Annotated in this window: 109 protein-coding genes (2 of these 109 only partly in view); 54 read left to right on the forward strand and 55 right to left on the reverse strand. The window is 61.1% G+C overall.

From position 1 onward, the window contains the following. Positions 1–233, reverse strand: the 5' portion of a protein-coding gene (locus tag AC1Q5O_RS01625; RefSeq protein ID WP_492561697.1) for a TetR/AcrR family transcriptional regulator. 409 nt of this gene lie to the left of the window's left edge; the window shows 233 of its 642 coding nt (coding positions 1–233); the start codon lies at positions 231–233; the stop codon falls past the left edge of the window. A gap of 85 nt (positions 234–318) precedes the next feature. On the opposite strand from AC1Q5O_RS01625, the gene AC1Q5O_RS01630 reads away from it, so the two are divergent. Then, positions 319–1,512, forward strand: a complete 1,194-nt coding sequence (locus tag AC1Q5O_RS01630; protein WP_492561698.1) for a serine hydrolase domain-containing protein — start codon at positions 319–321, stop codon at positions 1,510–1,512. A gap of 39 nt (positions 1,513–1,551) precedes the next feature. On the opposite strand, the gene betB is transcribed toward AC1Q5O_RS01630, so the two are convergent. The 5 genes from betB to AC1Q5O_RS01655 all read right to left on the reverse strand — a co-directional run bounded on the left by betB (position 1,552) and on the right by AC1Q5O_RS01655 (position 7,393). Then, positions 1,552–3,015 (reverse strand): betaine-aldehyde dehydrogenase, encoded by a 1,464-nt coding sequence (betB, locus tag AC1Q5O_RS01635; RefSeq protein WP_492561699.1) that lies wholly within the window; start codon positions 3,013–3,015, stop codon positions 1,552–1,554. A gap of 192 nt (positions 3,016–3,207) precedes the next feature. Next, entirely contained in the window at positions 3,208–4,857 is a 1,650-nt protein-coding gene (gene betA / locus AC1Q5O_RS01640) for a choline dehydrogenase (protein ID WP_492561700.1), read from the reverse strand. 11 nt (positions 4,858–4,868) lie between these two features. Beyond that, positions 4,869–6,392 carry a choline-sulfatase gene (betC, locus tag AC1Q5O_RS01645; protein ID WP_492561701.1) on the reverse strand — a complete coding sequence of 508 codons (1,524 nt, stop codon included), beginning with the start codon at positions 6,390–6,392 and terminating at the stop codon, positions 4,869–4,871. Next, positions 6,389–6,982 carry a transcriptional regulator BetI gene (gene betI, locus AC1Q5O_RS01650; protein WP_464662999.1) on the reverse strand — a complete coding sequence of 198 codons (594 nt, stop codon included), beginning with the start codon at positions 6,980–6,982 and terminating at the stop codon, positions 6,389–6,391. Before betI ends, betC begins: the two co-directional genes overlap by 4 nt. 45 nt (positions 6,983–7,027) lie before the next feature. After that, on the reverse strand, positions 7,028–7,393 hold the full coding sequence (locus AC1Q5O_RS01655) for a hypothetical protein (protein WP_492561702.1): 366 nt from the start codon (positions 7,391–7,393) through the stop codon (positions 7,028–7,030). Here AC1Q5O_RS01655 and AC1Q5O_RS01660 point away from each other — a divergent pair. The 3 genes from AC1Q5O_RS01660 to AC1Q5O_RS01670 all read left to right on the forward strand — a co-directional run bounded on the left by AC1Q5O_RS01660 (position 7,392) and on the right by AC1Q5O_RS01670 (position 10,505). Then, positions 7,392–8,558, forward strand: coding sequence for an acetyl-CoA acetyltransferase (locus tag AC1Q5O_RS01660; protein WP_223611449.1), 1,167 nt, complete (start codon positions 7,392–7,394; stop codon positions 8,556–8,558). The genes AC1Q5O_RS01655 and AC1Q5O_RS01660 overlap by 2 nt on opposite strands. A 113-nt stretch (positions 8,559–8,671) precedes the next feature. After that, positions 8,672–9,382: a class I SAM-dependent methyltransferase gene (locus tag AC1Q5O_RS01665; protein WP_492561703.1), complete on the forward strand. Its 711-nt coding sequence runs from the start codon at positions 8,672–8,674 to the stop codon at positions 9,380–9,382. 103 nt (positions 9,383–9,485) lie between these two features. Continuing rightward, a complete protein-coding gene (locus tag AC1Q5O_RS01670) occupies positions 9,486–10,505 on the forward strand; it encodes an asparaginase (protein ID WP_492561704.1) in 1,020 nt (339 codons plus the stop codon). Here AC1Q5O_RS01670 and AC1Q5O_RS01675 read toward each other — a convergent pair. After that, positions 10,498–11,826: a TIGR03808 family TAT-translocated repetitive protein gene (locus AC1Q5O_RS01675; RefSeq protein ID WP_492561705.1), complete on the reverse strand. Its 1,329-nt coding sequence runs from the start codon at positions 11,824–11,826 to the stop codon at positions 10,498–10,500. The two genes, AC1Q5O_RS01670 and AC1Q5O_RS01675, sit on opposite strands and share 8 nt — an antisense overlap. A 107-nt stretch (positions 11,827–11,933) precedes the next feature. On the opposite strand from AC1Q5O_RS01675, the gene AC1Q5O_RS01680 reads away from it, so the two are divergent. Then, positions 11,934–12,419 (forward strand): GreA/GreB family elongation factor, encoded by a 486-nt coding sequence (locus AC1Q5O_RS01680; protein WP_130268915.1) that lies wholly within the window; start codon positions 11,934–11,936, stop codon positions 12,417–12,419. A 92-nt stretch (positions 12,420–12,511) separates the two neighbouring features. Here the strand turns inward: AC1Q5O_RS01680 and AC1Q5O_RS01685 are convergent, their stop codons facing one another. From AC1Q5O_RS01685 to AC1Q5O_RS01765, 17 genes are all read right to left on the reverse strand, one after another. Further along, positions 12,512–12,688 carry an AbrB/MazE/SpoVT family DNA-binding domain-containing protein gene (locus AC1Q5O_RS01685; RefSeq protein WP_492561706.1) on the reverse strand — a complete coding sequence of 59 codons (177 nt, stop codon included), beginning with the start codon at positions 12,686–12,688 and terminating at the stop codon, positions 12,512–12,514. A gap of 79 nt (positions 12,689–12,767) precedes the next feature. Continuing rightward, complete coding sequence (corA, locus tag AC1Q5O_RS01690) at positions 12,768–13,760, reverse strand: magnesium/cobalt transporter CorA (RefSeq protein WP_223611443.1); 993 nt, start codon at positions 13,758–13,760, stop codon at positions 12,768–12,770. A 1-nt stretch (position 13,761) separates the two neighbouring features. Next, the gene (scpA, locus tag AC1Q5O_RS01695) at positions 13,762–15,894 is read right to left on the reverse strand and encodes a methylmalonyl-CoA mutase (protein WP_492561707.1); all 2,133 of its coding nucleotides are present in this window, start codon (positions 15,892–15,894) and stop codon (positions 13,762–13,764) included. Further along, entirely contained in the window at positions 15,891–17,333 is a 1,443-nt protein-coding gene (locus AC1Q5O_RS01700) for a methylmalonyl-CoA mutase subunit beta (RefSeq protein ID WP_492561708.1), read from the reverse strand. The genes scpA and AC1Q5O_RS01700 overlap by 4 nt, the downstream gene beginning before the upstream one ends. 305 nt (positions 17,334–17,638) lie before the next feature. After that, entirely contained in the window at positions 17,639–18,001 is a 363-nt protein-coding gene (locus AC1Q5O_RS01705) for a hypothetical protein (protein ID WP_492561709.1), read from the reverse strand. A gap of 183 nt (positions 18,002–18,184) precedes the next feature. Continuing rightward, positions 18,185–18,751, reverse strand: coding sequence for a GNAT family N-acetyltransferase (locus tag AC1Q5O_RS01710; RefSeq protein WP_492561710.1), 567 nt, complete (start codon positions 18,749–18,751; stop codon positions 18,185–18,187). Between the two features lie 51 nt (positions 18,752–18,802). Beyond that, on the reverse strand, positions 18,803–19,033 hold the full coding sequence (locus tag AC1Q5O_RS01715; RefSeq protein ID WP_204276690.1) for a hypothetical protein: 231 nt from the start codon (positions 19,031–19,033) through the stop codon (positions 18,803–18,805). A 199-nt stretch (positions 19,034–19,232) separates the two neighbouring features. Beyond that, positions 19,233–19,547 carry a cupin domain-containing protein gene (locus AC1Q5O_RS01720; RefSeq protein WP_223611438.1) on the reverse strand — a complete coding sequence of 105 codons (315 nt, stop codon included), beginning with the start codon at positions 19,545–19,547 and terminating at the stop codon, positions 19,233–19,235. 84 nt (positions 19,548–19,631) lie between these two features. Further along, positions 19,632–19,976 carry a hypothetical protein gene (locus AC1Q5O_RS01725; RefSeq protein WP_492561711.1) on the reverse strand — a complete coding sequence of 115 codons (345 nt, stop codon included), beginning with the start codon at positions 19,974–19,976 and terminating at the stop codon, positions 19,632–19,634. Between the two features lie 313 nt (positions 19,977–20,289). Then, a complete protein-coding gene (locus AC1Q5O_RS01730; protein ID WP_492561712.1) occupies positions 20,290–20,553 on the reverse strand; it encodes a hypothetical protein in 264 nt (87 codons plus the stop codon). 108 nt (positions 20,554–20,661) lie between these two features. After that, entirely contained in the window at positions 20,662–21,174 is a 513-nt protein-coding gene (locus AC1Q5O_RS01735) for a hypothetical protein (RefSeq protein WP_464663010.1), read from the reverse strand. A gap of 67 nt (positions 21,175–21,241) precedes the next feature. Continuing rightward, positions 21,242–21,667 (reverse strand): hypothetical protein, encoded by a 426-nt coding sequence (locus AC1Q5O_RS01740; protein ID WP_464663011.1) that lies wholly within the window; start codon positions 21,665–21,667, stop codon positions 21,242–21,244. Positions 21,668–21,956: 289 nt separating this feature from the next. Then, positions 21,957–22,208: a GlsB/YeaQ/YmgE family stress response membrane protein gene (locus tag AC1Q5O_RS01745; RefSeq protein WP_223611432.1), complete on the reverse strand. Its 252-nt coding sequence runs from the start codon at positions 22,206–22,208 to the stop codon at positions 21,957–21,959. Between the two features lie 74 nt (positions 22,209–22,282). After that, positions 22,283–22,612, reverse strand: coding sequence for a hypothetical protein (locus AC1Q5O_RS01750; RefSeq protein ID WP_346305641.1), 330 nt, complete (start codon positions 22,610–22,612; stop codon positions 22,283–22,285). A 144-nt stretch (positions 22,613–22,756) separates the two neighbouring features. Then, entirely contained in the window at positions 22,757–23,146 is a 390-nt protein-coding gene (locus AC1Q5O_RS01755; RefSeq protein WP_492561713.1) for a DUF930 domain-containing protein, read from the reverse strand. A gap of 132 nt (positions 23,147–23,278) precedes the next feature. Next, a complete protein-coding gene (locus AC1Q5O_RS01760; RefSeq protein WP_492561714.1) occupies positions 23,279–24,127 on the reverse strand; it encodes a class I SAM-dependent methyltransferase in 849 nt (282 codons plus the stop codon). A 40-nt stretch (positions 24,128–24,167) separates the two neighbouring features. Then, positions 24,168–24,347, reverse strand: a complete 180-nt coding sequence (locus AC1Q5O_RS01765; protein ID WP_472461537.1) for a hypothetical protein — start codon at positions 24,345–24,347, stop codon at positions 24,168–24,170. 226 nt (positions 24,348–24,573) lie between these two features. On the opposite strand from AC1Q5O_RS01765, the gene AC1Q5O_RS01770 reads away from it, so the two are divergent. Together AC1Q5O_RS01770 and AC1Q5O_RS01775 are read left to right on the forward strand one after the other, a co-directional pair. Beyond that, a complete protein-coding gene (locus AC1Q5O_RS01770) occupies positions 24,574–25,338 on the forward strand; it encodes an SDR family oxidoreductase (protein WP_472461536.1) in 765 nt (254 codons plus the stop codon). 384 nt (positions 25,339–25,722) lie between these two features. After that, the gene (locus AC1Q5O_RS01775; protein ID WP_223611426.1) at positions 25,723–25,863 is read left to right on the forward strand and encodes a hypothetical protein; all 141 of its coding nucleotides are present in this window, start codon (positions 25,723–25,725) and stop codon (positions 25,861–25,863) included. Between the two features lie 433 nt (positions 25,864–26,296). Here AC1Q5O_RS01775 and pdxR read toward each other — a convergent pair whose 3' ends face one another. Then, positions 26,297–27,790 carry a MocR-like pyridoxine biosynthesis transcription factor PdxR gene (pdxR, locus tag AC1Q5O_RS01780; protein WP_492561715.1) on the reverse strand — a complete coding sequence of 498 codons (1,494 nt, stop codon included), beginning with the start codon at positions 27,788–27,790 and terminating at the stop codon, positions 26,297–26,299. A 106-nt stretch (positions 27,791–27,896) separates the two neighbouring features. On the opposite strand from pdxR, the gene AC1Q5O_RS01785 reads away from it, so the two are divergent. Beyond that, a complete protein-coding gene (locus AC1Q5O_RS01785) occupies positions 27,897–29,114 on the forward strand; it encodes an MFS transporter (RefSeq protein WP_492561716.1) in 1,218 nt (405 codons plus the stop codon). Here the strand turns inward: AC1Q5O_RS01785 and AC1Q5O_RS01790 are convergent. Then, positions 29,042–30,250 carry a TIGR03862 family flavoprotein gene (locus AC1Q5O_RS01790; protein ID WP_492561718.1) on the reverse strand — a complete coding sequence of 403 codons (1,209 nt, stop codon included), beginning with the start codon at positions 30,248–30,250 and terminating at the stop codon, positions 29,042–29,044. The genes AC1Q5O_RS01785 and AC1Q5O_RS01790 overlap by 73 nt on opposite strands. A gap of 231 nt (positions 30,251–30,481) precedes the next feature. On the opposite strand from AC1Q5O_RS01790, the gene AC1Q5O_RS01795 reads away from it, so the two are divergent. After that, complete coding sequence (locus AC1Q5O_RS01795; protein ID WP_162700345.1) at positions 30,482–30,691, forward strand: cold-shock protein; 210 nt, start codon at positions 30,482–30,484, stop codon at positions 30,689–30,691. Between the two features lie 202 nt (positions 30,692–30,893). After that, positions 30,894–32,849 carry an elongation factor G gene (locus tag AC1Q5O_RS01800; RefSeq protein ID WP_492561719.1) on the forward strand — a complete coding sequence of 652 codons (1,956 nt, stop codon included), beginning with the start codon at positions 30,894–30,896 and terminating at the stop codon, positions 32,847–32,849. A gap of 42 nt (positions 32,850–32,891) precedes the next feature. Here AC1Q5O_RS01800 and AC1Q5O_RS01805 read toward each other — a convergent pair whose 3' ends face one another. Continuing rightward, the gene (locus tag AC1Q5O_RS01805; RefSeq protein WP_492561720.1) at positions 32,892–34,421 is read right to left on the reverse strand and encodes an ABC-F family ATP-binding cassette domain-containing protein; all 1,530 of its coding nucleotides are present in this window, start codon (positions 34,419–34,421) and stop codon (positions 32,892–32,894) included. Between the two features lie 354 nt (positions 34,422–34,775). Further along, positions 34,776–36,254, reverse strand: a complete 1,479-nt coding sequence (locus AC1Q5O_RS01810) for a DUF2778 domain-containing protein (RefSeq protein WP_492561721.1) — start codon at positions 36,252–36,254, stop codon at positions 34,776–34,778. 339 nt (positions 36,255–36,593) lie between these two features. On the opposite strand from AC1Q5O_RS01810, the gene AC1Q5O_RS01815 reads away from it, so the two are divergent. After that, positions 36,594–36,791 (forward strand): DUF3311 domain-containing protein, encoded by a 198-nt coding sequence (locus AC1Q5O_RS01815; protein WP_223611419.1) that lies wholly within the window; start codon positions 36,594–36,596, stop codon positions 36,789–36,791. Continuing rightward, positions 36,781–38,253 (forward strand): monocarboxylate uptake permease MctP, encoded by a 1,473-nt coding sequence (mctP, locus tag AC1Q5O_RS01820; RefSeq protein ID WP_223611418.1) that lies wholly within the window; start codon positions 36,781–36,783, stop codon positions 38,251–38,253. The genes AC1Q5O_RS01815 and mctP overlap by 11 nt, the downstream gene beginning before the upstream one ends. Positions 38,254–38,440: 187 nt before the next feature. On the opposite strand, the gene AC1Q5O_RS01825 is transcribed toward mctP, so the two are convergent. Further along, complete coding sequence (locus AC1Q5O_RS01825; RefSeq protein ID WP_105737238.1) at positions 38,441–38,803, reverse strand: hypothetical protein; 363 nt, start codon at positions 38,801–38,803, stop codon at positions 38,441–38,443. A gap of 272 nt (positions 38,804–39,075) precedes the next feature. Here AC1Q5O_RS01825 and AC1Q5O_RS01830 point away from each other — a divergent pair, with 272 nt between their 5' ends. The 5 genes from AC1Q5O_RS01830 (at position 39,076) to AC1Q5O_RS01850 (ending at position 44,774) form a co-directional block, all read left to right on the forward strand. Beyond that, entirely contained in the window at positions 39,076–40,611 is a 1,536-nt protein-coding gene (locus AC1Q5O_RS01830; protein ID WP_223611417.1) for a helicase HerA-like C-terminal domain-containing protein, read from the forward strand. A 29-nt stretch (positions 40,612–40,640) separates the two neighbouring features. After that, positions 40,641–41,537 (forward strand): alpha/beta hydrolase family protein, encoded by an 897-nt coding sequence (locus tag AC1Q5O_RS01835; RefSeq protein ID WP_289015114.1) that lies wholly within the window; start codon positions 40,641–40,643, stop codon positions 41,535–41,537. 231 nt (positions 41,538–41,768) lie between these two features. Further along, complete coding sequence (locus tag AC1Q5O_RS01840) at positions 41,769–42,476, forward strand: L,D-transpeptidase family protein (RefSeq protein ID WP_223611415.1); 708 nt, start codon at positions 41,769–41,771, stop codon at positions 42,474–42,476. A 382-nt stretch (positions 42,477–42,858) separates the two neighbouring features. After that, positions 42,859–43,737: a branched-chain amino acid aminotransferase gene (locus AC1Q5O_RS01845; protein ID WP_223611414.1), complete on the forward strand. Its 879-nt coding sequence runs from the start codon at positions 42,859–42,861 to the stop codon at positions 43,735–43,737. 437 nt (positions 43,738–44,174) lie between these two features. After that, entirely contained in the window at positions 44,175–44,774 is a 600-nt protein-coding gene (locus AC1Q5O_RS01850) for a superoxide dismutase (RefSeq protein WP_105737248.1), read from the forward strand. A 215-nt stretch (positions 44,775–44,989) separates the two neighbouring features. Here AC1Q5O_RS01850 and AC1Q5O_RS01855 read toward each other — a convergent pair whose 3' ends face one another. Beyond that, positions 44,990–45,433: a winged helix-turn-helix transcriptional regulator gene (locus AC1Q5O_RS01855; protein ID WP_346307893.1), complete on the reverse strand. Its 444-nt coding sequence runs from the start codon at positions 45,431–45,433 to the stop codon at positions 44,990–44,992. 135 nt (positions 45,434–45,568) lie between these two features. Between AC1Q5O_RS01855 and AC1Q5O_RS01860 the strand changes: the two genes are divergently transcribed. Beyond that, entirely contained in the window at positions 45,569–46,861 is a 1,293-nt protein-coding gene (locus AC1Q5O_RS01860; RefSeq protein WP_492561722.1) for an MFS transporter, read from the forward strand. Here AC1Q5O_RS01860 and AC1Q5O_RS01865 read toward each other — a convergent pair. From AC1Q5O_RS01865 to AC1Q5O_RS01885, 5 genes are all read right to left on the reverse strand, one after another. After that, positions 46,779–47,288, reverse strand: a complete 510-nt coding sequence (locus AC1Q5O_RS01865; protein ID WP_492561723.1) for an EVE domain-containing protein — start codon at positions 47,286–47,288, stop codon at positions 46,779–46,781. The two genes, AC1Q5O_RS01860 and AC1Q5O_RS01865, sit on opposite strands and share 83 nt — an antisense overlap. Then, positions 47,285–47,671, reverse strand: coding sequence for a VOC family protein (locus AC1Q5O_RS01870; protein WP_472461525.1), 387 nt, complete (start codon positions 47,669–47,671; stop codon positions 47,285–47,287). Before AC1Q5O_RS01870 ends, AC1Q5O_RS01865 begins: the two co-directional genes overlap by 4 nt. A gap of 69 nt (positions 47,672–47,740) precedes the next feature. Then, the gene (locus tag AC1Q5O_RS01875; protein WP_492561724.1) at positions 47,741–48,433 is read right to left on the reverse strand and encodes a helix-turn-helix transcriptional regulator; all 693 of its coding nucleotides are present in this window, start codon (positions 48,431–48,433) and stop codon (positions 47,741–47,743) included. A gap of 61 nt (positions 48,434–48,494) precedes the next feature. Further along, entirely contained in the window at positions 48,495–49,163 is a 669-nt protein-coding gene (locus tag AC1Q5O_RS01880) for a hypothetical protein (protein WP_492561725.1), read from the reverse strand. Between the two features lie 178 nt (positions 49,164–49,341). Next, positions 49,342–50,226, reverse strand: a complete 885-nt coding sequence (locus AC1Q5O_RS01885) for a carbon-nitrogen hydrolase family protein (protein WP_492561726.1) — start codon at positions 50,224–50,226, stop codon at positions 49,342–49,344. 195 nt (positions 50,227–50,421) lie between these two features. Between AC1Q5O_RS01885 and AC1Q5O_RS01890 the strand changes: the two genes are divergently transcribed. After that, the gene (locus AC1Q5O_RS01890; RefSeq protein ID WP_492561727.1) at positions 50,422–50,895 is read left to right on the forward strand and encodes an SRPBCC family protein; all 474 of its coding nucleotides are present in this window, start codon (positions 50,422–50,424) and stop codon (positions 50,893–50,895) included. On the opposite strand, the gene AC1Q5O_RS01895 is transcribed toward AC1Q5O_RS01890, so the two are convergent. Next, positions 50,896–51,765, reverse strand: a complete 870-nt coding sequence (locus AC1Q5O_RS01895) for a LysR family transcriptional regulator (RefSeq protein WP_223611406.1) — start codon at positions 51,763–51,765, stop codon at positions 50,896–50,898. A 224-nt stretch (positions 51,766–51,989) separates the two neighbouring features. Here AC1Q5O_RS01895 and ampC point away from each other — a divergent pair, with 224 nt between their 5' ends. From ampC to AC1Q5O_RS01920, 5 genes are all read left to right on the forward strand, one after another. Beyond that, on the forward strand, positions 51,990–53,168 hold the full coding sequence (gene ampC, locus AC1Q5O_RS01900; RefSeq protein ID WP_492561728.1) for a class C beta-lactamase: 1,179 nt from the start codon (positions 51,990–51,992) through the stop codon (positions 53,166–53,168). Between the two features lie 215 nt (positions 53,169–53,383). Beyond that, on the forward strand, positions 53,384–53,728 hold the full coding sequence (locus AC1Q5O_RS01905; RefSeq protein ID WP_223611405.1) for a hypothetical protein: 345 nt from the start codon (positions 53,384–53,386) through the stop codon (positions 53,726–53,728). Positions 53,729–53,916: 188 nt separating this feature from the next. Continuing rightward, positions 53,917–54,369: a c-type cytochrome gene (locus AC1Q5O_RS01910; RefSeq protein WP_492561729.1), complete on the forward strand. Its 453-nt coding sequence runs from the start codon at positions 53,917–53,919 to the stop codon at positions 54,367–54,369. A gap of 22 nt (positions 54,370–54,391) precedes the next feature. Further along, positions 54,392–55,315: a cytochrome c gene (locus AC1Q5O_RS01915; protein WP_492561730.1), complete on the forward strand. Its 924-nt coding sequence runs from the start codon at positions 54,392–54,394 to the stop codon at positions 55,313–55,315. Between the two features lie 190 nt (positions 55,316–55,505). Then, positions 55,506–56,477, forward strand: a complete 972-nt coding sequence (locus tag AC1Q5O_RS01920) for an aliphatic sulfonate ABC transporter substrate-binding protein (protein ID WP_492561731.1) — start codon at positions 55,506–55,508, stop codon at positions 56,475–56,477. A gap of 19 nt (positions 56,478–56,496) precedes the next feature. On the opposite strand, the gene AC1Q5O_RS01925 is transcribed toward AC1Q5O_RS01920, so the two are convergent. After that, positions 56,497–56,943 carry a MarR family winged helix-turn-helix transcriptional regulator gene (locus AC1Q5O_RS01925; protein WP_492561732.1) on the reverse strand — a complete coding sequence of 149 codons (447 nt, stop codon included), beginning with the start codon at positions 56,941–56,943 and terminating at the stop codon, positions 56,497–56,499. A gap of 73 nt (positions 56,944–57,016) precedes the next feature. Between AC1Q5O_RS01925 and AC1Q5O_RS01930 the strand changes: the two genes are divergently transcribed. Further along, entirely contained in the window at positions 57,017–58,120 is a 1,104-nt protein-coding gene (locus AC1Q5O_RS01930; RefSeq protein ID WP_492561733.1) for an FAD-dependent oxidoreductase, read from the forward strand. A 2-nt stretch (positions 58,121–58,122) separates the two neighbouring features. Here AC1Q5O_RS01930 and AC1Q5O_RS01935 read toward each other — a convergent pair whose 3' ends face one another. Then, positions 58,123–58,461 carry a metallophosphoesterase gene (locus AC1Q5O_RS01935; RefSeq protein WP_346307906.1) on the reverse strand — a complete coding sequence of 113 codons (339 nt, stop codon included), beginning with the start codon at positions 58,459–58,461 and terminating at the stop codon, positions 58,123–58,125. A 231-nt stretch (positions 58,462–58,692) separates the two neighbouring features. On the opposite strand from AC1Q5O_RS01935, the gene AC1Q5O_RS01940 reads away from it, so the two are divergent. Next, entirely contained in the window at positions 58,693–59,079 is a 387-nt protein-coding gene (locus tag AC1Q5O_RS01940) for a hypothetical protein (RefSeq protein ID WP_492561734.1), read from the forward strand. Positions 59,080–59,178: 99 nt separating this feature from the next. Here AC1Q5O_RS01940 and AC1Q5O_RS01945 read toward each other — a convergent pair whose 3' ends face one another. Further along, the gene (locus AC1Q5O_RS01945) at positions 59,179–61,284 is read right to left on the reverse strand and encodes a S9 family peptidase (RefSeq protein ID WP_492561735.1); all 2,106 of its coding nucleotides are present in this window, start codon (positions 61,282–61,284) and stop codon (positions 59,179–59,181) included. 757 nt (positions 61,285–62,041) lie between these two features. Here AC1Q5O_RS01945 and AC1Q5O_RS01950 point away from each other — a divergent pair. Further along, positions 62,042–62,479 carry a Ros/MucR family transcriptional regulator gene (locus AC1Q5O_RS01950; protein ID WP_091880604.1) on the forward strand — a complete coding sequence of 146 codons (438 nt, stop codon included), beginning with the start codon at positions 62,042–62,044 and terminating at the stop codon, positions 62,477–62,479. Between the two features lie 112 nt (positions 62,480–62,591). Here AC1Q5O_RS01950 and AC1Q5O_RS01955 read toward each other — a convergent pair whose 3' ends face one another. Continuing rightward, positions 62,592–62,879, reverse strand: coding sequence for a cytoplasmic protein (locus AC1Q5O_RS01955; protein ID WP_492561736.1), 288 nt, complete (start codon positions 62,877–62,879; stop codon positions 62,592–62,594). A gap of 196 nt (positions 62,880–63,075) precedes the next feature. Between AC1Q5O_RS01955 and AC1Q5O_RS01960 the strand changes: the two genes are divergently transcribed. Then, entirely contained in the window at positions 63,076–63,531 is a 456-nt protein-coding gene (locus tag AC1Q5O_RS01960) for a helix-turn-helix domain-containing protein (protein WP_492561737.1), read from the forward strand. After that, positions 63,528–64,334 carry a DUF6456 domain-containing protein gene (locus AC1Q5O_RS01965; protein ID WP_492561738.1) on the forward strand — a complete coding sequence of 269 codons (807 nt, stop codon included), beginning with the start codon at positions 63,528–63,530 and terminating at the stop codon, positions 64,332–64,334. The genes AC1Q5O_RS01960 and AC1Q5O_RS01965 overlap by 4 nt, the downstream gene beginning before the upstream one ends. A 186-nt stretch (positions 64,335–64,520) precedes the next feature. Here the strand turns inward: AC1Q5O_RS01965 and AC1Q5O_RS01970 are convergent, their stop codons facing one another. Both AC1Q5O_RS01970 and AC1Q5O_RS01975 read right to left on the reverse strand, forming a co-directional pair. Continuing rightward, positions 64,521–64,961, reverse strand: a complete 441-nt coding sequence (locus AC1Q5O_RS01970) for a SufE family protein (RefSeq protein ID WP_472461512.1) — start codon at positions 64,959–64,961, stop codon at positions 64,521–64,523. A 76-nt stretch (positions 64,962–65,037) separates the two neighbouring features. Then, entirely contained in the window at positions 65,038–65,520 is a 483-nt protein-coding gene (locus AC1Q5O_RS01975) for a DUF5330 domain-containing protein (protein ID WP_492561739.1), read from the reverse strand. A 375-nt stretch (positions 65,521–65,895) separates the two neighbouring features. Here AC1Q5O_RS01975 and AC1Q5O_RS01980 point away from each other — a divergent pair, with 375 nt between their 5' ends. From AC1Q5O_RS01980 to AC1Q5O_RS01990, 3 genes are read left to right on the forward strand one after another with little or no spacing between them, the layout of a single operon-like run. Continuing rightward, the gene (locus tag AC1Q5O_RS01980; RefSeq protein ID WP_492561740.1) at positions 65,896–67,707 is read left to right on the forward strand and encodes a sensor histidine kinase; all 1,812 of its coding nucleotides are present in this window, start codon (positions 65,896–65,898) and stop codon (positions 67,705–67,707) included. Continuing rightward, positions 67,682–68,590, forward strand: a complete 909-nt coding sequence (locus AC1Q5O_RS01985) for a peptidoglycan-binding domain-containing protein (RefSeq protein ID WP_492561741.1) — start codon at positions 67,682–67,684, stop codon at positions 68,588–68,590. The genes AC1Q5O_RS01980 and AC1Q5O_RS01985 overlap by 26 nt, the downstream gene beginning before the upstream one ends. Positions 68,591–68,618: 28 nt before the next feature. Further along, positions 68,619–68,966, forward strand: coding sequence for a DUF1491 family protein (locus AC1Q5O_RS01990; protein ID WP_492561742.1), 348 nt, complete (start codon positions 68,619–68,621; stop codon positions 68,964–68,966). 17 nt (positions 68,967–68,983) lie between these two features. On the opposite strand, the gene AC1Q5O_RS01995 is transcribed toward AC1Q5O_RS01990, so the two are convergent. After that, complete coding sequence (locus tag AC1Q5O_RS01995; protein ID WP_492561743.1) at positions 68,984–69,961, reverse strand: DUF2336 domain-containing protein; 978 nt, start codon at positions 69,959–69,961, stop codon at positions 68,984–68,986. Positions 69,962–70,214: 253 nt separating this feature from the next. On the opposite strand from AC1Q5O_RS01995, the gene AC1Q5O_RS02000 reads away from it, so the two are divergent. After that, positions 70,215–70,406, forward strand: coding sequence for a hypothetical protein (locus AC1Q5O_RS02000; RefSeq protein WP_403170910.1), 192 nt, complete (start codon positions 70,215–70,217; stop codon positions 70,404–70,406). A 370-nt stretch (positions 70,407–70,776) separates the two neighbouring features. After that, the gene (locus tag AC1Q5O_RS02005; protein WP_492561744.1) at positions 70,777–74,217 is read left to right on the forward strand and encodes an autotransporter family protein; all 3,441 of its coding nucleotides are present in this window, start codon (positions 70,777–70,779) and stop codon (positions 74,215–74,217) included. Positions 74,218–74,286: 69 nt separating this feature from the next. Here AC1Q5O_RS02005 and AC1Q5O_RS02010 read toward each other — a convergent pair whose 3' ends face one another. After that, on the reverse strand, positions 74,287–75,339 hold the full coding sequence (locus AC1Q5O_RS02010) for a YdcF family protein (protein WP_492561745.1): 1,053 nt from the start codon (positions 75,337–75,339) through the stop codon (positions 74,287–74,289). Between the two features lie 161 nt (positions 75,340–75,500). On the opposite strand from AC1Q5O_RS02010, the gene AC1Q5O_RS02015 reads away from it, so the two are divergent. Both AC1Q5O_RS02015 and AC1Q5O_RS02020 read left to right on the forward strand, forming a co-directional pair. Beyond that, a complete protein-coding gene (locus AC1Q5O_RS02015) occupies positions 75,501–75,788 on the forward strand; it encodes a YciI family protein (protein WP_492561746.1) in 288 nt (95 codons plus the stop codon). Positions 75,789–75,971: 183 nt separating this feature from the next. Beyond that, positions 75,972–76,901 (forward strand): TauD/TfdA dioxygenase family protein, encoded by a 930-nt coding sequence (locus AC1Q5O_RS02020; protein WP_492561747.1) that lies wholly within the window; start codon positions 75,972–75,974, stop codon positions 76,899–76,901. 40 nt (positions 76,902–76,941) lie between these two features. Here AC1Q5O_RS02020 and AC1Q5O_RS02025 read toward each other — a convergent pair whose 3' ends face one another. The 8 genes from AC1Q5O_RS02025 to AC1Q5O_RS02060 form a co-directional block, all read right to left on the reverse strand. Continuing rightward, positions 76,942–77,487 carry a DUF1254 domain-containing protein gene (locus AC1Q5O_RS02025; protein WP_346305130.1) on the reverse strand — a complete coding sequence of 182 codons (546 nt, stop codon included), beginning with the start codon at positions 77,485–77,487 and terminating at the stop codon, positions 76,942–76,944. Next, on the reverse strand, positions 77,480–78,064 hold the full coding sequence (locus AC1Q5O_RS02030; RefSeq protein ID WP_464663051.1) for a DUF1214 domain-containing protein: 585 nt from the start codon (positions 78,062–78,064) through the stop codon (positions 77,480–77,482). The genes AC1Q5O_RS02025 and AC1Q5O_RS02030 overlap by 8 nt, the downstream gene beginning before the upstream one ends. A gap of 81 nt (positions 78,065–78,145) precedes the next feature. Beyond that, positions 78,146–79,237 carry a Csu type fimbrial protein gene (locus AC1Q5O_RS02035; RefSeq protein WP_492561748.1) on the reverse strand — a complete coding sequence of 364 codons (1,092 nt, stop codon included), beginning with the start codon at positions 79,235–79,237 and terminating at the stop codon, positions 78,146–78,148. Positions 79,238–79,255: 18 nt separating this feature from the next. Next, on the reverse strand, positions 79,256–81,673 hold the full coding sequence (locus tag AC1Q5O_RS02040; protein WP_492561749.1) for a fimbria/pilus outer membrane usher protein: 2,418 nt from the start codon (positions 81,671–81,673) through the stop codon (positions 79,256–79,258). Continuing rightward, positions 81,639–82,376: a fimbrial biogenesis chaperone gene (locus tag AC1Q5O_RS02045; protein ID WP_492561750.1), complete on the reverse strand. Its 738-nt coding sequence runs from the start codon at positions 82,374–82,376 to the stop codon at positions 81,639–81,641. Before AC1Q5O_RS02045 ends, AC1Q5O_RS02040 begins: the two co-directional genes overlap by 35 nt. 167 nt (positions 82,377–82,543) lie before the next feature. Continuing rightward, a complete protein-coding gene (locus AC1Q5O_RS02050; protein WP_492561751.1) occupies positions 82,544–83,209 on the reverse strand; it encodes a Csu type fimbrial protein in 666 nt (221 codons plus the stop codon). Between the two features lie 93 nt (positions 83,210–83,302). Further along, complete coding sequence (locus tag AC1Q5O_RS02055; protein ID WP_492561752.1) at positions 83,303–83,824, reverse strand: Csu type fimbrial protein; 522 nt, start codon at positions 83,822–83,824, stop codon at positions 83,303–83,305. 511 nt (positions 83,825–84,335) lie between these two features. After that, the gene (locus AC1Q5O_RS02060; protein ID WP_492561753.1) at positions 84,336–86,504 is read right to left on the reverse strand and encodes a transglycosylase domain-containing protein; all 2,169 of its coding nucleotides are present in this window, start codon (positions 86,502–86,504) and stop codon (positions 84,336–84,338) included. Positions 86,505–86,780: 276 nt separating this feature from the next. Between AC1Q5O_RS02060 and AC1Q5O_RS02065 the strand changes: the two genes are divergently transcribed. The 12 genes from AC1Q5O_RS02065 (at position 86,781) to AC1Q5O_RS02120 (ending at position 97,887) form a co-directional block, all read left to right on the forward strand. Continuing rightward, positions 86,781–87,416: a LysE family translocator gene (locus AC1Q5O_RS02065; RefSeq protein ID WP_492561754.1), complete on the forward strand. Its 636-nt coding sequence runs from the start codon at positions 86,781–86,783 to the stop codon at positions 87,414–87,416. 143 nt (positions 87,417–87,559) lie between these two features. Then, a complete protein-coding gene (locus tag AC1Q5O_RS02070) occupies positions 87,560–88,096 on the forward strand; it encodes a hypothetical protein (RefSeq protein ID WP_492561755.1) in 537 nt (178 codons plus the stop codon). Then, entirely contained in the window at positions 87,981–90,377 is a 2,397-nt protein-coding gene (locus tag AC1Q5O_RS02075) for a phage tail protein (RefSeq protein WP_492563059.1), read from the forward strand. Before AC1Q5O_RS02070 ends, AC1Q5O_RS02075 begins: the two co-directional genes overlap by 116 nt. Positions 90,378–90,405: 28 nt before the next feature. Then, positions 90,406–90,624 carry a hypothetical protein gene (locus tag AC1Q5O_RS02080; RefSeq protein WP_223611376.1) on the forward strand — a complete coding sequence of 73 codons (219 nt, stop codon included), beginning with the start codon at positions 90,406–90,408 and terminating at the stop codon, positions 90,622–90,624. Between the two features lie 99 nt (positions 90,625–90,723). Continuing rightward, positions 90,724–91,023, forward strand: a complete 300-nt coding sequence (locus tag AC1Q5O_RS02085; RefSeq protein WP_374042749.1) for a hypothetical protein — start codon at positions 90,724–90,726, stop codon at positions 91,021–91,023. A 52-nt stretch (positions 91,024–91,075) separates the two neighbouring features. After that, positions 91,076–91,747 (forward strand): response regulator transcription factor, encoded by a 672-nt coding sequence (locus AC1Q5O_RS02090; RefSeq protein WP_105736062.1) that lies wholly within the window; start codon positions 91,076–91,078, stop codon positions 91,745–91,747. Between the two features lie 79 nt (positions 91,748–91,826). Further along, complete coding sequence (locus AC1Q5O_RS02095; protein WP_223612369.1) at positions 91,827–93,170, forward strand: ATP-binding protein; 1,344 nt, start codon at positions 91,827–91,829, stop codon at positions 93,168–93,170. A gap of 89 nt (positions 93,171–93,259) precedes the next feature. After that, positions 93,260–93,697 carry an RT0821/Lpp0805 family surface protein gene (locus tag AC1Q5O_RS02100; protein ID WP_288194122.1) on the forward strand — a complete coding sequence of 146 codons (438 nt, stop codon included), beginning with the start codon at positions 93,260–93,262 and terminating at the stop codon, positions 93,695–93,697. A 98-nt stretch (positions 93,698–93,795) separates the two neighbouring features. Next, complete coding sequence (ccmI, locus tag AC1Q5O_RS02105) at positions 93,796–94,974, forward strand: c-type cytochrome biogenesis protein CcmI (RefSeq protein ID WP_426137164.1); 1,179 nt, start codon at positions 93,796–93,798, stop codon at positions 94,972–94,974. After that, a complete protein-coding gene (ccmE, locus tag AC1Q5O_RS02110) occupies positions 94,974–95,420 on the forward strand; it encodes a cytochrome c maturation protein CcmE (protein WP_346307418.1) in 447 nt (148 codons plus the stop codon). Before ccmI ends, ccmE begins: the two co-directional genes overlap by 1 nt. Further along, complete coding sequence (locus AC1Q5O_RS02115) at positions 95,417–97,411, forward strand: heme lyase CcmF/NrfE family subunit (RefSeq protein ID WP_492561756.1); 1,995 nt, start codon at positions 95,417–95,419, stop codon at positions 97,409–97,411. The genes ccmE and AC1Q5O_RS02115 overlap by 4 nt, the downstream gene beginning before the upstream one ends. Then, a complete protein-coding gene (locus AC1Q5O_RS02120) occupies positions 97,408–97,887 on the forward strand; it encodes a cytochrome c-type biogenesis protein (RefSeq protein ID WP_346307420.1) in 480 nt (159 codons plus the stop codon). Before AC1Q5O_RS02115 ends, AC1Q5O_RS02120 begins: the two co-directional genes overlap by 4 nt. 10 nt (positions 97,888–97,897) lie before the next feature. On the opposite strand, the gene AC1Q5O_RS02125 is transcribed toward AC1Q5O_RS02120, so the two are convergent. Further along, on the reverse strand, positions 97,898–98,764 hold the full coding sequence (locus AC1Q5O_RS02125) for an MBL fold metallo-hydrolase (RefSeq protein ID WP_492561757.1): 867 nt from the start codon (positions 98,762–98,764) through the stop codon (positions 97,898–97,900). A 185-nt stretch (positions 98,765–98,949) separates the two neighbouring features. Between AC1Q5O_RS02125 and AC1Q5O_RS02130 the strand changes: the two genes are divergently transcribed. The 6 genes from AC1Q5O_RS02130 to AC1Q5O_RS02155 all read left to right on the forward strand — a co-directional run bounded on the left by AC1Q5O_RS02130 (position 98,950) and on the right by AC1Q5O_RS02155 (position 106,468). Beyond that, positions 98,950–100,485, forward strand: coding sequence for a Do family serine endopeptidase (locus AC1Q5O_RS02130; protein ID WP_346307422.1), 1,536 nt, complete (start codon positions 98,950–98,952; stop codon positions 100,483–100,485). Between the two features lie 157 nt (positions 100,486–100,642). Further along, on the forward strand, positions 100,643–101,329 hold the full coding sequence (locus AC1Q5O_RS02135) for a response regulator transcription factor (protein ID WP_223611368.1): 687 nt from the start codon (positions 100,643–100,645) through the stop codon (positions 101,327–101,329). Further along, positions 101,326–102,729: a sensor histidine kinase gene (locus tag AC1Q5O_RS02140; protein ID WP_463011476.1), complete on the forward strand. Its 1,404-nt coding sequence runs from the start codon at positions 101,326–101,328 to the stop codon at positions 102,727–102,729. Before AC1Q5O_RS02135 ends, AC1Q5O_RS02140 begins: the two co-directional genes overlap by 4 nt. After that, positions 102,726–105,698 (forward strand): bifunctional [glutamine synthetase] adenylyltransferase/[glutamine synthetase]-adenylyl-L-tyrosine phosphorylase, encoded by a 2,973-nt coding sequence (locus AC1Q5O_RS02145; protein WP_492561758.1) that lies wholly within the window; start codon positions 102,726–102,728, stop codon positions 105,696–105,698. Before AC1Q5O_RS02140 ends, AC1Q5O_RS02145 begins: the two co-directional genes overlap by 4 nt. 49 nt (positions 105,699–105,747) lie before the next feature. Then, complete coding sequence (locus AC1Q5O_RS02150; protein ID WP_492561759.1) at positions 105,748–106,095, forward strand: type II toxin-antitoxin system RelE/ParE family toxin; 348 nt, start codon at positions 105,748–105,750, stop codon at positions 106,093–106,095. A gap of 4 nt (positions 106,096–106,099) precedes the next feature. Beyond that, positions 106,100–106,468: a helix-turn-helix domain-containing protein gene (locus tag AC1Q5O_RS02155; protein WP_492561760.1), complete on the forward strand. Its 369-nt coding sequence runs from the start codon at positions 106,100–106,102 to the stop codon at positions 106,466–106,468. Between the two features lie 14 nt (positions 106,469–106,482). Here the strand turns inward: AC1Q5O_RS02155 and AC1Q5O_RS02160 are convergent, their stop codons facing one another. After that, positions 106,483–108,828, reverse strand: coding sequence for a PAS domain-containing sensor histidine kinase (locus AC1Q5O_RS02160; protein WP_492561761.1), 2,346 nt, complete (start codon positions 108,826–108,828; stop codon positions 106,483–106,485). Positions 108,829–109,130: 302 nt separating this feature from the next. Further along, positions 109,131–111,627, reverse strand: the 3' portion of a protein-coding gene (gene pepN / locus AC1Q5O_RS02165; protein ID WP_492561762.1) for an aminopeptidase N. Its footprint extends 149 nt past the window's final position; the window shows 2,497 of its 2,646 coding nt (coding positions 150–2,646); its start codon lies beyond the right edge, outside the window — the gene reads right to left on this strand; it ends in the stop codon at positions 109,131–109,133.

Consider the following 111,627-nt stretch of genomic DNA (forward strand, 5'->3'; position numbering starts at 1 on the left):
AGGTCGAGGACTTCCGCATAGAGCGCTTCCTTCGAACCGAAGGCCGTGTAGAGGCTGGGCGGGGTAATGCCCATCGCCGCCGTCAGGTCGTTGATCGACGTGCCCTCGTAGCCATGCTCCCAGAAAAGTTGCAGTGCTTTCTCCCGCGCCGCCTCCCGGTCAAAGCTGCGCGGACGGCCGCGCTTGCGGGCGGGTTCTTCAACGGTGCTGACAGATGGCTCATTTATTTTCATAGTGACCACTAATAAATTTGTTGACGCGAAGCAGGCTTGTGCTAATCCTATTATATAGCGACCACTATTAAAAAGGAACAGGCCGATGAACATACCAGTTGCTACCGCCCTGACAACACTTGCCTTGACCGCTCCGGCACTGGCTACACAGGCCAGTTTCAAGGACCGGCTCGACGCGGTGATTGATCACGCCATCGCCGATCAGACCATCGTGGGCACCGTCATCCTGGTCGCCGAGGATGGGGAGATCGTCTATCGCCGCGCGGCGGGATTTGCCGATCGCGAGGCCAGGGTTCCGATCAGGGAGAATGCCATTTTCCGTTTTGCGTCGATGACCAAGCCGATTGTCGCGGTTACAGCCCTGCGGCTGGTGGAAGAGGGGAAGCTGAAGCTCGATGATCCCGTCACGCGATATCTGCCGGATTTCCGGCCAAAACTGGCCGATGGCCGTGAACCTGTCATCACGATCCGGCAGCTGATGGATCACACGTCTGGCCTGAGCTATGGCTTCCTTCAGCCCGCCGATGGCCCCTATCGCAAGGCCAACATATCCGATGGTCTGGACCAGCCGGGGCTCTCCATCGAAGAAAATCTGCGGCGCATCGCAACGGTCCCCCTGTCGTTCGAACCCGGCACCGCCTGGGAATATTCGGTTGGCATCGACGTGTTGGGTGCGGTGCTCGCCAAGGCCACGGGCAAGACACTACCCGAGCTGGTGAGCGAAAATGTCACGGGAAAGCTGGGTCTCAAGGATACGGCATTCAGCGTGAGTGACCGGGCACGGCTGGCGGTAGCCTATGGCGATGCCCAGCCGCCGGTGCGGATGGACGGACCGCATGTCGTGCCGTTTTTCGACGGCGTCGTCAGCTTTGCGCCGGACCGCATCTTCGATCCCGCTTCCTACGCGTCCGGTGGTGCGGGCATGGCCGGAACCGCCGATGATTACATCAGCTTCCTCGAAACCCTGCGCAAGGGCGGCTCGCCCCTGCTGAAGGCGGACAGCGTCAAACTGCTGTCCGACAACCAGATTGGCGATATTGTCGTGACGGCCACGCCGCCGGGTTGGGGTTTCAGTCTCGGGTTTTCCGTTCTGAAAGATCCTGCGGCGGCGGGCTCGCCACAATCGGCAGGCACGTGGCAATGGGGCGGGGTCTACGGCCAGTCGTGGTTTGTCGACCCCAAGCGCAAGCTCACCGTCGTCGCGCTGACCAATACGGCCTATGCCGGCATGATCGGGGCATTTCCCGATGGTGTGCGCGACGCCATCTACGGCAAATGATGGACATGGCGGGACAGATGAATGTCCCGCCTCCACGCCTCAATAGGGGCTTTCGACCTTGCCCGTTTCCACATAGACCGACTTGATCTGGCTATAGTGGTAAAGCGCAGCCAGACCATTTTCACGGCCGACACCGGACTGCTTGAAGCCGCCGAACGGCATTTCAACCGGCGCGAGGTTGTAGGTGTTGATCCAGCATGTGCCGGCCTTGAGCTGGCTGATGACCCGGTGGGCGCGAGACAGATCCTTGGTGAAGACGCCCGCTGACAGGCCGAACTCCGTGTCATTGGCGCGGGCGACAACCTCGTCCTCGTCGTTGAAATCGAGAACAGCCATGACGGGTCCGAAAATTTCCTCCTGCGCGATGGTCATGCCATCGGTCACACCGGTGAAAATCGTCGGCTCGACATAGCAGCCGCCTTCAAAACCCTGCATCTTCGGCACGCCGCCGCCAAAGGCGAGCGTCGCCCCCTCGGCCTTGCCCCTTTCGATATAGGCAACAACCTTGTCGCGCTGCGCCGCGTTGATCAGCGGTCCCAGATGGATTTCGGGATCGAGCGGATCGCCGAGGCGGATTGCCTTGGTGCGCGTCACCAGCCGGTCGAGGAACCTGTCCTTGATGCCCTTCTGGACAAAAACGCGGGTGCCGTTCGAGCAGACCTGCCCGGTGGAATAGAAATTGCCGAGCAGGGCGCCGCCCACGGCGTTTTCCACATCCGCATCATCGAAAATGATCAGCGGCGACTTGCCGCCGAGCTCCATCGTGGCGTGTTTCATGTGCGAACCGGCCTGCGCCAGCACCTTCTTGCCGGTGGGGACGGAGCCGGTCAGCGAAACCTTGGCCACGAGCGGATGATCGACGAGCTGCGAACCGACATCGCCAAATCCCTGCAAGACATTGAAAAGACCGTCCGGCAGGCCGGCTTCCTTGTAGATCTCTGCCAGAGCGAGGGCAGACAACGGGGTGTTTTCCGACGGCTTGAAGATCATGGCATTGCCCGCAGCGAGCGCCGGGGCCGACTTCCAGCCTGCGCCCTGGATCGGATAGTTCCATGCGCCGATACCGACGCAGACGCCCAGCGCCTCGCGGCGCGTATAGGCATAGGAGCCGCCAAGCTCGATCATCTCGCCATTGAACCCGGCGATGATGCCGCCGTAGAATTCCAGGGCATCGGCCGCCGATGCCGGATCGGCAACCAGCGTTTCCTGAATGGCCTTGCCGGTATCGAGCGTTTCCAGCTCGGCGATCTCGGCATTGCGGGCACGCAGAAGGTCCGCCGCCCGGCGCAGGATGCGGCCGCGTTCCACCGGCTTGAGCGCCGCCCAGGCGGGCTGTGCGGCCGCCGCAGCCTGCACCGCCTGTTCGATCAGGGCCGGCGTTGCGCCAAACAGTTTTGCGATGATTTCGCCGGTCGCCGGATAGATCACATCGAGCGGCTTGCCGGCCTTGTCCTCGACGAAGCGGCCATTGATGAAATGCGATGCCTTCGGCTGCGCGCGCATGGTGTTCTCCTGGAGTTGTAATTTCAGCATAGGCTTTGTGCGTGGTTCGACAAGCTCACCATGAGGGAGGGTGATGATTGCAGGGAGCACTATTCTGCAGGGTTTGCGATTGACATTGCAGCCAAACGACATCCCTCATGGTGAGCTTGTCGAACCGCGCACACCGGTTGTGCAAAGTAAAATCCGATACCATCACCGGTCGCTCACTTCCCAGCGCGGATTGATCCACGGTTCCTGATTGGAGCGCGGCAGGGGATCGCGGCCAAGAATATGGTCGGACGCCTTTTCGCCGGTCATGATCGAGGGACCATTCAGATTGCCGTTGGTGACGCGCGGAAAAATCGAGGAATCGGCCACACGCAGGCCCTCGACACCGATCACCCGGCATTGCGGATCGACCACGGCCATGGGATCGCTCGCCGCACCCATCTTGCAGGTGCCGCAGGGATGGAACGCGCTTTCCGCGTGTTCGCGCAGGAAGTCGTCGATGGCCTCGTCGGACTGCACATGCGCGCCCGGCGAAATCTCGCGGCCGCGATAGGGATCGAGCGCCGCCTGGCCGAAAATCTCGCGGGTCAGCCGCACCGCATGGCGGAAGTCCGCCCAGTCATCCGGATGCGACATGTAGTTGAAGACGATTTTCGGCTTTTCCAGCGGATCGGACGAGCGCAGGGTGACGCTGCCGCGCGACTTCGAGCGCATCGGACCCACATGCGCCTGAAAGCCGTGGCCCTTGGCTGCCGCCTTGCCGTCATAGCGGATGGCGGCGGGCAGGAAATGGTACTGGATATCAGGGTAGTCGACGCCGGGTTTTGAACGCACGAACGCGGCGGATTCAAAATGGTTGGTGGCGCCGTCGCCGGTCTTGAAGAACAGCCATTGTGCGCCGATCCTCGCCTTGGAGAACAGGCCGAGTTTTGAATTGAGCGTGATCGGCTTCAGGCTTTCCTGCTGGATATAGACTTCCATATGGTCCTGCAGGTTCTGGCCGACGCCGGCGCGATCGGCCACCACGGCAATGCCATGCTCCTTCAGGTGCTGTGCGGGGCCGATGCCAGACAGCATCAGAAGTTTTGGCGAGTTGATCGATGATGCCGCAACGATCACCTCACGCCGCGCGCGCACGATTTCCGTCTTGCCACGCCGGGTGATTTCCACCCCCGTTGCTCTTTGATTCTCGATGACCACACGCCGCGCGAAGCCATTGACGAGACTCACATTCCGCCGCTTCAGCGCCGGGCGCAGATAGGCATTGGCCGTCGACCAGCGGCGGCCATTGTGAATGGTCTGCTCCATGGCGCCAAAGCCTTCCTGCTTGGCGCCGTTATAATCGTCGGTGACTTCGAAACCGGCCTGCCTGCCCGCATCGACAAAGGCGTGGAAGAGGGGATTGTCGCGCCGTCCGCGCTGCACATGCAGCGGGCCATCGGTGCCGCGCCATCCGGCCTCACCGCCGTGGGAATGTTCCATGCGCTTGAAATAGGGCAGAACGTCCGCATAGGACCAGCCCGCCGCGCCGCTCTCCGCCCAATGGTCGAAATCATGGGCGTGGCCGCGCACATAGACCATGCCGTTGATGGAGGAGGAGCCGCCGATCACCTTGCCGCGCGGGGTCACCAGCGTGCGCCCGCCCAGGTGCGGTTCCGGCTCGGACGAAAAGCCCCAGTCATAGGTGCTCATGTTCATCGGGAAGGAGAGGGCGGCGGGCATCTGGATGAATGGCCCCATATCCGTGCCGCCGAATTCGATGACGATGACCGAATGCTTGCCATCCTCCGACAGGCGGTAGGCCATGGCGGAACCGGCCGAACCCGAACCGATGATGACGAAATCTGCTTCCATAGCTGGCCCCATTATTCGCCGCGCGGAAAGCGCGCGTTTTCTTCCAGAACATTCAGATCCATGTGATTGCGCATGTAGCGCTCCGAAGCCTTCTGCAGCGGCTGGTAATCCCAGGGATAATAGGAGCCGTTGCGCAGCGCCTCATAGACCACCCAGCGCCGCGCCTGGCTCTCACGCACGGCGGCGTCATAGGCCGCCATGTCCCAGCGCGCCTTGGCGGCAGCCGTGAACTGGGCAAGCATCGCCGCATGGGCGGGATCACCGGCAAGGTTGGTCAGCTCGCGCGGATCCGATTCAAGATCAAACAGTTGCGGCGGATCGATCTCGCAATGCACGAACTTGTACCGGCCGTCGCGCATGCAGACGAGCGGGGCATTGGAGCCCTCCGCCGCATATTCCATCAGCACCGGGCCCTGCCGCTTGCCGCCCGCGATGACGCCGGTCAGGTCCTCGCCGTCGGTCCATGGCTTGACGGCGGCAATGTCGATACCGGCGAGTGCCGCAAGGGTCGGATTGATGTCAAGCGTCGAGGCTGGCTGGGTAACCAATTGCGGCTGGATGCCCTTGCCTGCAATCATCAGCGGCACGCGGGCCGACCCCTCGAAAAAGTTCATCTTGAACCACAGGCCGCGCTCGCCCAGCATGTCGCCATGGTCTGACGTGAAGACAATGATGGTGTCGTCGAGCATCCGCGTAGCCTGCAGCACGTCCAGAATTTCGCCGATCTTGTCATCGACATAGGAAATATTGGCGAGATAGCCCTGGCGTGCCCGGCGGATGTTTTCCGGGGTAATATCGAATTGCGTGTAATCGCAGGCCTGCATCAGGCGCTGCGCATGCGGGTCCTGCGCTTCGAAGGGGATGGCGGCAACGGCAGGTTCAAGCGCCGGAGAATTCTCGTAGAGGTCCCAGTATCTGCGGCGTGCCACGTAGGGGTCATGCGGATGGGTGAAGGAGACCGTCAGGCACCACGGACGGCGCGCCGGATCATCCGACGTGCGCGACAGCTGATAGAGCTTTTGCGTGGCGTGAAACGCCACCTCGTCGTCATATTCCATCTGGTTGCTGGTTTCGGCGACGCCAGCGCCGGTGACGGAACCGAGATTGTGATACCACCAGTCGATGCGCTCGCCCGGCTTGCGGTAATCGGGCGTCCAGCCGAAATCGGCGGGATAGATATCCGTGGTCAGGCGTTCTTCAAGACCGTGCAACTGGTCGGGGCCGACAAAGTGCATCTTGCCGGAAAGGCAGGTGTAGTAACCGGCGCGGCGCAGATGATGGGCATAGGTCGGAATATCCGAGGCGAATTCGGCGGCATTGTCATAGACGCGGGTGCGGGACGGCAGCTGCCCGGACATCAGCGAGGCGCGGGCCGGGGCGCAGAGCGGCGATGCCGTATAGGTGTTGGCAAAGCGGGCCGAACGCTGCGCCAGCGCACGCAGATGCGGGGCATGGATGAAATCGGCCGGACCGTCCGGAAACAGGGTTCCGTTCAGCTGGTCGACCATCAGGATGAGAATATTCGGTCTTGTCATTGGCATGCTCCGGCGGCGGCTAATTTCGTCGTCACATAATCTTCCACGAGCGCGATTGCCGAAGCTGCCTCAGGCGCGCCATTGCGCAGCGCATGGCGGATATAGAGCCCGTCGATCATCGCCCCGGTGCCCTCGGCGATCTGCAGAGCGGTCGCCCGGTCGGTCATGCTGCTCAGCGCGAAGGCGAGGTTGGAATGCATGCGCCGGGCATAGACCCGCAGGAGGCGGCGGGTTTCGGTCGATTGCTGCGCATGCACGTAAAAGGTCAGCCACGCCGCCACGGTCTGCGGCGCGAATTGCGAGGCGGAGAAATTGACGGCGATGATGGCGGCAATGCGTTGTGCCGGTGTCTGCGCTGGTGCCAGCGCCGCCAGGAGATCCTGTCCGAGTTCCTTCAGGAGGTGGCGCATGGTGGCCAGGATCAGCTGTTCCTTGCCGCCGAAATAATGATGCGCCAGCGCCGGCGAAACGCCCGCTTCATGGGCGATCTCCGCGACAGTCACATCAAGCGAGCCGCGCTGGCCGATGGTGCGGATCGCCGCATCGATCAACTCCCGCTTGCGCAGTGGTTCCATTCCGACTTTGGGCATGCTGAAAAACCTCGTTCGGAGGAATTATTATTCTTGATTGACTGATCAATCAATAAAAATCACGACGTTTTGGAGCGGTATTTGATGGAAGCGGCACAAAGCCTCCGTGCGTGGTTCGACAAGCTCACCATGAGGGAGGGTGAGGGCTGCAGTGAGTATATTCTGCAAGGATTGCAATTGGCCCTGCACCAAACCACTTCCCTCATGGTGAGCTTGTCGAACCACGCACCACATTCTGGCAGCACTGGTGCAACCACCGGCAAGCAATAAACGACTCTCCACCATGCTCCCAACCGCACGATAATTGCCAAACCACAGGCTCCGGTATTGCACTGCAACAAAGCCCTTTACCTTGAAACGATGCGGGTTCATGGTTACCTCAACAAGAATGACATTTTGGAGGAATGACATGACAGCCTGTATCGTTGGATGGTCGCATCTGCCTTTCGGAAAACTGGAAGGCGAGAGCGTGGAAAGCCTGATCGTCAAGGCGGCCGTCGCTGCGCTCGATCATGCAGGCATCGGCCCGCAGGATGTCGACGAGATTGTCCTCGGCCACTTCAATGCGGGGTTCTCGCCGCAGGATTTTACCGCCAGCCTCGTCCTGCAGGCCAGCGATGCCTTCCGCTTCAAGCCCGCCACCCGGGTGGAAAATGCCTGCGCCACCGGTTCGGCGGCCGTGCATCAGGGCATCAAGACCATTCGCGCCGGCGCTGCCCGTGTTGTACTGGTGGTGGGTGTCGAGAAGATGACATCGACGCCGGGACCCGAAATCGGCAAGAACCTTCTCAAAGCCTCCTACCTGCCGGAAGAAGGCGATATCCCCGCCGGTTTTGCCGGGGTGTTCGGCCAGATTGCGGCGGCCTATTTCCAGAAATATGGCGACCAGTCCGATGCGCTGGCGACAATCGCCGCGAAGAACCACAAGAACGGTGTGGGCAATCCCTATGCGCAGATGCGCAAGGATCTGGGTTATGAATTCTGCCGGCATGAAAGCGAGAAGAACCCCTTCGTTGCCGGTCCGTTGAAGCGGACCGACTGCTCGCTGGTGTCGGACGGCGCGGCAGCGTTGGTTCTCACCGACACGCAGACGGCACTGAAGATGAAGCGCGCCGTGGCCTTCCGTGGCGCTGCCCATGTGCAGGATTTCCTGCCGATCTCCAAGCGCGACATCCTGCTGTTCGAAGGCTGCGCCGAAGGTTGGAAGCGCGCCCTCGATCAGGCCGGTGTCACCATCGACGATCTGTCCTTTGTCGAAACCCATGATTGCTTCACCATCGCCGAACTCATCGAATATGAGGCGATGGGTCTGGCCAAGCCGGGCGAGGGTGCCAAGGTTGCGCTGGAAGGCCAGACGGCCATGGGCGGGCGCCTGCCGGTCAATCCATCCGGCGGTCTCAAGGCCAAAGGCCATCCGATCGGCGCCAGCGGCGTCTCCATGCATGTGCTCTCGTCCATGCAGCTGACGGGCGAAGCCGGCGGCATTCAGGTGCCGGATGCCAAGCTTGCCGGCATTTTCAACATGGGCGGCGCTGCCGTCGCCAACTATGTGTCGATCCTCGAACGCATCAAATAAACCATCCGATAGCGTTCTTTTCGAATCCGGGACTTCAAGTCCCGGATTCGCCGTGTCAAAAGCATCCGGCAAATCCATGAATTGAATCATCTTTTCCGGCAGAGGAAAAAGACATGTCGAACGGATGGAAGGAATCGGCATCCGCCTGGATTGCCGAACAGGCGGAAGACGGTGACTACGGCCGCGTTTATGTTCTCGACAAGCCGATGCTGGAACGCGTCAGCGGACGCGGCTTTAAAAACGCGCTCGATGTCGGCTGCGGCGAAGGCCGCTTCTGCCGCATCCTCAAGGGCCTTGGAATCAAGCCGGTCGGTATTGACCCGACCGAGGAATTGCTGGCGCAGGCGCAGGCCCGGGACCCCGAAGGGGACTATCGTTTCGGGTATGCGGAGGCGCTGGAATTTCCGGATGCCTCTTTCGATCTGGTCGTAAGCTACCTCTCGCTCATCGATATTCCCTATCTGCGCAAGGCCATCGCTGACATGGTCAGGGTGCTTGCGCCGGGTGGAACCCTGCTGATTGCCAATCTCAACAGTTTCAACACGGCGGGACAACCGGGGGGCTGGCAGCCCGATATCAACGGCGATCCGCGTTTCTACGTTGATCATTATCTTGAGGAGCGTGTGGACTGGGTGGAGTGGCGCGGCATCCGCATCCAGAACTGGCATCGGCCGCTGAGCACCTACATGTCGCTTCTCCTTGGCCATGGTCTCACCCTGCGCCATTTTGCCGAACCGGCACCCTATGGCGGCGATCCCGACAAGGCCGATCGTTACCGCCGGGTACCCTATTTCCTTGTCATGGAGTGGCAGAAGGGCGGCTGAGCGCAAATCTCCGGTTTTCTCCATTGGAAAGGCAAGCGGGGCATCCTATAAGACCATCAATTCCGGCGGACGCCGGTCGATTTCCTGAGCAATGTAGGGCGTTATGAGCAATCCGGTTCTGGTTGAAGTTTTTCGCGGCGAAACAGTGGAGAGCCGCCATCGCGGCGCGGTTGTTGTCACAGATGGCGACGGCAAGATTGTCTATTCGGCTGGCGATATCGAACGGCCGACCTTTCCCCGTTCGGCGATCAAGGCAATCCAGGCGCTGCCGCTGGTGGAAAGCGGCGCTGCCGATACCTATGGCTTCGGCAATGAGGAACTGGCCATGGCCTGCGCGTCGCATTCGGGCGAACCGCTGCATGTGAGCAAGGCTGCCGACATGCTCGGCCGCGCCGGTCTCGACCTCTCCGCACTGGAATGCGGTGCGCATTGGTCATCCGATCAGTCCGTGCTGATCGCCCAGGCCCGCAGCATGCAGGAGCCGACGGCGCTGCACAACAACTGCTCCGGCAAGCATTCCGGATTTCTCTGCACCTGCGTGCATCTCGGCATCGAGACCGCAGGCTATTCGACCCTGGGATCACCGACGCAGACCATGGTATGCGAAGCCATGGAGAGCGTGACCGGCGCGGTTCATTCGCTGGATCATTGCGGCACGGACGGTTGCTCCATCCCGACCTATGCCATCCCATTGAAAAGCCTTGCCCATGGCTTTGCCCGCATGGCGACCGGCACCGGCCTGCCGCCGGTACGGGCCAAGGCAGCAAGGCGTCTGCTCGATGCCACCATGGCAGCCCCATACTATGTCGCAGGCACCAACCGCGCCTGCACGCGGCTGATGGAAATGGCGCCGGGGCGCATCTTCGTCAAGACCGGTGCGGAAGGCGTTTTTGTGGCGGCTTTGCCGGAATTCGGTCTCGGCATCGCGCTCAAATGCGATGATGGCGCGACCCGCGCCTCCGAAGCGATGATCGGAGCGGTTCTCGCGCGGATTTTCCGTGGGGATGCGGAACTGGAATCGAAGCTCGACCGGTTTGCCGACCGCGAAATGCGCAACTGGAACGGCATCACCTACGGTGTTGTCAGCCCGGCCGATATCCTGACGGAAGCCGATATCAACTGAGAATATTGCGCGCGACGATCAGCTTGTCATAACCGCTGGCATTCTGCCGGGCGAGATCCTTGGTCACCGCATCCATCCAGCGATGTCCGAGAATGCCGCCCCGGACGGCCTTCTCGATGATATTGTCGGTGATGACGGCGGAGCCGACACCGTCGACGACGCTGACATAAATGCCGGTGCCCGCCTGCCGGATCACATTGCCTGTGGCGGTGAGGTTGCGCATATAGGGGCCCCAGCCCAGCTTGATGCCGTAGAGGGCGGCAGTCTCGATGACGTTGCCCGTCACGGCAATATCCGCTTCGACGCTGATGCCGATGCCGAAACCAGGCGCGTCGGCGGGATAGGGCCCGATGGCGGTGAGGTTGCGCACCACATTGCCGCTGCAGGTGCCCATGCGACCGCCGCCATCGAAATTGACCATGGAAATGCCGCTGGCCGCGCCATCGACAATGTTGTTGGCGATCACCGCGCCTTCGAAGCCAAACTCGGAATAAAGCGCCATCTCGCCGCTGCCGGTGCAATTGTTGCCGATGATCTGCACATTGTTCCCGGCATTGGCGCGGACGGCGGAGAAGGCGGACCCCACCAGCACATTGTTGGAAACAAGCACGTTGCCCGCACGGAACACATTGATGCCATTGCCGTTCTGGCCGGTGCCGCCGCCATCGGCGCGGATATTCTCGACGCGGTTGCCGCTGACGATAGTCCCGTCCGGCCCCTGCGCATCGCGAAAGATCAGGATGCCGCCATTGCCGCAATCGCCGACATGGTTGGCGGTGATGTCGAGCCCGGCGGATTGCGACGCAAAAATACCGGCATCCCGGGCGCCGCTGATACGGTTGTTGCGGATACTGCCGCCGCACTGAGAAAGCGCGATGGCGTTTTTGCCCGATGCCGCGAAATCGCAATCCTCGATGACAATCCGGGTGACATTGGCAGCATCGACCAGCGCCTTGGCACCGCCGGCAAGCGGCTGGTTCGCGCCGTCGATGACAAGCCCGCTGAGGCGGATCTGCGCGCCGCTGCTGGCCCTCAGAAAGGAACCGCCGCCGCCATAAACGAGGCGGGTTGCGCCGGGAATGCCGGCGAGATTGGTCCGAGCGGGCAAATCCACGCCGGAAACAATATAGGTTCCGGGTTGCAGGAAAATCTGGTCGCCGGTCGCGCTCGCCTTCTGCAGGAGGGCATTGAGCGCCTTGCCCTGATCGTCAGGCGATCCGGGATTCAGTCCTGTGGATGCCGCTGCAAAAGTCCGGGCGGGCAGGAGTGCCCCGGCACCAAGCCCGGCCATACCACCGAGAACAAGACGTCTGTCGATCACGGGCTTTACCTCAGGTTCAGCGGTTGGACAGGCCAAGGATTGTATGTCTTTTGGCCAATCGATTGATGGCACTTGCAGCTTGGTCAGGCAAGGCATACCTTCACCGGATGAGCAGAGCTTTCACCAAGGAAGACGACAGCAATTCATCGATTGATCTGGGCGAGCGCCCCGTCAGTCCGCACCGGAATCTGGTGACCGAAAACGGTCTTGCCATGATCGATGCGGAAATTGCTGCCCTGCATGAGGAACTGGCCAAGGGCAATGCCGAGGCCGACCGCGACCTGATCGCGCGGGCATCGCGTGACCTGCGTTACTGGACGGCGCGGCGGGAGACGGCGGAGGTTTCCCATCCCGACCCCGCCAGCTCCGTGGTGCGCTTCGGCATGACGGTGACCATCGCCGACGAGCATGATACCCGCCACAGCTGGGCCATCGTCGGCGAAGATGAGGCTGATGCCAGCCACGGCAAGATTTCGCATGTCTCGCCCATGGCGCAACTGATGTTCGGCAAATCGCTCGGCGATATTTTCGAACTCAACGGCCGCGAATGGGAAATCATCGCGATCGGACTGCCGCAGGTTGAATCAGAATAACCAGAGAAAGCCTTAAACCATTCGCTTACAAGGGTTTTTTGGCTGGTTGCCCCAATTGAGCCGGAAAAGGCAGGCTCAGCTTTGCGGATGCATCAAAAGCCATTTCTATCTGCCCCAGAAGCAATAGCAGACGGTATTAGGGTCAATCCTTTGCCCGTTTCTAAAACCTCAAGTTCGTCACCAATTTTAAGATTGTAACGATCAAGAATTTCATCTGGAATAATGAAACCAACTTCGTCTCCGATCTCGATCAAGGTGACCACATACATGATCTGCGCCCCAGTGTTGCGAATGAATTACAACACCTGCAGTCAAGTGAATCAAGATCGCTGATCTCATCACTTCGTCTTACAGCCAGCCCTTCTTGCGGAAGATCAGCAGCGGGATGACGGCCGAGGCAATCATCATGCCGATGGCCATGGGATAGCCCCACATCGTCTTGAGTTCCGGCATGAACTCGAAATTCATGCCGTAGATCGAGGCCACCAGCGTCGGCGGCATGAAAGCGACGGCCGCCACCGAGAAGATCTTGATGATGGCGTTCTGTTCGATGGAGATGAGGCCAACCACCGTGTCGAGCAGGAAGGTGATCTTGTTGGAGAGGAAGTCGACATAGGTGCTCAGCGATTGGGTGTCGCGCTCCAGCGACTTGATCCACGCCTTCGTCTCTTTCTTGTAGCTGTTCTGCTCGGTAATGGCGGCGAGGTAGACCAGCAGGCGGCTCACCCCGGCAATGCTTTCCCGCACCTTCGACAGAAACGCACCCTGGCCGCCGATCCGCGTGAGGCTGTCGCGGAAATTCTTCGTCGTCATCGGCTTGTCATTGTCGGAACGGCGGAAGATCGTGTGGGAGTTCTGGTCGATATCCGAGGCGACGCCTTCGAGAATATCGGCAATGCGATCCGTCACGGCTTCGATGATCCCAAGCAGAATGGTCACGCCGCTGCATTTGTCGTTGATCAGCCCGTTGCCGGGCTTCGACGCCCGGCTGACATAGAGGCTGAAGGCGCGCGGCTCGGCATAGCGCACCGTAACCAGGAACGAACCCGTCAGGATGAACGAGATCGGGCTGATGGCGTGATGCTTGTCCTGGGTGAAATAGAGGATCGGCGCCGTCAGGTACTGTCCGCCATTTTCCGTGTAGAAGCGGCTGGACTCCTCGATCTCCACCATATCCTCGCGGGTCGGAATGGCCGTCTTGGTCCAGGTCTCGGTCTGGACATCCTCGTCATGGGTGGGATTGAGCAGGTCGATCCAGACCGTATTGTCAGGCAGGGCATCGCCGGCCTTGGCCGGGCGTGCGGCCAGATGATCAGCTTCAAGCGTATAAACAACGATCATGTCACAATGAACCCAGCAAGGTATCAATCAGCTTTTCCGCTGCTTCACCGATCACGGTCCCCGGCGGGAAGATAGCGGTCGCGCCGGCCTTCAGCACGGCATCGAAATCCTGGGGCGGAATGACGCCGCCGACAATGATCAGGATATCGTCGTGCTCGCGCCGCTTCAGCGCCTCTTTCAGTTCGGGGACAAGGGTGAGATGCCCGGCTGCCAGCGAGGACACGCCGACAATGTCGACATTGCTCTCAATGGCAAGCTCCGCCACTTCATCCGGTGTCTGGAACATGGCGCCGACGATCACGTCGAAGCCGAGATCGCCGAATGCCGTTGCAATCACCTTCTGGCCGCGGTCGTGGCCGTCCTGGCCCATCTTGGCGACGAGGATGCGCGGCTTTTCGCCGGTGCGCTTTTCATAGGCGGCGGCCTTGGCCTGCACCCGGTCGATCACCGCGCTCTTGCCGACTTCCTTGCGGTAGACGCCGGAAATGGTGCGGATATCGGCGACGTGTCGGCCATAGGCCTTTTCCAGCGCCAGCGATATTTCGCCGACCGTTGCCCGGGCCCGTGCGGCCTTGATGGCAAAATCGAGGAGGTTGCCGGCGCCGGATTTGGCGGCGCTGGTCAGGGCGGTCAAGGCGCCGTCGACGGCGGTCACATCGCGCGTGCCCTTGAGCTGCTGCAGCTTCGACAGCTGACGGGCCCGCACCTCGGCATTGTCGATCTTCAGCACATCGATTTTGACGTCATCGGCCGGCCGGTAGGAATTGACCCCGATCACCGGCTGCTGGCCGCTGTCGATGCGTGCCTGGGTTCGTGCCGCTGCCGCCTCGATGCGCAGTTTGGGAATGCCCTGTTCGATGGCTTTCGCCATGCCGCCGAGCGTCTCGATTTCCTCGATATGGGCGAGCGCCCGCGTCGCCAGATCGTGGGTCAGGCGCTCAACATAGGCCGAACCGCCCCAGGGATCGATGATGCGCGTGGTGCCGGATTCCTTTTGCAGGATCAGCTGGGTATTGCGCGCGATGCGGGCCGAATGGTCAGTCGGCAGCGCCAGCGCCTCGTCAAAGGAGTTGGTGTGCAGCGACTGGGTGTGCCCCTGGGTCGATGCCATCGCCTCGATCATGGTGCGCATGATGTTGTTGTAGGGGTCCTGCGCGGTCAGCGACCAGCCTGATGTCTGCGAATGGGTGCGCAGGGAGAGCGAGCGTTCGTCTTTCGGGTTGAAGTTCTTCTTCAGCAGCACCGCCCAGAGCAGGCGCGCGGCGCGCATCTTGGCGACTTCCATGAAGAAGTTCATGCCGATGGCCCAGAAGAACGACAGGCGCGGCGCGAAGGTGTCGATGTCGAGCCCGGCGGCGACACCCGCCCGGACATATTCAATGCCGTCGGCAATGGTATAGGCAAGCTCGAGATCGGCGGTCGCGCCCGCTTCCTGCATGTGATAGCCGGAAATCGAGATCGAGTTGAATTTCGGCATATTCTGCGAGGTATAGGAGAAAATGTCCGAAATGATCCGCATCGAAGGCTGCGGCGGGTAGATATAGGTGTTGCGCACCATGAACTCTTTCAGAATGTCGTTCTGAATGGTTCCGGCGAGCAGTTTCTGGTCGACGCCCTGTTCTTCGGCGGCAACGATGTAAAGCGCCAGAATCGGCAGGACCGCGCCGTTCATGGTCATCGACACGGTCATTTCGCCGAGCGGAATACCATCGAACAATTGCTGCATGTCGAGAATGGAATCGATGGCCACGCCCGCCATGCCGACGTCACCGGCCACGCGCGGATGATCGCTGTCATAGCCGCGGTGGGTGGCGAGATCGAAGGCGACGGAAAGGCCCTTTTGGCCGGCCGCCAGATTGCGCCGGTAAAACGCGTTGGATTCTTCGGCGGTCGAAAAACCCGCATATTGCCGGATCGTCCAGGGCTGCTGGACATACATGGTGGGGTACGGCCCGCGGATGAAAGGCGCGGAACCCGGAAACGTGTCGAGGTGGGGCAGGCCCTTCAGCGCCGCATCGCCATAGGCACGCTTGACGCGGATACCTTCCGGCGTTTTCCACACCGCTGCTTCCGGCTTGCGGGCAGACGCTTTGGGTTCTTGCCAGTCGATCTGGGTAAAATCGGGAACTCTCATTCTGCGGAAGCCTGCAATGTTTCATCGATGCGCGGGAAGGTCAGCGGCTCGCAGTGAACCACGCCATCCGTCGGCAGCGGCATATGGGGGGCATCAAGCACGGTCACTGGCCGCTCCTCCTTCGCAGGGAAAAGTGTCGTTCCGATGATCGCACGCGTGCCGGACCGGTATTCTTCGTTGCGCGCCGCCCGTGCTGCGATGATGCGCTGCTGGAAGCGGTCTTCGACCAGGCTTTGCAGGATGCCGCCTTCCTTTTCCAGCATCTGGAATTCCTTCCATGCGGCCTCGCACAGGGCGTCGGTCAGGGCTTCGATCGCACCCGAACCAGCTCCCGGATCGGCGACGAAGGCAAGGTTGCTCTCGTCGGCCAGTACCAGCTGGGTGTTGCGGGCAAGCCGCCGGGCAAACGGGTCGGGCAGGCCGTGGGTGATGGTGTGCGGCAGGACGGCGAGGCTGTCGGCACCGCCCACTGCCGCCGCAAAAGCCGCAATCGTGGTGCGCAGCGTGTTGGTTTCGCAGTCCTTTTTCGTCATCATCCGCATGGAGGTTTCCGCATGGATGGTTGCGGCAGACGCGGGAATGCCGCAGGCCTCCTGCAGGCGAGCCCAGAGGCGGCGCAGCGCCCGGAGCTTGGCGATGGACAGGAACTGGTCCTGATCGACGGCGATGGAAAAACCGATATGCGGGGCGGCGTAGACAATCGGCTGGCGCGCTTCCTCGAACAGGCGGAAATGGCCCGATGCGATGGACAGCATGGCGCCCAGCTCCTGCGCCTCCGTTGCTCCGGCATTGTGGTAGACGCGGCCATCGGCTTCCAGCACGATCCCCGGCAGGTCGGTGGAGAAGAACCCGGCCAGCGACTGCGGCAGGGATGCCTTGAGCGCTGCCAGCGTCATGCGCAGGCGGCCGGTTCCGGCCAGCGTTGCCGCGGGATCGATCCCCAGGGCGAAGCTCAGTGTCTTCGGGTTGATGTTGCGCGGGCGCATGTAATCGACGAACCAGTCGGCACAGGCGCGGCTTTTCGGATGCACGTCCATGCGCAGGTGGATCATCTCCAGATGCACGCCGCGCAGCACCTGATCGACCGCCTCGCGCGTTGACGGCAAACCGTAGCCAAACGCATTGGGCGCCCCTTCGAACACCAGCGAAATACCGGTCGCGCCGTTTTCCAGATCTTCCAGAAGCTGCCTGTTGGCGCGAACCGGGTCCGGATCGTCGATGCGCTGGACGATGTGCCATGGCTGCGCCGGATTGCGGCGCGGGGTCAGTTTGGCATTCTTGCGGCGTTCATACAGCGGCTCGATGGGAATGTTGTCGTCGGTCCGCGAGACGAGGGCCTCATGGAAATCAGTACCCTTCAGGGCCTTTTGCGCCAGTTTGACCCAGCCCTCGCGGTTTGCCGCGGCAAACGCCGTGTCCTTTAGGATAGACGTGTCCATGCTCACTCCCGGTCGAATCAAACCGGCTTTTCCGCCGAATGAGATCATTTCGGCCGGAAACCGGCGTCACTGTTGGTTTTCGGTACGCAAAAACGCAATTTGCGTCAGGCCCGATATTTCCTGCCAACTTTAGGGGGTGTTATGCTGCTTCGCAATAAAACAAAACATATGGCCCTGAGATATTGGGTCCGGAAAACCCGCTCCGGCTGGTCGATATGGTCCAGCTATCGGCACCGTCGACGTGACGGACCGGTAAATCCCTGCTTTCCGCGGGATCGATGCGGCCGGCAGCCGCCTTGATCCGGTTATTGATTTGACCGGCCGGGACCGCCGTCATTGCTGGTCCGGTAGCGGGGAACGAAGACCCGTCGGCCGTCTGACCGTGCCATTCCGGAACGTCCATTCCAACCCGGACGATTGCCGCGGTTGTCCCAGTAGCGCCTGCCATAATCGCGGCGGTAATAGTTCCGCCCGTAGTAGTTGCGCCCGTAATAGCTGCGTCCATAGCGCGGACCGCCAAAATAGACCGAATCATAGTAGCCGCCGTAGCCACCATAATAACCGCCATAGCCGCTATATCCCTGATAATAGGTGCCTTCCACGCACCCGGACAGCGCCAGGCCCGAAAAGCCGATCATGGTTGCGACGATAAGAGACTTGATAGACATCGGATGTACTCCCGAACATCATACTTGTTTACTCAAACAAGTTCAGCAGTGAATGGTTCCTTAAATTCTTCTGCTGTTCCAGCACATTTTGTACGACAACACGCGATGCGCAGTCACAATTCAGCTGTTCCGGTAATCTATTGTGTTCTTTATAGAAAGTTGGCGTGCGGCCCCACGTCAAAATCAACGCGCCGCGCGCAGGAAAACATATTCGATCCCGTCAATCTCATCCATTTCCTCGCCGACCTTGGCAAAACCCAGGCGCTGTACGATGCGAAGCGAGGGCGGGTTGTCCGGCGATACGGAGGCGGCAAAATGCTGGACGCCATGGACATCGCGCGCCCACTCCATGACGGCTTTGGCTGCTTCGGAAGCGTAGCCGTGGCCCCTGTCACTTCTGAAGATGAGATAGCCGAATTCGACGGCATTGCGCGCATAGGACTGCAGATAATCGGGATCGGGCCGGGTGTGAAACCGGATGTGCCCGATCATGCGGCGTTCCGCGGTCAATATGATCGCACGGACGGACCACGGCAGATAATCCGGGTCTTCGTCCAGACGCATCCGGCCAGCTTCAAGCGCACCGGGGTCCTCAAGCAATTCGTGCGGTATGGATGTTCCGGTCATGCGGCCGGCGTGGGCGAGATCACCGGCCAGGCAGGCGGTGACCGCATCGGCGGGCATGAGCCGTAAGGTGAGGCGGGGGGTGACGATGTCGTCGATGGCGGGTGCGGTACGGTCTGTGATCATGCGCAGCAACCTATCCGCCCGATTGAAGCTCATCAAGCGGGCAGCGGCCGGTCAGGATCGGATGGCCGATCCCTTGTCGAGTACGGCGCACAGCTGCACGAACTCGGTCGCCTCGATGGGCGTATCGCCGTTGATGTAAATTCTCGACACGTCCCGAAGCTGGGGAATGGCCATGCACGCCTGATCGACACTTGGATATTTGTGCTCTGTCGAAGCCAGATTGTTGTCGAGGGTGAGTACGATTGTTTCTGCGTCGCGATTGACATCAGATGGATCGATCACGGTCTGCTCCTGGTGCTCATTGACTTGCGAGCACCGATTTTACGGCAAACGGCAGCAATGCCAAGCTGCGAAAAACCTGCGCTGTGGATAACCTGTTAATCGCCCTAGCGGTCAAGGGATACCGGCAAGCCATGGTCGGCAGGCTGGTTATCGCCCTATTTCTTCCCCGGAAGGGGGCCAAAATCCAGAAAATTCAGAGCTAGGCGATGAGCGCTTCCGGCTTCTTGATCTCGATCTCGACAAAGGCAATCGCATGCGGGGAACCGTTCATGACATCGTGCTTGATGCCGGACGGGCGCTGATAGGACTGGCCGGCGGCCAGCGGCACGTCGGTGATATCGGTGCCGTTGTGAATGCGCAGGGTTCCATCCACCAGCATGACGACGAAATAGGGCCATCCATGCTCATGCCAGCCCGTGACGGCGCCCGGCTGAAAATCCCAGCGGGTTATGCGCACGGCATCATCGTCTTGCTGAACGGTCGGTATTGCGGGCAGATCGCACTGGAAGGCCAATTGTCATATTCCCGATTGATGGTGCAGTTTTCGTTGCCGATCCAATCCTGCCCGCGGCGGGAATGCAAGTGGCTCGGCCTGTTGTCACAGTCCGAAGCTGCAGGTTTCCGCCGTGCGGTCCCGCTGTCGCTGCTCGCGCAGTGCCGCTGCCGCATTCAGTCCGGCAAACAGGCACAGGGCGGCACACATCAGCGCGACGGCCAGGCTGAACGGCTTTCGCAGCGTTCTGGCGTGCAGCGCGAGGCCGGTGCCATACACCAGCAGGGCCGGCACGGCATAGAAAAGCACCTGAAGCGGACCGTCGCAATCCACGCCGTCGATGCCTTGCGCCTCGTATTCGTTGACGGGTAGTCCGCCCGCCAGAAGCGCCAGCGGCAATGCCGCAGCCAGTATGAAATATCCCAGCCATTTCAGACGGATGCTTGCCATGAACACTGTGATCTCAGGGAGCGCGAAGGGGATCCTGCAGGGAATGGGGCGGTACTTGGCCGGGCCCGGCTTGTTTCTTTGAGAACAGCGCAAGGGCTCCCAGAAGGGCAAACATAAGAACAAGCACGCCGATCACAAGGCATTTGTGTCTCATCAGGCATCTCCATTGTGACGTCGATGTGACTGTGGAACAGTTTTTTGGCAGCAATCGGGTCTCAGGTCAAATTCGGTCCGCTGGCGCGCGCCGAATGGGCGATGCAGACAAGAAAAAACCCGGCAGAACGGCCTTGCCGGGTTTTGGTTCAGATGGAAATCAGCGGCAGACGCGGACTTTTCTGACGATGATTCGGCCATGCACACGGTGCCGTTCCGTCCGGACGAAACAGTGGCGATTCCATCGGCGATAGTGACGCCGGTAGCCCGGCCGGTAATCGACGTTCTGGACAACGCTGCCCGTCGTGCCGGAAGGACTGGTGGTCTGGACCAGCGGTACGGAGAGCGGGGCCGCTTCGGACGGCGCGTTGAACGCCAACAGGGATGTAAGGGCAATCGCAGTGGCAAGTATCAGGCTTTTCATGTTGAACCTCTGAGCTGTTGACACCACAACAATACGTTGGCTTTGCGCCCGGTTCCCACATGACAAAAATTTTAGGTTCGGCGGCGCCGGGAAGGCACTGTTGCAATCCTAGGGCGAATCGCTGGCTTGCCACCCGGGCAGAGTGCGCTGTTCGTCCTCGGTCAGATCCACCGCAAAGGTGCCAATGGTCCTGTTTCCCTTGGCAAAGGCCAGGACCGACAGGAGACCTGTCACCAGGGCCGGGTCTTCGGCTTTCGGATAGATGTGCAATGCAAGGGTGGCCATATCGACCCACGCCCGTTCATAGGCGTCCATCAGCCATTCCGGGATCGGGGGATTGCGGTCATTGTTCAGGCGGGCCGCTTCAATGGTGGCGACAAGGGCAAAGGCGTTCCAATCCCTGAGCTTGAGCTGCCAGGCGATCCGCACGATTTCCGGGACGGCGGCATAGGCAGCCGTGTCCACATCCCCGTGATGGTGCAGGTTTTCCCACAATTCGTCCCAGGCGAGGGTGAAATCCCCCTGTTCGAGTGCCTGAAGCGCATCGGACGGGTTGTAGAGATCACGATAGCCGCTGCGAAGTGTGTACCAGCGCTCATCGGTCCAGGCCAACAAACTCATGACTGTCCCCTGCATGTTTTCACCGGGTCAATCAATCGCGTTGTTCCGGCGAAAGCAAGAACGTCTGCTAATCCTGATAAATATAGGATGCGCACATATCGCTGTTGCTGGCCGGCGCCTTGTCGCCGGTGAACACGGCAACCTCCGTCAGCCCTTCGCCGGCGCGCCAGGTGGCGACATAGGAAACATCGCCGGACCCGCACAGCCTGTTGCCGTTTTCCAGTTCGGGATCCGCAGGGGTTTCGACCTTGTAGACTGATGCGTTGAGATTCTTTCCATCGACAATGAAGTGGTCGCCGAGCAACGATGAAAAAGCCAGCGCCTCGCCATTGGCAAAGGTAATGCTGAAATCGTCCATTTCTATATCGCCGGTGATGCTCTGGGCCGTGTTGCTGTAGGCTGTATAGGTGTCACCATCGGCCCGTGATTGGCTGCCTTGGGCGGCGAGAATGAAAAAGGTGGCGGGCAGGAGATAAAGTAAGCGGTATTGCATGCGGGCCCTCCGGTCAAACCTGTCGGGATGGATCGCGATACTGCCGCACCCCTTCTGGACGATTTTGCAACAATCGTCTTGGCATTGATCTAATAGGCTTTTTCCGGCATCGCGCAAGCTCGAACGGCTGTCATCAAGCGCTTTAAAATTCCCTTTCGCGTCTTCCTGCACCGGGGCAGGTGGCACCCGAAGGCACAACGAAAACCGCCATTTGCCGGGTTATCGCTTCGGCAAACGGCTGAAATCGTCAAAACTGCCCGGTCACACGCAACCGGCCGGGCAGCGGCTGTCAGCGGCGGATGGCTCGCCCGACACCGACCAGAATGCAGGCACCGATGAATCCGGCGATGAGATAGCCGATCCAACCGGTCAGAACGATGCCGAACACCGATAGAATGGCATTGGCAAGAACCGCGCCGACGATACCCAGAATGATATTCATGACGATGCCTGTGTCGCTCTTCATGAACATCTCGGCCAGCCAGCCGGCCAGACCGCCGATAATGATGGCTGCAATCCAGCCCACGCCTGCAGTTCCCATATCAATACCCTCCGTTGTGAACATTCACGATCATTCAAACGGCGGATCGCGCCGTTTGTTCCGCGCAGCAAAATCTATTTCCACTGTTTGCCCGGCCGCCAGTCGTCCTCGTCGTCCCGTTCACGCAGCCAGCGCCTGATTTCGCGGCAGCTGCGCGGGCGGCCATCACTGATCCGGCCGTCGGTGCAGGGGTCGTAGCGCTCCCGCCGTTCCCGGTAGCGGTCACGGCGCTCGAGCATGCGCAGGAGTTCACGGCAGCTGCGCGGTTTGCCGTCGCTGTAGCGGCCATCGGTGCATGGGTCCGTGTCGTACTGGACGAAAAGGGCCGGCGGCTCGGCCGCCATGGCGGGAGCAAGGCTCATCATGAGAGTGGCCGAGAGCAGGGCATGGCAGAAACGTCGCATGGTGGTTCTCCGGAACCGATGCGATGGGAGTGGCGGGAAACATCGGTCCGCAACAGCAATCGGCGTGCACCATTGCCATAGCATTGCAAAATTATGGGCCGAGGTAACTTATTTGCCCGGCACGCCGCTGCCCCGAAGATGCGGTCAGGGCACCAGGTAGTGCTGGCCCCATTCGTTCCTGGGGATTTTTTCACCGATGCGGTATTTGAAAGCGACGATTTCCATATTGTCGTCATTCGTCGCGCATTTGAATGCCAGGTGATACCACTCGCCCCGGCTGCGAAAGGCCGCACCGCGCGATTTGATCGCGTGCTGGTCGACTTTCGGGTCGGCAAAGGCGTAGGCCAGCACCTTGTCGGGATTGTAGCCGTTCTGGTCCTTGCGGATGCGCTCCATCGCCTCCACATCGCAGCGCTGTTCGAGCCGGGTCTGCGGATCGAGTTTCTCGAGGCCGGTTTCCATTCTCGTGTCCATGGCAGCTGCCGATTGCAGGGAAACAGCAAGAATGGCGAACAGCAGCATTGGCTTTTTCATGGATGGGATCAGCCTTCTCTATCTGCCGGCGGGCCGTACCCTTGGCAGCGATGTTAAGGAATCAGGCGGTAGGCCTGCTTGTCGAATCGCGGGGAGAGGAAATTTGCCCAAAGCGGCAGGAATGTCAAAAACTTATGCCCGCCGCGCCGTTACGATCCATGTGCCCGTGGCGATGAACACGCCGTCCGGTGTCGCATAGGCGGCAAGTTCGCGCCGGATGGCCTCCCAGGCGGCCTCTGCCCCATCGGGAAACTGCCTGATATGCTCGCCGACAAAGCCGATCTTGAGGATGCTCAGCACTTCGTCGATGCCGCCGCCGCCGGTCGTCAGATCAAGCGGCGCGACACCGATGTCCGAAAAGCCGGCCGCTGTCAGGACAGAGCGAATACGCTCCGGCCTTGCCAGCGAAAATGCACCCGGCCCCTGGCCCGGCAGATCGGGGGCGGGAAGGTGCCGGCTTGCAACCCGGATCGGCATTTCGAACCATTCCACCTCACGCCGGTCGCGCCAGCAGGCGAAGGCAAGCCGCCCGCCCGGTTTCAGCGCCTTGGCCAGATTGGCAAAGGCCGCAACGGGATCGTCAAAGAACATCACGCCGAAGCGCGAGAACAAGCCGTCGAACCGGGCCGGGCCGAAGTCATGGGTTTGCGCATTGGCCTCGATGAAACGCACATTACCGAGGCGTTCGGCGGCCGCCTCGGCGCTGCCCGTGGCCAGCATCGACGGGGAGAGGTCGGCGCCCGTGACGCTGCCATCCGGCCCCACGGCACGGGCCAGCGCCAGCGATGTGCGGCCGCAGCCGCAGCCCACATCGAGGAAGGTCTCGCCCTGCCGCGGTGCGAGCGCCTTGATCGCCGCATCGCCGATCGGGCCAAGCATCCGTTCCAGTGCATCCTGCAGGACGATCCAGTTGTGTGACCGGCCGTCGTCCCAAACACCCGGTGTCCCTGTCTCCGGTTGGCTCGCATGGGGATCTGACATGGAAATCCTTGCTGTTGGAGGGCGCGTCACCGCTTCGCGATCATTCGTCCGCGCCGAGATCGAGATCGGCAAGTTCCTTTTCGCCGGCGCTGCGGGCTTCCTGCTCGGTCCTGTAGGGGCCGATCTGCGGGCCGGCGTCACCATCGATCACCAGAACATAATACCAGCTTGTATCATTCTTCTGGCTGACGGCGACATGGCAGGTCTGTTCGTTGCTCATGGGGATTCTCCGGCCTTCGGCGCACGATCTTTCGCACGCCATTGGCGCAGTCGAAGCCGGGGAGTGTCTGGTTGCATGGCACAATTATGGGAGCGAAGTCATGAGCCGTCAAGGCGAGGGGCGGAGCCCGCAGGTTTCGGGTGGCGCGGTGCGGGCGCGAAAGCCATTGATGGCCGCGCTGGTGTGGCTGTCATGCCGGCTTTGTTGAAATCCAAGAGGCGATGAAATGCATAGTTTGAATGGAAAAACCGCCATTGTCACCGGTGCCAGCTCCGGCATCGGCTACGAAACGGCCAAGCTGTTGGCGCGGGAAGGCGCCCGTGTGGTCGTTGCCGCACGGCGCGGGAATGAACTGGACAAACTGGTCGCGGAGATTGCCGGCGAGGGCGGTGAGGCCGCGGCGCTCGCGGGCAGCGTCGGCGATGCCGCCTATGCCAGGGCTCTGGTGGAGCTGGCCGAAGAAAAATTCGGCGGATTGGACATCGCCTTCAACAATGCCGCGACCAATGGCGAAATGGGCCCGACGCCGGATGTTTCGCTTGGCGGCTGGCAGGAGACCATCGACATCAATCTGACATCGGCTTTCCTGGCGGCAAAATATCAATTGCCCGCCATGCAGAGGCGGGGCGGCGGATCGCTGATCTTTACGTCGACCTTTGTCGGACATACCGCCGGCATGCCCGGCACGGCCGCCTATGCGGCCAGCAAGGCGGGGCTTATCGGGCTGATGCAGACGCTGGCGGTGGAATTCGGGCCGCAGGGTATTCGCGTCAATGCACTGCTGCCGGGTGGTACCGATACGACCATGGCGGAAGCCTGGATCGACACGCCGGAAAAGCGTGCCTTTGTCGAAGGGATGCATGCGCTCAAGCGGCTGGCAAAACCAGCGGAAATAGCCCGTTCCGTGCTCTATCTTGCCTCGGACGCCTCCAGCTTCACCACGGGCACTGCCATGCTGGTCGATGGCGGCGTATCGATCAACCGGACATAGTGCCGGGCGTCGTTTGAGGAGATGGCGCGCACCTGGCCCACGGACATTTCTGGGTACATTTACCTATTCCATTGACACCCTGTTCCGTTCAATAAATGTAAGCATGCTGATGGTGAGTATGCGATCTGTCGAACTGGTCCCCCAAAGACGAAAGTGCCCAGGCCGCATATGGAACGACTGTTGGCAGAGGCTCGGTGCTCTCCATGGTAGTGACATGCAATGGCCGGTGTCGAGCCTCACAATCTCTCTGATTTGTCTTCCATCATCTGGCCACTGCCGGTTCGGGCAGTGGCCGGCAGGCACGTTTTCTCCAGCTGCCGCACCGCATTTACAGGTCGTTAAGCATGCAGGCTTATTCTTGAAGCCTTGGAGGGCGTATATTCCATGTTGGATGTGAAGGCTGATCCGATGATAAGCGACAATGACAACGACAGCATCTGGACCGATTTCGTCTGCCGCACCTGTGCTCTGGCAATCTTCATGGTTGGCGTTGCGATACCGGTTGCGTTCAAGCTGTTTATCTAACCCGACAGGTTTCATTGCCGATTTGTAATTTGACCCGCGCCGCGCCGGGGATCACCATGGCGGCGCTGGTTTGTCGTGGGGCCAGCATGGGGCTCGACGGCTGCCAGTCCTTCGAAATTAGCTGTTGTCGAGCCTCCTCCCATCTCTTGGGTCTATGGAGGCAGTATCGCCTGCACCGGCGCTGTTAACGTTACTCACAATAGAGCTATTCTAAAAATAACCGGGAAAGCGCATAACCAGCATCTCTCATACAATGTCATGAGACAATGTGAGGATAGCATGGTTGTGCGTGCCAGGATTACTTACGTCGATCCGCAAAACCACAGGAACAAGATATGTGTCCGGGCGCAGGGGTGCAGCGAAATGGCCCACGTCCATTTTCAGGCTGCCATGCGGCGATTGCGCCGGCGCATGCGGATGAAGATGCTTGTGGTCAACAGATAGCCACCTCATCGAGTGCTGTCCGCAGGCGCGCCGTGGCAGGTTCCGCTTCACCGGATGTCAGCGCCGAAAAACCCAGGAGCAGGCCCTGGCGCGGCATTGCTGAGATATGCATGGGCGAAACCGGCATCACCTTGACCCCTCGAGCGGCACAGGCCGCCGCAACTGCCTGATCTGCCTGCCACGTTCCGGTGCTGCGGCCGACAAGATGAATACCCTGGTGCGGGACCGCGACCGTCAGATGATCGGCAACCTGCTCCTGCAGCAGTGCAACCAGCAGGTCGCGTGATTTGCGGTAGCTCTCCCGCAGCCGCCGCAGATGGCTGGAAAAATAGCCCTCCGCCAGGAAATCCGCCAGAACACTCTGCTGAAACGGGGGCGGGAAGCGGTCCAAAAACGGGCGTATGGCTGCAAACGCCGGCACGAGATCATGCGGCACAACGGCGTAGCCGACGCGGAAACTCGGAAGAAGCGCCTTGCTGAATGTGCCGAGGTAGATGACGCGTTCGTTTTCATCCAGACCCTGGAGCGAAGCCAGCGGCCTGCCATCATAACGGAACTCGCTGTCGTAATCGTCCTCGATGATCCAGCTGTGATTGTCGCGCGCCCAATTGAGCAGTGCGAGGCGGCGCGGCAGCGACATGGCTGCGCCTGCCGGGTATTGATGCGACGGCGTCACATAGATTGCACGCACCTGGCCCGATAGCGGAGGCAGCAGCGCCGTCTGCAGGCCGTTTTCATCGACCTCTATGCCTGTAAGTTCCGCACCGTGCAGCGCGAATGCGTGGCGGGCACCGGGATAGCAGGGGTCTTCCATCAAAATCCGGTCACCCGGCGTGACCAGGGTCCGGGCCACCAGATCGATGGCCTGTTGTGTGCCCGAGGTGATGAAGATCTGGCTGGCGTCGCAGCGGACGCTGCGCGAAGCGGTGAGGTAGGCCACGATGGCTTCACGCAGCTCTTCCTGGCCCTGCACATGGCGGTAATGGTCGCGGCTGAAATTCAGATGACGGGCCGCAAGCCTGCGCAGCAGCGCGCTCGTCCGTTCGTCGTGCACCACGCGGCCGGTGACGAACGGCACCTGCGTGCTGGTATCGAAGCTGCCTGCACTGGCGAGGGCGCGGCGGGCGGCTGCCGAGATGGTGCGCTCCGCCGGTTTCTCCGTCTGGGGTGTCTTCGGCGTCTGCTGCCGGGCAGGAATGCTGGCCGCAACGAATGTGCCCGCACCGTGCACGCCGTGGGCATACCCCTCGGTGATGAGGATGTCATAGGCCTCCGCGACCACGCCGCGCGAAAGCCCCCATTCCATGCCGGCAAGGCGCGTCGACGGCAGGCGCGAGGCGGGACGGATCTGGCCGGTCAGAATTGCCTTGCGCAGCGACAGGTAGAGTTGGCGCGCCACGGGTGAGGCGACGTCCCTGTCAATGAACGGCTGGAACGAATGCACGGGGCTTTCACGCCGGCGCGTTTTGCGTGGAACGGCCATTTCCTCTCCCAAGTGGTCCACGCGGACGGCGTGAAGTGGACCTGTATTTTATACAGGATTGCAGCTTTTATGAAGCCACTTATTCCTCCTCGTGCGAGTCAAGACCATGCGCTTCACCACTGCGATTTTTCTGTTCCTCGGCACCTTGCTGACCTCCGCCGGTTATGGCGCCACCTTCCTGCTCAACGATTATTTCCACACGCTCGGCGGCAATGAAGTCGACACGGGCCTGGCGCTGGCGGCAGCCATGGCCGGTACCTTCGTCGGCGTGCCGCTTGTCGGCTGGTTTTCCGGCCGGGCCGGTGCGGCAAATCTGGCGGCCTGCGGCGCCTTGAGCGTCGCGGCGGGTTTTGTTCTCCTTGCGATGCTGACGTCCATCACGCCGCTGGTCGCGATTGGCGGGTTTCTCATCGGCCTCGGCTGGGGCACCTTCTATCTCGCGGCGCCCATGGCGGTCATTGAAAGAACGGATGACGCGGATCGTGCATTCTGGTTCACCCGGTTCGGCGCGTTCCAAATGGCTGGCATCGGCGGCAGTCCGATTCTGGCGGATTTTGCCATCCGCACGCTGCATTTTGCGACAGTCACGACGTTCCTGATTGTCGGCGGCATTGCCCTTGCTGCCGCGGTCCTGCTTGCGGCCTTCCAGCGGGTGGCGGTGGCATTGCACCCGGCCAGCGGTTCACGCCGGTGGCTGCGCGATTTTCCAGCCATCAGCCGTACGGCGGCGATCTATCCCATTGTCATGGTTGCCCTTGGCGCCTGCGTCTTCTCCGGCATCCTGACATTCCAGACCGCGCTGGTCGCCGGTACTGCGGCACGGGCAAGCACGTTCTTTGCCATTTATGCGGTTACGGTTGTCCTGTCGCGCTGGCTGCTCGCACCGCTGGTCAACCGGGCACCCAAGGAGATCAGTGCGCAAGTCCTCCTGTTCATCATGGTTCTTGGCATCATTGCCATGTTTGCCGTTCCGGCGAGTGCCATGTTTCACGTGCTGGCCGCGTTGCTGCTCGGGATCGGCTACGGGCTTGTCTACTCGATCATCCAGACGCAGGCGGTCAACGACTCGCCCGCCGAACACCGCCCTGCCGCGCTCACTTGGTTTGTCCTGTCCTATTTTGTCGGGGTGTTCGGCTTTCCGTCGGTCGGCGGCTGGATGCTGGTCCATGCGGGCAAGAACGGGCTTTTGCTGTTGATCCTGGCATGCGGCATGGCAGAGCTGGCGCTGGCCATGTGGACGGGCAGGATTGTCTACCGGTTCAACCAGGCGTCCATGCCCCGCGCTGCGGCGCGGCCGGTGGCAAAGCAGGCGGTCAGGAGGTAACCGCCGGTCGGTGCCTCCCAGTCCAGCATCTCCCCGGCGGCGAAAACGCCCGGCAGCGCCTTGAGCATGTATCCGTCATCGATGGCGTCCAGACGAATGCCGCCCGCCGAGGAAATGGCTTCGGCAATGGGGCGCGGGCGCAAGACCGCCAGCGGCGTGGCCTTGATCTGCCGCGCCAGCTTTTCCGGATCGGCGAGAGCTGCGGGAGGCGCGAACGCGCGCAGCAGGGCGATTTTCACGCCGTCGATGCCGGCGCCCTTGCGCAGGCGATTGGCGAAGCTGGCCTTGCTGTCCTGCCGTGCCAGGTCCCTTGCCAGCCTTTCCACGCTCCGGCCCGGCGCAAGGTCGAGCGTAAGGGCGGCCCTGCCTTCGCTTTGAAGCCGGTCGCGCAGACTGGCTGCATGGGTATAGACCAGACTGCCTTCGATCCCGTTCCGGGTGATGACGAACTCGCCGGGAAATGTACCGGCATCCGACGTTGCTGTGACGGATTTCACCGGCTGGCCGGCAAACCGCTGCGTGAACCCATCGTCCCACGCGACGTCAAAACCGCAATTGGCCGGACGAAATGCGGCGATCTCAACACCTTTCCCGCTCAGCCAGGCCGTCCATGCGCCATCGGAACCGAGGCGGGGCCAGCTTGCGCCGCCGAGTGCCAGCAGGGCGGCATCGCAATCGATGGTTTTGGGGCCTTCGGGCGTGTCGAAGGCGAAGCCGTTCTCGGCAAAGCCCGTCCAGCGATGCCGGGTCAGGATACGGACGCCGCGTGCCTCGAGCCGCCGCAGCCAGGCCCGCAGCAGCGGCGAGGCTTTCATCGCCGTCGGGAAAACCCGGCCGGATGATCCGGTGAATGTTTCCGTGCCGAGATCTGCCGCCCAGCGCTGCACATCGGCCGGTGTGAACCCGTCCAGTGCCGGGCGCAACCGTGCCGATGCGGCGCCGTAACGGGTGACGAAGCGCGCATAATCTTCCGAATGGGTGATGTTGAGGCCGGATTTTCCCGCCAGCAGGAATTTGCGGCTGACAGTCGGCATGGCGTCGTAGACGGTCACGGCGTGCCCGGTGCCGGACAGCATTTCTGCCGCCATGAGCCCGGCGGGTCCGCCACCGATAATCGCTATTTTCTTACCCTGCATATGTCTGTCCGACGCCCGAAACCATGCGCCCACTCATGGCGCGGACGCGCCGCAAGTGCAAGGCCATCCGGCCGGAGAACCGGGCTCTGTCGCGCCATTGTAATAAAACAGTTGCAAGACACGTTAACACTTTCACGCATATGGGCTTTACGGCTTCTATAAAAAATCGCTACAAGGGTGCGTCGTGCGCTATGCGCGACACTCGATACATCTGCCCTACGGAGGTTCATTATGGCCACAGGCACAGTTAAATGGTTTAATTCTACAAAGGGCTTCGGCTTCATTCAGCCTGAAGATGGCGGTGCAGATGTATTCGTACACATCTCTGCAGTTGAACGCGCAGGTCTGCGTGATCTCAACGACGGCCAGAAAATCAATTACGAACTGGTGCGCGACAAGAAGTCGGGCAAAATGTCAGCGGATCAGCTGAGCGCCGCTTAAAGCGTCGCCAGCGGGACCGCCGTCATGGTGGTCCGCGATGACAGACCAGAATGAAACAGGTCGGACGAAAGTCCGGCCTGTTTTCGTTTGCATGGCTGGAAAAGCGCTGCCAAACCAAGAAAAACAACCGCACTCTGGCGCTTTTGGCCATGTTGAGGCATCCTGTCAGGCGAGACTATGATCGTAGCAGGGGAGGACGCGAATGCGCTGCTTTACGGTACTTGGGCCCTCGCAGACCGGAAAATCCACGCTCGTGGAAAAACTCGGCGCGCTGGAGGGCGCGCCAAAGAAGTCGGTCTCGCCCTACGGGCTTAATCTGACGGAATTCACCTTCGGAAACGAGGCATGGTGCGCGCTGGACACGCCGGGCGGCAATGAAGCCCTGGCCCACGCGCAGGATGCACTGATCGCCAGCGATGCCTGTATCCTTTGCGTTTCGCCCGTGCCGGAAGAGGCGGTGCTCGCCGCCCCGTACCTCAGGGTCATCGAAGCGTCGGGAACGCCCTGCATCGTCTTTGTCAACCGCATCGATGAACCGCGAGGGCGGATACGCGATGTCATTGCCTCGCTGCAGGGCTATTGCAGTCATTCCCTTGTCCTGCGGCAGATTCCGATCCGCGAAGGCGACAAGATTGTCGGCACCTGTGACCTGATCTCGGAACGGGCCTGGCGTTATCGCGAAGGCCAGACATCCGCCCTGATCGCCATACCGGAAAGCGAGCTTGAACGGGAACACGAGGCGCGCGCCGAGCTGCTCGAACATCTCTCGGAATTCGACGACTGGCTGCTGGAAGAGCTGATCGAAGACCGCGAGCCGCCCAGTGATGCCGTCTTTGCCATCTCGTCGCGCGTGTTGCGGGAGAACAAGATCATTCCGGTCCTGCTTGGCGCGGCCAGCCACAGCAACGGCATGCTGCGCCTGATGAAAGCCCTGCGCCATGAAGCGCCGCCCGTTGATGCCCTGCGCAAGCGCCTTGCCGCGGCCAACAGCACGCCGGAAAACGCACTGGCAGCCGTCAGTTTTCATGCCTATCACCGCCAGAACATCGGCAAGACCGTGTTGGTGCGCGCACTGAAGGATGGCCTCAAGCAGGGCGCGCTTCTGGGCGGCGGGCGTCTTGGCCCTGTGCAGGACCCTGGAACCGGGCGCCCCACGGCGTCGGGAACCGCGGCGCCGGGCGATGTGTTCAGCACCGTCAAGTCGGATCATCTGCCGGTGCCGTCCCTGCTGACAGTGGATGCAGCCATAGCGGCGCCGGAATGGACGACACCGCCCACACCCATGCTGGAGCGTATTCTCGTTCCCGAAAGCGAGCGGGACGAAACAAAGCTTTCCGAAACTTTGGCGAAACTGGTGGAAACAGACCGCGGGCTCAAGGTGGCGCAGGAAGAGGGCACCGGTGCCCAGCTCGTCAGCGTGCAGGGGCCGGTGCATCTGCGCGACCTGTGCAAAACCTTGGCGGAGGTCTTCCACGTCAATGTCACCGACCGCATGCCAAGTCCGGTCTACCGGGAGACGATCTCCAAACCGGCCGATGTTCACTACCGCCATCGCAAGCAGACCGGCGGTGCCGGCCAGTTTGCCGACGTGAAACTGAGCGTGCATCCCAACGGGCGCGGCGAGGGCTTTTCCTTTGGCGAAACGGTGAAGGGCGGGGCGGTGCCGCGCAACTACATCCCCGCGGTGGAAGCGGGCTCGCGCGAAGCGATGGAGCGGGGCCCGCTCGGCCTTCCTGTCATCGATGTCGGCGTGATGCTGACCGATGGCCAGCACCATTCGGTCGACAGTTCGGAGTTTGCCTTCCGGGCGGCGGCAAAAATGGGTGTCCGGCAGGCGTTGTCGGAGGCCTCGGCCGTGCTCATGCAGCCGGTCTTCCGCATCGAAATTCACATACCGTCGGTCTACTCAGGCAATCTCGTGCCCATTGTATCCGCCTTCAAGGGACAGGTTCTGGGCTTTGACCGGGATGACAACACCAAGGGCTGGGACGTTTTCCGCGCGATGATCCCCGGCAGTTCGCTGGATGAACTGGGGCGGGCCTTGCGCTCCGCCACGCAGGGCATCGGCAGCTTTTCCAAGGCCTTCGATCATTTCGAGGAGCTTTACGGCAAGGAGGCAGACGCCATCGTCACGGCACAGGCCGCGCACGCCCATTGAACGGGCACCGGGCCGCCTCGGCGAGACGGCCCGACGCCCCTTTCAGGATGAGGTGCCGTTGACGGAAGCAAAGAACGCTTCGGGGCTTTCCACCTCAACAAGGCGCCGTTTCTCGATCAGCCAGAACCGGTTGCCGATCGCCCGGACAAAGCTGCGGTCATGCGAGACCAGCAGGCAGCTGGCCTCATGCGCCATCAGTTCGGATTCCAGCGCTTCCTGCCCGTCAATATCCAGATGGTTGGTCGGTTCATCCAGCAGAAAGAAGTTCGGGTTGGCCAGCCGCAGCACCAGCATGCCCAGCCGCGCCTTCTGCCCGCCGGACAGCACACTGTTGGGCTTGTTCTGGATATCGATGCCAAGTCCGGCCCCGGCCAGAAGCGTGCGCGTGCGCTGGTCGCCGATATCGAACCGCCGGCTGATCGTGTCGAACGGCGTGTCGCGGTCCGGCAGGTCGGCCAGCGCCTGGTCGCCATAGCCAAGCACCAGCGAGGGTGTCGCCTTGACGGTGTCCGGCGAGCTCAGCGGATCTGTGATGGCGCGCCGGATCATGCCGACGAGGCGTGACTTGCCGGTGCCGTTGGCACCCAGAAGCACGATCCGGTCGCCCTGGCATATCCATTTCCTGCCGGTTTTGAACAGCGGCGTAGCATCCGGCGTCTCGACGGACGCATCGTCGAGCGTCACCAGCACCTTGGCGTGCGTGCCGCTGTTGGCAAGCCGGATCGCCCCGGCCGAGCGTTCCTGATGGGCGGGCCGCGCGGCATCCTCCAGCTTTTCCGCCCGCTGCTTCAGCTGTTTCGTCTTCACAACCAAGAGGTCGCTGCCGGAATTGATGCCGATATTGTTGAGCTTGGCCGCCTGCTGGCGCAGTTGCTGCGCCACCTTCATATCGCGCTCGTAGCGCCGTGCTTCCGCCGCGTCGATCTCGTCAAGCGCTACCCGGGCCCGCGTGTAGGGCAGGGCGAAGGCATGCGAATTCTCCGGCCGCAGGAACAGGGTCCTGTTGGTCGTCGCATCGAGAAAGGCCCGGTCGTGGCTGCAGATCACCACCGGTACATCGCGGGGAAGCGTGTTCAGCCAGTCTTCCAGCTGCGCGATCTTGGCGAGATCGAGATGGTTGGTCGGCTCGTCCAGCAGCAACACATCGGGGTCGGTCACCCAGACGCGGGCAATCAGCGCAAGCCGCTGCCAGCCGCCGCTGAGCTGGCTGACGGTGCGCTCGCGCAAGACATCCGGCACGTCGAGCGAGGCGAGCACAACATCGACGCGCCAGCTTTCGGTCTCCTGCTGTTCGGCGGACAAGGCCTGCAGGACCATGTCGTAGAAGGTGGTGCTAAGAAGGGCGTCCGGTACGGCCTGCTCGACAGAACCGATACGCAGGCCGCGCGTGCGGGTGATGTCGCCGGTGGTCGAATCGAGCGTTCCCGCGAGACAGCGCAGCAGGGTGGACTTGCCGCGGCCATTGGCGGCAACGATGCCAAGCCGGTCACCCGCGCCAACGACAAAGCTCAGGTTGGTGAAAAGCGGGGCTCCAAGGGTGACGCCGAGGTTTCTTACATTGATGAGTGCCATTTTATTCTCTGGTCTGCCGGGCCTGTGCTGCGACGCAGTTCTCTTCTGCTGTCGTCGGTGCACGAAACGGTGAGGTAACCGTGTTGGCTCGGTGGGTTGTGAAGAGACGCAAGGCCGCTCAAAAAGCGAGCAGACGCTGCGTGACCACGAAGGGCAGACCTGGAATGGGTATGGAAAGCTGTTTCCGGTCAGCCCTGCAAACGTATCTGCAGGGCGTTGACGGGGCCACGCTGGCGATGATGCCGGAAGAACGTATTCATGCGCAGCCCTCCTTTCCTGAATTGAGCTGCATGCTCAATAACACCAGCCGTAATAAATGTCTATTGCCTTGGCATAAAACATTAAAGCCAGACCTTAGCGCGTGGCCATGCGTGAGAACGACGACATGCGTTCCACCACGACGAGACGCGAGACTTCGCCGCGCTGGAACGCTTTGAGGAAGCGGCGATAATCCTTGAAAACCACGCATCCGTTCGAATCGCCGCGCGGTCCCAGCATGTAGGTATGGGCGAGCAGGCCGTTGCGGCCGAAGGCATTGCGGCCGTCGACCGGTGTCAGGCGGATCGCCGCGACGCCGTGGAAAAGCTGTTCGCGCATGGTCAGATTATAGGTATGCGGCGGTGTCGGCCCGCGGTTCGACTCGCGCGTATAGCGGGGATTGTCCAGCATGTGGCCCATGCCCGAATGCGCTTCAAGCCGTTCGCCATTGGGCAGGTAAACCGTGCGCGCCGAGATGTCATAGACAGCGACACCGTTGCGCGACCCGCCGAACAGCGATCCGAACAGGCTTTTCGATCTGGGCATGGCTTCGATGGCTGCATCATCCGGGCGGATGGAAGCCATCTTCACGTCAGGCCGCTGTTTTGCCGGGGCGGTGGGGGCTGCAGGAGCGGTCCCGGCAGCCAGTTTCGGCCGCTTCGAAGGGAGGGGAACGTCAACCGTGTCCTGCGTATCATCGGAAGAGGCCGCATCGTCCGGCGTCACGCTGGCGGTCTTTCTGTCCGGCGCATCTTCCGGCACGGGCACGGCCACTTCAAGGTCCGGCGCGAGCGGCCCCATCATCGGGTTGCTCTCGGTTGCAGAGGGTGCGTAGCTGGCGAGGATCGGTATTTCCGGTTCGTGGCGGCGCTTGTCCACGAGATCAGGCTGGGCGTTGAACGGATTGTCCGATGCCGTGGCCAGAGCCGCGCCTGCGGCGGCGATCTCCAGTTTTTCCCGGTCGGGGGCGTTGGCGGGCAGCGGTATGGAACCAACCGGCCTGCTGTCGAGCGCCGGCGCGGATCTGTTATTTGCTGCCAGCGCCAGGGCGCTGTTCACCATTGCGGCGCGGATTGCGTTCTGCACCTCGGCGTCGACCGGTCCGGATGGCGTGTTGAGAAGCGCGGTGACGTCGGATTCGGACAATGGCGATGTCTCAAGCATCACCAGCGCGGATGCGGGCTCGGCGAAGGCATCGTCATGGCTGACCACGACGCGGTCGGCTGTATTGGCGTTTTTGGCGTCCGTCTGTGCGCCGTGGGGAATGCGATGCCGCAATTCGGGATTGAGTGCTGCGAGTGCGGCGCTGCTCGGCCTGCGGACCTTCTGATTGTTCGGGTCGACAAGCGCGATGCTGTCAAGCGCATGGGAGCCATGGTGCAGCACCGCCGGGCTTGCACCCAAGGAAGTCACCATTTTCTGCGTCGTGCTCACGGTTGCCAGAACCCACACGGTGGCGGCAATGCCGACGCCGATGGCCAGCGCGCTGACAAGCGCACCGCGCGGTTTACCCGCGCGAAAGGCCGAAGGGTTAAAGGAACCAGCCTGCCTGAATGTATCGGTCGCGAACGCCATCGTACTCTTTTTCCAAACGCTTACTCAAACCTGCGACTGCCCCGAAGGGGTCCGCCACGGCCAATACCAACCATCAGGCACGGAACACGCGTGTCTGGCGTCAATTGCCGACTGCCTGGGAGCATGAAGAATCTTGGTTACTAATTTCTTTATGTATCGGGGTCTTGTTGATCACGAATTGCCACAGTGCCGAAAAGAACATTGTTGATAATGCGCGTTTGGAACCATATCCGCGCGCTGCCCGCATCGATCGCGTCTTGCGCAAATGATGGCGGAGCCTATTAATGAAACCCTCGGGTTTCATCTTTCCTCAAAAGTTAATTTCGAGAGGACATATCCATGGAAAACGGTTCAAAAAAGGCCATATTATGGCTACTTGCGATTCCCTACATCGGACTTCTCTGGGTTCCCTTCTATAATTCCCGCGAACCGGAGCTGCTCGGCTTCCCCTTTTTCTACTGGTATCAGCTGGCTTTTGTGCCGTTGACGGCTTTCGTGACGTGGATCGTCTACCGGAGTGTGCGCTATGACGACTAATCTTGATCCGGTTGCCGTTTCGGTTTTTGTCTTCTTTTTCGCCCTTGTCACGGTGCTCGGATTCATTGCTTCCCGCTGGCGGGCGCCCAAGACCATGGCGCATATCGATGAATGGGGCCTGGGCGGCCGCAATTTCGGCACTTGGATCACCTGGTTTCTCGTCGGCGGCGATTTCTACACCGCCTATACGGTGATCGCGGTTCCGGCGCTGGTCTATGCGGTCGGCGCCTATGGCTTCTTTGCGCTGCCCTACACGATCATCGTCTATCCCTTCGTCTTCATGGTCATGCCGCTCCTGTGGAAACGGGCCAAGGACAATGGCTACGTAACCGCCGGCGACGTGGTATTCGGGCAGTACGGCTCGCGCGGGCTGGAGCTGGCGGTGGCGCTCACCGGCGTCATCGCGACCATGCCCTATATCGCGCTGCAGCTGGTCGGCATGGCTGCCGTGCTGCAGGCTCTGGGTTTGACCGGCGAGCTGCCGCTCGCGGTCGCCTTCGTCATCCTGGCGCTTTACACCTATTCGGCGGGCCTGCGGGCGCCAGCGCTGATCGCCTTCGTCAAGGACATCATGATCTACATCGCGGTGATCGCCGCGGTGGCGCTGATCCCGTCGAAACTCGGCGGCTATGCCAATGTATTCGCCTCGGCGGATGCCGCCTTCAAGGCCAAGGGCTCCGGCAATCTGCTGCTCGGCGGCAACCAGTATGTGGCCTATGCGACGCTGGCGCTCGGGTCGGCGCTGGCAGCCTTCATGTATCCGCATACGCTGACCGGCATCTTTGCGTCGAACAGCGGCAACACCATCCGCAAGAATGCGGTGATGCTGCCAGCCTATACGCTGCTCCTCGGCCTGCTTGCCCTGCTGGGCTATATGGGCCACGCCGCCCATCTCAACGTCTCCAGCCCGAACCAGGTGGTTCCGGCGCTGTTTCAGACCCTGTTCCCCAGCTGGTTCGCCGGTTTTGCCTTCGCCGCCATTGCCATCGGCGCGCTGGTTCCCGCCGCGGTCATGAGCATCGGGGCCTCCAATCTCTTCACCCGCAATTTCTGGAAGGCCTATGTCAATCCTCAGGTGACGGATGCGGGGGAGGCGAAGGTCGCCAAGGTGACGTCGCTGATCATCAAGATCGGTGCGCTGCTGGTCATTGCCTTCCTGCCGACGCAGTTTGCATTGGACCTGCAGCTGCTCGGCGGCATCTGGATCCTGCAGACGCTTCCGGCGCTGGTGTTCGGGCTCTACTCGAACTGGTTCCGTGCACCGGGCCTGCTGGCCGGATGGCTCGTCGGCTTCTGCGGCGGCACCTATCTGGTGTGGATCAACGGCCTGAAGCCGCTGCAGGCCATCAGCCTCGGCGGCGCACCGTTCACGGTCTATATCGGGCTGCTGGCGCTCGCTGCCAATGTTGTCGTGGCGGTACTGGTCAATCTCGTCACGGTCCCGGCGAGAAAGCCTGCGTGAGGTAAAGAGCAGAATATGCGGTGCGTGGTTCGACAAGCTCACCATGAGGGAAGCTTGTGGGCTGCAATCAAACCACCTCCCTCATGGTGAGCTTGTCGAACCACGCACTGAGGGAATGGCCAAACGAAAACGCGCGCCAGAAGGCGCGCGTTTGACATGCTGGTTGTGAGCGGCCGCGCCGTGCGTCTCAGACGAACTGGCTGAGGCCCGGGATCGAATTGACGACTTCGTCAACCACGTCGCTGCCGGCCTTTTCACGGGCAAAGGCAATGGTTTCCTTGGAAATGCCGGAGATTTCGCTCATGCCGAGGCCAGCGCCCATCAGCTTGGAGCCGAGGCCCATGACGCCGGGCATCAGGCCGGACAGGAAGCCGCCGCCGGAATTGGCATCGGCAATGGCCGCGTCCGCGCCGGGGATGCTGCTGATCAGGTCGGTTGCCTTGGCCGGGCCTTCCTTCTGCAGGAAAGCAAGGATGAGGCCAACGGCCTTCTTTGCGGTTTCCGGATCGGTGCCGACATTGGCGGTAATGCGCGCGATAAGTTCGTCCATGAGCCTAATCTCCCGTGTGTCATGAATTACGTTTACGTAATATGCGGATATCATCCACCTTGCAAGCCACTGCGTCAATCTGGATCAGCCGGCATGACATTCTTCAGGCGGCACCGCTCCTATTGTGACACGGGAAGATGACACAAAAACGTCAGCAATTTCAGCGCGGCCTTGCAATCTTATGCATGAGTCCCGGCTGCAAGGCATTGTCCCCCGGGCATCCGGCCTTTATATCGGATGGCAGAAACACCACAGTGAAGAGGATCACCCCCATGGCCGCTGACGACAGTATCTTCCTTGGTGCGAGCCGCAAACCGGATGATAGCTATCAGCAGGCCGAAGCACTGCTGCTGAAATACGGCAACCGCCACGGCCTGATCACCGGCGCGACAGGGACGGGCAAGACCGTCTCGCTGCAGGTTCTGGCGGAAGGTTTTTCGCGTGCGGGCGTTCCAGTCTTCTGTGCCGACATCAAGGGCGATCTGTCGGGGATCGGCGCGAAGGGCGAGGAAAAGGATTTTCTCGTCAAGCGGGCGGCGGAGGTCAGGCTCGATCCCTATGCGCTCGAGGCGTCGCCGGTCATTTTCTGGGATATTTTCGGCGAACAGGGCCATCCGATCCGCGCCACCATTTCCGAAATGGGGCCGCTGCTGCTGTCGCGCCTGATGAACCTCACCGAAGCGCAGGAAGGCGTGATGAACATCGCCTTCAAGATCGCCGACGAAGAGGGGCTGCTGCTGCTCGACATGAAGGACCTGCAGGCTCTGCTGGTCAATATCGCCGAGCGTGCCGAGGAAATTTCCGCGCGCTACGGCAATGTCACCAAGCCTTCCGTCGGTGCCATCCAGCGTTCCCTCCTGGTGCTTGAGCAGCAGGGCGGCACGAAATTCTTTGGCGAACCGGCCCTGCGCATCGCCGACATCATGCGCACGAGCACCAATGGCCGCGGCGTGGTCAGCGTGCTGGCCGCCGACAAGCTGATGATGAATCCGCGGCTTTATTCCACCTTCCTGCTCTGGCTCCTGTCGGAGCTGTTCGAGGAACTGCCTGAAATCGGCGATCCGGAAAAGCCGCGCCTCGTCTTCTTCTTCGATGAAGCGCATCTTCTGTTCAACGAGGCCCCAAAAGCCCTGCTCAACCGGGTGGAACAGGTGGTGCGCCTCATCCGCTCGAAAGGGGTCGGGGTCTACTTCATCTCACAGAACCCGCTGGATGTGCCGGAAACCGTGCTGGCCCAGCTCGGCAACCGCGTCCAGCATGCGCTGCGCGCCTATACGCCGCGCGAGCAGAATGCGGTGAAGACGGCGGCCGATACCTTCCGCCCCAATCCGGATTTCAACACCTTCGCGGCAATCACCAACCTGTCCACCGGCGAAGCACTGGTGTCGACCCTGGCGGAAAAAGGCGTGCCGTCCGTCGTGCAGCGCACGCTGATCCGCCCGCCCGCGGGACGCATCGGCCCGTTGACCGTTGACGAGCGGCAGAAGCTGATCAACGCCAGCCCGGTCGCCGGCCAGTATGACCAGATGATCGATCGCGAATCCGCCTATGAGGTCCTGCAGAAAAAGGCGGCGCAGGGACAGGCGGAAGCAGCAGCCACGAAGGAACAGGAAGCCGACAGCACCAGCGGCTGGCGCCTGCCGGATATTCTGGGCGGCGGCAGCAGCGCGCCGGGTCCGCGCGGCGGCCAGCCTCGTGCCCGCCAGACGGTGGCGGAAGCGGCGATGAAATCGGTGGTCCGTTCGGTGGGCAGCTCGCTCGGCCGCGCGCTGGTGCGCGGCATCCTGGGAAGCCTGAGCAAGCGCTAGGACTACGACAGCGGACAAGGCGGGCGCCGATGAGCAGCACAGGCCAATCTTTCGCTCTGCCGCGCCTCCTGTTGCGATTGATCGCCGTCGTTCTCACCGCCGTGCTGGCCACGGCCGGAACAGCCTTTGCCAGGGACAGCGAAGCGGTGATCGGCGGTGTAAATGTTCATGTGTGGGAGCCGGACCAGCGGACTGTCACCCGCCAGCCGGTCATTTTCTTCTCGCACGGGTTCCACGGCTGTTCGACCCAATCGAAATTCCTGATGCGGGCCTTTGCCAAGGCGGGCTACATCGTCTTCGCGCCCAATCATCACGACGCCACCTGCAACAATGGCGACCAGAGCATTCTCGACAAGCCGCAGGTTTCCCTGCGCAAGCCGCTGCGCTGGACGGAAGCCACGTTCAGGAACCGCGCCGATGATTTCAGCAAGGTGATTGCCGCCCTGAAGCGCGACCGGCAGTGGAACGGCCGGATCAACTGGAACGAGATGGGGCTCGCGGGGCATTCCCTCGGCGGCTATACCGTGCTGGGCATGAGCGGCGCCTGGCCCGGCTGGCGCATCGGCGGCGTCAAGGCAACGCTCGCCCTGTCGCCCTATGTCGGTCCCTATCTGCACCGGGATGCGCTGCGGCATCTCGAAGCTCCGGTCATGTACCAGGGCGGCACGCGCGATATTTTTGTCACGCCCAAGGTGAGAAGGCCGGGTGGCGGCTACGACCTGTCGAAAGGCCCGAAATATTACGTGGAATTCCTGGGGGCAGGTCATCTGACGTGGACCGATCTTGGCCTGTTCACCCGCACGCGCATCAGCGAAGCCAGTGTCGCCTTCATGGATCGCTATGTCAGAGGCAAGACCGGCGATGCGCCGCTCAGCAGCCTTGCCGGGCGGTTCGGTGTGTCAGATTTTCGCTATGAACCCCGGTGATTCGGCGATTGGAATGCGGATTTCGCGGTCTCACGAATTGTTTATCGCCCGGTGAACGGTGCAGGCATCCTTCGGGCCGCCTTTCTGTTGCGGGAGGGCAACAGTCCGCCACCCGCCTTGTTTGCGCCATATTGCCAACGGTCCGTTGCCATATTTTATGTGCGTTTAGAGCTGGTAAACCCGATCCATGCTATCTCACACTCCATCTCCCACCGCTAAATTGGTTCAATGATGCAAAACATGATTTCCCGCCGCGGTTTCCTGACTGCATTGACCGCAACAGCGGCCGTCGGCCTCGCCGGATGCGCCGCAATCCCGGATATGCCGGTTATCAAGGTTGACGACAATGGCCAGCCGCTCGCACCGCAGGCGGATGTCGATCCGGCCTTTGGCTCCTACGAAGCCATGTATGCGGCGCGCGAGGATGACGGCTATCAGCTGCCCGCCATTCCGATCAAGAGGATGAACAAGCGCTACCTGCGTCAGGTCGTGCAGGACCCGACCGGCGAACAGCCCGGCACCATCGTTGTCGATACCCAGAACAAGTTCCTCTATCTGGTGCGCGAAGGCGGTCAGGCAATCCGTTACGGCGTTGGCATCGGCCGCGAAGGCTTTGCCTGGTCCGGCCGCGCGGTCATCCAGTGGAAGCGCCACTGGCCGACCTGGACTCCGCCGGATGAGATGGTTGCCCGCCAGCCGGAGCTGGTGCAATACAGCGCCCGCAATGGCGGCATGCAGCCCGGCCTGACCAATCCGCTCGGCGCCCGCGCCCTCTACATCTTCCAGAATGGCCAGGACACGCTCTATCGCCTGCACGGCTCGCCGGAATGGTGGTCCATCGGCAAGGCGGTTTCGTCGGGCTGTGTGCGCCTGATCAACCAGGACATTATCGATCTCTATGATCGCGTGCCGAACAAGACGCCGATCCTGGTGATGTAATCTGTCGCCTTTATCCACATGGAAGGCCGGTGACCTGGGGTTGCCGGCCTTTTTCTTTGAGCCAAAAGAAAAGCAGACCCGGCAAGGGGTCCGCCAAGAAGCCGTATCCTGAGGGGAGCGGGGGAAATGATACGGTGCGTTTTTTCACAACATTTGAAGTCCGGAACTGACAAACGGCTCAATGCTGCCGTGTCATAGTGGACCGGCGATATTCCGATGCGCAATTCATCAAAAGTATGAGAAGCCGTGGTTTGACGCGGAAAAGTGCTGGTTATGGCGGTCCGTTTGTCGCAATTTGCCTTCCGCAGCGTCTGAACCATTGACCTTGCGGTCGAATAACCCTTCGATAGGGCGACCTATTCTCAGCGACGGAATCACTCTCATGGCAGTCAATACAGCAGCGCAATCAACCACCTGGACCTATGTCGACGGTGACTGGCACGAGGGCAACGTGCCTCTGATCGGGCCGCGCAGCCACGCCATGTGGCTGGGCTCGACGGTCTTTGACGGCGGACGCTGGTTCGAGGGCGTCTCGCCCGATCTTGATCGCCATTGCGCCCGCGTCAATGCCTCCGCCGCCGCGCTTGGTCTCCAGCCGACCATGAGCGCGGAAGACATTGCCGGTCTTGCCCGCGACGGGCTGAAAAAATTCGATGGCCGGATCGCCGTCTATATCCGGCCGATGTACTGGGCCGAGCATGGCGGCTATATGGGTGTGCCCGCCGACCCCGCTTCAACCCGCTTCTGTCTCAGCCTGTACGAATCGCCGATGCAGGAGCCCACGGGTTTTTCCGTCACCGTTTCGCCCTTCCGCCGTCCGAGCTTCGAGACGATGCCGACCAATGCCAAGGCCGGTTGCCTCTACCCCAACAATGGCCGCGCCATTCTCGAGGCCAAATCCCGCGGTTTCGACAATGCGCTGGTGCTCGATATGCTGGGCAATGTCGCTGAAACCGGCAGCTCGAACATTTTCATGGTCAAGGACGGGCACATTTTCACGCCCGCGCCCAATGGCACGTTCCTATCCGGCATCACCCGCGCCCGCACGATCGACGTGCTGGCCGATTACGGTTTCCGCACGACGCAGGCGACCTTGACGGTGCAGGATTTCCTCAACGCCGACGAGATTTTCTCCACGGGGAACCATTCGAAGGTCGTGCCCGTTACCCGTATCGAAGGCCGCGACCTTCAGCCGGGTCCGATCACCAAGAAGGCGAGGGAGCTCTATTGGGAGTTCGCCCACTCCACGCCGAAAATTTAACGCTGAAACCGGATCAAACCGAAATATTGATCCGTTCCGCATTGCCCCCGGGGAAATACGGACCGAGAGCCTTTCTCGCCTAAATAGAAACAGTTCTGTTTCTCGGATGGCGAGACAATCCACGCGGAAGGTAGCGAGGCCGATGTTTACCCATCGGACGAAGCTGCCTGACAAAGTGGGTGTCCGCCAGCCGGAAACCCGAAGGGCCGGATGAATTTGGTTCAAATCCATCGGGGTTTGACTTCGCCCGATGGGTAAACATCGGTCTCGTCAACCCCCTCGACCTTGAACCAAATTCTTTCCGGCAGAACTATTCTATTTAGGTGAGAAAGGCTCTATGTAACGAACGCAGGTTTTGTCAGGATTGGCCATCACCCCGCAACGGGGAACACCCGGTGCCAATCCCGATCACAGATTGAATCGAAGAGGAGACTTCCATGGCTTTCGAACTGCCCGCACTGCCGTATGATTACGACGCACTCGCCCCCTTCATGTCGCGCGAGACGTTGGAATATCATCATGACAAGCACCACAAGGCTTATGTTGACAACGGCAACAAACTGGCTGCCGAAGCCGGTCTTGAAAATCTCTCGCTTGAAGAGATCGTCAAGCAGTCCTATGGCAAGAATGCCGGCCTTTTCAACAATGCCGGCCAGCATTACAACCACCTGCATTTCTGGCATTGGCTGAAGAAGAACGGCGGCGGCAAGAAGCTTCCGGGCGCTCTGGAAAAGGCCATTGACTCGGATCTCGGCGGCTACGACAAGTTCCGCACCGATTTCATCGCTGCCGGCACCACACAGTTCGGCTCCGGCTGGGCATGGCTTTCCGTCAAGAACGGCAAGCTTGAAATCTCCAAGACACCAAACGGCGAAAACCCGCTGGTTCATGGCGCAACGCCGATCCTCGGCGTCGACGTATGGGAACACTCCTATTACATCGACTACCGCAATGCCCGCCCGAAATACCTCGAAGCTTTCGTCGACAGTCTCATCAACTGGGATTACGTCCTCGAACTCTACGAAAAAGCCAAATAAGCTTTTTCCCGAGCGATATCGATGGAAAGGCCCCGTCATGGATGGGGCCTTTTTCTATTGTCCGTCCGGAGCCAGTGTCCCACTGGCACCACCACAGAATACGGATAATCGGACTGTCGTCAAGCCTTATTGCAAATGATTTTCATTTGCATTTTACAGCGATGACGCTGCCAGACACCGCGGAGCGATGTCAGGCAGGGCGAGGGCAGGAAAATCTAGTTCCCGACAACCACCGTATCGTCAGGTCCGAGCAGGCGCCCGTCATCGGAGCGCAGCTCCAGCCGCCGCACCGGTTTACCCGTTTCGCGGTCGACCAGTTGGACTTTCGCCTGATAGCTGTCGGAGTAGTATTCTTCACCCCATTGCCGCAAGGCGACAAGCAGCGGGAAGAGATCGCGGCCTTTTTCGGTCAGCACATATTCATTGTAGGCGCTGCCATCGGCGCAGGGCGCGATGGTGAAAATGTCATGGGCAACGAGATTGCGCAGCCGCGTCGACAAAATATTCTTGGCCAGGCCAAGACTTCTCTGAAATTCCCCAAAACGCCGCGATCCCTCAAACGCGTCGCGTATTATCAGCAGTGACCACCAGTCTCCGATCGCATCCAGTGGCCTTGCCACCGGGCACGGATCATCCTTGTGGCTCGTTCGCTTGACCATTGTAGTCCCCCTTTTTTTGGTCGCAGAGCAGTGCTCATCTTGTTTCTCCCTCTGCGAAGGGTAGTTGCAATATAAAACCGATGGAGCTAAGACGCAACAGGTTTTAATTTGCAACCACATTCGCAGGAGGATGCGATGAAGCTTGAGCAGGACGATAATCTGGTCATTGGCGGCGGACAAGCGGTCTATACGGATGAAATTGCTGAAAAAACGCCTTTCAGCGGGCCGCAGGCCATAGAATTCTCCCGCCCCCTGGCACTTCTGTTTGCCGTTGCCTGCGGACTGGCCGTGGCGAACGTCTATTTTGCGCCGCCGCTGCTCGATGCCATTGCCGACAGTTTTGGCATGAGCCACGCCACCATCGGCATGATCGTCTCGATTTCGCAGGTCGGTTACGGGCTTGGCCTGCTGCTGATCGTGCCGCTGGGTGATCTGATCGACCGCCGCCGGCTGATCGCCGGCCAATCGGTTCTCTCCGCGCTGGCCCTTCTGGCGGTGTGCTTTGCCCCGACCGCGCTCGCGCTGCTGGTGGCGATGGCCGCCATCGGCCTGCTCGCCGTTGTCACGCAGGCGCTCGTCGCCTATGCCGCCAGTCTGGCAAAGCCGCATGAGCGCGGGCAGGTGGTCGGGATCGTCACCAGCGGCATCGTCATCGGTATTCTGCTCGCCCGCACCATTGCCGGCGGCATGGCCGATCTGGCGGGCTGGCGCTCGGTCTATGCCGTCTCGGCGGTGCTGACGCTGATCATTGCAGCGCTGCTGTTTCACTTCCTGCCACGCAACGAAGTGCGGCGGACAAAAATCGCCTATCCGAAGCTGATCAGGTCTGTCTTCCTGTTGTTTGCCGAAGAGCCGGTGCTGCGCATCCGCGCCATCATTGCCATGTTCATCTTCGCCGACATAACCATGCTTTTGACACCGCTGGTGCTGCCGCTGAGCGCACCGCCGTTTTCGCTGTCGCACACGCAAATCGGGCTGTTCGGTCTTGCCGGCGCTGCCGGAGCGCTGGCGGCCTCGCGGGCAGGGCGCTGGGCCGACCGGGGCCATGCGCAGCGCACCACGGGCATTGCCCTGACCATCATGCTCCTGTCGTGGATACCGGTCGCCTTCATGCAGACGTCACTGTGGTTCTTGATCATCGGCATTGTGACCATCGATTTCGCCCTGCAGGCGGTGCATGTTTCCAATCAGAGCCTGATCTACCGCGTGCGTCCGGAAGCGCAGAGCCGCCTGACGGCGGGCTATATGATCTTCTATTCGATCGGCAGTGCGGCAGGCTCGCTCGGCTCCACGCTGGTCTATGCCTCCGCCGGCTGGACAGGGGTCAGCCTCGCGGGGGCGGGCATCAGTGCGCTTGCCCTGATGTTCTGGGCTGCAACCCGTCATCGCACGCCATCCGGAGCGATGGCAGAGGCGGGGCAACATTAAGCCCTTGATGACGGGCATGCATGGCCCCGGCGATGACATCAAAATCCTCCGGGCTGATGGCTAGCACCCCGAAGCGGAACTGGTAGCCCCAGTTCTGCCTGCCCCTGGTGAAGCTGAGACTGTCGAGCAGCGGGCGGATGTCCGCTTCGGTGGCATCGAACCAGCCGATATTGCGGCGCCACGGCACGAATCCTCCGCCCATGTCGTGGCGGTAGGCGTCTTCCGCCTGCACCACGCCGATGGCGGTGAAAGCCTGCAGGCGGTCCTTGCCGCCGAATATCTCGGTCGGCGAATAATAGACCACCCCGTCGCCAGGCTTGATGCGCTTCAGCGGGCCTTCCTTGCCGTGGCACACCTGCATGAAGCCGTCCTGCAGGCCGCGGCGGACATGGTCCGCCGAAGCAACTGCGATCCAGTGCCGGCTCATTGCGCCGTTCCCTGTTCCGGGGTGGCGGCAAACATCCGCAGCCGATGACCATCCGGATCGAGGGCAACAAAGGTATAGCCGAAATCCATGTGCACCGGCGCCTGAACGATCGGCAACCCGCGTGCCGCCCAGTCCCTGTGCGTTGCCTCGACTTCGCTGTCCGTATCCACGCTGAACACGAGTTCGCTGCCCGAACCAATGCTGGTAACGGCCGGTTCAACCTTGTTGTGCGCCCAGACGCCGAGCAGCAAGCCGGAGTCGAGGGCAAACATGGCAAAATTGACCGTTTCTTCAAGCGGTTCGCGCTTGAGCAGAGCCGCGTAGAAGGCGCGGCTGGCAGGGGCATTGGCAACGTAGAGAATGATAAGATTGGGGTTGGCCACGGCATTTCTCCTTCAGGTTGTGACGGGAACACCATAAAACGGCATGCTGCCAGTTTCTGGCAGTAGTGATCAGCGCGGCTGGGCGATGCCCTGTGCGTCGCGCCACTCCTGCAACAGGACCTGCCGGCGCTTGGGATAGCGTATATCCGTTGCTTCGAGCCGCGACAGCCGGTCCGTGCGGAAATGCCGGAAATCCTGGCGCAGTTCACACCAGGCAACGATGACGCGCATTTTATCGAAGAAACCCAGCGCGAAGGGCCAGATCAGGCGGCTGGATTGACTGCCATTGCCGTCGCGATAGGTGATATCGAGCTTGCGCTCGCTGCGGATCGCTTTGCGCACGTCGGCAAGATCGACGCCATCGGTTGCCGATCCGTCCCCGGGACCCACCAGCAGGGCAGAGGTATCGACGCTGTCGCGCAGATCGTCCGGCAGCACCGCCGCGATCTTGTTGAGCGCATCGCGCGCCGCCGTGGAAAGCCGGTTGTCCGGCTGTTTGGCCACCCAGCGCGAACCGAGCACCAGCGCTTCGATCTCCTCTTCGGTGAACATCAGCGGCGGCAGCATGAAGCCGGGGCGCAGCACATAGCCGAGGCCGGGCTCGCCCTCGATATGCGCACCCTGCGCCTGCAGGGTGGCGATGTCGCGATAGAGCGTGCGGATGCTGATGCCGGTCTCCTCCGCCAGCACCTTGCCCGCGACCGGACGCCGATAGCGGCGCATGGTCTGGATCAGGTCGAGAAGGCGCTGGGATCGGGACACGGTTACTCACCTGCGGGGATGCGTTGCCACATCATGCCATATTTTGGCAGTGGTTGGAAATTCATAGTCTTGGCCGGTCGTTGATGACGTTTTGCAATCTGGACAGTTGCTTTGAAGGCCAGCAGGTATTTTCGCATACAAGGCCGGTGATATGGACGACGTTCTGAATTTCTTTCTGCGGAGAGCGGTCGAAAATTGCCACGTGATGCGCAATGTCATTGCGAAAGCGCCGCATGCTATCCAGACGGGCACGGATACTTTCGCCGCTTTCTCGCGGATCCGCATGCGGGAATGCGGCCTTGACCCCCTGTGCCCATAACTGCTTGTCGTAGGCAGCGGTCATGAGAGAGACCCAAAAACCGAGTGACAAGCCGGCGACAATATGGTCCTGACTGAGCATCGCGGCGTGCTTCTTTTGCTCCCTTCGCTTGGTGTCGATCAGTTCATCCTTCATCCGCGCCGGAAGAAGATTGATGAACCGGGGATTCTCGTACCAGCGGCTGTGAAATCGTCCGACGACCGGCTTTTGAATGGCATTACGCGCCGCGACTTCCGCGAATTGCATCGGCAGATACAAGGATTCGCAAAGACGCGCGTTCCAGATGTAGAGCCGCAGTGCCAGATGCCGGTCGCCTCCAGCAGCTGGCAGGTAGCGAGCGAGGCGGGCCGGAGACAGTGTGCTTTGGATGTCGGAGTGGACGGCCGGCACGCACGAAAACGGATATTGCATTCCTTTCCACCGTATCTTAAATTTTGAGCATGAGCTGCGGATGTGATCACTGCGCCAAGCGTAAATCTGCTGCAGACAAAAGTGAGGGCGGGCCGGAAGGCGCCGCCTTCGTCTTTTCAATCCCTTCAAATCTGCATATTGCGCGTTTGGAAGCTATACGATTTTGGTCGTAGTCGCGTTAAGCCTTGTTGGCTTCCAGATAGGGCGCGTAGAGGCTGCCGTCGCTGGCTGAACGCCGGAATTCCAGCACCCGCTGGCAAAAGGCGTCGAGCTCCGGATCGTCGGTCAGCCCATTCAGGATGAAACCGGTTTCGTCCCGTGCCGCGCTGCCGCCGTGATGGCCGGTGCGCTCGATCCAGAAGCTGGGGAAATTCTGGCGCGGCCGGCACGAGTTGGATGAACTGACGGCATACTGGTTGAGCCAGGCATAGCCCTGGATCAGCGGCTGGATCGTGTGAGCCTCGATCCGGTCGCGCGATACATTGTCCGCGTAGCAGGAATGGAAGACCAGCTCGACCTTGCCGGCGTGTTCCTGCCAGAGTTCGGGAAAGGCCCAGTCGAGGCAGATGAGAAAACCGCAGCGCACGCCCTTGATATCGAGAGTCAACGGCGTATCGCCCGGCGCAAAGGCGCGCAGATCGTTGATCGAGCAGCGCCGCTTGTCATAGCGCCCGGCAATCGCACCCCTATCGTCAAACACGAACAGCGCATTGGTGGGCCGGGTGTGCGCATGATCCCAATGCACCGAACCGGTGACGATCCAGATCGCGTGGGTGCGGGCCGCCTCGGCAACCCTGTCCATGGCGGCGTTGAGCGTTGCCCATTCGAAATCATCCCAGGATGGCCATGTCGCGGCGCCATAACCGGAGAGGGCGCATTCGGGAAAATGCACGACATCAGCACCGGCAGATGCGGTGCGGGCGATGAGATCGAGCATGTGGGCCAGATTGGCGTTGATGTCATGCGAAACCGGAAACTGGCAGGTGGCCACCGTCAGCCGGGCAGGCTTGCCGCGCGCGGAAGGCGGGACATCCCAGACATGGTCGGCGCGTTTTTTCTTCACGGGCTTTTCCTTCGACTCACCAGCACCATGGAGTTTACCCGATTGCTGCTTAAGCAAGAACCGGTGCGCTGCGCTGGCAGCGGACATTTTCGGTGGCAAAACACTTAAGTTAACAATTAAGTATTGGTTGCGCGACCGCCAATCACGTGATACTTAAGCAATCACTTAATGAATTGACCGGCAAGGGAGGACATCATGACCGGAGGTTCCGTCAACCATGCAACCATCATTGTCGAGCGCACCTATGATGCCTCGCCGGAGCGCGTATTTGCTGCCTGGTCCAGTGTCGAGGCGCTCCTGCGCTGGAACGCCATGGGCGATGGTTGGCACGCGGCCTATGATCACTTCGATTTTCGTGTCGGCGGCGGTGACATCTTCCGTTTCGGCAAGACCGGCGGCGAAACCTATATCAGCACCAGTTCCTACCAGGATATCGTGCCGAATGAACGGATCATTTCCGCCGGTACGATGAGACGCGAAACGACGCCCATTTCCAGCAGCATCGTGACCGTTGACCTCACGCCGTCGGGCAAAGGCTGCCGCCTCGTCCTCACCGAACAGGCGGCCTTTCTTGATGATGAAGACAAGCCGGAGTACCGCCGGGCCGGCTGGAGCGCCATGCTCGACAATCTCGGCGAGGCATTGAAAAGCCAAGCCGCACCGGCCTGATCAGGGCGCTGAAACGATCCATTCGGCAAAGGCGGTCATGGCTGGTGTCGGCGTGCGCGATTGCAGCCGCGTCAGCCAGTAGCTTCCCAGCGAGATCGAGGTCTGGAACGGCTGTTCGATGGCGCCTGCGGTCAGATGGCGTGAAAACATCATCGGCGGTGCAAGAGCAACGCCGATCCCCTGCAGGGCGGCTTCCATCATGGCCAGGGACGAGTCGAACACGATGGCTTTGTTCAATTGCGGCGAGGCGGGAACGTTGGCCGCCGCGAACCAGTTGTTCCACTCATCCATGCGATAGCTTCTAAGCAGCGTGTGACTGGCAAGATCGGCGGGCTCCAGCAGCGTCTCGGCCAGCTGCGGCACGCACAGCGGCGAGAGCGGTGCCTCGAACAGGCGGGTCGCATCCGTGCCGTGCCAGGCGCCGTTGCCGAAGCGGATGGCAAAATCCAGCCCTTCCGCCGCCATGTCGACGCGATTGTTGTTGGTCGACAGCCGAACCTCGATAAAGGGAAACTGCCGCTGGAAATCCGGCAGCCTCGGCAGGAGCCAGCCGACGGCGAATGTGCCGACCGCGCCCAGAAACAGCAGCTCACGGACCTGTCCCCCCTCGATCCGGTCAAGGGTGTCGGCCATCCGGTCGAAGGAGCCGGTGACCACGGGCAAAAGCGCTTCGCCTTCCGCCGTTATCTTCAGGCCGCGCGGCAGGCGCAGGAACAGCGGTACGCCCAGGCGCATTTCCAGGCTCTTCACCTGCTGGCTCACCGCAGCCTGTGTCACGCACAATTCGATGGCCGCGCGGGTGAAGCTCAGGTGCCGTGCGGAAGCTTCGAAGGCTCTGAGGCCGTTGAGGGGGAGAAATGGCCGAACCATGGATACCCTAATTTTTCTTATGTCTGCCCCGAGATATCATGTTTTGACAGGGCCTCCCAGCCGGTTAGATAGATGCGGCTCAGCAGGTCTGCGATGCAATGCGGAAGCCAGTCTTATGTCAGGCGATCTCCATGACCAGCACCTGCGGGGTTTTCAACCGGCGCGCAATTCGCGCCGGTCGCGGACCCGTCCATAATGCCGAACCAGCAAAGGAAGTCGAAGAAATGCCAGCGAAAGCCACCAGAGTTCTGCTCTCCATCCTGTTTGCCGCCTCTGCGCCGGCCGCCATGGGGCATGCGGCCGACAAACCGGCGACGGCAGTCAGGGCCGTCGTGGATGCGGCAATCAGGCCGGTCATGGAAAAATACAATATTCCCGGAATGGCCGTCGCCGTCACGATCAAGGGAAAGCCCTATCTCTTTGACTACGGCGTTTCCTCCCGGGAAACCGGCAAGCCGGTCACGGCCGATACGCTCTTCGAGATCGGATCGATCAGCAAGACCTTCGTGGTCACGCTTGCGGCCTATGCGCAGGCAAACGGTCAGCTTTCCCTGTCGGACAAGACCAGCAAGTATCTGCCGTCCATGCGGGATACGGCCTTCGGCAATGTCAGCCTGATGCATCTTGGCACCCATACGCCGGGCGGCTTCCCGGTGCAGGTTCCCGACGAGGTGAAGAACGACGACCAGCTGATGACCTATCTGCAGAACTGGAAGCCGGCCTATGCCGCCGGAACATACCGGACCTATGCCAATCCGAGCATCGGCATGCTGGGTTACATCGCGGCAAAGGCGATGAATCGGAATTTTGCCGCGCTGATGGAAGGGCAGCTGTTTCCGGCCCTTGGCTTGAAAAGCACCTATATCAACGTGCCGGACACCAAAATGGCGGATTATGCCCAGGGTTATACCAGGAAGGATGTCCCGGCCCGGGTGAGCAAGGCGGTCCTTTCCTCGGAAGCCTATGGCGTGAAAACCACCAGCACGGACCTGATCCATTTCCTGGAAGCAAACATGAAAATGGCCAGGCTGGAAGGCAAGCTGCAGCGGGCGATCGCCGATACGCATACCGGCTATTTCAAGGTCGGCGCGATGACGCAGGACCTGATCTGGGAACAATATGCCTATCCGGTCGATCTGAAGACGCTGCTGCGCGGCAACTCTCCCGATATGCTCAAGCCGACGCCGGTGACCGCGCTGACGCCGCCGCAGCCTGCCCGCGACGATGTGCTCATCAACAAGACAGGTTCCACCAACGGCTTCGGCGGCTATGTCGCCTTCGTGCCGAAAAAGCAGTTCGGCATCGTCATTCTGGCCAACAAATACTATCCCAATGAGGATCGCATCCGCATGGCCTATCAGATCCTGACACGGCTGGATGCCAACAACGGCGCGAGCGAATAAGGGATGCCCAGCGGGCCGTGCGAAGGTGTTTTCACATATTCGCACGGCCGGTTTTTATATGTGATCGCCCGCGTCCCCCGTGCCATTGCTGCGCCATATTGATTATTCATCTCTGGTTCATGGGATTAGACTTAAGTCTATTCCCAAGGGACTTAACATGTCGAAATGCACGTTCACTCAGGGCGCATTTCACTGGAGGCACTATGAAAAAGTTGATGTCAGCTCTTTTTGCCGTCGTGATGTCGATCGGAGCCCTCGGAGCAGCCGGACCGGTGTCCGCCGCCCCGATGACTGTCGAAAAGCCCATCACCGCAACAGGGCCAGCGGCTGCAGACAGCAATGTGCAGCGCGTTCAGTATTACCGTGACTATTACGATCGCCGCTACGACCGCCGCTATTATCATCGCTATGACCGCCGCTGGGATCGCCCGCACTGGCGTCACCGCTATGATCGCCGTTGGGACCGTCGTTGGGACCGGCGCTACTATCATCGCTATGACCGCCGTTGGGATCGCCCGTACTGGCATCACCGCCATGATCGCAGATGGCGCCGTATCTGACGGACAGACAGCAAAACCCCGGCCGAAAGCCGGGGTTTTTCGTATGCGAACCAATCTCTGTCATACGAAAATGTGATCGTATGGGGCGGGTGCAATCCGGGATGTTTACTGTAGGGTTCGGACCCGAGAATGCCCCTGAAAACCCTTGAAGCCACATGTTCTTGAAGCCACGAGAGTTGGAGACATCCATGAAGAGACTGATTGCATTCGCTGTGGCGCCTTTGCTGGCCATGACAGTGTTTTCGGCTGCCGCAGGCGCTGATCCGATTGCGGACCGGCAGGCGATTATGAAGGATCAGGGCAAGACCATCGGCAGTATCGTCCCGATTGCCAAAGGCGAAAAGCCGTTTGATGCGGCTGCGGTGCTGGCGGCTCTCAGCAGGCTGAACGAGGATGCGCAGAAGATCGATCCGGCAGCGCTGTTTCCGGCCGGCAGCGACACCGGCGGCGAGACCACCGCTTCGCCGAAAATCTGGGAAGACAACGCGGGCTTCGTCGCTGCTGTCAACAAGTACAAGGCCGATGCCGCAGCGGCGGCTGCCGCCAAACCGCAGGACCTTGACAGCTTCAAGCTTGCCTTCGCGCAGGTCTCGCAGAATTGCGGCGCCTGCCATCAGACCTTCCGCGTCAAGAAGAACTGACCGGACAGGCGGGGGAGACACAATGATCCGCAAGCTGCTGCTGCTCGTCATTGTGGTTGCCCTGGCCGGGGGCGCCGGATTCTGGTTGCTGTCGGCGCCGTCGCGGGTTGATCCGGCACGGCTTGCCGCCGCGGCTCCCGGCGATACCAAGCGCGGCGAACGGGTATTCTGGGCAGGCGGCTGCGCCTCCTGCCATGCCGCACCGGGCGCCAGAGGCGATGCGCGCCTGGTGCTGGCAGGCGGCCATGAGCTGGTCACGCCGTTCGGTACCTTCGTTACCCCCAACATTTCTCCCTCCGGCAAGGGTATCGGCGCCTGGTCGTTCGAAGACCTGGCCAATGCCATGCTCGCCGGGGTATCGCCGGATGGAAGGCACTATTATCCCGCCTTTCCCTACACCTCCTATGCGCGCATGCAGGTGCAGGATATCGCCGATCTCTATGCCTACCTGAAAACGCTGCCGCCGTCGGACAATGTCGCGGCGGATCACCGGCTGCGTTTCCCTTTCACCGTTCGCCGGGGATTGGGGCTGTGGAAGCGGCTCTATCTGGCATCCGATCCGGTTCTCACGATCGCCGATGCCACGGATGCGATCAAGCGCGGCCAGTATCTGGTGGAAGGCCCCGGCCATTGCGGCGAATGCCACACACCGCGCAACGCCATTGGCGGGCTGGACAAGAGCCGCTGGCTGGCCGGCGCAAAGGCACCCGAGGGCAAAGGTGTCGTTCCCAACATCACGGGCGGCGAGGGCGGTATCGACAGCTGGTCGGAAAAGGATATCGCCTATGCCCTGGAAAGCGGGTTTACGCCCGATTTCGACTCGCTCGGCGGGTCGATGACCGATGTCGTGCTGAACACGGCGCATCTGGAGCCGGCCGACCGGGCGGCGATCGCGGCTTACCTGAAAGCCATTCCTGCCCATCCCCGGGGTTTCCCCAAACCCTGAACGCACGCCGCCGGGATTGCCTTTCGGCCAAAGGATTTCATTTCGTCCGGCCTGGCGGAGCATGATTTTCCCGATCCCGCCTATTGTTCAATATTTATGACGTCGAACCGGTTCCGCGTTTACCCCATCCTTGCGTGTGAGGTGTCTGCCCGCCCGTGGCAGCCCGCAGGAGATGGAAAGGATGGCATCGATGGTTACACGCAGACAGACTCTTTCGCTGATCGGGGCGGCGGCCGTGACTGCGCTCGTGCCGTTGCCCGTCCGGGCGGCCGCTGCGGTGCCGCTGAAAACACTGCGCATCGGCTGGCAGAAGAACGGTGTCCTCGCCCTGGCCAAAGGCACGGGCGCGCTGGAGAAACGCTTGGCAGCGCGCGGCATCGCCGTGAGCTGGGCCGAATTCTCCTCCGGTCCGCCGCTGCTCGAGGCGCTGGGTGCCGGTGCGGTCGATTTCGGTCCGACCGGCGACGTGCCGCCGCTCTTTGCACAGGCCGCGGGCGGCAATCTGGTCTATGCCGGCACCTATACGGACTCACCCGATGGATCGGCCATTCTGGTACGCAAGGATTCGCCGATCCAAAGCCTTTCGGATCTGAAAGGCAGGCGCGTCGCCTTCAAGCGCGGGTCGGGCGCCCACAATTTTATCGTCAAGGCGCTGCGCACGGTTGGTCTGTCAGTCAACGACATCAAGGCGGCGGATCTTTCGCCGTCTGATGCGGCCGCGGCCTTTTCGTCCGGCCAGATCGACGCGTGGTCGATCTGGGACCCCTATCTCGCCATCGCCGAAAAGCGACCAGAGACGCGTGTTCTGGCGACGGGCCGAGGAATTATCGACAGCTGGTCCTATTTCCTCAGCAATGGCGATTTCGCTGCAGCGCATGGCGATATTCTAAGCGAAGTACTGGACGAACTGGCCAAGGTAGGCCGCACAGCACAGGACAATCTGGCTGAAACTGTCACCGCCCTGTCGAAAATTACCGGCGTACCGGAGGATATCCAGAGAATTACCCTGACACGCGAAGGCATGCGGCTGGGCGATGTGGCGGCCGTCTCGCCCAAGGCCGTCGCCGATCAGCAGGCCTTGGCTGACGAGTTCTATGATCTGAAGATCATTCCCAAAAAACTCAACGTCAGCGATATCGTCTGGAAGGGCAGGCCTTCCTGACCTGCCCATTTGGGGGGAATCAGGACTTGCTATCCTCATTGCGCAGATTGGCATTGACGCGATTGAGAAAGGCCACGAACTGCGCCGTCTCGCTGGCGGAAAACCCCGTCATGGCCAGAATGTTGCCCTCGTTCAGTGCCGCATAAGCCTGCGGCAGGCGCTCGAAGGCGAGCGCGGTGAGCTCGATGATCTGGCTCCGCCGATGGGCCGGATCGGGCTTGCGCTGAATGAAGCCGTCCCGTTCCATCCGGGCCAGCACCTGGGCCATGGACGGCTGTTCCACCCGCAGCAGCCGGGCCAGATCGGCCTGCGTCGATGCTTCGCCATTCTTCACCGCCACCAGAACCGGGAGATAGGCCGCGCCGAGACCAAGCGGCCGCAGCCGCTCCTCGCCTCTGCGCATCAGTTCTCGCGCTGCCTGCTTGATGAGGAAAGATGGGGTTTGTCTCGGGTCCGGGTTGGGCATGGCGATTCTCCTTGCATAGGACCCTATGATATAATAATAGGACCCTATGCAATCTACCAGTGAGATGATGAACATGTCAAAGAATTCAGGGATCGCCATTGTCGGCGGTGGCCCCGGCGGGCTGTTGCTCGCACGTATGTTGTATCTGAAGGGCGTCGCCTTCACCGTCTATGAGCGGGATGAATCGCCCGTGCATCGCGGGCAGGGCGGCATGCTCGACCTGCATCCCGCAACCGGACAGTATGCCATGAAGCGAGCCGGGCTGTTTGCCGAGTTTCAGCATTTTGCGCGCTACGAAGACCAGGGCACGCGGCTTTATGACAAGCACGGCCTGCTTGTGTACAAGGACGATGCCTCCGACGGGGACCGCCCGGAGATTGACCGCAGCCAATTGAGAGACCTGCTTTTGCGGTCCATTCCGGCAGACAGCGTTCGCTGGGGCTGCCGTTTGACGGAAGCCCTGGGGAGCAATGACGGCACGTTCGAACTGCATTTCGAAAACGGTTCCGTCACCCGGCATGATTTCGTTGTCGGAGCTGACGGCGTCGGGTCAAGGGTGCGTGCACTGGTGTCGGACGAAAAGCCCCGGCATATCGGACTGACCCTCTATGAACTTGCGATCGACGAAGCCGACGCACGCCATCCCGATATCGCGGCGCTGGTCGGACGCGGCACGATGATTGCCAAGGGCGACGGCAAGTCGATCTTCGCGCAGCGCAACGCCAATGCGCATGTCCGCGTCTATGCGGCGCTGCGGGGCGAGGAGAAGCCGGGGTTCGAGGCGACGAAGGCAAGCCTCGCCGCGCAGTTCGCCGGCTGGGACGGCAGTCTGCTGCAGCTCATAGAATCGGCAAAGGACACGGTGCGGCCCTGGCCGATTTGCGCGCTGCCCGTCGGGCACCGCTGGCAGAGCCGCGCTGGTGTGACGCTGATCGGCGATGCGGCGCATGTCATGCCACCGGCGGGCGAGGGCGGCAATCTGGCGCTGCGCGATGCCGCCGATCTCGCCGATGCCTTGACCGGGGAAGAGGACCGGCCCATCGCCGTCCGGGCTTACGAAGCCACGATGTGGGAACGGGCCGCGACGGCTGCGGGCGAGGCGATGCAGGCGATGGCCGCCGGTTTTGCCGAGGACAGTCTGGAAGCAACGATGAAGCGGATCAGCGGCGCGGCCTGAACTCAGCGCCTGTTGCACCCGATCAGCACGGAATTCCCGTCGACATATTTGCTGCGCATGGTGTAGAGCCAGCCGCGGCATTCTTCCATCGTGCGGAAGCAGCGAAAGTCGGAAACCGGCACATTGTCGCTGCCCATGGAAATGATCGGATTGTCGGTCGTGCCGGAATAGCGGCCGACGATCACACCCGATCCGCGCGGCGGGTTGTTGCAGCGCTGCCCGGCAAATTCGCTGACATTCTTGCGAACCGCTGCCTGCACTCCGGTTGTATCCAGAACCGAAAGCAGGGGTTGGGCGGCGAACGCCACGCCGAGCATCAGGACAAGAGCGCTTCGTTTCATCATAAACCTCCGCAGTGAACCAAGTCTGACATTGCTTCCCCACAAGCGCTTTGTGCCTTTATAGCCGAAACCGCAGCACGTGTAACCGTGACGCGGTGCATGGGCGAACACATCTGCGCGACCAAAGTCGAATTGACGGTGAGAGCAAGAAATAGGAATATTATCCCTTGAGTGCTTTCACGAGAAGTTAAAACCACCGCAGTTCCTGAGACCGTTTTGAGGATTTCGTCGATGGCAACGCGATTTTTTGACGATGCGCCCCATGCTTGGGAGCTTGCCGGGCCGGGCTCGGTCCGGGTTTCCGTCCATGCCTTGCAACTGGCGCGCGATTTTGCTGCAGAAATCGAGCGAACGCGGCCGGGCGAAAGCTGGATCGTTTCCTTCGACTGGGCCGATGCCCGCAGCTTTCGCCAAGCCAATCCGCCGGGGCTATGGCGACATGTCGGCCCCGGTATCGATCTGGCGGCATATGAGAGGCGGAAACTGCCGGAGCACGCTCTGGCACTTTTGGGAAATATGGAAATTGTCTTCAAGATTCCGGCTTATATCCTGGCAGTAAAGACAGAGCGCCTTATCGATACCGACCCGGATGACAGGTCAAAACTGATCTTGCAATAGGGGGTACACTCGCGGGAAATGTCGTGCTGATATTTCCAGCTACCCAGTGCATCGGCCGCCCGCTGGTGTCAACGGGCGGCGGGGATGAGGTGCCAGCGATCAGGCAGCGGTCTTGTTCACGAGCTTGAGAGCATAGGCATAGACATAGGCGACTTCCTCCAGATGGGAGAAGCGGCCGGAGGCGCCGGCATGCCCGGCATCCATGTTGACGCGGAACAGCACGGGATGATCGTCGGTCTTGAGCTCGCGCAATTTGGCCACCCATTTGGCCGGTTCCCAATAGGTGACGCGCGGATCGGTCAGCCCGGCGACCGCCAGAACCGGCGGATAGGCCTGTGCCCGGATATTGTCGTAGGGCGAATAGGACGCCATGTAGGCATAGTCCGTCGGCGAGGTGATCGGATTGCCCCATTCGGTCCATTCGGGCGGGGTGAGCGGCAAGGTATCGTCCAGCATCGTGTTGATGACGTCGACAAAGGGCACTTCGGCGATGATGCCGCCAAATACCTCCGGCGCCATGTTGGCAACGGCGCCCATCAGCAGGCCGCCGGCAGAGCCGCCATGGGCAATGGTACCTTGCGGATTGGTAAAGCCTTCCGCCACGAGATGGCGGGCGACCGCGATGAAATCGCTGAACGTGTTCTTCTTGTGCAGGCGCTTGCCATTCTCGTACCACGCATAGCCCTTGTCCTTGCCGCCGCGAATATGGGCGAGGGCATAGATGAAACCGCGATCGACGAGCGACAGGCGCGTGGTGCTGAAACTTGCCGACATGGTCGAGCCGTAGGAGCCATAGCCGTAGAGCAGGCAGGGTGCGGAACCATCCAGTTTCGTATCGCGGTGATAGACGATGGAAACCGGCACGGTTTCGCCGTCCGCCGCCGGAGCCAGCAGCCGCCGCGTGACATAGTCGTCCGGGTTGTGGCCGGAGGGGACTTCCTGGGTTTTCAGCAGCGTGCGCTCGCGCGTGCGCATATTGTAGTCGTAGAGCTGCGATGGCGTGGTCATGGAGGAGTAGGAGAAGCGGATGACCTCGCTGTCATATTCGGGGCTTCCCTGCAGGCCGAGGGAAAACGCTTCCTCGTCAAAGGCGATGGCGTGTTCCTCGCCCGTGTGGCGGTTGTGGATCATGATGCGCGGCAGGCCGTTTTCCCGCTCCAGCCAGACCAGATAATCCCTGTAGGCGCCATGGCCGAGCAGCAGGCGTCCCGGCTTGTGCGCCACCACCTCGGTCCAGTTGGCCGGTTCCGGCGCGGTGACCGGCGTGCGCATGATCTTGAAATCCTTGGCACCGTCGATGTTGGTGAGGATGTAGAAGACATCGCCGCCTTCGGTCATGCTGTATTCCACGCCGGACTGGCGCGCGGCGACAAGGCGGGGTTCGGACGCGGCATCCCTGGCATCGAGCAGCCAGACTTCCGACGTTTCGTGATCGTGACAATCGATGAAGATGAAATCATCGAGCGCGCTGCCGCTGACGCCCATGAAAAAGCCGGGATCCATTTCCTCATGGATCAGGCGGTCCGCGCTCTCCGGCTGGCCGAGCACGTGGTAGAACAGGCGCGACGGGCGATGGTTGGCATCCACCTTGGTGTAGTAAAAGCCGGTTGACTGGGCGTTCCATACGCCGTCGCCCGATGTTTCGGTGACCACATCGGTTGCGTCGGCCAGCGTCGTCAGATCGCGCACCCGCAATGTGTAGAACTCGGATCCCTTGTCATCGAAACCCCAGATCATCCTGGTGTGATCCGGCGAATGATCGGCGGAAGCCAGGCTGAAATAGGCCTTGCCTTCGCCTTCCAGGTCGCCGTCCAGCAGCATCGTCTCGGCGCCGCCGTCGCGCGGTATGCGGAAGAAGCGCGGATGCTGGCCGCCGGTCTTGTAGGACGTGCCATAGGCAAAGGGGCCGTCCTTGGAGGGCACCGAGGAATCGTCTTCCTTGATCCGCCCCTTCATCTCGTCGAACAGGGTGCTCTGCAGCGCCTTCGTATCGGCCATCAGCGCGGTTTGATAGGCGTTTTCCGCTTCCAGGTGGCTGCGGATGGCCGGATCGAGCACGGACGGATCCTTGAACACATCCTGCCAGTTGTCGGCGCGCATCCACGCATAGTTGTCGACACGGGTTATGCCGTGGCGCGTGTCCGATACCGGGTGTTTGGCGGATTGCGGGGCGGGAAGAGAGGTGAAACGTGATGTTTTGGTCATGAAATACTCTCAGTACAGTGGATGGAACGGGCTGATGACTTTGCAACGGAACAATGTCGCAGGTTGCCGGAGAACACGATGACAATCACATCTGCGAAGGATTCGTCAATCCTGCCTGTCCGGAACAGCGCCTTGCTCCGGGCGTGCCGATAGACGAGATCCGCCGGTTCATCTGCGAATACTGTGGCGCGCCGCCTGCAACACTACTGCCGCGCTCGCGCGCCCGTCGCCAATCCGGTGACGAAAGTCGCGTCTTTTGCCGGTTTTACACCCGTTCGGCCGCTGATCGGGGCTCGCGAGCAGGATTTTTCGCGCATATTTCCACGTAATTTGTCTTTTTGATCAAAAACAGAATTACTTAATATTGTCTCATGTTGCACTAAAGTAGGTCTGGCACTGCACTGAGCGGCCTCCGTTGTTATAGAATGCTTGTGAAATGCGGATTGGTTCCTCATTTTTGCCATTTTTGGTCTTAGTGGTGTTGTGCGGATGTTCACGTGTGAACATTTATGTTATCATATGTGTAGCGGGATTTTAGCTTTCCTGGCCCAATCAGCACCAGGTTCGCAGTAAATTCAATATCAAGGAAAAATTACAAATATTTCTTTTTTAGGTGAAGTATTGATTTGACAATTAGAGCTCCATCCTGAATACAGTGTCGTCATCAGTGTCAGGGTTTCTGATATTTGCAGATTTATACTGCTTGCTTTCCCGTGTAATACCAACTTTTCAAATTAGATGAAGGATTTGGACTTTGATGACAACATTCGACAATTCAAATACAGCTGCTGGAGACGTTCTCCTGGAACTGACCGCTGAATTGGTTGCTGCTTACGTAAGCAACAATTCAGTGCCATCTGGCGATCTTCCCGCGCTTATCGCTGATGTCCACGCTGCTCTTGGTCGGGTCGGCAGTGGTGCAGAAGCAGTCGTCGCGATTCAGGAAAAGCCAAAGCCTGCAATCAACCCGAAGAAATCCGTTGCGGATGACTACATTGTCTGCCTCGAAGACGGCAAGAAGTTCAAGTCTTTGAAGCGTCATCTGATGACCCATTACGGTCTGACGCCTGAGCAGTACCGCGAAAAGTGGGATCTGGATGCTTCCTATCCGATGGTTGCACCCAATTACGCTGCTGCGCGCTCGCGTCTGGCCAAGAACATGGGCCTCGGCCGCAAGCGCAAGAAGGCTGCTTGACAGCAAGCGGTTCAGACTATTTGCAAGACGGCGCCTTCGGGCGCCGTTTTGTTGTCCGGGCTCCATTTTTCCGCGCGCGGGCGGCGACGCGGATTTCAGCCCCTCATGGACTTCAGCCCCTCATGGACTTCAGCAAAGTATCCAGGGCTTGCTTGAGACCGATATGACGATTGAGGTCATAGCTCCAGTGCCCCTTGCCGCCCTTGATCCTCTCTCGTTCAATCAAACGCTTTAACCGCCTGCAATAGGTCTGCTTCTCGGCCGCACCGAGCGCGATCACCGCGTCAAGATCTTCGCCGCAGAGGATTTGCAGTGCCAGGCGTTGCCGCGCCAAGCTGCGCTGCGCGTCCCTCGCAGCCAGGAATGCCGCCCTCTGCCTCGTCCATTCGCTCTGAGCCATGTTTCCGTCCTCGATGGTGGATGGACACACTTTGCCTTGGTTTGAGGAGTGTAGGACAAAAGTCCTAGATTGCGTGTGTGGTTTCAGAAAAGAATCCGTGAAAACAACGACATGATGTTTGTGCGCGGGAAAACTTATCCACGGTCTTGCTGGGAATAATATAAGAAGATATTCCTATATATGAAGTGGAGCGAGCATGTCCGAGAATTTCCCCCATCTGATCCGCTCTGCCGCCGAGGCGCGGGCGAAGATCGAGATCCTCCGTCAAGCGCGTCCGAAACCGAAGCCGGCAGAGCCCGTTGCCCCGGATGGGGGCGAACCGCCGGACGGCCGTCTTTTTCATGTCTGCGACGGCGTCATCGACATTCTCGCCAGCTTCTTCAATGTCAGCGGCCGCGAACTGCGCGCGCATTCCCGTTGCGAGCGGTCGGTGGCCCGCGTCCGGCAGATCGGCATGTATGTGGCGCATGTCACGCTGTCGCTGACCATGACGGAGGTTGGGCGTGCCTTCGGGCGCGACCGCAGCACGGTCAACCATGCCTGTCATCTGATCGAGGATATGCGCGACGAACCGGAGTTCGACCGGGTTGTGCAGACTCTTGAAAACATTCTGCGGGCGGCATTCCTGCGCAGCGGCATGGTGCGCCAATGAGCGTCCGGGACAAAAGCGGTGCCGGCGTGCGCCGGGTGCTGTGCTTTCTGGCCAAGGCTCCGGCAGAACCTGCACCTGCAGGCGATGGCAAGATGACGCTGGAAAGTGCCGCGGGCGGCGCGATTTCCATCGGAACGGCGGTGCTTGACCATGTCCTGCGCGAAGGACTGGCGCGCTCCACTGACGGCATGCTCATCATCACCGATGCGGGCAGGGCGTTCCTGCGCCGGCTGGATGGCGGGGCCGATGCTTTCGCCGCCCAGCATCGCCTTGAAACGCTGGCAGTGCCGGACGTCCGGCACGGCGCGGCACGGGTCCGGCGCAACGAAGCGGAATCGCCGCTCGGTCTGTTGCGCCGGCGCAGGGATTCATCCGGCGTCCCGCTGATCAGCGAGGTCGCCTTCAAGGCCGGGGAGCAATTGCGCAACGATTATACGCTCGGCAATTTCATGCCGCCGCTTGGCGCCAACTGGAGTGCCGTGGGAAGCGGTGCCAGCCGCCGATCCGGCAATGGTGTCCTGGAAATGACCGATGCCGTACTGGCGGCACGGCAGCGGGTCGAGCGGGCGCTGGATGCGGTCGGGCCGGAACTATCCGGCGTGCTGGTGGATGTTTGCTGCTTTCTCAAGGGCCTCGAGAGTGTCGAGCGGGAACGGCAGTGGCCGGTCCGGTCCGCCAAGCTCATCCTCAAGACGGCGCTGGCGGCATTGGACAGACATTACTGCCCGCCATCGCCCGCCCGGCGCAATCCGCGTATCATTCACTGGGGAACCGGGGATTATCGCCCCACGCTTGCGCGGTAGCAGCGCGGTTGTGCGTGGTTCGACAAGCTCACCATGAGGGAGAAAGGTGGGCTGCAATGCCACTTGCAGATGTTGCAGAAAGTAGCTCCCTGCCGCCCTCAACGTCCCTCATGGTGAGCTTGTCGAACCACGCACCACGCATTGGCGGGAATGCCCCGATGAAAACCCCACTGTCAGGGCGTGTCCTCAGTGCTGCGTGGCGCTGGCTGATCCGAGGGCGGCCTGTGCCTCGTTGCGGATGCGGGCGACCATCGAGCGCAGGCCGTTGGAGCGCTGCGGTGTCAGGTTTTCGTTCAGGCCCAGCTTCTTCAGGATGGCTTCCGGATCGATAGCGAGGATTTCCGACGCCTTCCTGCCGGAATAGAGCACCATCATGATGGCGACGAGGCCGCGCACGATATGCGCATCGGAATCGCCGAGGAAATCGATGACCGGATCGGCGCCGTCGCTCGGCGTGCTCTTCAGCCAGACCTGGCTGACGCAGCCATTCACCTTGTGCTGCGCATCGCGGGCGGCATCCGGATAGGGCTTCAATTCGCGGCCGAGATCGATGACATAGCGGTAGCGGTCTTCCCAATCGTCCAGGAAGTCGAAATCCGCGATGATGTCGTCAATTGTCTGTGCCATAGGTCCAGTCTCGCATGTGATGTGGCACATATAGTGATGCGAAAGCCGTACGTCATCGTTTTTCCTGTCGCGCAGGCTACTTCTTTGCGATTGTGCCCGTTGTCTTGCCGTCGACGGCATTGGCCTGTTCGCGTTGGCGGATGGCCGCTTCCAGAATTTCGCGCATCGCCATCTCGCGCAGCTTGGCCTTGATCAGATCGCTCTTGTCCGTGGCAGTGGCGGCATCGGCGGTGTCCCCATGGGCGGCGGCAACGGCCGCATCGGCGCCGTTGGTCTTGGCACCCAGCTGCGTATCGAGATACTGATAACCGACCTTGGCCACTTCGCTGGCGCGAACGCCCGCATTGTTCAGGGCCGCCTTGCCGGTTTCGCAGGCATTGGGATTGCGCGTGCAGAACTGGCTGAGATCGCTGATGGTTTCGCGTGCGGCAAAGAAAGCCTCGAGCGGGCCGGGCTGGGCCGTCCCTTGCGGATTGTCCTTTGAGTCCACTGGAATGAACAGCGAAATCAAAAACATCCAGAAGCAGAACTTGATCGCAAACCTGATCAGGAAGAACATTTCAGATATCCTCTGCCAACACCGGAACCGCTTCCCAGGAGCAGCCCATGCCGAGACACTGCCACAGACAAGGCAAAAACCGGTTGAGACGCGGTTTTGCATTTGAGCGATCATAGAAACCAAGGATTAAGAAATCTTGGAGCCCGAAATGCCGGTTTTGCGATTCGATTGGCAAATCGGCGGCAACCCGAAACCCTTCATTTACCATGCATTGAAAAGCCCCCGCACATTCGGCTGAAACCGGTTGTGCGGGACATCTGCGTCCCCGGTTTTATCCTTTCCTTAAAGCCTCGTCTGCAAAAGTTAACGGCGACATTGAAATGACCGTGACGCATCCGGCCCCGGCCGGACCGTCCGGATAGCAGGAAAAAACTGGTGCCGATTCATTCCGTCACACTGCCCAGAATTGCTGATGCCTACCGGCGCCATTGCAAACGCTGGGTGAGCACATCTGTTGCCGGCGCAGCCGAACGCGACAGGGACGCCCGCATGGCCGGTGCTTTCCTCGCCATGCCGTTCCTGCTCGCCGTTGCGCTGGCCGCCAGCCACTCCCTGTTCAGTGAAGCCGGTGGCATGCTCAGCCTCGGTGTCGGTATTTTTGCCCTGCCGATGATTTTCTGCGGAACGCTCTCGCTGGTTCGCAACAGCACGCGGCTGGGTCTGGCTGCGCTGGCATCCTACGGCGCTGCCATCGCGCTGATCGCCGTCATGGCGCCGTCCGCCAATCTCCTGCTCTGGATCATGGGCGCGGCGATCCCGCTCGAAGCCTGGTTCGTCATGCGCTCGCAAAAGGCGCTGGTCCTCTCCGGCAGCATTGCCGCGGCGGTGCTTGCCGTTCTCCTCGGCGTGTCCGTGTGGATGGGCGGCAACGTCACCCTGACGGCATTCTCCCTGCTGGCCGCGCTCGCTTACGGGGCAACGCTGCTGGTCCGTTCCGCCGGTGCGCTGGTGGCGCGCGGTCAGGAAGCGCGCCGCGACGACCGTGTTGCCGATCTGGAGAGCGCCGTTGACGGCGTGGTGATCGGGCTTGGCCGCGACGGCATGATCACCGCATTGTCCTGCAAGGCGCAGGAGCATTTCGGCGTGGCCCGCAGCCTGCTGATCGGCACGGCGCTGGTCGACCGCGTGCACGTCTCGGACCGCGTGCATTTCCTGGCGTTCCTGTCGGATTTGCGCAGCGGTACGGCCGCCACGGCGGCGGAGATAAAGCTGCGCTGCGTTGCACCGGGCGATGCGGCGAAACCGGCGCATACCGTGCGCTTTGCCACCTATCGCCTGTCCGGGGTGCCGCAGAGCCGGGACGATGGTTTCGTCGTCGTGGCAGCGGATATTTCCGGGGCAGTCGCCGACCGCTTTGCGCTCGATGCCGCGCGCACCCAGGTCGAGACAGCCGAGGTGACCAAGGGCCGCTTCCTGGCTTCGGTCAGCCATGAGCTGCGCACCCCGCTCAATTCCATCATCGGCTTCTCCGATGTGCTGCTGCAGGAAATCTGCGGCAAGCTGCCCGATGCGCGCCAGCGCGAATATGTCGAGCTGGTGCACCAGTCCGGCACGCACCTGCTTTCCGTGGTCAATGCCATTCTCGACGTATCCAAGATCGAGGCCGGAACCTACCCGATCATGGCCGAGCCCTTCGCCTTCAAGGATGCGGTGACCATGGTGCATGACATGATGGCGCATCAGGCCTCGCAGAAGAACGTGACGCTGTGCGACCGCGTCAGCCGCAACATCGGCACTGTTGTTGCCGACCAGCGCGCCATCCAGCAGGTGCTGATCAACCTGGTGTCGAATGCGGTCAAGTTCACCGAGAGCGGCGGCGTGGTCACCATCGACGCCGGGCTGCATGGCGACATGCTGGCCTTCTCCGTCAGCGATACCGGCATCGGCATTGCCGAGGCGGATCTGCTGACGCTCGGCCAGCCGTTCCGCCAGGTGCAGAACGACTACACGCGCAGGCACGAAGGCACCGGCCTTGGCCTTGCCACCGTCAAGGGCCTGATCGGCCTGCATGGCGGCCAGATGGACATCCGCAGCCGTCCCAGTGAGGGCACGGTGGTGAATGTTCTCATTCCACTCGCCGGTCCGCGGATCGAGCCGGTTCCGGCGGAACCGGTCAATATCGTCGAATTCCGGGCCGACGGCGACAGTGAGGGAGGTTCGCATGCGCAAGCCCGCAAATCGGCCTGACAGCAGGAAGCGCCGCGCCCCCAAGCGCGGCCATATGGCCCGTATCGCCATCGGGGCAGGCGGGCTGATTGCCCGCAACCCGACGATCACCGGCGGCGCGACGGCGTTTCTGGTGACCCTCGGCTTCATCTCCGCCAACGCGCTGTGGTATCAGCCGCAGGTGCATGACGGCGTGTTTTTCCGCACCCGGCCGGAGCTGGTGTTCAAGCCGATCAAGCACGATGGCGGCGTGTTCGGCACGCCGCAGAAGCAGAGCGCCGTCGATGCGCCGGTGCGCAAGGTCAATTCGGTTCCCGTGCCGCAGGGCAATCCTGATCCGGTCGCTGCGGCCATCAACAATGCCGCCGGCGCTGGCGGCACGCCCGTGCTGGCACCCGGCGGCGATCCGGAAGTGGCGAAGATGCAGCAGAAACTGCTGTCGCTCGGCTTCTACAACGGCGCGGTCGACGGCCTCGCCGGCAAGGGTACCCGCGCCGCCATCGAGGCCTACCGCAAGGCTTCGGCCGACATGGGCATCGAGACGGCCCAGCCCGCCGTCGGCAGCGCCAGCGACACCACCGCCAGCATTGCGATCCCGGCCGCCAAGCCCGGCCACTCCGCCGAAAAAGCCACCGTCCAGACCGTATCGGCCACCCCGGCCGACAAGCTGACGGCGGGCACCGCCCAGCCGCCCGCAGGCAACAGCCTCGCCCCGGCGGAGATCGTCCGCATCCAGGCGGGCCTGCGCGCCTTCGGCAACGACAAGGTGGAGATCGACGGCAAGGTCGGTGCCAGCACCAAGACCGCCATCCGGGAATTCCAGAACCTGTTCAAGCTGCCGGTCACCGGCGAGCCCGATGCGAAACTGCTGGCCAAGATGCAGGAAATCGGCCTGATCAACTGATGAGGCTGGGCATGGGCGGTTACGGCATATGCGTCTGACATCGGAATTCTGGGTTTCCGCGCTGGTGCGCCGCATCAACGGCGGCGGTGCCTTTGCGGCGCTTGGCCATAAGGGCGCGGCGGAAGCCGGGGCGATCTTCATCAAATTCCGCAATGCCGACGGCAGCTATGACCTGTTCGGCCCGGCGCCGCAGATGGTCTATGACGAGACCAAGCCGGACGAGCGGCAGTTCACCCTGCTGCAATCGGCCGTGGCTGAAGCCGAGGCGGATGCGGCGCTTGACAGGCAGAAGCGCTGGGACCGGGATCTGTGGATCGTCGAGATCGAGGATTATCGCGGCGAGCGCGGCGCGTTGTTTCCGCTCGCCCGCGACTGACCACGGACGGACGGTTGTTACGACACCCGGCGCTTGGCCGGGCCGGGCGCCGTGCCGCCGCGTTCGAAATCCGCCGCCATTTCCCGCAGTTTCTGCCGCAGCTTCTGCGAGTTTTCCTCGGTCTTCCAGCGCTGGATCGTCGCCTGCGCCTTGTCCTGGTCGATCTGGCGATAGGACTGCACGAACAGGCGCAGCGAATGCAGATCCTTGTGCACGAGGCCGAACAGGCCGGTCAGCACCAGATGCGCCGCTTCCGCCGAAAGTCCGAGCGCGGCGAGCGCGATGGTCAGTTCGGCATTGAGCCCGTGGCCGATGATGCGCTCGGCGGTTTCACCGTCGAGATCGAGCGCCGTGGTGAAGGCGGCGCGGAACGTATGGGTTTCGTCGAGCAGGGCGGCATCGATCAGCCGGTCGGCCAGGGCCTGATCGGCGGAATGGCCGGCATCGGATGCGCGCATCAAAGCGCGCAGCGCCTCGCGGGTTTCGCGCAGGCGCGGCGATTCGGGTTCGGCACGGTCCAAGGCTTCATTCTCCTCGTGTGTAGGCAATCCGCTCTGCAGCGCCAGGGCGCGGTCAATGGCCGGGTCGTGCAACTGGCGCAGGGTCTGCAGCAGCGCGGCGTCCTCCACCGTGCGCCGGGCGATGGCGCGGGCATGGCCGATGCCCCTGCGCTGGATCAGGCCGATGAGATCGCCGGGCTTGAGCACCGGCGAGCGCAGGAGCAGCGGCGCTGAGATATCCACGTCATCCTCGGCGAGCGCCAGGATCAGGCGCTTGGGCGCATGCGGCATTTCGGAAAGGGCAGCGGCGGCATGGCGGCGCACGCGCGGCGAGGCGAGGGCGAGCAGCGGAACGGCGAGATCCTCCAGCTGCTGGGCATCGCTCTTTGCCGGTCTTGCGACGCAGCAGAAGGCGGTGATCGATGCGGTCAGGAGATCGTCAGCCTTGCTGCCGCCATTGCGGTCTTCAAGTGCCCGAAACTCAGGATACTTCACGAACACACTCCACTCGATCACGCGCAACGCCAAACTATGCCTAAAATGAGCCATGAAGCGTTAGCAATCCGTTAACCCTGCGGGTGTCTAATGAAATTATGCGCGAAATGATCGCGCGCGAGCGGACCGGGACGGGTCCGCACCCCGGAAACGGGAGCAAGGCAGCCAGGTTGTCCGGCGCTTTGGCCGGATGCCAAGACCAGCATGAGCGTTTGCGTATCAAGGAGATCAACGAGCCGAACGGATGGATGAAATGGGGTTTGTCATTGCCTTTCCAGGCAGCGCCTCGCGGCGCCGCACCACCACCGAGACGAAGCGGCCGGCAACCGCGCAGATCATGATTTTTCCCGGCGTGCGCTATGAGCGCCCGGCGCTGCCCGCCCGCCCGCGCGACACGGACAAGCCGGGCCACCGGTTTTTCGATCCGACACCCCAGCCGGGTTAGGGGCGCGTCGGGACATTCAGCGCAGCCCATATGGCCGCTGCGAATGGGAATATCGCGCCGCGCCGGTGCACCCGCTCACCCCCTGATGTTCGAATCGCGGCATTGTTCTCAACCGTGACGCGTTCATCTGTTTGGTGTGTTCTTGCACCATAAACTACTATTGGTTGCAGTCCAACTGCCACTTAATACAACCAACAATACGTAAATTATTGTTTTTTTGCCACACAGGGTAGAAAAATCCCGATCACTCAGGTTGTACTCTTGCGCTTTCGGCTTCGTTCTGAATCAATAGGCGCTAGTAAGTATTGTATTGATTCGTTTTTTTGACGGCATTTTATTTTAACCAACAGTATATTGGGAGCTATATTTTATGATTTTTCACGCCACAGCTGCGGTTGCACCCGCACGTCCAAATTTTCTTTTCACCTTCCGCAACCATCTCCTGTGCAGCGTCTGCACCGCGATACTTTTGGCCGGTACCGGGGGGATGGCGCGGGCGGAAATCGACATCCCCGCGCCGCCGGCGCAGTCGAGCGTAGCTCCGGAGGCCGCTCCACCCGCGTCACCGGTAACCGATGCTGCGGCGACAAGCCCGCAGGCGCCGGAGAATCCGGAACCCGCTCCAATCGTGTCGCCAGTAGCTGGCGCCGCAACGTCAAGCGCTAAAAAGGGCGGCAGCCGAACGGTCGGTAAGGAAGAAGAGCTGTCCGTTGCAGTTGACGAGAAGTTTGATGAAGTCGTCGTCAACGGCGAAAAAGCGTGGACGGTGAATGAGAATGGCATAGGCGGTTTTGCCTATGTTGCCGGTGAAATCGGCAAGGGCACCGTCAATACAGGCGGAAAGCTGATCGTCGAGGATGGCGGCAAGGCTGACAATGTCACAGTCAGCACGGGTGGTGACTTGGCGGTTGGCCCCGGTGGAACGGCCACTGAAGTCGTCGTCAATGGCGATAAGGCGTGGACGGTGAATGAGAATGGCATAGGCGGTTTTGCCCTTGTTGCCGGTGGAATCGGTAAGGGCACCGTCAATACAGGCGGAAAGCTGATCGTCGACGATGGCGGCAAGGCTGATAATGTCACAGTCAACACGGGTGGTGACTTGGCGGTTAGAGCTGGTGGAACGGCCACTGAAGTCGTCGTCAATGGCGATAAGGCGTGGATGGCGGATGAGGATGGCATAGGCGGTTTTGCCATTGTTGCAGGTGAAATCGGCAAGGGCACTGTCAATACAGGCGGAAAGCTGATCGTCGATCCTGACGGCAAGGCCGGTTACGTCACCGTCAACGCGGGGGGACGATTGTTTGTCGATGCCGGTGGAACGGCCACTGAAGTCGTCGTCAATGGCGAAAAAGCGTGGACGCTGGATGAGGATGGCATAGGCGGTTTTGCCATTGTTGCGGGTGAAATCGGCAAGGGCACCGTCAATACAGGCGGAAAGCTGATCGTTGATCCTGACGGCAAGGCCGGTTACGTCACCGTCAACACGGGGGGGCGATTGTTTGTCGATGCTGGCGGAACGGCCAGTGAAGTCGTCGTCAATGGCGACAAGGCGTGGGATTTAGTAACGGGCTTGGGCGGCATCGGCGGCGTTGCGTATATCTCCGGTGAGGGGAGCAGGCTCGACCACGGCACAGTCAATCAGGGCGGTTATTTGCAAGTTGTGAACAAGGCAACGGCGGGCAGGATCACTGTCCTCAATGGCGGCTGGCTGGATGTTCTTGCCGAGGGCAGTGCTGACAATGTCCACGTGAATGGCGGCTATGCCTCGACCGCAGGCCAGATCGGGACGGCCACCGTTACCGGCAAGGATAGTCTGCTGGATGTTCAGGCTGGAGGTACGGCTGGCACGCTCAATGTCCGTAACGGCGGCAAGCTGGATGTTTATGCTGGCGGTGAAATCACCGGCAAAAGCACGGTGGAAAATGGCGGCGTTCTAAGCGTCTGGGCTGAAGGAAAGGCAGGCGATATCGAAGTGAATGGCGGCGATTCGAGTTCTCCCACCAGCTATGCGGCGGTTAATGGAACAGCAGGCGATATCACGATCGGCGGAAATGCTGCCCTTAACGGTTCCGGCACTCTTCGTAACGTGCGGGCGCACATGGGCGGCAATGTCTTTCCTGGCAATACTGTTGACAAGTTTGCTACGCTAACCACAACAGGCAATGTAACGTTCGACAAAGGCAGCTTTTTCTCCGTACAGATTGCCAATGATGGTCTGCGGTTCAGCAAGCTGGCTGCACAAGGACAGGCAACCCTTGACGGGGGTTCTGTCAAAGTGCGAGCGGAAGACTTTGCCGGAACCGACAGCCAGGGCAACGCTATTCCCCAGTTCCTAAGCGAACAGCAGGTCAAAAACCTGTTCCAGAAAAGCTTTGTCATCCTGACCGCTGAAAAGGGTTTGACAGGGCGGTTTGAAAAGATCGAACCCAATTACAACTACATCACGCCCTTGCTTGCCTATACCGACAAGACGGTGAGCGTGGGTTTTGATCTGACAGAAACGGCTAGGACCGAGAAAGAACAGAAACTTGCCGACGAGTTAAAGCAGAAGCAGGCAGAGGCTGATCGCCTGAAGGCCGAGCAGACACAGCTGGAAGCCGAGCGCCTGAAGCTGCAACTGTGGGAGGAGCAGATCAAGAGCCTCGTTCTTGTCGATGCGGTCACATCAAACCAGAAGAGCACCGGCCATGCGGTGATGCAGCTTGGTCTCGGCAACCGCCTGCTGCAGACGGTGCTGTTCTCGCAAAAGGGCGAAGTGCTCGCCTATGACAGCCTGTCCGGCGAGGCGCATGCCTCGTTGCGCGGCACGCTGTTGCAGGATGCCGGGCTGGTCAGCGGAGCGGCGAGCGAGCGGGTGCGTGCCGCCTTTGACGGCGTCGCCGCCAAAGCTGCGCCGGTTGCAACGCCGCTCGCTTATGGCCCGGAGGCCAAGGACAAGCGGTATGCCGGTGAGGCGTTTGATGCGGCAACACCAGCTCCGGCCGTTTCAACCACCGCTTTGTGGGGGCAGGCCTATGGCGGCTGGAGCCATGGTTCGAGCGATGGCAATGCGGCCGCTTACAACAGAAGCACCGGCGGCATCGTCACCGGCGTCGATGCCCTGATTGCCGGGACATGGCGGCTGGGCGTGCTTGCCGGTTACGGCTCGACATCGCTGCATGGGGCGGGGTCGTCCGCCTCCGCCGACAGCTATCAGCTCGGTGTCTATGGCGGCACGACAATCGATGCGCTACGTTTAAGCCTCGGCACCATCCTGGCGCATCACGAGATCGATACGCGCCGCACGGTGTCGTTCGGCTCGCTGGAGGAGACGGACACCGCCGGCTACAGCGCCAACACGGTGCAGCTCTTCGGTGAAGCCGCCTACCGCATCGAGACGCCCTATGCGGCACTCGAACCTTTTGCCGCGGCGGCCTATACCCACCTGAAGACATCGGGCTTTGCCGAAACCGGTGGCATCGCCGCCCTGTCGGCGCCATCATCCACGACGGACCTGACGACGACGACGCTCGGGCTCAGGGCCTCGCGCGCCTTTACCCTCGGCAATGCCACGAGCCTGACGGCGCGTGGCATGGTGGGCTGGCGGCACGCCTATGGCGATGTCACGCCGCAGGCACAGTTTGCCTTTGCCAGCGGCGGCGAAAGCTTCGATGTCAGCGGCCTGCCCATTGCCGCCGATGCTGCGCTGGTCGAAGCCGGTCTCGCCTTCGATATCGGCAGGGCCACGACGCTCGGCTTCACCTATACCGGCCAGTTCTCTGCCGGCGTCAACGACAACTCCGTCAAAGCCGATCTGACGGTAAGGTTCTGAGCCGTGGTTTGAACAAGAGCGGCAGGCTGCGCAAGTGGCCTGCCGCTGCCTGTTGGCCGGACAAGGCCGTTACTGCTGCAGGCCGGGATAGGCCCACAGGCCCGACACGCGCATCAGGTCGCGATAGATCACCAGCCGCTCATCCGCCGAAACCTTCGCCGCTTCGTCGAGCGATGGCGCATCCAGCGCCACCACAGGCACGACATTGGCGCCGATGGCATACTGCTTCAGCGCATCTTCCAGCAGGGTCCGGGCGCGGCGCATATGGCTGGAACTGGTGACCAGAATGATGCTGTCGGCCGTGTGCCGCTTCAGGAGATTGGCGACATTCAGCACATTGCCGACCGTGTCCTTGGATTTGTCCTCGATCAGGATCCGGTCGCGGTCGACGCCCTTGTCCACCAGCCACTTGGTCATGAGATCGCCCTCGGTGACACCCGCCTGCGGCTGGCCGCCGGTGACCATGACGCGCGCCGCCGGGTTGGCCTGTGCCGCCTTCAGCGTCACATCAAGCCGGTCGAGTAGCGGCTTTTCCATCGTGCCATCCTTGGCCAGCGCATAGCCGAGCGCCACGATCATCACCTTGCCGGTCAATACGGGCACATCGGCATTGGGCTTGTCCGCGATGATCTGTTCGGCGCGCACGAAGCGCTGGCGATAGGCTTCGGCCCTGTCGCGGTCGAGCCCGGCCAGCGCCTGATGCGCCAGCGCGGCGCCTGTTTCATCGTTGCCGACATGGGCCAGCGCCTCGATCCACGCCTGCGCCTCGAACGAGGTCTGGTCCTTGGCCAGGATGTCCTGATAGGTGGCGCGCGCCTCGCTCACCTTCTTCTGCAGGATCTGCGAGGAGGCGACGGCAAAGCGGAAATTCAGCTGCTCGGGCGCCAGCTTCGACGCCTCGGCGAAGGATTGCTCCACCACGTCGTAGCGGCCATGCAGGGTGATGCCCTTGAAAATCTCGGCTTCCGCCTTTTTGACGTCGCCGCCCGACCAGTAATACTGCATGCCGGTGTCGACGAGGGTTTTGATGCGCTCGGCATTCTGCGGATCGAAGGCGCGGGCGGGCAGTGCTACGGTGAGGGCGAGAAGGGCGGCGGTTGCGGCAAGGACGAGACGTTTCATGGGCGCTTTCTCCAGCGGGCTGTTGGGACGGGCGCAGGTTAACCGCGGCGCACGGTTTTGCAATCGCCCGTGATCACCGCTTTTTGACGCCGCACCGGTTTTGTCCGAGAGCTCGCACGTCTATATGACAGGGGTACGATCATCCCCGCCGGAGCTCTCCCATGTACATCGTTTCGCTGAATTATATCGCGCCGCTCGACGCGCTCGATGCGGCCGTTCCCGCGCACATCGCCTTTCTCGACCGCCATTACGCGGACGGAACTTTTCTCGCATCGGGCCGCAAGGTGCCGCGCACCGGCGGGGTGATTTTGGCGCGGAGCGAGAGCGAGGAGGCGCTGCGCGCCATTCTGGCTGAAGATCCGTTCTGGGTGAAGAAACTCGCGACCTATGACATCCAGCAGTTCACGGCGACAAAGACGCAGAAGGGACTGGAAGGCCTGCTGGATTGACATCGCCGCGGTTTGAAACAGTCCCGGCTCTCTCACCGGATTTGCGCGATGGTGTTTTTCATCCGAAGCGCCGGTTTTAAACGTTTATGCCTGTGAATCGCGCTTCCGCCGGATTTGAATGGTGGGGCGGGCAGTGGACGGCTGCCCGCCGCGATCTTTCAACCAATTTATACGGGTGGTACGATGACCCATGCAAATTTTATTGATACCGGTACTTTCAAATTCAATGTAGTGGAACTCAACGGCCGCATTGGTGCCGAAATCCAGAATATTCGACTTGATGGCGACCTGCCTGATGCCGATATAGCCGCGATCAATGGTCTGCTGCTGCGCCACAAGGTGGTTTTCTTTCGCGATCAGGGGCATCTTGACGATGTGCAGCAGGAGCTTTTCGCCCGGCGTCTTGGCGACCTCGTTCCTCATCCCACACAGGGCGCCGTGCAAGGTACAGCTTCCATTCTCAACCTGGACACTAGCCGAGGCGGTGGGCGTGCGGACCAATGGCACACGGATGTGACGTTCGTTGATGCCTATCCAAAATTCTCGGTCCTGCGGGCGGTGGTTATCCCGGCAACGGGCGGGGACACGATCTGGGCCAATACGCACGCTGCCTATGAGAATCTTCCTGCACCGCTCAAGCTTCTGGCTGAACAATTATGGGCCGTTCACAGCAATCTTTATGACTATGCCACGATCCGGCCGCATGCGACCGAGGCGGAACGCCGGCATTATGAGGACGTCTTTACCTCAACAATCTATGAGACCGAGCATCCGGTGGTCAGGGTGCATCCGGAAACCGGCGAGCGCACCTTGCTGCTCGGCAATTTTGTCCAGCGTCTGTCCGGTCTTTCCAAGAGCGATTCTGCCAAACTCTATGAGCTTTTCCAATCCCACATCACCAGCCCGGAAAACACCATTCGCTGGCATTGGCGGGCCGGGGATGTGGCGATCTGGGACAATCGCGCAACCCAGCACTATGCGGTCAATGATTATGGCGACCAGCACCGTGTCGTACGCCGGGCCACGGTCGATGGGGATGTGCCGGTCAGCGTCGACGGAAGGCGCAGCTTTATCCACAGCAAGATAGCCAAGGCTGCAGCGCAGGCGGCCTGATCGTCCATGCGAGGATCTGCCGGCGCGCCGCTGAACCCAATCAGAGCAGCGGCGCGCAGTTGGCGCTTTTCAGAAAGGCGTCGACCTGGGCTTTCCAGGACTGGTCGGGCACAAAGCCGCGCACGACGACAAAGCCCTCGTTCATATCCGCCTCGATCAGCACGGAATTGGCGGCCGATACCGGCTTGGTCTTGTTGAGTTCGATCATCTGCAGGGGCCGGGCGATGACGAGATCGAGCTGGTCGGCAATGGCGGTGCGGTCATTGATCGAATAGATGTTCTCGCCCTGCCGGTCATAGACGGAAATCGACCAGTAGGGCGCGGTGCCGACGCCGGTGATGCGGGCGGGAAGGTCGGTGATGTCGAAGCGGCAGGCCACGGCTTCGAACAGCGGGTCGAGCGCCAGCGGCACGGTCTGCGCCGTCGCCTGCCGCACCACGGGGTGGAAGGCCCAGTCTTCGCCATAGTCTGATATGCGCGACCAGGCATTGCGGTCGGAATAGAGCGGCACAAGCAGCACCACGGCCACATGCACGATGCCGGCGCCGACCAGGCCGAAGAGCAGGGCGCGGATCAGTCTACCCATCGCAGCTCACCTTTTTCACCGCCGGGAAGGTCATGTCGACCAGGCCGGAATTGCCGCCGACCGGCGTATCGTAGAGCGTCATCACCAGCACCATGCGGCCGGAGCCGGCCGTTGCCAGCCAGTTGCCGGCCTGGGCCTTGGGCGAGACGGCAACGATGAATGCGCCGTTGTCGCCGCGGAAAATCTGGCGCGAGTGCAGGGCCGGCGGCCGGTCCGCGCCGGGATCGAGCGGAATCAGCGCCAGATCCGCCGCATAAAGCGTCCAGAAGCGCGAATTGGGACTGTTGCCGGCCATGCGGTAGGTGCACTGGCGATTGAGCGCCTGGCCCTGATCGTCGCGGTAGGCGTAGAAAGCCAGGCCCTCGGCGCTGCCGAGCGGAAACGCACCCTCGCGCGCGGCACGCGCCTTGGCATAGGGGTCGGACTGCGGCGTGCCCGCATCGGGATAACCGGTCCATTGCCCGATGGTCAGCGTGCCGAAGCCGTCGAAGCGGTTCACGGCATACCATGCGCTCAGCGTGCCGCCGCCAACGGCAATGACAAGAGCGATGAGGGCAAGAAGCACATTTCGAAGCATGAACGATGACTACACGCGAAATGTGCGGTGAGGCAAGGTGGTGCCGATAATTACGCTCATGCCCGCTCGCAATTTGCATGCCTAGAATGTGAGCGTCACGACAATCGTGTCTTTGTATGTGCCCGCAGCGGGAGCAACGGCGATGGGCGTGGTCAATTGGCCTTCGACCTTATGTTCGTTGACCGTATTGACGGCATTGCCCGTCCCCAAAATTTTGCTCCAGGGCAAGGACGTGCCGGACGTGGCGTCGAACAGCTGATAGGCCAGAAAATTGTCACCGTTCTTCATGCGCCGCGTGCCGCCGTCGAAATGTTCGCCGTTGTCGAGATCAAGGGTATAGGGTGTTTTATAGGTGCAGCGCACGTCGATATGGCTTATCGCGGTGATCGTTCCGGCACCGGCATTTGCTACGGCAAGGGCGCCTCTTGTATCGAAATTGATCTCATTGAATTTCTCCGCCTTTGCGCCATTGTTTTCGAGTCGGCAGGTTTCCAGGACAGTTGTTGTTAGGGTGAAGAAGGACTTTATATTCGAACTATCTATGATTTGCTGTTGAGGAGGGCAGCTAGTCTGAGATCGTCTAGAGTGAATAGTGGTTCTGATGTCGTATTGATTGGTGTAGGTTTCAGGCCGGACGCGATCTTGATCCTTACGCTCGAGATAGGTCACTTTCAGATGTAGACGCGCTGTGACCTTGTAGGCAGGCTGTCCGTTATCAATGGGAGGAACGACTGAAAGCTGGAAGATGCCGTCACTCTTAATATCGCGTTTATCATCATCACTCTCTATCTTCCATGCGATACGAGAGTCGTCTTTAGTGGTCTGATAAAATCTATTGAGAACCTTCTTATCGCGGTTTTCTGGATTTGAAGCTACGATAGTCGCGCAGATCAGAAAATTATCCAGGCCGCCATGGTCATCCGATTTGCATTCATATTCGATATAGTCACTTGTCGAAGCAAGCAAACCGCCCGCAGACACAATGTCTTGTATTTCGACGGGTCCAAAATCCGGTTTTTGTGTTACCATACAGACTTGAGCCGAGGCTGGCGACGCTGCCAGCCCAACGATCAGAACCGAGAATGCAAGCAGCCATCGGTGCAGCGGGATGATTGTTCCGAGGGCTTTTGCCAAAGCCGCAGGCTGGCGGCGGTCAGAATGTGAAACAGGCATTGAATTTTCTCACTTTTTCTAGCGGCATGGGATCGGTCCGATTTCCGGCTGCGCGCCGGGTTTGGCCGCATAATCGAACGTGGCATGGCAGGTGCCGGCGTTTTCGGGCAGGGTGACGGTGATGCTGTTGCGGCCGGAAAGTCCGGTGAGGTATGTGCGGCCGTCATAGCCGGCAACGGTGGACTGGCTGGACCCGTCAAGCTGCACCGCGGCGCCGAGCGGCACGGACTTGCCGTCCGGCCCCGTCAGGCTGACGATGGCGGCATCGACTTTGCTGACGCCGAAATCCACCACGGCGCCGGAACGGTCGGCGGGGATGACAATCGCCTCGGTCTGGTCCGGCTGCAGATCGAAGGACAGATTGGCCGGGTCAATGGAAATGCGGTTTCGCCGATAGGAATCCAGCGAGGGAACGAGGGCACGTCCGCGGGAATTGGTCTTGGCGACGCGGCGGCTGTTGACCGATACATCGACATTCGGACCGCCTGCCTTGACCACGGCGAAGGCATCGTCGACGCGATTGGCCAGGAACACGCCGCCGCCGGCGGCAACGACGGAGCCCTCGATGGTGCCGGTGAGGCGGCCCTGATCGCCGGATTGCTCGACGGAGCCCGAAAGCTGCGCCAGCCGCGTGCGGTAATTGGCACTGACCGAGCGGGCGCTGTTGCCGCCACCGCCCTCATGGTCCCGTATGGTCCAGCCGACGGCACCTTCCTCAAGACCGGAGGAACGCGACAGGCTGGTATCGACGCCGATGTGATCGCCATTGCGCGAGAGGCTGGCCGAGGCGGTCATGTCCTTGCCGATGGGCATGGACAGGCCGGCATAGACACCGAAATCCCCACGGCGGCCGAGATCGCCATAGCCGGTGACATAGAGCGAGACCTTGTCGAACACCGTGCGCGACCAGGACGCGCTGACCAGGCTGGAATCGTTGTCGCGCCCGGCGCCGTGAACGCGCGAGAAGCCGAGGCTGAGCGAGGAGGGATCGAAACCGAGCGGGAAGGAAACGCCGACGCGATCGACCTGACGGCTGCGGGCGGAAACCGGCGTTTCGTAATCGTTGCGCCGGTCGGCCACCAGACCGACATCATTGTAATCGCCGATCATGCGGTCGCCGCCGATATAGAAGGAATAGCCGTTGCGGGAAACCTGATAATAGGCGGAAATCTTCTCGCCAAGCGCGCCTTCATAGCGGCTTGCGGCCACCGAGGCATTGACGGACCCGTAGGGGCCAAGGCTTGCGGCAAAACCCGCACCGGTATTGACCAGGCTGCGGATGCCTTCCGCATGCCCTTCCAGGGTCAGCCAGTTGGTGAGCCCATAGCGGATGCTGGCGGAGGCGGCGATATCGCTGGCATAGTTGAAGGAGGAATAGCCGTAGCCAAGGCGCGGAAAGCCGACCTCCGCGGAATAATCCACATAGCCCTTGCGCAGCATGCCCGGCGCAAAAAAATAGGAACGCTGGATCACGGATTCGCGGCCGAGCGCGTCCTTCATGACAATGCGCGCATCGCCGCCGCCGCCAAGAAAAGGCAGGCCGCTGAAATCGAAGGGCCCGGACGGCACGTCGCCGGAATAGACCTTCATGTTGTTGAGATAGAGATCGAGCGTCGAGGGCACCGAGGCGCTGCCGCTGAGACTGGGGACGGGCGTGGTGACCAGATCCGGGCGGATGCCGAAATTGCGCCTGATCTGCAAGCCGCCCAGCCGGTAGGACGAACTCCACGACAGCGCGCCGGAAACGGTATCGCCGATCTGGTAGGTCAGCATGCGCTTCGGATCGACATAGCGCCAGGCGCTGTCCAGCCGGGCAATGTCATAGCGTCCCGCATCGAAGGGGTTCATCCGGCCGAGGCCGCTTGTCGAGAGCGTGCCGAAGGGCGTCAGCAGCCGTGACTCGACGCTGCCGCTCAGGCTGCCGTCAAGATTGTCGCCATGCCAGTTGGAGCCTGATGTGGCATAGAGGGTGTAGTTCGTCACCAGCCCGAAATCCGAACGCACAGCGGAATAATCGATCGGCTCGCTCTCGCTGCCGAGATCGACGGTCGTCGGCTCGCGCGCCTGATCCGGCGCGGTGAAGGCGATCATCTGGTCCACATCATTATATTCCCAGGCCACGCCGGGCAGGCTGTCGAGCGGGATGAAACCATCCTTGCCGGCGACACCGCGCTCCGCGCGGAAACCGGCCTTGCGCAGTTCATCCGGCGTCGCCGCCAGCTTGCCGTCGGGCAGATGCCTGAAGCGGGCGAGCACGCGCGAGGCATTGTCATTGACCTTGACGCCAAGCAGCAGCTCCTGCCCGGATGCGGGCAGTTCCGGTGTGATCGGCGGTGCCTCCTGCGCCAGAACGGGGAATAGGGTTCCGGCGAGACAAAACCCGATGCAGGCAAGGCGCAGATTACGGCTTGACCACGACTGTCTGATTGACCGCATAGTCATCTCCCTTGGCCGTAACATTGACGCTGGTGCCGGGCTGGATGCGCTGCGCACCCGCACTGACGATCCAGCGCCGGGTCGAGCCGGGCAGGACATAGCCGTTCAACCCTTCGCCGAAGGAAACCTTGCCGCCTGCGGAAGCGACCGCGAGACCGGCGAGCTTGGCATGGCGATTGCCCACATTGGTGGCCTCGGCAATCAGGCTCTTGCCCTCACGGCTGATATTCCATTGCAGGTCGGCACCGGCAGACCTTTCGGTGAAGAAAACCGGGATGGAATAGCGCAGCACCATATCCACCGACGCAGCCGAACGGCGCAGATTGACCTCGGGCAGCTGGTCGACGAGCAGCCGGTAGGTTTCCTCGCCGGATTTCAGCGGCGGGGCGATGCGGGCAATGCGGATCGTATAGGTGGTGCCGGGCTGCAGCGTCGCGGCGGGCGGGCTGGCGACCACATCGCGGCTTGGCGTGAGCTTGTCTTCACCGTTCACCTGGCTCCAGGAAAACACCCGGACCTGGACATTGACGGGACGGTCCCCCTCATTGCGCAGATTGACCGTTGCCGTCTGGCCCGGGGCGGTGAGATCGACGGAGACAGGCGAGACCTGCAGTGGCGCTGCGAGGGCGGTGTCGTTGAAAACCAGCATCGTGGCAAAGGAGACTATGGCGAAGAGCAGCTTCGCGGGATGGGAAAAAATCATAAAAAATCCAGTCTAAATATTTGAAAAATATAAATAAATACGAAAAAATGGAATCGTTGAAAAAGCGGACTGGCTCGAACTCCGGCCGGAGTGCCGATCTGCCTTCAACGCTGCCAAATGGTTATGAACCGGTTTCGCCAAAGTGGTAAGGACGGCATAGACACCAATCAGAAACTAACGGTCACCCTCAGCGTGTCACTGTAAGTACCAGTAGGAAGATCAAGGAATCCGTTTTTCGGCTTCAGGACGCGGCCAATAACCGTGTATTGCTCAATGTCACCCTTTGATAATTCGCTGTGGATGCCCATATAATCGGACAATATCATGCCGCCATCGCCTTTATGCTGTTTCTCTTTCATCTGGTTCACTGTCACTGGTTGAGAACTGCCGCTGCCCTTGAAACTTCCTTGCACAAATTCCGCTGGCATACCTTTCGTTCCCACAATCAACTCTTTGTTGAGGTCATCCGAATGATATATTTGATAGTCTATGAAAGCACCTTTGCCGTTGCTCATCCTGCGGTCAGCCGACACGTTGGCACTAGACGGGGTTGGAGCCTTGGCGTGTTTACCGGAATCAATATAAATCCTGTATTCGACATTGTTTGAGCACTGGACTTCGATAATAGCCTTGGCATCAATCTTTTCTTTTTCAGCCAAATTTAAAGGCCTTCCGAAATCGAGAAGAAGGCCCTTTGCGCCGGGATCGACCCTACATTCTCTTTTAAATTCGAGCTTGACCCCCAGACTACCCGTCGCGGTCTCGGCAGACCATCCGACACCGTTGCTTGCAATCACGGCTGACATGGCCAAAATGGGGATGACAATTTTCATTGCTGCTCCTAAATGAATATTCCAAAATTGCTGATTGAGAGCGTGCATGGGGTGCACGCTGCTCGGGGTATTGATCATAAAAATCAGGAAATGTCAGAACGTTACCGTCACCGCCACCGTATCTTCGTATGTGCCTGTTTTAGGATTTTTTGACTGCTTGGGAATAAGGCCGAAAACCTGAAAGGAATCCAGCTCTCCAGTTGCTTCCGATGCTAACGGCCTTCCTGACTTGGAGCCGCTCCCCCAAAGCGTTTTATTGGCGGAGTCCGAGTATAGTTGATAAGGGATCGTTTCGCCCGCGCCATTCTTCATGTTGCGGACGCCACTCGCATCGAGATTTTTACCGTCGTCAAGGGCAATACTAAATTTGGTGCCCTTGCTGCACAGAACCTGGATGGAGCCTTTACCCTCTTTCGCAGTGCTACCAGTAGTGGGAGTACTGGTTACGTCGCCACGCGATCCGAAGTGCAATTCGGCACTCCCACCGGGATTAACCTTACACGCTTCGCCTATTACGATCCTGACCTGCAGGTCACCATTAACAACCTCAGACCAGCCGGAAACGGTGGAGGCAAGGAGGGCGGATGCGGCTAAAATTGGGATGAAAACTTTCATCATTTCTCCTAAAGGTATGGTTCAAAATCAATGTCTGAAAATGGCTGCTGAGTACAACGTTACTCACGCAGCAGTATAATTGCCAGTTCAACGATAGCCAGAAGACGCGGGATTTCAACCCGTAAATTTCAACTTATTCATGATACTTTAGTATAGTATATCGCGAATTTAACCTACTATAGATTGCATTTAATGCTTAAATTCAACCGTAGATTCAACCTTGAATATGTTGCCGCGCGGCGGCAGGTGATCGCTGCAAGCACAACCTGGCCCGCATTTCCGCTGCGCGCGGGCATGGCGAATCAGTATTCCGCGCGGTCGTTCGTGCGTGGTTCACCCTTCGAAAAGCTCAGGAAGCTCACCATGTGGTGCGTGGTTCGACAAGCTCACCATGAGGGAGGTTGAGGATTGCAGGGAGTTATAGTCTGCAGCGTTTGTGATTAACCTCACTCCAAACCACCTCCCTCATGGTGAGCTTGTCGAACCACGCACGGCATCGCGGCAAACGGCGTCAGCGGGCGGAGATTTTCGTCGGCACATCAGGCAATTTCAGTGCCGGCGCGTCCTTCAGCGCCTGGCCGATTTCACGCAGCGAGGTGACGGTGGCATTGGAGAGCACGCGCGGGCGTTCGGCTGCCTTCAGCGCTTCGGCATCATCGCCCGTGGCCGGTTTGGCGGCCGCCACCTTGTCCTGCTTCGGCATCGCCGGATCGATGCCGGGAATGGGCTTCAGATCGATGTTCTGGTGGGCGTAGTTCATGAAACGCTGCCAGGTCATCGCCGGCAGGATGCCGCCGGTCAGCTCCTTGGTCGGGGTAAAGTTGTCGTTGCCGAACCAGACGGCGGCGGTGTAGTTGCCGGTGAAGCCGACGAACCAGGCATCGCGGTAACTCTGGGTCGTGCCTGTCTTGCCCGCCACGCGCGTCATCGGCAGGGCGGCGCGCCGTCCCGTGCCCCATTCCGGCACCTGGCTGAGCATGATGTTCATGTTGAAGGCCGCCTTTTCGGTGAGCGCCCGGTGCGGTTTGTTCCCGTCGGTCTTCCAGTCCCACAGGAGCTTGCCGTTCTGATCGCTCACCTGGGTGAAGGCATGGCGCACGCCGGCAAGGCCGCCGGTGGCAAAAGTGTTGTAGCCCGTCGCCTGATCCATGACCGTCATGCCCGAGGTACCGAGCACCATGGTCTTGTGCGAGCTGATCACCGATTCCACGCCCATGGCTTTCGCCAGCGCCACAATGGGCGCCGTCGTCAGATAATCCTTGGCGAGGCGCACCGGCACCGTGTTGATGGATTTGACGAGGGCCGTCGTCAGGTCGATCTGGCCGAGATATTGCCGCGAATAGTTCTGCGGCGACCAGTTGCCCCAGGACACGGCGCCGCCCGAAATCATGGTTTTCGGCGTCATGCCCTTTTCCATGGCGGCGGCATAGACATAGGGCTTGAACGAGGAACCGGCCTGGCGCAGCGCCGCCGTGGCGCGGTTGAACTGGCTTTCGCCATAGTCGCGCCCGCCGACGATGGCGCGCACCGCGCCGTTGGTTTCCAGGACGACGATGGCCGCCTGCGTTACATGGTATTCCTTGCCGAACTGGCGCAGGTGATATTCCGCCGATTCCTCCGCCGCCTTCTGGATGCCGGTATCGAGCGTGGTGCGCACGACGAGGGTGTGCGAGGGCAGTTTCTGGCCGACGCGGCGGATCTCGTCAAACGCCCAGTCGAGGAAATAATCCGGGCTTTCCGAGCGGGCACGATCGACGACCGTTGCGGGATTTCGCCGGGCACCCACCACCTGGCCTTCGGTCATCAGCCCGCCCTGCACGAGATTGCTCAGGACCACATTGGCGCGGGCGCGGGCGGCAGGCAGGTTGACATGCGGCGCATATTTGGCCGGGGCCTTGAACAGGCCGGCGAGCATGGCCGCCTCGGCCAGATTGACGTCCTTGACGCTCTTGCCGAAATAGAATTCCGAGGCCGCGGCGATGCCGAACGTGCCGCCGCCCATATAGGCGCGGTCGAGATAGGTCTGCAGGATTTCCTTTTTCGACAGGTTGGATTCCAGCCACAGCGCCAGGAACGCCTCCTTGATCTTGCGGTCGAGGCTGCGCTCATTGGTCAGGAACAGGTTTTTCGCCAGCTGCTGGGTGATGGTGGAGCCGCCCTGGACCACGGAATTGGCGCGCAGGTTTTCCGTCATGGCGCGGGAAAGACCAAGGAAATCAATGCCGAAATGGTCGAAGAAGCGGCGGTCTTCCGTGGCCAGAACCGCCTTGATCACATGATCGGGCAATTCGTCGATGGGTACGGCGCTGCGGTGCAGGATACCGCGCTGGCCGATCTCGTTGCCGTAGCGGTCGAGGAAGGTGACGGCGAAATCGTCGCGCGTGCGCCAGTTCTTTTCCGTGTCGTGGAAGGCGGGAATGGCGAGCGTCAGCATGACCACGGAACCGGCGGTGCCCCAGGTAAAGCCTTCGCTGAGGAGTTCGACGACGCCGCGCCGCCAGCCCGATACATGGAAGCGGCGGAAGAAGATGGTGGTGTCTTCCCAGAATTCGGCGAGGCGGAAACGCAGCTCGTACAGCGACGAATCGATCCAGGCATCAAGTCCAAGCAGAGGCGAGACCTTGAATCGCTTGCGTTTCTTCTCGGTCAGAGTGTTTTTGGCCCGAGGCTCGTTCATCATGCCAATCTCTTGTCTGCCTGTCGTCAGCCACATCGCGCGCGAAGATATGATGTAGCCGATTACGCTTAACAGCTTCTTATGATGGCCGTTATAAGACCGCGGCAGTCCGTTTCGTCCCTTTCTATCTCAAGGAAAAATTTAACTCTTTTTCTGATCGGGCGACAAGGGGCGCAGCCGCCAACACCGAGATTTGATGGAGTCCGGGGCGGCAAAAATTCCACTTGCAATTGTGTTCCGCTGATGGATTGCTGTGGTTTTTGGCGGGAGCGAAAGAGCATGTCCATCGAACACTGGCTGGCATTTGTTGCGGCATCGGCAATCCTTCTGGCCATTCCCGGCCCGACCATCCTGCTGGTCATTTCCTATGCGCTTGGCCATGGCCGCCGCTTTGCCGCTGCAACCGTTGCGGGTGTGGCGCTGGGCGATTTCACTGCCATGACCGCCTCCATGCTGGGGCTTGGCGCCTTGCTTGCCGCCTCCGCCGCGATCTTCACCGTGCTCAAATGGATCGGCGCGGCCTATCTGATCTATCTCGGCATCAAGCTGTGGCGCGCCCCGGTGGCGGACACTGCCGCCACTGGCGATGCGCAGGAGAGCGATGGAAGCGCGCTGCGCATCTTCCTGCACACCTATGTGGTGACGGCGCTGAACCCCAAAAGCATCATCTTTTTCGTGGCGTTCCTGCCGCAGTTTCTCGACACGGCACGGCCGGTCTTCACCCAGATGCTGATCTTCGAGACGACATTCCTGGTGCTGGCAACGCTCAATGCCGGAACCTATGCGCTGATGGCCTCCATGGCGCGCCAGACCATCCGCAAGCCGAGGGTGCAGCGGGCGGTCAACCGCACCGGCGGTTCGCTGATGATCGGGGCAGGGCTGCTGGCGCTCGGCTGGAGGAAGGCATCCGCCTGACGGCGGGGGCATTGAAAGAAAATAATCATATTTAGGAAGATAGTCCTTGACCGCGTGACGCAACTTGTGTAAGGTCTGGTTATCGTCAGAAATGTGCCCGGATCATTCCGGTGGCGGGCGATCTGATCTTCCAGGAATTGGCCATGACAGTGATGGAGCGCGGCGAGAGCGCGCTGTGCCGTCGGCACGCCTATGATCTCTGCCGGCACTACGGGATTTCCGCCGATGCAATGGCGCCGGTGTTCGGCATCAGCCGGACGGAATTCGAGCAGCGCGTCCTCGATGACGGGCTGACGCTTGCACATCTGGAATGCCAGAACACGGAAATGACCCTCATTCACGATCTCATGGCGCTTGTACGCAAGGAGCTGGAGCAACTGCAACTGGGAGACGAGACGGCGACGGCGAAGACGCGGCTGGATGCCTTGGCGCAGCTTGCCCGCACCATGGATCGCCTCAGCGACATGCAGGAGAAGCGCGTTGAACAGCAGCGGTCCATGCTCATGCTGAGCCCGGAAGAATTGCGCGAAGCGCTGGTGCGCATCGACGGAAGAATCCATGAACTTGCCCTCTGCCGCGCCGACGAACTGGTGCAGCGACAATCTCAGCCCGGTGCAGATGCAGTCCCTGATCAACGAATGGGTGTTCCAGGGGCGGGCGAACCAGCAACCGCCGCATAGGGATTGGCGGACATGGCTGATCCTTGGCGGGCGCGGTTCCGGCAAGACCCGCGCCGGGGCGGAGTGGGTCAACAGCATCGTGCAGGGCTTTCCGCCCTTCCGGCCGCGGCCATCCCTCAGCATCGCGCTGGTGGGCGAAACGCTTGCCGATGTGCGCGAGGTCATGGTCGACGGCCCGTCCGGGATCATGGCGGTATCGCGGGCCGAGCGGCCGCGTTTCGAGGTGACGCGCCGGCGGCTCGTCTGGGCCAATGGCGCGACGGCGGCAATGTTCTCCTCGGAGGATCCCGACAGCCTGCGCGGGCCGCAATTCGATGCCGCGTGGGGCGACGAACTGGGCTGTCCGGCGGTCGACAAGGGCCCCAATCAGCCCAATGTCTTTCCCGATGCCAAATCCTCCGAGGGGGCGTTTCCGTATTTTTCCGATCACGGCCGCAGCGACCTCGCACAGAACCGTTTTCTGCGTGCCCATCTAGACCATTGGCACAGCCATGGCGGCGCCATGCTGAATACGGGCCGCGTCTATGTCTGGGCCTGGGATACGAGGCCGTTTCCGGAGTTTCCTCTTAACCGCAAGCTCTGGTCCGACGGCGACAACTGGACCTCGGGGCATTGGCTGAACGGCAGGCTTTCCGGGGTTGCGCTCGATGAGCTGATTGGTGCTGTTCTCGCCGATTTCGGCATTGCCGGGGTGGATGCGAGTGCGGCGGATGGCTTTGTCAGCGGTTTGATCGTCGAAGAGCCCGCACATGCCCGGTCGGTTCTTGAGCCGCTGCTTGAGGTTTTCGGCATCAACGCCTTCGAAGACGGTGCGACGCTGGTGTTTCAAAGCGCGGCGCGTATGCCCGCGCAAACCGCACTGATCGATGAATTCGTCGAGCCCGATGACAGGGGGGCGGTGCAGCGAAAGCTGCATGAAATCATGGAGCAGCCCGCCCGGGTCGAAATCGCCTATCGCGATCCGATGCTCGACTATCAGGTGGCGATGGCATCTGCCGGCAGGCCGGACGGCAAGGGAACGGAAAATCTTGCCATTGCCGCCATGCTTGAGGCGGGCCAGGTCAAAGGCCTGGCGGAGGACTGGCTGCAGGCACACCGTGCCGCCCGGCGGACCGTATCGTTCGAATTGCCGTGGAAGCATGCCGCCTTGAAGGTGGGCAGCCGCATCCGGCTGGATGGCTCCATGCCAGTCAAGGATTATCTCGTCACCTCCATTGAAGACGGCGCAACCCGCCGTGTCGAGGCAAAAGGCCTGCCCCGACATGTGCGGCATGCGGACAGGGCGGGATTGCCCGCTTCCGCGGCGACGGCAACTGTGGCGGTGTTCGGCCGTCCGCGTTTTCATCTGTGCGATCTGCCGATGTGGCCGGGTGCTGAAAATCCGCTTGATCAATTGCGGGTTGCCGCCTTTGCCAGGCCGTGGGCGGGCGCATCCGTTCATGCCTCGCCGGAAGACACCGGTTTTGAGGCGCGGGCCGCGCTGCCGGATCGGGCGGTGATGGGCAGGCTGGCGGAAACGCTGCCGGGCGGTGTCAGCGGGCGCCTGCTCGGCAATGCCGGTCTGGAGGTCGATCTTGACTTTGGCGAGCTGCGTTCAACCACGCTGCCGCAGCTCTTCAACGGGGCGAATTCGGCGCTTCTGGCATCCCCCGACGGCCAATGGGAAATCCTGCAGTTCCTGCATGCCGAGGAGGTTGCTGCCGACCGGTGGCGTTTGTCCGGCCTGCTGCGCGGGCAATGCGGAACCGAGCGGGAGGCGCTGCAGCCACGGGAAAGGCATACGCCCTTCATCCTTCTGGACGGTGCGGTGATACCGGCGGGATTGAAAGCCCGGGAAACGGGCTTGGCCTTGCACTGGCGCATTGGTGCGGCGGGCCAGGATTTTTCCGACCGCTATTTCAGCATGGTGACAATGACCGGAGGCATCCGGGCGCTCGAGCCGCTCGAACCCGTCCACCTCAGCGGCAGGGCAGATGAGCAGGGCAATCTGCATATTGCCTGGATACGGCGCGGGCGCATCGATGCGGACAGCTGGCTGGCTGCGGAAATTCCGCTGGGTGAGGAGCGCGAGGCCTATCGGATTGAAATACGGAGCAGCGGCAAATTGATCCGGTCGGCCGAGGTTGCGCGGCCGGAATGGCTTTATCCGTCGGCGCTGCGCCTGGCGGATTTCGGCAGTCTTGCAAGCGCAGTCGATTTCAGCGTCGCCATGATTTCCAGTGCTGCCGGTGCGGGCAGATTCGCCCGTGCCATTTTTGATACGCAGACAAAAGCCCTTTAAAATCAAACTGTTTCAAAAGGAATTGATTATGACCAATGAAAAACAATGGTACCTGTCAAAGACCATCTGGGCAGCAATCGCAACGATCGTCCTGTCCTGTTCAAGCTTCTTCAATGTGTCGCTGGATCATGACCTCGAGGCCCGGCTTGCCGATACCATCATGCAGTTTCTGACGGCGCTCAGCGGCATCGCCGCGCTTTTTGGCCGGCTGAGTGCAACGGCGCTCATTTCACGTAAAGAAATATAGTGTTAAAAGACGTGACCTGTGGCAAACCTGTTATCAAAGGCTCACGCCACGTCCAACTGTTCATGCATCGTTCAGACTGCGATTGATAATAATAGCGCCATGATGAAACACACACTTTTCTCCTTGCCCCTAGCGGCCCTGATTTCAGCATCCGGCGTGCTTCATGCCGGGGCTGTTCCGATTGCACCCGATGCATCGCAGAACGGTGCGTTGCTTCAGCTGGCTGCAGCCGACTGCTCGCAGGTCGGTCAGCAGGTGGCCCAGTCCCAGGGAGGCACCCTGGCGCGCGCCACCTCGCAGACGCAGAACGGCCGCGAGGTTTGCGTGGTCGTGGTGCTCATTCCCGGCAAGGACGGTGAACGTCCGCGCCGCGTCGAGGTTGCGGTTCCAGCGAACTGAGCCGGATGCCGTTTGATCTGTTGTTCAGCCTGTCCGGCGGGGAAAGTTGTGCATGAGAATACTCATCGTTGAAGATGACCGTGATCTGAATCGCCAGCTGGTCGAGGCAACGACCGAAGCCGGCTATGTGGTGGATCACGCTTTCGACGGCGAAGAGGGGCATTTTCTCGGCGATACGGAACCCTACGACGCGGTGATCCTGGATATCGGCCTGCCGCAGATGGACGGGCTGACGGTGCTTGAGAAGTGGCGGCGCGACGGGCGCATCATGCCCGTGCTGTTGCTCACCGCACGCGACCGCTGGAGCGACAAGGTGGCCGGCATCGATGCCGGGGCCGATGACTACGTCGCCAAGCCGTTCCACATCGAGGAAGTGCTGGCGCGCCTGCGCGCGCTGATTCGCCGGGCGGCGGGTCATGCCTCGTCGGAAATCACCTGCGGCCCGCTGCGCCTTGACACCAAGACGTCGAAGGCGGCGGTCAACGGCACAACGTTGAAGCTGACCTCACATGAATTCCGCCTGTTGTCCTACCTCATGCACCACATGGACGAGGTCGTTTCGCGCACCGAACTGGTGGAGCACCTCTACGATCAGGATTTCGACCGCGATTCGAACACGATTGAAGTGTTTGTCGGGCGGCTGCGCAAGAAAATGGGTATCGATCTGATCGAAACCATCCGCGGCATGGGCTATCGCATCAAATCCCAGGACAACAAGGCCTGACGGGCAGGAGCAGGGCACACGCGTGATCATACGGTTGACCCGCTACCTCCCCAATGTCCGGTCACTCTCCCTGCGCGTCATTCTCTTCTCGACGCTGTGGACCATCGTATCCTTCGTTGCCATCGCGACCATCATTTCGGCGCTCTATGGCGAAGCGCGCCAGCACAGCTTCCAGCAGCTGCTTTCGGCGCATCTGTTCAGCGTCATCGCCTCCGTCAGCGTGAATGACGGCACGCTGGTCGGGCGGCCGGACCCCGGCGAAGTGCGCTATTCCAGCCCGTTTTCCGGCTGGTACTGGTCCGTCGATCCGGTCGCGGACAATCTCAAGGGTTCGCTGCGGTCGATCTCGCTCGGCGGAAAGAGCATCGATTCTCCATCAACCCTGATGGTTCCCTTCGACACCTCGTTCCAGCGTTCCTATACGGAGCCGGGCCTGAAAGGTGAACAGCTCTCCATCGTCGAGACGGAAGTGGTGCTGGATGCGGAAAACCGCGTCGCCCGGTTTCGGGTGATGGGCAATCTGAGCGAGCTGGAAGGCGAAATCGCCGATTTCCGCAACACGCTCTATTTCTACCTCGGCGTTTTCGGCATTGCCGGAACGCTGATCAATGCGGCGGTCATCCTGTTCGGCTTGCGCCCGCTTGACCGCGTGCGCCGTTCGCTCGCCGATATCCGCGAGGGCAAGGTTTCGCGGCTTGACGAGGATCTGCCTATCGAGATTGCGCCGCTGGCGCGTGAAATGAATGCGCTGATCGAAAACAACCGCCGCATCATGGAGCGCTCGCGCACGCAGGTGGGCAATCTCGCCCATTCCCTGAAAACGCCCCTGTCGGTTCTGGCCAATGAAAGCCGGACGATCGGCGGCGTAAAGGGCAAGATCGTCGCCGAACAAAGCGCGGCCATGCAGGTGCAGATCCAGCACTATCTGCAGCGGGCCCGTGTGGCGGCGCAGCGCGACAGCGTGGTCTTTCGCGCGTCCGTCACCCCGATCCTGACGCGTCTCGTGCGTGTCACCGCCAAGCTCAATCCGGGCATGGATATGCGCTTCGACAACAGGATGCCCGATGCCGTGTTTGCGGGCGAGCAGGAAGACCTTGAGGAGATCGTCGGCAACCTTCTGGAAAATGCCGGGAAATGGGGACGCAGCGCCATCCGGCTTACGGTGTCGGCCGCCAATCGGGAAACCATGGACAATGCATTCGATATCAGCGTCGAGGATGACGGTCCGGGTCTCGCACCCGGCCAGATCAAGGATGCACTGACGCGCGGAAAACGCCTGGATGAGAGCAAGCCGGGAACCGGCCTCGGGCTGTCCATCGTCCATGACACCGTGCGCGAATATGGCGGAACGCTGCGCCTGGAACGCAGCGAGGACCTCGGCGGTTTGCGCGCGCGGATCACGCTTCCGGTGGCCGGCGACTGAATGGCGCTTGCAACGGGATGCCCAATCGGGTCATAAATGGTTGCCTAGCTATTGCCTTTGTTGCGAGGCCCCGTAAAAACGGACCCATGATGAAATCCCAGATTGCTCTTTCTCTTATTGCCGTTCTTCTTCTCTCCGCGTGCTCGACCACGTCGGGCGCCAAGGGTGGAGGCACCTTTGCCCGCCTGACCGGCAAATCGTCCCAGCCGGCAACCTCGGGCGTGCTTGCGCCGCTCGGCAATGGCCTGCTCGGCAGCCGCCTGGCGGCTTCACTCGATCCGGCTGACCGCAAGAGCGCGCTTCAGGCCGAATATCAGGCGTTGGAATATTCGCCTGCCGGCAAGGCTGTCGACTGGAAGAACAGTTCGGGCAGCCGCAGCGGCGAAGTGGTGGCGGCGCAGCCATACCAGGTCGGCTCGCAGAACTGCCGCCAGTATACCCACACCATCCGCATCGACGGAACGCCGCAGACGTCACGCGGGACGGCCTGCCGCAACGAAGACGGCAGCTGGACGCCGCTGATCTGACGCTTCCATAGCCCGATCATTTGCCCGCTTTGCGGCGAATTGCCCTAGCCGTGAAATCCATTTGGATTTTACGGCGCTTGCAGACTATGTCTCAACGCATGGTTTTCTGGATTTCTGCCGCACTGTTGACCGTTATCGCAACGCTCGTGGTGCTATTGCCGCTGACACGCCGCGTCAAAACAAGCGTGTCGGACAACACATATGATGTCGAGGTTTACCGTGACCAGTTGCGGGAGCTGGAGGCTGACGAAAAGCGTGGCATCATCGATGCGGCCAGCAGCGAACAGGCGCGCGCTGAAATCAGCCGGCGTCTGCTGAAGTCGGCGGCAGCCGCCGAAGCCGACAAAACGGTCTATCGCCCGCAGAAGAGCGCCACCCGCGAATGGCTGACGCTGGTGACCGTGCTGGCCATCCCGCTGCTTTCCTGGAGCATTTATGCCAAGACCGGCTCGCCGGATCTGCCGGCGCAGCCGCTGGCCGAGCGCCTGTCCCGTCCGGCGGATCAGGCGACACCCGCCGAGCTGATTGCCCGTGCCGAAGCGCATCTCACCCTCAATCCCGATGACGGGCAGGGATGGGAAGTGCTGGCGCCGATCTACCTGCGCACGGGACGCCCCGCCGATGCGGTGACCGCATACCGCAATGCCATCCGCCTGAACGGTGACAGCGGTCCGCGCCAAATGGGTCTGGGTGAAGCGTTGAGCGCCGTAGCGGGCGGCACGATGACGCCCGAGGCGGAAGCCAGTTTCAACCGGGCGCTCACGCTCAATCCCGGCGATATGCGCCCGCAGTTCTTCATCATCAACGGCTGGATGCAGCAGGGCAAGCTGGTTGAATCGCGCGACCTGATCCGCAAGCTGCTGGTCGATGCGCCCAGCGACGTGCCGTGGCGCGACGAGGCGCAGGCGGCGTTGACACGGCTCGACAAGGAGATCGCCGGCGATGCGCCGGATGTCAGCGACATCGACAGGGCGACAGGTCCCGATGCGTCGCAGGTCGAGGCGGCGGCCGGGATGAATGTCCAGGATCGCGCCGCCATGATCGAGGGCATGGTCTCCAGCCTTGCCGAAAAACTCAAACAATCACCCGACGATGTCGAGGGCTGGGAAAAGCTGGTCCGGTCCTATGTGGTTCTCAACCGCCCCAACGATGCGCTGGAAGCGCTGGCGAATGCTCGCAAAGTGTTGAGCGCCGACAAGGTTGCGCGTCTCGACGCAGTCGCCGATGATCTGGGCCTGGTGGAACAGCCCGGCGACACGCCGCGGGAGAAGAAATAATGACGCGCAAGCAGAAACGGCTTTCGGTGATCGGCGGCGCCCTGGTGGTGCTGGCCTGCGCGGCCGGCCTGGTGCTGTTTGCGCTGCAGCAGCGGATCGCGTTTTTCCGCATGCCGTCGGATATCGCCGCTGCGGACCTGCAGTCGGAATCGCGGTTCCGGCTGGGCGGCCTGGTTGAAAAGGGCAGCGTGGTGCGCGGTACGGGCACACGGATCACCTTTGCCGTCACCGATCACATCAAGAGCGTTCCCGTGACCTATGACGGTATCCTTCCCGATCTCTTCCGTGAGGATCAGGGCGTGGTGATCGAGGGCACGTTTGCGCCGGGCGGCGCGTTTCAGGCAGACAGTGTGCTTGCCAAGCATGACGAAAACTATATGCCCAAGGAAGTTGCCGACAGTCTGAAGGCCAAGGGCGTCTGGCAGGGGGAGAACAAGCAGCCATGACCGTTGAACTCGGACATTTCGCACTGGTTCTGGCGCTCGCCCTGTCCATCGTGCAGGCCGTGGTGCCCGTGTGGGGGGCGCGGCGCAACGACGACCGCATGATGGCCGTTGCCGTTCCCGCCGCCTTCACGGTCTTTGCCCTGATCGCGCTTGCCTTTGTCGCGCTGACATCCGCGTACATCGTGTCGGATTTCTCCCTGCAGAATGTCTGGGAGAACTCGCATTCGCAAAAGCCGATGCTGTACAAGATCACCGGCGTCTGGGGCAATCATGAAGGCTCCATGCTGCTGTGGGTGCTCATCCTGACATTCTTCAGCGCACTGGTTGCCTTCTTCGGCAACAATCTGCCGCCGTCGCTCAAAGCCAATGTGCTGGGCGTGCAGGCCTGGATCGGCTCGGCGTTCCTGCTGTTCATCGTTGCCACATCCAATCCGTTCACACGCACCAGTCCTGCACCGATCGAAGGGCAGGACCTCAACCCGATCCTGCAGGACATTGGTCTCGCCATCCATCCGCCGCTGCTTTACCTCGGCTATGTCGGCTTTTCCGTCTGCTTCTCCTTTGCTGTCGCGGCGCTCATCGACGGGCGTATCGACGCCGCCTGGGCGCGCTGGGTGCGGCCATGGACGCTGACGGCCTGGATGTTCCTGACCGGCGGCATCGCCATGGGTTCCTACTGGGCCTATTACGAGCTTGGCTGGGGCGGCTGGTGGTTCTGGGACCCGGTTGAAAACGCCTCGTTCATGCCGTGGCTTGCTGGAACGGCGCTGCTGCACTCGGCCCTGGTGATGGAAAAGCGCTCGGCCCTGAAAATCTGGACGGTGCTGCTGGCGATCCTGACCTTCTCCCTGTCGCTGCTCGGCACCTTCCTCGTCCGCTCGGGCGTCCTGACCTCGGTGCATACCTTTGCCACAGATCCGGGCCGCGGCCTGTTCATTCTTGCCATTCTCGTGCTTTTCATCGGCGGATCGCTGGCGCTGTTCGCGCGCCGCGCCCAGACGCTGGCGCCGGGCGGCCTGTTCCAGCCGATCTCGCGCGAAGGGGCGCTGGTGTTCAACAACCTCTTCCTGACGACGGCGGCCGCAACGGTGCTGATCGGCACGCTCTATCCGCTGCTCCTGGAAACATTGACCGGCGAAAAGATTTCCGTCGGGCCGCCGTTCTTCAACATGACCTTTGGTCCGCTGATGATCCCGCTGCTGGCCGCCGTGCCGTTCGGACCGCTGCTGGCATGGAAGCGCGGTGATATCCTTGGCGTCGCCCAGCGGCTGATGATGGCATTCTTCCTCGCCCTGCTGGTGGTGGCCGTGGTTCTTTACAAGACCTCGGGCACGGCGATCTTCTCGGCGTTCGGCATCGGCCTGGCGTTCTGGCTGATGCTGGGCGCACTCACCGATCTTTCCCTGAAAGCCGGTTTTGGCAAGGCGCCCGTCAGCGTCATGCTGCGGCGGCTGGCCGGCCTGCCGAAATCGGTGTTCGGCACCGCCTTCGCGCATTTCGGCCTTGGCGTCACCCTTTTGGGCATCGTTGTCGTCTCGACCTTTGCCACGGAAGACGTGACGGTGATGAAGCCGGGCCAGACCGTCCGCGTGGCCGATTACACGCTCCGTTTTGACCGCATCGATCCGGTCAAGGATTCGAATTTCACCGAGGATCAGGGCAAGTTCACCATCCTCGACAGCGCGGCGCGGGAGGTGGACACGATGATGTCGTCCAAGCGCTTCTACCCCGTGCGCAAGATGCAGACCACCGAAGCGGGCATCAAGACATTCCTCTTCAGCCAGCTCTATGTCTCGCTGGGCGACGCCACGCCGGATGGCGGCATGGTCGTGCGCGTCTGGTGGAAACCCTATGTCACGCTGATCTGGCTCGGCGCGCTGGTGATGATGGCGGGCGGTGCCATGTCCCTGGCTGACCGGCGCCTGCGGGTCGGCGCACCCGGCAAGGCAAAAGCTGCCAAGCCGCAGCGGGCGAGGGGAGCCATGGCATGAGGCGCGCGCTTGCCGCGGTTTTGCTGTTGCTGACAGCCCTGAGCTTCGCGGCGACCGGCGCACGCGCCGTCTCGCCCGACGAGATGCTGGCCAACCCGGCACTGGAGACACGGGCGCGCACCCTCTCCACCGAGCTGCGCTGCATGGTGTGCCAGAACCAGTCGATCGATGATTCCAACGCGGACCTGGCCAGGGATTTGCGCGTGCTGGTGCGTGAACGGCTGACGGCAGGCGATACGGACGAGCAGGTGCTTGATTTCATCGTCGCCCGCTACGGCGAATTCGTCCTGTTGAAGCCGCGCCTGATGCTGAGCACGATCCTGCTGTGGGGCTTTCCCGTTGCGGCGCTGGTTGCCGGTGCCATCGCCATCGTGGTTTCGATTCGCCGCCGCCGCCGTTCCCCTCTGGAAACGCCGCCGCTGTCCGACAGCGAAAAGAAGCAGCTCAAGAAACTCCTGGCTGCTTCCAACGATTGATCCGCAACTGCTATTTGCGATGCGCGCCGATGACTGATTCCACATTCTGCCTGTGGACCGGCTCGTAGGGTGCATAATAGGTCAGCACGCCCGAACGGAAATCGTCCGCCGTAAACGCCTGCAGGTCATCGCCAGCCAGCTCCGGCTCGTTGCGCAGGCGCATCAGCTTGCTGACATAGCGCCCCGTGGCGGCAATCAGTTCCGGTCCATAGCCGCCGGCCACGATCACATTCTCCGCGCCGTGATTGGGCAGGATTTTTTCGATATCCCAGGTTGAAATCCGTTCCAGATCGAGCAGGTGGTTTTCCAGCCGCTTCGGTTCCGCCACATAGGTGATCGGCTCCTCCAGCGCGTCGCCGGCAAACAGCAGCTTCAGATGCGGCAGGATCATCACCGTGCCGTCATGGCTGTGAATATCCACGTGGCGCAGCTGCACCGCGATGTCGCCGATCTTCAGATCGCGCTCGCCCGTGAAGATGCTGTTGGGCATGACCAGCGGCCGGATGGGCGGCGTGCCGTTCTCCAGCCGTTCCCTGTTGTCGGTGAGCGCCTTGGCCGTCAGGTCATTGGCGATGATCTCGCAATCGGCAAACACCGCATTGCCCGCCACATGATCCACATGCCAGTGGCTGAGCACCACGCGGATGTGCCGCACACCTGCTTCCTGCAGCGTGTTGCGGATCAGCGCCGCATGCTGGTTTGAAATGCTGGTGTCATAAACGAGAGCTTCCTCGCCGGAAACGACGGCGTAGGAACACAGGCCAAGCGTATAGGCTCCGTCATCCAGCCAGTTCGGATCGGCGGAATAGGCGCGCGCGCCGTCTATCCTGCCATCGTAAAATGCATAAACGCCCGGATAGGGCTGGTGCGTACGCATTGTGGATCCGAGCGGCGGCATTGATGGCATATGGGCTATCCTCCAGTGGCTGACGAATCGCAGCGCCAGAAAATTATCTTACAAATTTGTCATGTTGCGGAAATGGCGGCGTAACGTTCTTATCTGTATCACTGTTGGTTATTAAACGGTCGGATTTCCGATCGGGCGTCCAAGGAGAAAGTTTTATGTCTAACAATCGTACGTCCTCCACATACCGCAAGGGCATTGCTGCCGCGCTGCTCGCCTCGGCGCTCGCCGGGGGACTGCTGGCCACAGGCCCGCTCGCTGCCGTTGTGCCTGCGCAGGCTGAAGCCGTGCGTGTAGACGGCGCGCAGCAGCCCGGCTTTGCCGATGTCGTTGAAAAGGTGAGCCCCGCTGTTGTCAGTGTCCGCGTGAAGAGCTCCGTCCAGCAGACCGCCGATGACGGTTCGGGCATTCCCGGCTTCGACCAGCTTCCCGACAATCATCCGCTCAAGCGCTTCTTCTATGAATTCGGCGGCCCGAACGGCCAGCGCGGCATGCAGCCGCGCAAGGGTCAGCGCGATCACCAGAACCGTCCGGACCGCATGCGTCCCACCGCGCAGGGCTCCGGCTTCTTCATTTCGGAGGATGGCTATCTCGTCACCAATGACCACGTGGTCGAAGACGGCAGCACCTACACGGTTGTACTCAATGATGGCACCGAACTCGATGCCAAGCTGATCGGCAAGGACAAGCGTACCGATCTCGCCGTTCTCAAGGTCGACGACAAGCGCAAGTTCACCTACGTGTCCTTCGGCGATGACAACAAGATGCGTGTTGGCCAGTGGGTCGTTGCGGTTGGCAATCCCTTCGGTCTCGGCGGCACGGTGACGGCCGGTATCATTTCGGCCCGCGGCCGCGATATCGGCGCCGGTCCTTATGATGACTTCCTGCAGATCGATGCGGCCGTCAACAAGGGCAATTCCGGCGGTCCGGCTTTCAACCTGAACGGCGAAGTCGTCGGCATCAACACCGCGATCTACTCGCCGTCGGGCGGCAGCGTCGGCATCGCCTTCGCCATCCCGTCGACGACGGCCAAGATGGTCGTCGACCAGCTGATCAAGACCGGCACCGTCTCCCGTGGCTGGATCGGTGTGCAGATACAGCCGGTCAGCAAGGAAATCGCCGAATCGCTTGGCCTTTCCGAAGAGAAGGGTGCGCTGGTTGCCGAACCGCAGTCCGATGGGCCCGCCGCCAAGGCCGGTATCCAGTCGGGCGACGTGATCACCGCCGTCAATGGCGAGACGGTCTCCGATCCGCGCGATCTGGCCAAGAAGATTGCCGCGATCAATCCGGGCAAGGATGCCGAACTCACCGTCTGGCGCAAGGGCGAGGCCAAGTCGCTCAACGTGTCGATCAAGTCGATGCCCGGCGATGACAAGCAGGCATCGAACAAGGACAGCGGCGGCAAGCATCAGGATCCGGCTTCGGTGCTGGATGATTACGGCCTGACGGTTGTTCCTTCCGACGATGGCAAGGGTGTCGTGGTGACCGATGTGGATCGCTCCGGCGATGCCGCCGACAAGGGCATCACGACCGGCGACATCATCGTCTCGGTCAACAACAAGCCGGTCAAGAGCGGCTCCGACATCGATGCGGCGATTGCCGAAGCGACGAAGAGCGGACGCAAGGCCGTTCTCCTGCAGGTGCAGACCAACGACCAGTCGCGGTTCGTGGCCCTGCCCATCAACCAGGGCTAAGCGGTCCGGATAGGATTGCAGCGGCGCTGCACCTGTCCCCCGTTAGCGCCAAAGCAAAGGGCAGCAGATTGTCGACAGATCTGCTGCCCGCTTGCCGTAAAGGGTGCCATTGCTATGGTGCTTACCTCTGTCTCAAAACCGGCTTAGAATGAACGTCATGAAGATTCTCGTTATTGAAGATGACCGTGAAGCGGCCCGTTATCTGGAAAAGGCCTTTGCCGAGGCCGGGCACTCCGCCGATCTGGCAGGCGATGGCGAGACCGGCTATACCCTGGCGGAGCAGGGCAGCTATGATGCGCTGATCGTTGACCGCATGCTGCCGCGCCGTGACGGCCTGTCCGTTGTCGCGGCCCTGCGCGCCCAGGGCATCGATACGCCGGCGCTCATTCTTTCCGCGCTGGGGCAGGTGGATGACCGGGTAACCGGCCTGCGCGCCGGCGGCGATGATTATCTCACCAAACCCTATGCATTCTCGGAATTGCTGGCGCGCATCGAAGTGCTGCAGCGCCGTTCCAGCCCGAAAGAGGCGGAAACCATGTACCGGGTCGGCGATCTGGAACTCGACCGCCTGTCCCACACGGCCAAGCGCGCCGGGCAGGCCATTGTCCTGCAGCCGCGTGAATTCCGCCTGCTGGAATATCTGATGCGTCACTCCGGCCAGGTGGTGACCCGCACCATGCTGCTTGAGCATGTCTGGGATTATCATTTCGACCCGCAGACCAATGTGATCGACGTGCACGTCTCGCGCCTGCGCGGCAAGATCGAGAAGGGTTTCGACACGCCCCTGCTGCACACGGTGCGCGGCGCCGGCTACATGCTCAAGGCTGGCGGAATCGATGCATGAGCCGCTTTCTTGCCATGATGAAAATGACAGCCGTCCGGCTGTCAGCGCTGTATCTTCTGCTTTTTACCGTCTGCGCCATCGTGCTGGTCTTCTACATGACCAGTCTTTCCGTCAATCTTCTCACATCCCAGACTGAAGCCGCCGTCAACGAGGAGGTCGAAAGCGTCGGCCAGTCCTATCAGCGCGCCGGCATTGCCGGTCTTGTGCGCTCGGTTGACCGGCGCAGCCGTCAGCCCGGCGCCTATCTCTATCTCGTCGCCGATCCCGCCGGACGCATCGTCGCCGGCAATGTGCAGAGCATCGAGGCGGGCGTTCTGCAGACCGACGGATGGATCGAGCGGCCGATTGCCTATGAGCGCTATGGCGAAACCAGCAGCGATCCGCAGGTGCATACCGCCATCGCGCGGGTGATCGTCATGCCCAATGGCATCCGCGTCATGGTCGGCCGCGATCTGGGCGAGCCGGAAAAGATCAGGCTCGTGGTCCGGCGTTCGCTCGGCGCGGCGCTGGGCATCATGGGCATCGGTGCGTTTCTGATCTGGTTTTTCGTCGGGCGACGCGCATTGCACCGGATCGATGAGGTTTCCGCCGCGTCGCAGCGCATCATGGGCGGTGATCTCGCCGGACGCCTGCCGGTCAGCGGGTCGGGGGATGAGTTCGACCGTCTGGCCGCCAATCTCAACGGCATGCTGGCACGCATCCAGGAATTGAACGAAGGGGTGCGCCACGTCTCCGACAATATCGCGCATGACCTCAAGACACCGCTGACCCGCATGCACAACCGGGCGGAATCCGCCCTTGCCAATGCCACGACCACCAAGGCCTATCGGGCGGCGCTGGACGGGATGATTGCCGATTCCGACCAGCTGATCCGCACCTTCAATGCCATTCTGATGATTTCGCGGCTGGAATCCGGTTATTCCTCCGAGACGATGGAGCTGTTGCCGCTGTCGACGGTCGTGCAGGACGTCTATGAGCTGTACGAGCCCACGGCCGAAGAGGCGGGCATCCGTTTCGTTCTGGGCGCGGAGGATGCAACGCCGGTCCGCATCAACCGCGAGCTGGTCGGGCAGACCATCTCCAATCTGGTCGACAACGCCATCAAATATGCCGGCGGCGGTGAAAAGCCGGTGGAAATATCCCTCGCTGTGGAAAAGCAGGATCACACGATCCGGGTGATTGTCACCGACAATGGCCCGGGCATCCCGCCCGATCAGGTGGATCGGGCCACGGAGCGTTTCGTGCGCCTGGAGGAAAGCCGTTCGCAACCGGGGTCAGGACTGGGTCTCAGTCTTGCCAAGGCGGTGATGAAATTGCACGGTGGCACTCTGGAATTGCAGGACAATGCTCCGGGGCTGCGCGCTGTGCTCGCTTTCCCGGTGGGGGAGGAGACCAAATGAATGTCAGGACGAGGGCATCCGGCCTTGATGATGCAGCGTTTTTCGCCCGCGATCTGCGCCCGCTGACACCGCTGGACAAGAAGGCGGCCGCCGCCTTTCTGGCCGAGCTTGCCGACAGCGCCGCCGGGAAGGAATGTCCCGCCACCGCTGGCGTGAAGGGCCATGGACAAGCGGCAGCCTTCCTCGCAGCTGTCCTCGACCTCTCGCCCTATCTGCGCACGGTCTTCATCCGCCGCCCTGCCATCCTGGAACCGCTGTTCGCCATGCCGCTGGCTCAGCGTCTGGACGCGCTCATGCAGAGCGTGGCGGCAAGCTCGGAAGCCGAAAACATCACCGAAACCGGCATTATGGCTGTCCTGCGCCAGCTGAAGCTGGAGGGGCATGTGCTGATCGCGCTGGGCGATCTTTCCGGCGTGTTCGATACGGCAGAAACAACCCGCTGGCTGTCGCGGCTGGCGGAAGAATGCGTGCGGGCGGCGGTGCGGTTCCTGCTGCGCGATGCGCACGAGTCCGGCAAACTCAAGCTTCCGGACCCGCAACACCCGGAAAAGCAGTGCGGCTGGATCATCCTCGCCATGGGCAAGTTCGGCGCGTTCGAACTGAACTATTCCTCCGATATCGACCTGATCGTCTTCATCGACGAGCACAGCCCGGCCATTCCCGATCCCTATGAATGCGTCGAAACGTTTTCGCGGCTGACGCGGCGTCTGGTGCGCATCCTGCAGGACCGCACCGCCGACGGCTATGTCTTCCGCACCGATCTGCGCCTGCGCCCCGATCCCGGATCAACCCCGCTGGCAATTCCCGTCGGCGCAGCGCTCAACTATTATGAGGGGCGCGGCCAGAACTGGGAACGCGCGGCCATGATCAAGGCGCGGCCCGTCGCCGGCGATATCGCTGCGGGCAGGCAGGTGCTGGCGGAGCTTGCGCCCTATGTCTGGCGCAAATATCTCGACTATGCCGCCATTGCCGACGTGCATTCGATCAAGCGGCAAATCCACGCCCACAAGGGCCATGGCGAAATTGCCGTGCGCGGGCACAACGTCAAGCTTGGCCGGGGCGGCATCCGCGAAATCGAATTTTTCGTGCAGACCCAGCAGCTGATTGCCGGCGGCCGCTTTCCGCAGCTGCGCGGCTCGCGCACGGTGGACATGCTGGCGGCGCTCAACGGCCTTGGCTGGATCAGTGCGGAGGCACGCGACACGCTGGTGGAGAAATACGGTTTTCTGCGCGATGTGGAGCATCGCATCCAGATGATCGCCGACGAGCAGACCCACATGCTGCCGGAAGACGACGAGAATTTCCTGCGGGTGGCCCACATGATGGGCTATCGCGACGGTGACGCCTTTGCCGCTGATTTCCGCCAGTCGCTGAAAACCGTCGAAACGCACTATGCGGCGCTGTTCGAACAGGCGCAGGAGCTGGCGGGCGAGGCCGGCAATCTGGTGTTCACCGGCGATGTCGACGATCCCGATACGCTGGAAACCCTGGCGAAATTCGGCTTCGAACGCCCGAGCGATATCTGCCGCGTCATCCGCACCTGGCATTTCGGCCGCTACCGCGCCACCCAATCGGCGGAATCGCGCGAGCGCCTGACCGAACTCACGCCCGTGCTGCTCAAGGCCTTCGGCGCGACAAGCCGGGCCGACGAAGCGCTGATGCGTTTCGATGAGATGATCAAGGGCCTGCCCGCCGGCATCCAGCTGTTCAGCCTTTTGCAGTCCAACCCGCGGCTGCTTGATCTGCTCGTCCTGATCATGGGCGCTGCGCCGCGCCTTGCCGACATCATCACCCGCAAACCGCATGTCTTCGACGGCATGCTCGATCCGGCGATCTTCGCCGATATTCCGACCCGCGCCTATCTGGCCGAGCGGCTGGAAAACTTTCTCGGGCCGGCCCAGGTCTATGAGGACATTCTCGACCGCCTGCGGATTTTTGCAGCCGAGCATCGCTTTCTCATCGGCATCCGGCTTCTGACCGGCGCCATCGACGGCATCCGGGCAGGCAAGGCCTTTTCCGATCTCGCCGATCTGGTCATCGACCGGGCCCTGCAGGCGGTGATCGACGAATTCGCCAGCAAGCACGGCGCCGTATCCGGCGGGCGCATCGCCATTCTCGGCATGGGCAAGCTCGGCAGCCGCGAGCTGACCGCAGGCTCGGACATCGATCTCATCCTGCTCTATGACCATGATGCAGATGCCGAGGAATCCGATGGCGAAAAGCAGCTGGCGCCATCGCAATACTATATGCGGCTGACCCAGCGCCTGATCGCGGCGCTTTCCGCCCCGACGGCGGAGGGCGTTCTCTACGAAGTGGATTTCCGCCTGCGCCCCTCCGGCAACAAGGGGCCGGTGGCGACGCATATCGATTCCTTCCGTAAGTATCAACGCACGGAAGCCTGGACCTGGGAACACATGGCGTTGACCCGGGCGCGGCCCGTGGCGGGCGATACCGCGCTGTTCGGCGAGATCGAGACTGATATCAGCGAGATTCTCAGCCTGCCGCGCGACCCGGCAAAGATCGCCAAGGACGTAGCCGAAATGCGGGCGCTGCTGGAAACGGAGAAGCCGCCGCGCGATGCCTGGGACATGAAGCTGGTTCCCGGCGGCATCATCGATCTGGAATTCATCGCCCAGTTTGCCGTACTCACCGGCAATGTCGAGGGTCCGATCATCGCCCATTCGACGGCTGAGGTGCTGACAAAGCTCAAGGCCGGTTTTGCCGCGCCTGTCGTGACGGATCAGCTGGTGGGCGCGGCCAATCTTTATACGGAGTTGACGCAGATCATCCGGCTGTGCCTGAACAGCGACACCCGGCGCGAGGATTTTCCGCCCGGCCTCGGCGATCTCCTGTGCCGCGCCTGCGATCTTCCCGATCTCGGGCGGGTGGAAACCCATCTGGAAGACACGGCCAAATCGGTCCGCAAGACATTCAATGCGGTGCTGCGTGACGCCCAACGGAAAAACTGATCGGAAAATATCTGCTTGAACTGATATCTGTTGTGGCTTATATTTTGGTATGAGTTGGACGGTTCTTGAACATCCGGATTTTTCCAAAGAGCAAAAATTGCTCGATCCGGATGTCGCAGACAAGCTGGATGAAGTGCTCATCGCCCTTGCGAAGGTAGGACCGCACTTGGGGCGGCCGCTGGTCGATACGCTTTATGGTTCGAAACACCCGAACATGAAGGAAATCCGCTTCACGGTCAAAGGCGTATGGCGCTTTGCTTTTGCCTTCGATGCCGAACGGCAGGCAGTGATTTTGGTCGGCGGCAACAAGGAAGGTGTGAGCCAGAAGAGATTTTACAAGCTCCTCGTCAAGGAAGCGGACAAGCGTTTTGATGAGTGGCTGGAAGCCGAGGAATGAGACGATGACAAAATTGAGGAAATCGGAATTTCAGTCCGCAGCGGATCGGATCAAGTCCCTGCCGGAGGCACGTCAGGATAAAATTCACGCCGGGGCGAACGCCATCATCGAAGCCATGCACCTTGCCGAAGTCCGCAAGGCGCTCGATGTGACGCAGGTTGCGCTCGCGGAAGCAACCGGCCTGCAACAGGGCGAAATCTCCCGGATCGAAAATCATACGGAAAATGTGCAGTTGAAGACGCTCGAGAAATACGTGCTGGGTCTTGGGGGCACCTTCAAGATTGTGGCTGATTTTCCCGACGGCACCCATGCGGAAATTCCGCTGCGTTCGGGCAAGCCGGTCAAATCACGCATCAAGATGGAAACGCATTGATCCGATAGAGCGTTCTAAACCCGCCATTCCTCCCGCACCGGGCCGATGGTCCGGGTGGGGATGCGCACGGACACGATCGTGCCGACGCCCTCGGTCGAGCGGATTTTCAGCGCGCCGCCATGCAGCTCGGTCAGCGAGCGGGAAATGGCAAGCCCGAGGCCCGAACCCGTATGGGTCTTGGTGAACTGGTTTTCCACCTGTTCGAACGGCTGGCCGATCTTCTTCAGCGCCGATTTCGGAATACCGCAGCCCGTATCCTCGATGGTGAACACCAGTGCCCCCGACACCTTGCGCGCCCGCACCGAGATGCGTCCGCCCGTATCGGTGAATTTCACCGCGTTCGACAGAAGGTTGATCAGGATCTGCTTGATCGCCCGCCGGTCGGCATTGAGCGTGACGCTGTCGGCGATTTTTGTTTCTACCTTCACGTCCTTGTTCAGCGCCTGCAGCGAGACGACGCGCACCGTCTCGTTGATCAGCGGGCAAAGGTCGATCTCTTCACGGTCCAGCGAGAAGTGACCGGCCTCGATCTTCGACATGTCGAGAATGTCATTGATCACGTTGAGCAGGTAATTGCCGCTGGTGTGGATATCCTGCACATATTCCTCGTAGCGGTCGGAACCGAGCGGCCCGAACGTGCCGGAATGCATGATCTCCGAGAAGCCGATGATGGCGTTGAGCGGCGTGCGCAATTCGTGCGACATGTTGGCGAGGAATTCGGATTTCGCCCGGTTGGCCGCCTCGGCGCGTTCCTTCTCCACCGCATATTTGCTGTTGAGTTCGGTGAGTTCGAGCGTGCGCTCGACTTCGGATTTGCGCGCAAGGCTAAGGTCGTGAATGGTCGCCATCAGGCGGCGCTCGCTGTCGACCAGCCGCTCCTCGTGCACCTTCAACTGGGTAATGTCCGTGCCCACCGACACCAGACCGCCATCCTGCGTGCGCCGTTCATTGACCTGCAGCCAGCGGCCGTCGGCCAGCTGCCGTTCGAAGGTCAGCGCGCCGGCACGGCCATGTTCATTGGCCATGCGCTTTTCGAACGCAACGGCGCGGATGCGCGGCTCCAGTTCATCCCTGCCGATGCCGGGAAGCAGGCATTCATTGGCGAGGCCGGAATATTCGTTGAACTTGCTGTTGGACATGACGAGGCGATTGTCCGCATCCCAGAGAACGAAGGTTTCGGAAATGCTCTCGATGGCTTCGCGGATGCGCTGGTCGGCCTGTGCGGTCTGCTGGGCAAAGCGGTGCTGTTCGCTGACATCGACGGCGACGCCGACAAGATGCGTGTCGCCGACGGTGGCATCGGCAACCTGCGCGCGTACCCGCATCCAGACCCAGTGGCCCTCGGCGTGGCGCATGCGGAAGACCCGGTCGATCTGGCTGATCTCGCCCGCTGCCACCTGGGCGGCCAGACCGTACAGCTTGTCGTCGTCCTCGTGGATGATGGATGAAATATCCCCCAGCGACAGGATCGCGTCATAGGCTTCATAGCCGAGCATTTCATACATGGACCGCGACCAGTAGACCCGGCCACGCGCCATGTCCCAATCCCACAGGCCGCAGCGTCCGCGTGCCAGCGCCGTATCCACCCGCGCCTGGGTGTGCTGGTAGAGCGCATCAGCATCCTGCGCCCGGGCCGACTGGCTGAAATAAGCATAGAGGACCACCAGCATGATCGCGGCGGTTCCGGCGAACAGGGTGACATTGACGGATATCATCCGCCGCCATTCGGCAAAGATCGCATCGACCGGGTGCATGACGAAGACGGAATAACCGCCGCTGCCGGTCCGGCTGAACGCGGCAAGGGCCGTCGTGCCGTTCATGCGCACTTCCATCACCCCGGCACGCTCGCCGAACAGGAACAGCGGCTGGCCGTCGGTGACAAAACTTTCCAGATTCTTGTCACGCCAGCGGTCGCCGCCATCCGACGAGGCGACGATCTTCGATTCCCCCGAGGCAATGGCGATCCACATGCCGTGCGGGATGAGGTCGTTGGAACGCATCTCGGCGATGATGTTCTGCAACTCGCCGCTGTCGAGTTTCTGGCCGGCCTTCATCCGGTTGTCGATGATGCTCGCCATGTGGTTCGCGGCCAGCGCCAGCGTGGCGCGGGCCGTCCGCTCCGTATCGTCGCGCCAGGACAGAAGCGACATCGCGCGGGCCGTTGCGAGGATGATGAGGAAAATAATGATCAGCGGCGGAATGGCACGGCGCAGGTAAGGCTCGGCAGCCAGCAGCTTGCCGTAGGCGGGGTCAGCGAGAAGTTTGATATGACCGGAAAGACGGGTGCGCCCCCGCGCAGTCTCCCGCTTTCCGGCATAATCCTTCCCCGTCGGCGCGCGATACGCGTCCGCATTTGCCATCGAATGGCCCCCTCAATTGCCTGTATAATCAGTGATTTGCTTCGCCACGCCGCACATCCGAAGCACTTGTAGTGAATCAAAACTGATTCGGTGTGTCCAGTCCTTTTGTTAAATATTTAGCAATCATTGTGGCAGCCATGAATCAGTTTTGCAGCCGATTCGACTAAGCCTTTGAAAAGACTCCACGTCCGGAAAAGGCCGGCGAGGGGTAAAACTATGCCCCGGCCGGTGGATAACCGGCCGGGGCAGCAAAACGGGAAAGAGACAGCCGAATCTTCAGGCAAAACCGGTGCGAAGCAGGCTCAGGCAAGCGTCCTTTGAACGATGTCGCTGACGTCGGCGGAGAGGTCCTTGACCACGGCGATGGAGGCCAGGGCCTCGCGCGCATGCTCGCGCCGCACCGCTTCGAACGAGCGCCAGGAACGCATGGCTGTCAGGAGCCGCGCCGCAAGCTGCGGGTTCTTCTTGTCGACGGTCAGGATGGTCTCGGCGAAGAACCTGTAACCCTCGCCATCGGCACGGTTGAACCCGGTCTGGTTGCCGCTGGAGAAGGCGCCGATCAGGCCGCGTGTCCGGTTGGGGTTGTCGAGCGAGAACAGCTTGTGAGTCATCAGATAGCGCACCCGGGCCAGGGCGCCTTCGCCCGGCTGGGTCGCCTGGACGATGAACCATTTGTCCATGACGAGGGCATCATTGCCGAAGCGATCCTCGAACGCCTTGAGCGCATTCTTCGTCTGGGTGCTGTCGCCGAAGCGCTGGACGAGCACCGCCAGTGCCGCGACGCGGTCCGTCATGTTGTCCGCATGGCTGAACTGGGCCGCCGCGCGTTTCGGGCTGCCGTCGGCAGCGCTGAGATAATCGAGCAGCACATTGCGCAAGGCACGCCGTCCGGCGCTTGTCGCATCGGGCTTGAACGGGCCGCTGTGGTCGAGATCGTCATACAGCTGATCGAATTTGGCGGCATGCGCTTCGGCGACGGCAAGAATGAACGCCTCGCGGCTGCCCAGAATGGCGTCGGGGTCGATATTGCTGCCGAGTTCCCGGGCGATATCGCTTTCCGACGGCAGGCCAAGGCACAGCGCCCGGAAGGCCTCGTCCAGATTGCTGTTGAAGGCGATTTCGCCGAGAAGCTTGATCGACGAGCTTTCAATGGTGGCGGATTTGCCGCCGCGCACGCGCTTGGCGTTGCTGGTCAGTTTCGCCGTCAGCAGCTGCGTCAGTGCCTGCCAGCGGTTGACGGCGTCGCCGTCGTGGCGGGCAAGGAACGTCAGATCAGAGCGGGTGAGTTCGCTGGTCATGGTGACCGGAGCGGAGAAACCGCGCAAGAGGGAGGGCACCGGCCGTTCGGTGATGCCGGAAAAGCTCAGCCGTTCCTTGCGCTTGAACAGGTGGATGACATCGCCCTTGACCGTTCCGCCCTTGACGGATTTCGGCCTCAGCTCGCGCCCTTTGGCGCCCAGCAGGGCAAACTGCACGGGAATGTGCATGGGCTTCTTCGACGATTGTCCGGGGGTGGCCTTCAGCGACTGTTCGATCTCGATTTCGAAGGTCTGCGTCGCCTGATCGTAATCATAGGTGATGGCAAGGTTGGGCGTGCCGGCCTGGTCGTACCAGAGGGCAAACTGGCTCAAATCCTCGCCGGAGGCCTCCTCGAACACCTTGATGAAGTCCTCGATTGTCGCCGCATCGCCGTCATGGCGCTCGAAATACAGATCCATCCCCTTGCGGAAGAGCTCGGCACCAAGAATGGTGCGGATCATGCGCACGACTTCCGAGCCCTTTTCATAGACGGTTGCCGTGTAGAAATTGTTGATCTCGCGGAACTGGCGCGGGCGCACGGGATGGGCGAGGGGGCCGGCATCTTCCGGGAACTGGTGGGCCTTGAGACCCTTGACCTCGGCGATGCGCTTGACGGCGCGCGAGCGCATGTCGGCGGAAAACTCGTGATCGCGGAAAACCGTCAGGCCTTCCTTCAGGCACAGCTGGAACCAGTCGCGGCAGGTGATGCGGTTGCCCGTCCAGTTGTGGAAATATTCGTGGGCGATCACCGCTTCGATGCCGGCATAATCGATATCGGTCGCGGTCTCGTGGTCGGCAAGCACATATTTGTCGTTGAAGACGTTGAGCCCCTTGTTCTCCATCGCGCCCATGTTGAAGTCGGAGACAGCAACGACGTTGAAGACGTCGAGATCATATTCGCGGCCGAAAACATCCTCGTCCCACTTCATCGAACGCTTCAGCGCATCCATGGCATAGAGCGCGCGCGGCTCCTTGCCGTGCTCGACATAGATGCCGAGATCGACGGGACGGCCAGAAGCGGTGGTGAAACTGTCGGTGATGACACCGAGATCGCCGGCCACGAGTGCAAAGAGGTAGGCGGGCTTGGGGTGCGGATCGTGCCAGACGGCAAAATGTCTTCCATCGGCCAGAGCACCCTTGTCGCCCGGATTGCCGTTGGCCAGAAGCAGCGGCGCTTCCTTGGCATCGGCTTCAACGCGCACCGTATAGACCGACAGGAGATCAGGGCGATCGTAGAAATAGGTGATGCGGCGGAAGCCTTCGGCTTCGCACTGGGTGCAGTAGACGCCGCTGGACCGGTAGAGGCCGGTCAACTGGCGGTTGGTGGTCGGATTGACTTCCGTGGTGATCTGCAGCTTGAACGTGCCGCTCTCGGGCAGGGCGCTGATTTCAAGGCGATCGGGCGTTGCGACATAGGCATTGTCGCCCAATGCGACACCGTCGATGCTGATGTCGATGAGTTTCAGTTCGTCGCCGTCAAGGACAAGCGGTGCATTGGCA

This window comes from Phyllobacterium sp. MT110, assembly GCF_058792715.1.

Coding starts and splice junctions, on each gene's coding strand:
- AC1Q5O_RS01710 (WP_492561710.1), bottom strand. CDS start 18,751: ATGATCACAGACCGTACCGCACCCGCCATCGACGACATCGTCACCCCC.
- AC1Q5O_RS02145 (WP_492561758.1), top strand. CDS start 102,726: ATGAATGTCAGGACGAGGGCATCCGGCCTTGATGATGCAGCGTTTTTC.
- AC1Q5O_RS01790 (WP_492561718.1), bottom strand. CDS start 30,250: ATGCAGGGTAAGAAAATAGCGATTATCGGTGGCGGACCCGCCGGGCTC.
- AC1Q5O_RS02085 (WP_374042749.1), top strand. CDS start 90,724: ATGATGAAACACACACTTTTCTCCTTGCCCCTAGCGGCCCTGATTTCA.
- AC1Q5O_RS01940 (WP_492561734.1), top strand. CDS start 58,693: ATGGCAACGCGATTTTTTGACGATGCGCCCCATGCTTGGGAGCTTGCC.
- ccmE (WP_346307418.1), top strand. CDS start 94,974: ATGACGCGCAAGCAGAAACGGCTTTCGGTGATCGGCGGCGCCCTGGTG.
- AC1Q5O_RS01680 (WP_130268915.1), top strand. CDS start 11,934: ATGAGCAGAGCTTTCACCAAGGAAGACGACAGCAATTCATCGATTGAT.
- AC1Q5O_RS01775 (WP_223611426.1), top strand. CDS start 25,723: ATGTTGGATGTGAAGGCTGATCCGATGATAAGCGACAATGACAACGAC.
- AC1Q5O_RS01800 (WP_492561719.1), top strand. CDS start 30,894: ATGCGCTGCTTTACGGTACTTGGGCCCTCGCAGACCGGAAAATCCACG.
- AC1Q5O_RS02020 (WP_492561747.1), top strand. CDS start 75,972: ATGACCCATGCAAATTTTATTGATACCGGTACTTTCAAATTCAATGTA.
- AC1Q5O_RS01750 (WP_346305641.1), bottom strand. CDS start 22,612: ATGCGACGTTTCTGCCATGCCCTGCTCTCGGCCACTCTCATGATGAGC.
- AC1Q5O_RS01630 (WP_492561698.1), top strand. CDS start 319: ATGAACATACCAGTTGCTACCGCCCTGACAACACTTGCCTTGACCGCT.
- AC1Q5O_RS01945 (WP_492561735.1), bottom strand. CDS start 61,284: ATGACCAAAACATCACGTTTCACCTCTCTTCCCGCCCCGCAATCCGCC.
- AC1Q5O_RS01745 (WP_223611432.1), bottom strand. CDS start 22,208: ATGGGAACTGCAGGCGTGGGCTGGATTGCAGCCATCATTATCGGCGGT.
- AC1Q5O_RS01740 (WP_464663011.1), bottom strand. CDS start 21,667: ATGCAATACCGCTTACTTTATCTCCTGCCCGCCACCTTTTTCATTCTC.
- AC1Q5O_RS01655 (WP_492561702.1), bottom strand. CDS start 7,393: ATGTCATTCCTCCAAAATGTCATTCTTGTTGAGGTAACCATGAACCCG.
- AC1Q5O_RS02140 (WP_463011476.1), top strand. CDS start 101,326: ATGAGCCGCTTTCTTGCCATGATGAAAATGACAGCCGTCCGGCTGTCA.
- AC1Q5O_RS01975 (WP_492561739.1), bottom strand. CDS start 65,520: ATGTTCTTCCTGATCAGGTTTGCGATCAAGTTCTGCTTCTGGATGTTT.
- AC1Q5O_RS01865 (WP_492561723.1), bottom strand. CDS start 47,288: ATGAGCCGGCACTGGATCGCAGTTGCTTCGGCGGACCATGTCCGCCGC.
- AC1Q5O_RS02015 (WP_492561746.1), top strand. CDS start 75,501: ATGTACATCGTTTCGCTGAATTATATCGCGCCGCTCGACGCGCTCGAT.
- AC1Q5O_RS02080 (WP_223611376.1), top strand. CDS start 90,406: ATGACCAATGAAAAACAATGGTACCTGTCAAAGACCATCTGGGCAGCA.
- AC1Q5O_RS01905 (WP_223611405.1), top strand. CDS start 53,384: ATGTCAGCTCTTTTTGCCGTCGTGATGTCGATCGGAGCCCTCGGAGCA.
- AC1Q5O_RS01970 (WP_472461512.1), bottom strand. CDS start 64,961: ATGGCACAGACAATTGACGACATCATCGCGGATTTCGACTTCCTGGAC.
- AC1Q5O_RS02100 (WP_288194122.1), top strand. CDS start 93,260: ATGAAATCCCAGATTGCTCTTTCTCTTATTGCCGTTCTTCTTCTCTCC.
- AC1Q5O_RS02035 (WP_492561748.1), bottom strand. CDS start 79,237: ATGCCTGTTTCACATTCTGACCGCCGCCAGCCTGCGGCTTTGGCAAAA.
- AC1Q5O_RS01785 (WP_492561716.1), top strand. CDS start 27,897: ATGCGCTTCACCACTGCGATTTTTCTGTTCCTCGGCACCTTGCTGACC.
- AC1Q5O_RS01855 (WP_346307893.1), bottom strand. CDS start 45,433: ATGGTCAAGCGAACGAGCCACAAGGATGATCCGTGCCCGGTGGCAAGG.
- AC1Q5O_RS02070 (WP_492561755.1), top strand. CDS start 87,560: ATGACAGTGATGGAGCGCGGCGAGAGCGCGCTGTGCCGTCGGCACGCC.
- AC1Q5O_RS01960 (WP_492561737.1), top strand. CDS start 63,076: ATGTCCGAGAATTTCCCCCATCTGATCCGCTCTGCCGCCGAGGCGCGG.
- AC1Q5O_RS02055 (WP_492561752.1), bottom strand. CDS start 83,824: ATGAAAGTTTTCATCCCAATTTTAGCCGCATCCGCCCTCCTTGCCTCC.
- AC1Q5O_RS02130 (WP_346307422.1), top strand. CDS start 98,950: ATGTCTAACAATCGTACGTCCTCCACATACCGCAAGGGCATTGCTGCC.
- AC1Q5O_RS01845 (WP_223611414.1), top strand. CDS start 42,859: ATGGCAGTCAATACAGCAGCGCAATCAACCACCTGGACCTATGTCGAC.
- AC1Q5O_RS01860 (WP_492561722.1), top strand. CDS start 45,569: ATGAAGCTTGAGCAGGACGATAATCTGGTCATTGGCGGCGGACAAGCG.
- AC1Q5O_RS02030 (WP_464663051.1), bottom strand. CDS start 78,064: ATGCTTCGAAATGTGCTTCTTGCCCTCATCGCTCTTGTCATTGCCGTT.
- AC1Q5O_RS01835 (WP_289015114.1), top strand. CDS start 40,641: ATGAGCAGCACAGGCCAATCTTTCGCTCTGCCGCGCCTCCTGTTGCGA.
- AC1Q5O_RS01880 (WP_492561725.1), bottom strand. CDS start 49,163: ATGCAATATCCGTTTTCGTGCGTGCCGGCCGTCCACTCCGACATCCAA.
- AC1Q5O_RS02000 (WP_403170910.1), top strand. CDS start 70,215: ATGGGGTTTGTCATTGCCTTTCCAGGCAGCGCCTCGCGGCGCCGCACC.
- AC1Q5O_RS01955 (WP_492561736.1), bottom strand. CDS start 62,879: ATGGCTCAGAGCGAATGGACGAGGCAGAGGGCGGCATTCCTGGCTGCG.
- ccmI (WP_426137164.1), top strand. CDS start 93,796: ATGGTTTTCTGGATTTCTGCCGCACTGTTGACCGTTATCGCAACGCTC.
- AC1Q5O_RS01925 (WP_492561732.1), bottom strand. CDS start 56,943: ATGCCCAACCCGGACCCGAGACAAACCCCATCTTTCCTCATCAAGCAG.
- pdxR (WP_492561715.1), bottom strand. CDS start 27,790: ATGGCCGTTCCACGCAAAACGCGCCGGCGTGAAAGCCCCGTGCATTCG.
- AC1Q5O_RS02125 (WP_492561757.1), bottom strand. CDS start 98,764: ATGCGTACGCACCAGCCCTATCCGGGCGTTTATGCATTTTACGATGGC.
- betC (WP_492561701.1), bottom strand. CDS start 6,392: ATGACAAGACCGAATATTCTCATCCTGATGGTCGACCAGCTGAACGGA.
- AC1Q5O_RS01930 (WP_492561733.1), top strand. CDS start 57,017: ATGTCAAAGAATTCAGGGATCGCCATTGTCGGCGGTGGCCCCGGCGGG.
- AC1Q5O_RS01660 (WP_223611449.1), top strand. CDS start 7,392: ATGACAGCCTGTATCGTTGGATGGTCGCATCTGCCTTTCGGAAAACTG.
- AC1Q5O_RS02025 (WP_346305130.1), bottom strand. CDS start 77,487: ATGGGTAGACTGATCCGCGCCCTGCTCTTCGGCCTGGTCGGCGCCGGC.
- AC1Q5O_RS02115 (WP_492561756.1), top strand. CDS start 95,417: ATGACCGTTGAACTCGGACATTTCGCACTGGTTCTGGCGCTCGCCCTG.
- AC1Q5O_RS02060 (WP_492561753.1), bottom strand. CDS start 86,504: ATGATGAACGAGCCTCGGGCCAAAAACACTCTGACCGAGAAGAAACGC.
- AC1Q5O_RS01755 (WP_492561713.1), bottom strand. CDS start 23,146: ATGAAAAAGCCAATGCTGCTGTTCGCCATTCTTGCTGTTTCCCTGCAA.
- AC1Q5O_RS01850 (WP_105737248.1), top strand. CDS start 44,175: ATGGCTTTCGAACTGCCCGCACTGCCGTATGATTACGACGCACTCGCC.
- AC1Q5O_RS01770 (WP_472461536.1), top strand. CDS start 24,574: ATGCATAGTTTGAATGGAAAAACCGCCATTGTCACCGGTGCCAGCTCC.
- AC1Q5O_RS01670 (WP_492561704.1), top strand. CDS start 9,486: ATGAGCAATCCGGTTCTGGTTGAAGTTTTTCGCGGCGAAACAGTGGAG.
- AC1Q5O_RS02135 (WP_223611368.1), top strand. CDS start 100,643: ATGAAGATTCTCGTTATTGAAGATGACCGTGAAGCGGCCCGTTATCTG.
- AC1Q5O_RS01725 (WP_492561711.1), bottom strand. CDS start 19,976: ATGGCAAGCATCCGTCTGAAATGGCTGGGATATTTCATACTGGCTGCG.
- AC1Q5O_RS02045 (WP_492561750.1), bottom strand. CDS start 82,376: ATGATTTTTTCCCATCCCGCGAAGCTGCTCTTCGCCATAGTCTCCTTT.
- AC1Q5O_RS02160 (WP_492561761.1), bottom strand. CDS start 108,828: ATGGCAAATGCGGACGCGTATCGCGCGCCGACGGGGAAGGATTATGCC.
- betA (WP_492561700.1), bottom strand. CDS start 4,857: ATGGAAGCAGATTTCGTCATCATCGGTTCGGGTTCGGCCGGTTCCGCC.
- AC1Q5O_RS02120 (WP_346307420.1), top strand. CDS start 97,408: ATGAGGCGCGCGCTTGCCGCGGTTTTGCTGTTGCTGACAGCCCTGAGC.
- AC1Q5O_RS01685 (WP_492561706.1), bottom strand. CDS start 12,688: ATGTATGTGGTCACCTTGATCGAGATCGGAGACGAAGTTGGTTTCATT.
- AC1Q5O_RS01735 (WP_464663010.1), bottom strand. CDS start 21,174: ATGAGTTTGTTGGCCTGGACCGATGAGCGCTGGTACACACTTCGCAGC.
- AC1Q5O_RS01810 (WP_492561721.1), bottom strand. CDS start 36,254: ATGGCGTTCGCGACCGATACATTCAGGCAGGCTGGTTCCTTTAACCCT.
- AC1Q5O_RS01890 (WP_492561727.1), top strand. CDS start 50,422: ATGACCGGAGGTTCCGTCAACCATGCAACCATCATTGTCGAGCGCACC.
- AC1Q5O_RS01840 (WP_223611415.1), top strand. CDS start 41,769: ATGCAAAACATGATTTCCCGCCGCGGTTTCCTGACTGCATTGACCGCA.
- AC1Q5O_RS02050 (WP_492561751.1), bottom strand. CDS start 83,209: ATGAAAATTGTCATCCCCATTTTGGCCATGTCAGCCGTGATTGCAAGC.
- betB (WP_492561699.1), bottom strand. CDS start 3,015: ATGCGCGCGCAGCCGAAGGCATCGCATTTCATCAATGGCCGCTTCGTC.
- AC1Q5O_RS01915 (WP_492561730.1), top strand. CDS start 54,392: ATGATCCGCAAGCTGCTGCTGCTCGTCATTGTGGTTGCCCTGGCCGGG.
- AC1Q5O_RS01985 (WP_492561741.1), top strand. CDS start 67,682: ATGCGCAAGCCCGCAAATCGGCCTGACAGCAGGAAGCGCCGCGCCCCC.
- AC1Q5O_RS01795 (WP_162700345.1), top strand. CDS start 30,482: ATGGCCACAGGCACAGTTAAATGGTTTAATTCTACAAAGGGCTTCGGC.
- corA (WP_223611443.1), bottom strand. CDS start 13,760: ATGATCGTTGTTTATACGCTTGAAGCTGATCATCTGGCCGCACGCCCG.
- AC1Q5O_RS01700 (WP_492561708.1), bottom strand. CDS start 17,333: ATGGACACGTCTATCCTAAAGGACACGGCGTTTGCCGCGGCAAACCGC.
- AC1Q5O_RS01830 (WP_223611417.1), top strand. CDS start 39,076: ATGGCCGCTGACGACAGTATCTTCCTTGGTGCGAGCCGCAAACCGGAT.
- mctP (WP_223611418.1), top strand. CDS start 36,781: ATGACGACTAATCTTGATCCGGTTGCCGTTTCGGTTTTTGTCTTCTTT.
- AC1Q5O_RS02150 (WP_492561759.1), top strand. CDS start 105,748: ATGAGTTGGACGGTTCTTGAACATCCGGATTTTTCCAAAGAGCAAAAA.
- AC1Q5O_RS02065 (WP_492561754.1), top strand. CDS start 86,781: ATGTCCATCGAACACTGGCTGGCATTTGTTGCGGCATCGGCAATCCTT.
- AC1Q5O_RS02090 (WP_105736062.1), top strand. CDS start 91,076: ATGAGAATACTCATCGTTGAAGATGACCGTGATCTGAATCGCCAGCTG.
- AC1Q5O_RS01815 (WP_223611419.1), top strand. CDS start 36,594: ATGGAAAACGGTTCAAAAAAGGCCATATTATGGCTACTTGCGATTCCC.
- AC1Q5O_RS01990 (WP_492561742.1), top strand. CDS start 68,619: ATGCGTCTGACATCGGAATTCTGGGTTTCCGCGCTGGTGCGCCGCATC.
- AC1Q5O_RS01935 (WP_346307906.1), bottom strand. CDS start 58,461: ATGAAACGAAGCGCTCTTGTCCTGATGCTCGGCGTGGCGTTCGCCGCC.
- AC1Q5O_RS01950 (WP_091880604.1), top strand. CDS start 62,042: ATGACAACATTCGACAATTCAAATACAGCTGCTGGAGACGTTCTCCTG.
- betI (WP_464662999.1), bottom strand. CDS start 6,982: ATGCCCAAAGTCGGAATGGAACCACTGCGCAAGCGGGAGTTGATCGAT.
- AC1Q5O_RS02040 (WP_492561749.1), bottom strand. CDS start 81,673: ATGCGGTCAATCAGACAGTCGTGGTCAAGCCGTAATCTGCGCCTTGCC.
- AC1Q5O_RS01765 (WP_472461537.1), bottom strand. CDS start 24,347: ATGAGCAACGAACAGACCTGCCATGTCGCCGTCAGCCAGAAGAATGAT.
- AC1Q5O_RS01705 (WP_492561709.1), bottom strand. CDS start 18,001: ATGTCTATCAAGTCTCTTATCGTCGCAACCATGATCGGCTTTTCGGGC.
- AC1Q5O_RS01825 (WP_105737238.1), bottom strand. CDS start 38,803: ATGGACGAACTTATCGCGCGCATTACCGCCAATGTCGGCACCGATCCG.
- AC1Q5O_RS01920 (WP_492561731.1), top strand. CDS start 55,506: ATGGTTACACGCAGACAGACTCTTTCGCTGATCGGGGCGGCGGCCGTG.
- AC1Q5O_RS02010 (WP_492561745.1), bottom strand. CDS start 75,339: ATGAAACGTCTCGTCCTTGCCGCAACCGCCGCCCTTCTCGCCCTCACC.
- AC1Q5O_RS01965 (WP_492561738.1), top strand. CDS start 63,528: ATGAGCGTCCGGGACAAAAGCGGTGCCGGCGTGCGCCGGGTGCTGTGC.
- AC1Q5O_RS01665 (WP_492561703.1), top strand. CDS start 8,672: ATGTCGAACGGATGGAAGGAATCGGCATCCGCCTGGATTGCCGAACAG.
- AC1Q5O_RS01805 (WP_492561720.1), bottom strand. CDS start 34,421: ATGGCACTCATCAATGTAAGAAACCTCGGCGTCACCCTTGGAGCCCCG.
- AC1Q5O_RS01910 (WP_492561729.1), top strand. CDS start 53,917: ATGAAGAGACTGATTGCATTCGCTGTGGCGCCTTTGCTGGCCATGACA.
- AC1Q5O_RS01760 (WP_492561714.1), bottom strand. CDS start 24,127: ATGTCAGATCCCCATGCGAGCCAACCGGAGACAGGGACACCGGGTGTT.
- scpA (WP_492561707.1), bottom strand. CDS start 15,894: ATGAGAGTTCCCGATTTTACCCAGATCGACTGGCAAGAACCCAAAGCG.
- AC1Q5O_RS02005 (WP_492561744.1), top strand. CDS start 70,777: ATGATTTTTCACGCCACAGCTGCGGTTGCACCCGCACGTCCAAATTTT.
- AC1Q5O_RS02155 (WP_492561760.1), top strand. CDS start 106,100: ATGACAAAATTGAGGAAATCGGAATTTCAGTCCGCAGCGGATCGGATC.
- ampC (WP_492561728.1), top strand. CDS start 51,990: ATGCCAGCGAAAGCCACCAGAGTTCTGCTCTCCATCCTGTTTGCCGCC.
- AC1Q5O_RS01895 (WP_223611406.1), bottom strand. CDS start 51,765: ATGGTTCGGCCATTTCTCCCCCTCAACGGCCTCAGAGCCTTCGAAGCT.
- AC1Q5O_RS01730 (WP_492561712.1), bottom strand. CDS start 20,553: ATGAAAAGCCTGATACTTGCCACTGCGATTGCCCTTACATCCCTGTTG.